The organism is Companilactobacillus hulinensis (genome assembly GCF_003946555.1).
Taxonomy (GTDB): Bacteria; Bacillota; Bacilli; order Lactobacillales; family Lactobacillaceae; genus Companilactobacillus; species Companilactobacillus hulinensis.
In genome coordinates this window covers 1-93,016 of record NZ_RHOO01000008.1, presented here as the reverse complement: position 1 = coordinate 93,016, position 93,016 = coordinate 1, and the positions used below count along the sequence as shown (strand labels likewise).

Genomic DNA, 93,016 nt, shown 5'->3' with positions numbered 1-93,016 from the left:
TGGCACCACGGTGATACTGTGTTAAAGTAGATATGCTCATAGTAAATGTCTTCTTTCATGGTCTGTTTAGTCACTACCATTGTAAAACATTTACTATGGGTATTTTTTTTTGATTAGGTGTTCGGATTAATTTTACAATTCACGAAATAAAAAAAGTGAGCTGATTAATTAAAATCAGCTCACTTTTTTTTAATAATATTATTATTTTTTGCGTGGTTTTTGAATTGATTTGTTATCAAGGTCAGTTCTTACTACAAGAACGTCACATGCGGCTGTTCTTGTTACGTATTCGGTAACTGAACCAATAAGCAATCTTTCCATAGCGTTAAGACCAGTAGCACCAATCATAATCAAGTCTACATCTAACTTCTTAGGGAAGTCGGTAGCAATGATTGCCTTTGGTGCACCATATTCAATGCTGTAGTCAATGTCAGTTAAACCTGCATCTTTGGCAGTTTGAACATAACTCTTAACTGTTTCCTTAGCTTTTTCAGTAATTTGTTCAACCATAGTTGAATCAAAGCTTGATACATTTTGAAATGCACGTGTATCAATTACATGCAATAGATGAACTGCGGCCTTATTTCTTTTTGCAACTTCAACTGCTTTTTTAAATGCAAGTTCTGCCTCAAATGAGCCGTCGATTGGTACGAGAATGTTTTTGTATTGTTGTAACATATTATCACCCCGTTGATTATTCTTTATCTACATCTTTATTTTAGTTGATTGAATGATATAAATACAGTCATCTGCCAATATTTGCTAAATAAATTGAAAATCCGGCTGCAACCACACTTCCCAGTATAAGGGTAATGAAATTGCTTTCTTTAGAGCCTACGATTACGATAATGACACCGGTAATGGAAATTAATAGTAAAAGGACAGCTGTAATTATCATAATAGTTTTCAAGTTTAAGTTTTCATTTGGTGAGTAAATCAGGAACTTTCTGTTTCTGTGTGACCATAAATTGAATGCTAGTGCTAATAAGAAAATGATGAATATTAGCATTAAAATTTTAATTGCCATTATTGTTTCCACTCCGTTTTGCTTTTATTTTTAACTGATCAAGCTGTTCCATTCGCATTTTGAGAGCTTGTTCGTACTTACCAGTTGTCTTAGGTTCATAATATTTACTATTAATTAAATTATCGGGTAGATATTGTTGACTTACCCAAGCGTTTGGATAGCTGTGTGGATATTTGTATCCGACACCGTGGCCTAATTTTTTAGCTCCACTATAATGTGCATCTTTTAAGTCATCGGGAATAGATGTGGCTTTGCCATTTCTGACGTCTTCAAGCGCTGCATCAATGGCCGACATGCCAGAATTAGATTTGGGACATAAACATAAATCAATTACGGCATTAGCCAGTGGAATCCGAGCTTCGGGAAGTCCAACCATCTGTGCCACTTGAGCTGCTTGTACAGCACGTTGACATGCTTGAGGGTTAGCTAGACCAATGTCTTCATATGCGCACACTAAGAGCCTTCTGATGGCTGTGGTGAGTTCTCCAGCTTCAAGTAAGCGGGCTAGGTACAATAGAGCTGCGTCCGGGTCACTGCCGCGAATCGATTTTTGGAATGCGGAGATGACATCGTAGTGACTATCACCGTTTTTATCTGCCGAAATGGCTTTTTTTTGAACAGACTCTTCAATTGCCTTTAAATCAATGTGTATTGTACCATCTTGTTCCTCAGTTGAAAGAACTGAAAGTTCAAGCCCATTAAGAATACTTCTCAAGTCACCATTTGTTGAATTTACAAGTAGTTCTAGCGCGTTATCGTCCAATTGGACATTATAATTACCCAAACCATTTTCTTTGTCAGCTAGTGCACGTTTAACGGCTTGTTTCAGATCATCTGGTTGAAGTGGTTTCAACTCAAATATTTGTACCCTAGATCGAATGGCAGGGCTTATGTTGATGTATGGATTCTCAGTCGTGGCACCAATCAAAATTATTGATCCACGTTCCAGTAATGGTAATAAGAAATCTTGCTTTGTCTTGTCTAGCCGATGTATTTCATCAAGCAATAAGACAACTGTTCCACTCATTTTGGCTTCTTCAGCGACTATTTGTAGATCCTTTTTACTATCAGTCGCAGCATTTAGCTTGCGAAATGCGTATTTGGTGCTTCCAGCAATTGCGCTGGCAATACTTGTTTTGCCGATACCAGGTGGGCCGTACAAAATCATTGAAGATAGCATTTTGGCATTAACCATTCTGCGGATGATTTTGTTTGGACCCACTAGATGTTGCTGGCCGACGACTTGATCGATATTTGTCGGTCGCATACGGTATGCTAGTGGTTTTTGCATGTTACCTCCTATATAGTACAATAAGTATATTCTACAACAGAGAGTTGAGTAGAGAAACAAACTTATGCTCAACTATTGAAATAGATTTTTTGGATTATGAAAGGGGAGAATAAAATGTTTAATAAAAATGATTTTGACGTATTTGATGATGATACTCTTTCTGGTCGCTTAGATCTTATCAGAGAACAACTTGATCCCAAGTTTGAAATATTTGGGAATAAATTGCTTGATGAACTTGAACAAGAATATCAAGAAAAATTTTATTTAAAGATTGCTAAGCATCAAAGAAGAACTAAGAATCCACCACCTGATACTTGGTTGGCAATTAACATGGATAAAAAAGGTTATAAAAAGACTCCACATTTGGAGCTCGGATTATGGCCTGATAGATATTTTATAACGTTTGGCTTGTTGGCTGATGCACGGAATCGTGTTGATTATTATCCATTGATCAATTCGTGGAATGATCAAATTGTTAGTGATGGTTGGCTGGTGTCAAATGATCATACGATTGCTGAAATGAAGACTTCTGATAATTATTTGGATGTGGTTTCAAGATATACAAAAGTGAAGTCTAGTGATTTTGTTATCGGATATGATCTATTAAAGGACTCGGACATAGTTAACCAGGGGAATTATGATGAACTATTGTTTGATAAGTTTGTTGCTTTGAGCAAGTTGCTAGTTCAAGCAAATAAAGAGGTTGCGAAAGAATAATTCGCAGCCTCTTTTTGTGTTTTTGGGTATAAAAAAACATCCACATGAAGTGAATGTTTTGAAAAATATTAAAGGATTTGGTTGTAGTATTCAACAACTAGTGATTCATCAATATTTGGTTCTAGTTCGTCACGTTCTGGGTTACGTACTAATGAACCAGTCAATGTGTTATCATCAAAGTTTACGAAACCGGGACGACCAACAACATTTTCAAGGTTAGCTTTAACAATAGCTAAGTCCTTTGACTTTTCACGAAGGCTGATCTTTTGACCAACTTGAACTTCGTATGATGGAATATCAACGCGCTTGCCATCTACTGTGATGTGACCATGGTTAACAAGTTGACGTGCTTGTGGACGTGAGCTTGCTAGACCTAATCTGTAAACAACGTTATCAAGACGTGTTTCAAGAAGAACCATCAAGTTAACACCGTGGATACCATCAAGCTTACCGGCACGGTTAAATAGGTTACGGAATTGACGTTCGTTAACGTCATACATGAAACGTAACTTTTGCTTTTCAGCTAATTGTTGACCGTATTCTGAAACCTTACGACGATTGTTTTGGCCATGTTGACCAGGAGCATAGTTACGACGAGCGATTTCCTTACCTGTACCTGAAAGTGAGATTCCTAAACGACGTGATAATTTCCAACGAGGTCCTGTATATCTAGACATAAATAAATTCCTCCAAAATTTTGTATGGAGTAAAATAATTAACAAGAGTTTAACATTCGTGCAGTTGCCGCTACAATTTTCACCACATGCAGCCGTGGGTTACTAGTTGAACAAAATGTCGGTAACTGTTGACGTTCTTGCCGCTCTTTGCTGCATATTTTACACGAAGACTAGTGTAACGTGATTGATAGGCAATGTCAAAAGAAATTTTTGGTTGAATATTTAAAACTTTATTATGAAAGACTATTAAAATAAATAGTGGGGTGGTTCTCTGGTATAATTCAAGTTATATGATATTGAATCATCATTAGGGGTGTTAAAGTGTCGATAATTATTATTGGAATAATTTTACTGGTCTTAGTCTTCCTATGGTATATGTGGTTTTTGCAAAAGAAAAACGCAGGTATCTTAAATTCATATAAAGAACGTGCCGATGAATTAAAGAAAGACAAGTTAACAGGTAAATTAAGAAAACTAGAAGATATGAAGTTAGCTGGAGCTAGTCGTGATCAATTCAGTGGTTTGAAGTCAGACTATCAAAAGCAACTAAATGAAGTTGTTCCCACCATTTTGACTGCAATCCGTGGAGCAGAATATATGAATACGCAATTTAAGGTATTCAGTTCAGCCAAGTCGTTGCGCAAGGTCGATGAGAGTCTTACTTCGTTGAAGGAAAAGATTGATAGTATTTCTAATTCATTAGATGAATTATCTAAGAGCGATGAATTAAATGCTACTCAAAGCGAGGCACTTCAACAGACTTACGAAGACCTGCGCAAAGAAATCTTAACTCAATCGTTCAATTATGGAACTGCGGCAGATAAGCTAGAGGATGAGCTTACTGAAATAGCCGGGTTACTAGATAAAGAGACGCAATTGACTGAAAAGGGCGATCATATTGAGGCCAGTCAGTATTTGGATGACGTTAAGATTAAGCTTGGTTTGATTACTGATCAGTTGAAGGTGATTGAACCACTTCATCATGAATTAAATGAAGTATTCCCTGGTCAAATTGAGGAGATCAATTCTGTCTATCAAAAACTTCTGAATCAGCAATTTAATTTTGAGGAAGATATTGAGGCATTGATCAAGGAAGTTCAAAATAGTCTGGATTTAGCAAATTCTGAATTAGGTGAATTGAATTTTGATTATGTAAACAATACTAATGAAGAAATACGTCAAAACATTGACCATTTGTATGATGTTTTGACAATTGAAATTGATGCAAAACAGAGTGTTCTGAAGCAACAGAAACCTGTTTTGGATTATATTAATCACGCTAAGTTCCAACACAATCGTTTAGACAGTCGAATCCAGAAGTTGAGCGTCAATTATATTTTAAGCGAGACTGATACTAAGAAGTTCAATGAGAACCTAGCGGCTCTAAACGATATTAGAACTCGTTATGATCAAGATGTTCAAAATGTTGCCGATAAGGATTCCATTTTTTCTAAAGCTGAGGAAGATTTTAAATCAATTGTTTCTCAATTGGACGATATTGAATCCAGTGAGAAATCAATCAACGATAATTTTAATCAGATGCTTTCAAGTGAAAGAATTGCCAGAAATAGTGTTGATAAGTACGCTAAACGTCTTGAGATTCAGAAGAAAATTGTTGAGCAACTTAGACTTAAGGGGTTACCAGATGATTACTTGGATTATTTCTATATGGTCTATGATGAAATTACGAAGCTCTATAATGAATTAGATGCTGATCAAATTAATATGGAAGACATCAGCAAGCAGGTAATTGTTACTCAAGAAGATTTGGATAATTTAGTTCAAAAAACAACTGATTTGAAGATGAACGTCAAGTTGGCTGAGAAGTTATTACAATATGCTAACAGATATGATAACAAGGACGCTGAGTTTACTGATCAACTTGGTCGTGCCCGTTCTTTGTTTGATGACGACTACGAGTATGCTGATGCGGTTGAAACAATTTCTGCAGCTTTGGAACGTGTTGAAGCCGGTTCAGTTGAGAGAATAAAAGAAACAATTAATGCATAATTTTTGATTTTGCGTTATCTTATAAGATAGTAAAAAAATTAAGGCCTTTAAGGCCTTTTTATTTTGGTGGGAAAATATATGATTTATTTTGATAACAGTGCAACAACTAAAATCGAGAAATCAGTTCTCGATACATACAATGCTGCTAGTTTGAATTATTTTGGTAATCCATCTAGTTTGCACAAATTAGGATTGAAAGCCTATGAATTGGTAGAAACTTCTCGTAAGCAAATTGCTAGTTTAATGGGAGTTAAACCATACGAAATTGTATTCACAAGTGGTGGTACAGAAGGTAATAATTGGATCATCAAAGGAACCGCATTTAAGAAACGTGAATTTGGTAAACACATCATCACGACATCAATTGAACATCCTTCAGTTATGAATTCAATGCATGAACTTGAAGAATTGGGATATGAAGTGACTTACCTGCCAGTTGATAAGACAGGCCATGTCAGTGCTGAAGATTTGAAGAATGCTATTAGAGATGATACTATTCTAGTTTCAACTATGGCTGTTAATAATGAAATTGGTTCTATCCAACCAATCCATGAAATGGCTCGTGTTTTGGATGATTATCCCAATATCAGTTATCATGTTGATGGCACACAGGCTATTGGCAAGAATATTGAAGATCAGTTCATGGATCCTCGTGTTGATTTCTATACTTTCTCTGGTCATAAGTTCCATGCGCCACGTGGTATTGGCTTCATTTATATGAAAGCTGGTAAACAACTTGAACCATTGATGGCTGGTGGCGGCCAAGAAAAGAATCTAAGAAGTGGTACTGAAAATACCCCAGCGATTGCTGCTATGGCTAGAGCATTGCGTTTGCTTAAAGAAAATGAAGCTCAAAAAGCTGAGAAGATGACAAAGCTCAAGACAGAATTGATCGAACACATTCAAAGTCTTCCAAATACGCATGTATTCTCACAACTTTCTGACGATTTTGCTCCACATATCATTTGTTTCACGATTGATGGAGTTCGTGGAGAGACGGTTGTACATACGTTTGAAGATCGTGATATTTATATTTCAACAACTAGTGCATGTTCATCAAAGAAGGGCTTGGAATCAAGTACTTTGAAGGCTATGAGTACGCCTGAGAAGGTTGCTACAAGTGCTGTACGTGTTAGTTTGGATGAAAACAATACAGAATCAGAAATGAAAGAGTTTATCAAGAATTTGGATGAGATTCATGAACACTTCCAAATTTTAAATTAGGAGAATTAAATGGAATATACTGAAATTATGGTTCGCTACGGTGAACTATCAACAAAGGGTAAGAATCGCAAAAGCTTCATCGACCGTTTACACGGAAATGTAGCTAAAGTCCTAAAGGATTACCCTGATCTAGTAATGAGACCACACCGTGATCGTTTACATATTCAATTGAATGGTGAAGATGCTAAGCCAATTATGGAGAAGTTAAAGAATGTCTTTGGTATTCAAACTTTTTCATTGAGTGTTAAAGTTTCACATGACTTTGAGGATGTTAAAGCCAAAGCTATCGAAATGATGCATGAAGCTTGGAAGCCAGGCATGAGTTTCAAGGTTGGAACTAAACGTTCTGATCATTCATATCACCTGGATACTAACCAAATTAATTTACAACTTGGGGATGCTATTTGTGATGAATTCCCAGGAATTGATGTTGAGATGAAGCGTCCTGATATCAAGATTTCAGTTGAAGTACGTCAAGATGGTATCTATCTTTCATACTTAACTGTTAAAGGTGCTGGTGGTTTACCTGTTGGTACAGCTGGAAAGGCTATGCTGATGTTGTCTGGTGGTATCGATTCACCTGTTGCCGGATATCTTGCTATGAAACGTGGAGTAGATATTGAAATGGTTCATTTCTTCAGTCCTCCTTACACTTCAGAACAAGCTTTGAATAAGGCTAAGGAGCTTACAAGTAAGTTGACGGCCTTCGGTGGTAATATCAAATTTATCGAAGTTCCATTTGCTGAGATTCAAGAGACAATCAAATCATCAGTTCCAGAAGGTTACTTGATGACAATTCAACGCCGTTTCATGTTGAGATTGACTGATATGTTGCGTGAAAAAGAAAACGGCTTAGCTATTTTTAATGGTGAAGCTGTTGGACAAGTAGCATCACAAACACTTGAAAGCATGGCAGCTATTAATGATGTTACAACGACACCAATTTTGCGTCCCGTTGCAACTATGGATAAGACTGAAATCATCAAACTTGCTGAGGATATTGATACCTTCAATTTGTCTATTCAACCATTTGAGGACTGCTGTACTGTCTTTGCTCCACCAAGTCCTAAGACAAGACCAAGCATCGAAAAGACTCGTAAATTTGAGAGTTCTCTAGATATTGACGGTTTGATTGAACGTTCATTGGCTGGTGTTAAGATCACGACTATTGAACATGGTGACCATTTTATGGAACAACAACAAGAAGATATTAGTACTTTATTGTAGAATTAGTTTGACGTAATTAAATTTATGTTTTATTATCAATTCAACAGCTTTGATCAGGAGTGTTAAGTGAATAAGCGTAAGAGAGTGCATGTTAGCTGAGAAATGCGCGGTTTAGATACTTGATTGTTACCTGTGAGCTATCAAAATTTGATCGGGCCACCGTTATCTGTTGAGAGGAGAATCTATTTTTTGGATTCTCAATTTAGGTGGTACCGCGAGCATTCGTCCTATTCTGGACGGGTGCTTTTTTTGTTTCAAAAAGTGGCTGTTATTGCGAGCATAGAAGCTCATTTATGGAGGAAAGACTATGAGAGAAATCGACATGGATACGAAATACAATCCAAAAGAAGTCGAAGAAGGACGTTATCAAGCATGGCTTGATGATGATGATTTCAAACCTTCTGGCGACAAGAAAGCTAAACCCTATTCAATCGTTATCCCACCACCAAATGTTACTGGTAAGTTGCACATGGGACATGCTTGGGATACAACGATTCAAGATACTTTAGTTCGTTACAAGCGTATGCAAGGTTACGATACACTTTATTTACCAGGTATGGATCATGCCGGTATTGCTACACAAGCAAAAGTGGAGGCTAAGTTACGTGAACAAGGAATTACTCGTTATGACCTTGGTCGTGAGAAGTTTGTTGACGAAGTTTGGAAATGGAAGGATGAATTTGCTTCTATTATCAAATCTCAATGGGGCAAATTAGGTCTATCGCTTGATTACTCTCGTGAAAGATTTACCTTGGATGAAGGATTATCAAAGGCTGTTCGCAAGGTCTTTGTTAAGTTATACAACGAAGGTTTGATTTATCGTGGTGAGTACATCATTAACTGGGATCCACAACTTCAAACAGCCTTGTCAGATATTGAAGTTATCCATAAGGATGATGAGGGTGCATTCTATCATGTTAAGTACCCATATGCTGATGGCTCAGGTTTCATTGAAATTGCTACTACTCGTCCTGAAACAATGTTTGGTGATGTTGCTGTTGCCGTTGCTCCTGATGATGACCGCTATAAGGATATCGTTGGAAAAGAGATTATCGTTCCATTAGTTGATCGTAAAATTCCAATTATTGCAGATCACTACGTTGATAAAGAGTTTGGTACTGGTATGGTTAAGATCACACCTGCCCATGACCCTAATGACTTTGCCGTTGGTAACAGACATGACCTTAAACGTATAAATACAATGAATGCTGACGGAACAATGAACGAAAATGCCGGTAAGTATAATGGTATGGATCGTTTCGAAGCACGTAAAGCTATTGTTAAAGACTTGCAAGATGCTGGATATATGATTCATATCGAACCATACGTTCACAGTGTTGGTCACTCAGAACGTTCTGGTGTTCAAGTTGAACCTAGACTATCAACACAATGGTTCGTTAAGATGAAGCCACTTGCTGAAACAGTTTTGGCTAATCAAAAGAGTGATAATAAAGTTAACTTTGTACCTGATCGTTTCGAAAATACATTCACACAATGGATGGAAAATATTCATGATTGGGTTATCTCACGTCAATTGTGGTGGGGACACCAGATCCCTGCTTGGTATAACAAGACAACTGGTGAAACATACGTTGGAGAAGAAGCTCCTAAGGATATTGAGAATTGGGAACAAGATAAAGATGTTCTTGATACATGGTTCTCAAGTGCTTTATGGCCATTTTCAACTATGGGTTGGCCAGATGAGAATTCAGAAGACTACAAGCGTTATTTCCCAACCGATACATTAGTTACTGGTTACGATATTATCCCATTTTGGGTTTCAAGAATGATCTTCCAAAGTTTGAAGTTTACAGGCAAGAAGCCATTTGAAAATACTGTTATTCATGGTCTTATGCGTGACTCACAAGGTCGCAAGATGAGTAAGTCACTTGGTAATGGTATTGACCCAATGGATGTTATTGAAAAATACGGTGCTGATGCTTTACGTTGGTTCGCAATGAATGGTACAACTCCTGGACAAGATACTCGTTTCAGTTATGACAAGATGGATGCCTCATGGAACTTCATTAATAAGATTTGGAATGCTTCACGTTACGTTATCATGAACCTTGATGATGACACTCCAGCTATGGATGATCTTTCAAAGGTTACAACATATGATCTTTCTGATAAGTGGATCCTAGCTAAATTGAACGCTACAGTTAAGAATGTTAACGAATTACTAGACCGTTTTGAGTTCGGTGAAGTTGAACGTAGTCTTTACAGCTTCATTTGGAATGATTTCTGTGACTGGTATATTGAAATGAGTAAGGCAACATTGACTGGCGATGATGAGGCTGCTAAGAAACAAAAGAAGATGATCTTAACATATGTACTTGATCAAACTCTTCGCTTAATGCACCCAATTATGCCTTTCGTAACCGAAAAGATTTGGTTGACTATGCCTCATAATGGCAAGACAATCATGCATGCTAAATATCCAGAATATCATGCTGAGTTAGATAATGATGATGCTATGAGCCAAATGGATGTCTTGATTGATCTTATTAAATCATCAAGAAAGATTCGTTTGGAGGCAAATGCACCAATGTCTAAGGCTGTTGATATTATGATCAAGCCACAAGATGATCATGTTAAAGATGTTATTTTGAATAATGAAGAATACATCGATCGCTTTATGCACCCTAAAGAATTGAATGTAGCGACTGACTTGTCAGCTCCAGCTTTGGCAATGACTGCTGTTACTAATGGTGCTGAATTGTACGTTCCATTGGCAGAATTGATTGATCTTGATGAAGAAATTGCACGTCAAGAGGAAGAATCTGCTAAGATAGATAAGGAAATTACTCGTTTAGATAAGAAATTATCTAACAAGAATTTCGTTGATAAGGCACCTGAAAAGGTTGTTGCTGAACAAAAAGATAAGTTGGCTGATTATCAAGTTAAGCAAGAAAAGATTCAACAACGTATTGACCAATTGAAGGCTAATAAATAATTAAAATTAAATCAGGGGGAAAGACATATTCTATTTGTCTTCCCCTTTTTTTGTTGAGAAGGGTATGAAATGCTGAAAAATTATCAAGAAGCAATTGACTATATTCACTCTTTGCCGAAGTTTCACCGGACCAATAAGCTAGATAGAATCAAGTCAGCACTAGAGAAGTTAGATAATCCTCAAAATGATTATCCAACGATTCATGTAACTGGTACGAATGGTAAGGGAAGTACATGCAACTACCTATCTAATTTGTTAGAGGCTGACAATTTGCGTGTAGGGATGTTCACATCACCATTTATCAAAGTATTTAATGAAAGAATTCAAATCAGCCATCAAATGATAAACGATGCCGATTTGTTGCGATTAACTAATAAAATTATTGACTGTATAGATGAAATGGAATTATCAGAGTTTGAATTTGTGACATGTTTAGGATTTCTATACTTTAGTGGAAGAGTAGACGTTGCAATTATCGAAGTCGGAATTGGAGCAGCTCATGACAAGACTAATGTCATTACTCCGGATGTGTCAGTAATAACCTCAATCGAGATGGATCATGAACAGATAATCGGTCCCACAATACAAGATATCGCTATTGAAAAGTCGGGAATCATCAAACAAAATGTTCCACTTGTTACCGGCTATTTACCTGGAACAGTTCGAGGTATTGTTTTGAACAAGGCCAAAGAATTGGATAGCCAAGTATTTGAATATGATCATAATTTAAAAATTAAGAATTTAGTAATTGATGACTTCAAAATCCATTTTGATTTTGGAGATGTTAAAATTGAGTGTAATGGGATCGAGAAGACTTCGGCAATAAATGCGGCTATTTCTATACAAGCATTTATATGTTTTGAAAATAAACATGGTCGAAAATTTGATTTACCTGAAATTGTTAGTCACATTGAATTAAATGAGATCCCGGCAAGACTACAAATTGTACAAAATAATCCATTAATTATCCTTGATGGAGCGCATAATTTGGCGGCAATTGATAATTTAATCAATTCTTTAATAACAAATGAGCCTAATAAAGATATAATTGTTTTGTATGCTGGAATGAAGGACAAAAATCGTCATGATATTTTGCATCTTCTAGCCAAGAATACAAAGCAGATTTTTGTTACTAGTTTGGATATGCCACGCGCTGCAAAAGCGGATGATTATGATTTGAGTAAATTTCCAAATGTTTCTTATATTAATAACTATCGAAAATACTTGGATGATCATGTACAAAGTTTGAAAAGTAATCAGATTTTGTTGATAACTGGATCCTTTTACTTAGTTTCAGAATTAGAATCGTATTTTGCATAATTTTTCTCGTAATTTTTTGTATGATGTTAAACTTAAGAGAACGAATTATACAGAATGGAATCAAATCATTAGAAACAAAAGAATTAATCGCGGTATTACTAGGTAACGGTACGAAAGAACAGAATGTAACAGAAATTGCAGATAAAATTGCATTTAAATTTCAGAATTTGCGATTCGACATGGAACAATTATTAAATGAAAAAGGAATTGGTATAGCCAAAGCTTGTATAGTTATGGCTGCAATTGAATTAGGCGAACGGAAATTAGAAGCTGATTCGTTATTGAATCATGTCGTTGATATGTCGAGTTTGAGTGAACATTTAATTAAAAAAATTGGGAACTCACCACAAGAGAAGTTAATAGCTGTATATTTAGATAACGGTCATCGCGTAATAGAAGAAAAGGTTGTTTTTGTGGGAACAGCTGATGCTGCTACGGTGCATCCACGAGATATTATTAGGGAAGCATTATATGTGTCAGCTACTCAGATTGTCATTGCTCATAATCATCCTAGCGGATTGTTGATACCGTCTGAGAACGATAAGAAGTTCTCGTTGAGGTTGAATAAATGCTGTCGGTTGATGGGAATTAACTTGATAGATCATGTTATTGTTACAAAAAATGCATATTTGAGTTTAAAAACACAAAAATTTATTTAGGTATGTCATTGGACTACTTTAAATTGGCCTTTTGTATGATATAATTTTGGATAGCGTAAAATGTGGTGTGTACTTTAAAGGAGAGAATATAAATTGTTTGGTATTGGATCAAAAAAGTTAGGTATAGACTTAGGTACTGCTAATACTCTTGTCTATGCTGAAAGTAAAGGCATCGTTTTAAACGAGCCATCAGTAGTTGCAAAGAACAATAATACTGGAGAAATCGTCGCTGTCGGTTCAGATGCTCGTGAGATGATTGGTCGTACTCCAGGCAGTATTTCAGCAATCCGTCCTATGAGAGATGGTGTGATTGCCGATTATGATACAACAGCAGCAATGATGAAATACTTCATTGAAAAGACTGCAGGTAATTCAAAACCTTCTGTTATGGTATGTGTACCAAGTGGTGTTACAGAAGTTGAGAAGAGAGCTGTTATTGAAGCTACTCAGCATGCGGGTGCTAGAGAAGCCTATGTAATTGAAGAACCATTTGCAGCAGCTATTGGTGCGGGACTTCCAGTTATGGACCCAACAGGTAATATGGTTGTTGATATTGGTGGTGGTACTACTGATGTCGCTACTATTTCACTTGGTGGTATTGTTTCCTCACGTTCTATTAGAGTTGCTGGTGATAAGTTCGACGATTCTATTTCAGCTTATATCAAGACAAACTTCAACTTACAAATTGGTGAAAGAACTGCTGAAGACGTTAAAATTCAAGTTGGTTCAGCATCAATCGAAAAAGCTAAAGAGCTTGAAACAATGCAAATCCGTGGTAGAGATCTAGTTACAGGTCTTCCTAAGACTATCCAATTGACTGGTGAAGATATTGCTACAGCCATTCATGAAGATGTTCAGGAAATTATTGAAACAATCAAAGAGACTCTTGAAGAAACTTCTCCTGAGATTGCTGCCGATGTTATTGACCATGGTATTGTACTTACTGGTGGTGGAGCATTATTACATCATTTGCCAGAAGTAATTTCTGAAGCAACTGGAGTTCCTGTATTCATTGCTCAAGACCCACTAGATTGTGTAGCCATCGGTACTGGAGAATCACTTAAAAATATCGATGTAATGCGTCGTCAAAAATAAGCGGGTTAATCCCGTTTTTTTTGTTTACTGTAGGAGGAAGCAATGCAAAAGTTTTTTTCAAACAAAAAGTTAATCATTTTGATGGTAATTCTTATCGTGACTTTTGGGCTTTTAGCGGTTACGGTAAATATCCGAGATAACAAAGACACTCCTCCTGCCGTTCAGCAAGTAGGTAATGATGTCGTTAGTGTTGTGGGTGGAGTATTTGCATATCCAACTAATGCACTAAAGAATGTTTCATCTGAGTTTTCTGATCTATACAATACGTATACTGAGAATAAACATTTGAAAGCTCGAATTGATGAATTATCACAAAATAAAGTGAAATTACAAGTTGTTCAAGAAGAGAATAAGAAATTAAAAGAAGAGCTTAAGTTAGATGCTACATTAACTGATTATTCAACTGTAAATGCATCTGTTTTGTCACGTTCACCAAGTAGCTGGCAAAGCTATTTGACTATCAATCGTGGAAGTACGAGCGGATTGAAAAAGAATATGCCAGTAATGTCAGGTAAGGGACTAATCGGACGTATTATTGAAGTTGATAAAATCAGTTCTAAGGTTGAATTAATTTCTACTAATAATGAATTAAATGATAAGTTTGCTTCAGAGATCATGGGTGACAACAATAATTCAATTACTGGAGTCGTAAGTCGTTACGATAGCGATTCAGGTAAGTTGGTTATGGAGAATGTTAACGATACCAAGAGCATTAAAAAGGGTCAGCGTGTTATGACTTCTGGTTTGGGTGGAGTTACACCTCGTGGTCTATATATCGGTAAAGTATACGGAATTAAAAAAGATAATTATGGTATGACTAATTCTGTTTATATAACTCCAGCAGCTGAGCTAAGGAACTTTACTGTTGTTACAATCATCAAGTCACAGGTTAGTGGTGAAAGATAATGAATATCAAAACTCAAAAGATCGTCGGACAAGTTATATTTGTGCTGCTAGCTTTTTATCTGGATGGTCTAATGAAGTGGGCGTTCTTAAATAATATGAACACAGGTAACTTCATGATTCTTCCACAGATCATGTTGATGGCAATTGTTTTATTATCAATGAGAATTGATAATCGTCGTCATTTGTTGACTTATGGAATAATCTTTGGTGTTATGTATGACTCATATTATTTTGGAATTATTGGTTTGTATACAGTTCTCTTACCTCTGATTATGATCGGAATCGATCATTTTAAATTCTTATTTATCAAAGCAAATATTGGATATGAACTATCAATTTATTTCTTAGCATTAACATTTTTACAAACAGGCATTTATGTTTTAGAAAGATTGCTTCAACAAACAAGTACAGATGTATTGGACTTCATAACTTATGTATTAGGACCAACACTACTTTGGAATATGATTGTTTTCTTCGTTCTATATATTCCGTTAGCTAATCTTAGTGATTGGTTGGTCAAATATCGGAGGGAAAATAAATGAGTAACGTCACCCTTAAAGGTAGTAAAGAGGGATTTGTTGTAATCATTAACGATGGAAGCGACTTCGAACAAGCTTTGAAGGACTTAAAGACATTGATTCTCAAGCAGAATATCGGATCTACTGATGATGACGTTATCCAATTTACTATTAAGACCGGGAATCGGCTTTTGACTAAGGAACAAAGAAAGACCGTTAAGACCGTTTTTAAAAATTATCCTCAAATCGAGATCAAAGATATTATTTCTAATGTTGAAGATAAACAAGATGTTGAAGAGCTATTGAAAGCTAATAAAATGACAATTGAAACTGGTATTGTCCGTAGTGGTCAAAAGCTTGAGTTTGAGGGGGATGTCCTATTCTTAGGCGTTCTTCATGAGGGAGCTAAGATTTCTACGACGGGTTCAATGTATATTCTGGGTCAGGTTGAAGGAATAGTCCAAGCTGGCTATCCCGACAACACTAGTGCAGCAATCTTTGGTAATTTGGAAAATGCCGCACAGCTTAGAATTGCTGATGTAATTGAGATAATTACAGAAGACAACGCTGACAAGTTGCATAATCATCAGTTTGCATATATTGATGAAATGCATTCTATCAGCGTTGATGATTTGCAAGACTACAAAGAGGTTATGAATGAATCTAGAAAAAGGACGGTTTAGTTATGGGAATATCTATTGTTGTAACGTCTGGTAAAGGCGGTGTTGGTAAGACTACGACTACTGCCAATATTAGTTCCGTCTTAGCTAGTTTGGGTAAAAAGGTCTGCATGGTGGATCTTGATATTGGGTTACGTAATTTGGATGCTGTTTTGGGTTTAACCAACCGAGTTGTTTATGATATTGTCGATGTTGCTCAAAATCGAGTGGTTTTATCACAAGCTTTGGTTAGAGATCCTAGATTTGAAGACAATTTGTATTTATTGGCTGCATCACAATTTGCAGATAAATATGTTTTGGATCAAGATTCTGTTAGAAGAATCGTTACTTATTTGAAACAGCGATTTGATTTTGTAATTATCGATTGTCCTGCCGGTATCGAATACGGATTCCAAAATGCTGTTACTGTAGCGGATGGTGCTATTGTGGTTACTAACCCTGAGTTGGCTTCAGTAAGTGATGCTGATCGTGTGGTTGGAATTCTGGAAAGTATGAAAATGCCGATAACTCCACATTTAATTATTAATAGAGTGCGTAAGAATATGATAAACGAAGGAACCTCAATGAGAATTGATGATATTGTTAATCACTTACGTATTCCATTATTAGGAGTAGTGGTTGATGAAGACGAGGTTATTGCAGCCTCTAATTCTGGCAAAACTGTTGTTTCTGATAAAAATAGTGATGCCGGTCATAGTTACAGAAATATCGCTCATCGAATGCTTGGTGAAAGTATTCCGTTAGATATATTCAATGATACAAAAAAAGTTGGATTTTTCAGCAGAGTATTTGGTAGAAAAAAGTAGTAATGGTACAATGTTGTTAAATTGAATAGTCAACACAGGGGGAGCCGATTGGCTGAGAGTGATTAAGTTCAGACCCTTTAAACCTGTTATGTTAATTCATGCGTAGGGATAGTGTTGTTCAAGTATGTAAAAACTCGAACTCTCTTGTGATGGCTTAAATCAGAAGGGAGTTTTTTTGTGTCAAAAAATAATAGTTTAGTCGTGCTAACTGAAGGTGCAATAATTGTTGCTGCAGCTCAAGCACTATCATTTGTTCCACATGATTTAGGTGTTTCTTCGATCCAAGTGGAATATGGATTAATTCCGATGGCAATATATGCACTCAGACGAGGTGCAAAGCCTGGATTAATGGCGGGATTTGTTTGGGGAATTTTGGATTTGATTCTTAAAGGGTTCAGCAGTGGTGGTTTCTTGAATCCATTGCAAGGACTAGTAGAATATCCATTAGCTTTTGCGGCTGTTGGATTGGTAGGACTTGGCAGTGTCCAAGTTAAGTCACAAATAAAATCTGGTAAAAATGCATTGGGATTAATAATAATGTATTCTGCATTAGGATTTCTAGTTAAGTACTTTCTACATTTTTTAGCTGGTGGTATTTATTGGGGAGCATATGCACCAAAGTCAATGAACCCTTGGATCTATTCATTGGTAATTAATGGCGGTAGTTTTATAGCGAACATGATCATGCTGCTGGTACTATTAGTTGTGCTTAGTCGAGTATTTAAGAGGTTCATTATTGTTAAAGAATAAATAAAATAAAAAGAGGTTGCGTGTCCGAGTAGGGACATACAACCTCCTTTTTATTTAAATGAAACTCATGAGTGATCCAAGAATCACTCCACCAACAGTTACCAAAATCATTACCCATACAAATATCTGAGTGAATTTGGTTAAAGTACTTTTAGGCTTTTTTTCGTCGTTCAAACCTTCCACCACCTAGTTTTTATATAGTGAAATGTTACTTCACCTTTCAACAATATGCAAGATTTGTCTCCAAAATGATTAGATTTTAGAAAAATCCCCCACCATGTTATATGTTGACGTATCAATATGTAAAACGTTTTTAGAAAGTGCTTTACCAATTATCCAATATCAAGTGGTTAATTGTGGTGATTTGTGGTAAATTAAGAAGTGTTAAAGAATTGAGGTGAACTGTGGATGTTCATGGGAGAATTTCATCACACCATCGATAGTAAAGGTCGAATAATTATCCCTGCAAAATTCCGTAAGGAAATTGGGGATATTTTTGTGATTACTCGTGGTATGGATGGATGCCTTTTTGGATATTCCATGGCTCAATGGGGAAAATTGGAAGCACAGCTGGACAAACTACCCTTAACTAAAAAAGATGCACGTGCTTTTACCAGATTCTTTTATTCTGCTGCGGCAGAGGTAGAATTTGATAAACAAGGACGAGTTAATTTATCTACATCTTTAACTGAATTTGCTAAATTAAAAAAGAATTGCGTGGTAGTTGGTGTCTCTGATCGAATTGAAATTTGGGACGAAGACAAATGGACTGAATTCAGCCAACAAGCCGAAGACAATTTTGAAGAAATATCGGAGAAAATGACAGACTTTGACTTCTAATGAATTTGTACACAAAACAGTTTTACTAAAAGAGACAATTGATGAGGTTAACCCACGGGATAACGCCATTTTTGTTGATGCTACCTTTGGTCGTGGAGGACATACTAAAGAATTACTCAGTAGGATGAACAATAGTACTGTTTATGCTTTTGATCGCGATGAAACAGCCATTGAAGCTGGAGAAGAGATTCAGGGTAACGCAGATATTATTGGTAGTAACAAATTAGTATTGATCCGTGATAATTTCGAGAACATGAAAGAACGCTTGAATGACATAGGTATTACTGAGGTCGATGGAATAGTTTATGATCTTGGTGTTTCTTCACCACAATTTGATGATGCCGTACGTGGATTCAGTTATAAAAAAGAAGCACGTTTGGATATGCGTATGGATCAGCGTCAGGATTTAGATGCTGAAAAAATTGTTAATGACTGGTCATATAATGAATTGGTAAGTATTTTTTATAAATATAGTGATGAAAAGTTTTCTAAGCAAATTGCTCGTTCAATCGAACGAATAAGAGAAGATCATCGCATAATTTCTACTCTGGAATTGGCAGATATTGCTAAAAATGCTATTCCAGCTGCTAGGAGACGTACCGGTGGTCATCCAGCTAAGAGAATTTTTCAAGCAATCCGAATTGCTGTCAATGATGAATTAGGTTCACTTGAAAGATCTTTGGAACAGGCAATATCACTGCTTGCACCGAAGGGAAGAATCAGTGTTATAACCTTCCAATCAAAAGAAGATCGAATTGTGAAACATATATTCAAAGAAAATTCAGAAATTGATTTACCAAGAGGACTACCCGTGGTTCCAGATAATTTGCAACCACCTCTTAAACAAATCACTAGAAAACCGATTCTACCAAGTGAAGACGAATTAGAAGTAAATAACCGTGCACATAGCGCGAAATTACGAGTTGTTGAGAAGATTTAGTCATGGAGAATTTATTATGAGAGAAAGTACAGCTAGAAACCTTACAAATTACGAAGCGGTAGAACAACCACAATTCAACCCTGTTGAAGCACCTAAGACCGCCACAAAGCATAAAGTAGCATTGTCAAAATTAGAGGCCACTTTGATAGTTGGGCTCGGTCTTTTGACATTGGCTTTGATGGTGAGTTTGGTAAGTGTCAAAGTTTCTATGACTTCCGCTCAAAATAATCTGGATCAAATAACAACTGAAATCACCAAAGTAAATACGAACAACGTAAACTTACGTCAGGAAATTTCTGAAATGACAAGTTTTGACCGTCTTTCAGCCTTTGCCAAAAAACATGATTTGAAGATGAGTAACAAAAACGTAAGGAACGTATCAAAATGAAATCTGAAAATAAATTAAATAAGGCAAGACGCAATCATAAAATCGTTGGTTTTTCAATTTTGATTGTGACTGCCCTTTTTTTTGTTACCGCGATATGGAGATTCACTTCTATATCAACAGGCAAGCATTATAACGGTATAAATTTGGAACAAAGAACGAAAATGAAATACCAGAGAACTTCCAAGGTCAATGCCAAGCGTGGAGATATTTTGGATGCCAATGGCGATATGATTGCTGGAGATTCTACGATTTATAATATTTATGCTGTTTTGGATAAATCTTCAAAGACTAGTGACGGTAAGAAAGACTACGTCTCTAATAAGAAGAAGACAGCATCGGTATTGAGCAAATATTTACCGTTGTCGAAGAAACAAATTCTAAAATATTTGAATCCAGAAAATAAAAAAGCTTATCAAGTTGAATTTGGTCAATCTGGCCGTGGATTATCTATTGAAATAAAAAACAAAATAAAAAAGGCTGACTTATCAGGTATTCATTTTGTAGAATTACCTTCTAGGTCTTATCCCAATGGTGTTTTTGCCACGAATTTAGTTGGTATTACCAAGGCAGATAATGCTAATGATGAAAACAGTAATATCAGCGGTGTAATGGGTATTGAAAAGTATTTTAATAAATTACTCACTGGTAAGAATGGTAAAAAGATCAATAAAGTTGATTCCAAAGGTAACGAATTACCTGATTCACAAGTGATTGAAAAGAACTCTGTTGATGGTTCAAATATTTATCTAACGCTTAATAGTAGAATTCAACAATACACAGAAATATTGGCACAAAATATTTCTGATAAGTATGCACCGAAGAATTTACAGATAGTCGTGATGAATGCTAAGACCGGTGCCATTGAAGCTGCTACTCAACGACCAACTTTTAATCCTACTACTGGTAAGGGAATATCTAATAGTTGGCGTGATACATTAGTTGAGGATCAGTATGAACCTGGTTCAGTAATGAAGATTCTGACGCTCTCTGCTTCTATAGATTCTGGGAATTACAGACCTAATGAGTTGTATAAATCAGGCTCTGTTGAAGTGGGCGGACGTACAATTAACGATTGGAACAATGCCGGATGGGGCTATATCCCTGTATCCGAGGCATTTCCAAGATCATCCAATGTTGGTATGGTTCATCTTGAAGAAGAGATGGGTTCTAAAACTTGGATGAATTATATGAAGAAGTTTGGCATTAGCAAGAAAACCAATATCGAACTTCCTGGTGAGGTTGCTGGAAGTATTTCTTATAAACATGCCAGTGATCAGGCAATGACTGCGTTTGGTCAAAGTGTCAACGTTAATGCTGTACAAATGCTTCAAGCATTCTCTGCCATTGCAAATAATGGTGAGATGATCAAACCACATATTATTCAAAAAATAGTTGATCCGCTTACTGGAAAGACGACTAAATCGTATAAACGTGAAGTTGTTGGTACTCCAATCAAGGCAAGTACTGCTAAACAAGTTCAAAATGCGATGCGCCAAGTTGTAACTAAGAATTACGGTACTGGTTTGGTTTACAACGTTCCTGGAATCAAAGTGGGAGTTAAGACCGGTACTGCTCAAATTGCTTCACCAAATGGCGGATATATGACAGGATCGAATAACTATATATTCTCAGTAGCAGGAATGATTCCTTATAATGATCCCAATTATATTGTGTATGTAACTATGAAACAGCCACAGCAAATGACTGAATCTCCAGAAAGAATTCTTTCGGAAGTCTTCAATCCACTAGTAAAAAGATTGGTTAGTCAAGGAAAGGCATCAAGTAGTGCGGCTGATACTGGTAATCAATATGTAAGTATTCCGAGTTTGTTGGACGATACGACAACTGATGCAGTTAAAAAGATAAAACAGCTTGGACTACTATCTGGTATCATTGGTACCGGAAATAAGGTCGTTCAACAGATTCCAGCCAGTGGTGAGAAGGTTATGCCAGGTCAAAGAATTGTTCTTTTGACAAATGGTGCAATGACAATGCCAGATTTGACTGGTTGGTCAAAGAATGATGTTATGAAGTTTGCAGAAGTAACTGGAGCTAATGTAACGACAAAAGGCGACGGATATGTAACAGATCAATCCGTAGAAAAGGGCCATGTAATTAGTGACAGTGGTAAAATTATAGTTACTTTGAAAAATCAATAATTTTCAATAAAATTGTTAAAAATAGTTAAGGGGATTTTTATGGAACTTAGTCACATTGTTATAGACATAGCGAGTGGAGCTGCGATAGTTGCGATATTGATGCCGTTTTTGATTGGATATCTTGTTGCACATAAAGAAGGTCAATCCATTCGTGAAGAAGGACCAAAATGGCACGAAAAGAAGTCAGGTACACCTACAATGGGTGGTTTGCTAATAATCTTAGCGACTGCTGTTACTAGTATTTGGGTTGGTGCTTGGCAAGGACAATTAACACATTCATTATTGATTACCACTTTTGTAATAATCCTTTATGGATGTATTGGTTTTATTGACGATTTCATCAAAGTCTTTAAGAAGAGAAACCTTGGTTTAAGAGCATGGCAGAAGTTATTATTACAAATTCTTGTTGGTGCAATTTTCTTATACGTGTACAACAATGATTCATTGCAATTTAACTTTACTATTCCAGGTGTATTTTCAGTTGATTCAGTGATCATTTTCACTTTATTTACAATGTTCTGGCTGGTTGGATTTTCAAATGCAACTAATTTAACTGATGGACTTGATGGCCTTTTGGGTGGATTAGGAACAATTTCATATGCCACATACGGAATTATTTCACTTTATCAAAACAGATATGATTTAGCTGTTGTTTGTTTTGCAGTAGTAGGTGGATTGTTGGCATTCCTAGTATTCAACCACAAACCAGCTAAGATTTTTATGGGTGATGTTGGTTCATTAGCACTTGGTGCTGGTCTTGCAGCCATCTCAATTTTGTTGGGACGTTACTGGTCACTGCTATTGATTGGATTAGTTTATGTTATTGAAACAGCAAGTGTTATGTTGCAAGTATTTTCATTCAAAGTTTTCCATCGTCGTATTTTCAAAATGACACCAATTCACCATCATTTTGAAATGCTTGGTTGGAATGAGTGGAAAGTTGATATTGTATTTTGGATCGTTGGTTTAATTTGTTCAGGAATTTATTTAATCTTATTTATGTAGGAAGTTAGTCATTTATGAAAACAGAAAGTAAATATGCAAATAAAAAATTTTTAGTTCTAGGATTAGCAAAGAGTGGTTTTGCGGTCGCAAAACTTTTGAAGAAAATGGGATCAGATGTCACAGTTGTTGATTCTAATAAGTTAGAAGGTAACGATGAAGCAAAGCAGCTTTTGGATGATGGATTTAACGTTATCACAGGCAGTAATGATGCTAAATTAGTGGATTCGTCTTATGATTACGTTGTCAAGAACCCTGGTATTCCGTATTCAAATGAATTGATCAAACATGCACAAGAAATTGGAGTTCCAGTAATCACAGAACCAGAGATTGCTTATAGTTTTTCTGATGCAACTATGGTTGCTGTAACAGGTACCAATGGTAAGACAACTGTAACTACTTTGATTCAATTGATGTTGGCACATTCACCTAAGTTTAAGAAGTCATATTATGCTGGTAATATTGGTATTCCGATTTCAAACGTTATTCAAAAGGCGACAAAAGACGATGTTGTGGTAACTGAATTATCTAGTTTCCAACTTGAAGGAACTATTGATCTTCACCCACACGTTGCAGTGCTAAACAATATTTATTCAACACATCTAGACTTTCATGGAACACGTGAAAATTACATCAAAGCAAAAATGCATATTACTAAGAATCAAACTAAAGATGACTACTTTGTTGTTAACTGGAATACCGAAGAATGGAGAAATCTTGCCAAGCAATCTAAGGCAGTTATTCGTCCATTCTCTGATGAACAAGTTCTTGATGACGGTGCATATATAAGAGATAACGAAATTTACTTTAATAAAGAATTTGTTATGAACACCGATTCTATTCAAGTTCCTGGTGAACATAACGTTCAAAATGCTTTGGCTGCAATTAATGTTGCCAAACTATTCGATGTAAGCAATGAAGATATCATCGATGTATTAGCTTCATTTAAAGGTGTTAAGCATCGTATCCAATATGTCGATAAAATAAATGGCAGAAAATTCTACAATGATTCTAAGGCAACTAACACTGAAGCAACCATCGTTGCGTTAAGTGCATTCAAACAACCAATCGTATTGATTGCTGGTGGACTTGATCGTGGTAATGGATTTGATGATTTAGTTCCATATCTAAAGGGCAAAGTTAGAGACATCATCTTGTATGGTGAAACTGCGGACAAGATGGTTGATGCCGCTAAGAAAGCTGAAATCAGTAGTATTACAAAAGTTAATAATTTGAAAGAAGCTGTTCCGGAAGCATATCGTCAAAGTAGCGAGGATGATGTTGTTCTTCTTTCGCCAGCAGCTGCAAGTTGGGATCAATTTGATACATTCGAGCAACGTGGAGACCAATTCATTGATGAGGTCGAAGAACTAAAAGGGGAAAACTAATGGCTAAACTACGAGTTATCGTCTCTGGCGGTGGTACTGGTGGTCATATCTATCCTGCAATGGCTCTGATTAAGCGCCTGAAGGAACGTGACATGATCGAAGACGTATTATACGTTGGTACCGAAAAGGGCTTAGAAAGCAAAATAGTCAAACAGGCAGGATTGAAGTTTAAAACTATAGAAATTAGTGGGTTTAAACGTAAATTGACACTTGAAAATGTCAAAGTCATGCAACTATTTTTGTCGAGTATTGGCAAATCTAAAAAGATCATTAAAGATTTTAAACCAGACATTGTTATTGGTACTGGTGGATATGTTTCAAGTGCGATCGTTTATGCGGCACATAGTAAGCATATTCCTACTGTTATTCATGAGCAGAATACTATTGCTGGAGTAACTAATAAGTTTCTTGGACATTTTGTAGATAGAATTGCTATCGCATTCAAAGAGGCTCAAGATCAGTTTTCCGAAAAACGTAAGATTGTCTTCACAGGTAACCCAAGAGCACAAGAAGTTGTTGGAATTAAGCCGAATGATCGTTTGAGCGAATTTGGTTTGAAGCCAGGTGTTCCAACCGTCATGATTTTTGGTGGATCTCGTGGTGCAGCTCCGATCAACAAGGCCGCAATTAGTGCTATGGAGAAGTTTTCAAAAGAGAATTATCAAGTCTTGTTTGTTACAGGTAGAGTTCATTATGATTCTGTGATTGAAAAAATCGATAAAAAGTACATAAATAGTGAAAATATCTCGGTATTACCATATATTGATAATATGCCTGAGATATTACCTGATATTAATTTGATTGTTGGTCGCTCAGGTGCAACCAGCATTGCTGAAATAACAGCGTTAGGTATTCCATCAATTTTCATTCCTAGTCCATATGTAACCCATGATCATCAAACAAAGAATGCGATGACCGTTGCTAAAAATGGTGCGGCAAAGATGATACCGGAATCTGATTTAACGGATGAATTATTCTTTGATGAAATCAATAAAATCATGAACAGTGATGAGATCCAGTCAGAGATGTCGCAAGCATCTAAAAAAATTGGTGTTCCAGATGCGTCAGATCGATTGATAAAAGTATTAACTGATTTAGTAAAATAAATAAGAACGAGGTTTTATGATGGCAAAGAAAAAAAGTAGCACAGTCAAAAACGTTATAATTTCTTTCATTGCTATCGTAATTATCTTCATAGCGTATCTTGGTTCTCCTTTAAGCAAAGTTAGAAATATTTCCGTTAAAGGTGTCAATGATTTAGGTGCACAGCAGGTTATAGATGCTACCAAGATCACTGACAATTCACTTCTGATAAATGTTTTTTTTGAAAAAAGTTCAATTGCCAAAAAAACAGAAAAAAAACTCCCTTCTATCAAGTCAGTTTCATTCAGAAGTCATAACTTTAGAGACCTTGAGATACATGTGACTGAGTATCGTACTTTGGGACTTATTTATAAAAATGGATACTATTATCGGATAATCGACAATGGGCGCATTATTGATCAAAAGATGAAAGCTCCTATTGGTAATTATCCGATATATAGTGGTTTTAATACTAAAAAAGATTTAAAGAAAATATCAGATATATATAAGAATTTACCTGATAGTGTTCGAACAAATGTATCACAATTTTATAATTCACCAACTAAGTTGGATCCATATCGTGTCAAAATTGACATGAATGATGGGAACAAAGTGGTTGCTGATATTAGAACGGTTCAGAACAAGATGCAGTATTATCCTGGTATCGCTTCACAGATGAAAAAGAAAGGTATGATTAATCTTGAAGTAGGTGCGTATTCTTATCCGTTTAAAGATAAGAAATAGGTTTAATATACTCATTTTTGTGTTAAAATTTTCTAATGAATAGATTTTTTTCTAGGTAAGGGAGGCTGCCACGATTAATGGACAATTCTGAATTTTTTGTAGGTCTAGATATAGGTACCAATTCAATCAAAGTAGTGGTTGCTGAATCGTCAAATGACAAGTTAAGTGTTGTTGGCGTTGGAAGCGAAAGATCCGAAGGAGTAAGCCGTGGCGTTATAGTCGATATAGACAAGGCTGCCGGTGCAATCAAAAAGGCTGTTAAAAAAGCAGAAACACAGGCAAATATAACGATACGTGATGTTGTAGTTGCTATATCAGCTAACATGCTCCAGATCGAAAAGTGCCAAGGAATGATTGCAGTTGGTTCCCAATCTAAAGAAATTAATGAAAACGATGTAAGACAAGTTATGGCTGCTGCCATGGTTCAAAACTTACCTAGTGAGCGTGAAGTAGTTTCATTGATTCCTAAACAATTTTCTGTAGATGGTTTTAACAACATTCGTGACCCAAGAGGCATGATTGGTGTTCGTCTCGAAATGAAAGGAATCATTTATACTGCGCCGAAGACAATCGTTCATAATACTAAAAAAGCAATTCAACAAGCAGGTTTGAATATAATTCACAAGGTGATTTCACCTATGGCACTTAGCCAAGTCGTTCTGAATGACGGTGAAAGTGACTTTGGAGCTGTCATTATTGATATGGGTGCTGGTCAAACTACTGCCTCTGTTGTTCACGACCATAATTTGAAACTTTCAACGGTCGACTTTGAAGGTGGAGATTATGTTACACATGATATTTCAGTTGTTTTAAATACAACAATTGAGAATGCTGGTCAATTAAAGCTTTATTATGGGAATGCTGATTCAGATGATGCCGATACTGATGAGAACATCAGCGTAGAAGTTGTCGGAAAAAGTGAACCTGAATCTATTTCTGAAGAATATTTAGCTGAAGTAATTGAAGCTAGACTTGAGCAAGTGTTTACAAGACTCAAAGATCCATTGGCTGATGCAGGTGCATTGTCATTGCCAGGTGGAATCGTATTAACTGGTGGAGTGGCAGCTACCCCTAACATTGAGAAACTTGCAAAACGAGTATTTGATGTCAAAGTTAGAAGCTATGTTCCTTCACAAATGGGAATGCGTTATCCATCATATTCATTGGGATTAGGTCTTGTGACATACGCATCAAGATTGAATGATATTGGTGTTATTGCTGATAATGTGGTTAACGGTGCTGCAATTAGTACTAAAAAGGCGGCTTCTCAAACAGTTGTTAAAGAACAAAACCGACCACAAACAGAGACAACAGCTACTTCTGTTCAGTCAGAAACTGAGCAAAAGAAGATGGCTGAGAATTCAAAGCCTGAAAAGGAAAAGAAGGTCTCAAAGCTTAAAGAATTCTGGAGCAAGTTTTTCGATTAAATCAAACATTAATTATTAAGATAAAAGTAGTAGGAGGAACTCCTTAATGGAATATTCATTGGATTCAAATAACAATACGGGGGCAGTTATTAAAGTCATTGGTGTTGGTGGAGCTGGTGGTAACGCTGTTAACCGCATGGTTGACTCTGGTATCAATGGTGTGCAGTTTATTGCTGCAAATACTGATGTTCAAGCATTGGAAAGCTCAAAAGCTGAAACTAAAATTCAATTAGGCCCTAAACTTACAAGAGGTCTTGGAGCCGGATCAAATCCTGAAATTGGACAAAAGGCTGCACAAGAAAGTGAAGAATCAATCAAAGAAGCTTTGGACGGAGCTGACATGATCTTTATTACTGCCGGAATGGGTGGTGGTACTGGTACAGGTGCTGCACCTATCGTTGCGGGAATTGCTAAAGAGAGTGGTGCGCTAACTGTCGGAGTTGTGACACGTCCGTTCGCATTTGAAGGCTCAAAACGTTCACGTTTTGCCGCTGATGGTATTACTGAACTCAAAAAAGATGTTGATACTTTGGTTATCATTTCTAATAGTAAATTATTGGAAATCGTTGATAAGAAGACACCAATGGGTGAAGCCTTCAGTATTGCTGATGATGTTCTTCGCCAAGGTGTTCAAAGTATCTCAGATTTGATCACTTCTCCTGGATACGTTAACTTGGATTTTGCTGATGTTAAGACAATTATGTCAGACCAAGGTTCAGCTCTAATGGGTATTGGTACTGCTAATGGTGAGAACAGAATTACTGATGCAACAAACAAGGCTATTTCATCACCATTGCTTGAAGTTTCAATTGACGGTGCTAAACAAGTCCTATTGAACATCACTGGTGGTCCTGATTTGTCATTATTTGAAGCACAAGATGCCGCACAAATTGTTTCAGAACAAGCTACTTCAGATGTTAATATTATCTTCGGTACTTCAATTGATGAAACTCTTGGAGACCAAGTTAAAGTTACAGTTATCGCTACAGGTGTTGAGACAGAAGACAAAAAGAAGCCATCTCCTAAGCGTCCACAGTTAAATAACCGTAACGCTGCTTTCAATCCAAATGAACAAAATGATACTCCACAACAAGCTCCTCAACAAAAACAACAACAATCAAGTGATCCTTTAGCAGATTGGGATATTAACCAAGATTCATCATCTAGTAAGGATGTATCTGGAGAAAAAGGTGATTTCGAAATCTTCAAGAAGCCAGAAACAATTGACTTGAATGATAACGACGATGACTCTACTCCTCCAATCTTTAAGAGACGCAATAATAGATAATAAGTTACGCATGATCAGTTGATGTGTGTAATTAGATTAAGGAGAAACTTATTATGGCTTTTGAAAAGTTAGGTAATTTCTTTGGAATTAATGACGAAGACAGCTATGATGAACAATCAAGCACTGAACAACAACCAGCTGCCGATTATTCTGGCAATGAGAAAGTTGTTTCGATGAATTCAGCAAATGAAGCAAGACCTGGTAATAGTAAGATTGCTATTTATCAACCTCGTGTTTATTCAGATGCTAAGTTAGTTGCTAAACAACTTTTGAATAACAAAGCTGTAATTGTTAATTTCAATAATATTAATGATGAACAAGCTAAGAGAATCGTTGATTTTCTAACGGGTTCGATTTATGCCTTGAACGGTGAAATCAAACGTGTTGGAGACAAGATTTTCTTATGCACTCCACCCAAATTTGAAATTGATGGAAGTATTCCTGAATTAAATGAATAAAAAAGATAGGGGAACTCTATGAATCAAATTTTATATGGTTTACCGTTTGTCATCGCAGGTATATTTCAGCTCTATGAATTTGTTGTATTTGTATACTGCATAATGACATTTATTCCTCGGCTATATCAGTCTTCATTCGGACAAATTGTAGCCAGATTGGTTGAACCGTTTTTCAATGCAATCAAAAAGGTTATACCAACAACATTTGGGATGATTGATTTTTCCCCATTGATTGCTTTGATAATTTTAGAATTAGTACAGAAAGTGATTTTTTGGATAATCTAATGACAGATAAAGAAAATGTAAGCTTAAAAAGTGGATATTTTCGTCCGGAAGAAAAGCCTTTTATCGATAAAATGAGCGATCTGCTACTTAGAACGCAAACTATGTATATACCTCAATTAACTGATTTTCTGAATTTAAGAGAACAATTGATTTTGAATAATCTAGTCAATAAGTATGATGATCTATATGTTCATTACTTTGGCGGATTTGAGGGTGCAGAGAGAGTCAGGGGTATAATTGCTCCTGACTATTTTGTATCGAAGGAATCTGATTTTAAAATTCAAATGTTTGAAATCAGATATCCTGAGAAGTTTGCTAATTTGCATCATGGTCAGATTCTGGGATCACTTACTGGTTCCGGGGTTGAGCGTGATCATTTCGGAGACATCATCACTGATGGTGACCGTTGGCAATTTTTTGTTTTTGATCAAATGGGAGAGTTTATATCGGAACAAGTTACTAAGATTGGACCGTATAAGGTTCATTTGATTGAAGAAGATCCTAAGAAACTGTTACTACCAAAAGACGATTCACAGGATGAAGTTATCAATGTGCACTCGTTACGAATTGATACTGTAGTTGCGACTGCATACGATTTGTCTAGGCAAACAGCTAAGACTCATGTTGAACATGGAAATGTTCAAGTTAATTGGGTCGTTAATAAAAATGCAAGTTCTTTTGTAACGATCAATGACACACTTAGTGTACGTGGCTATGGTCGAGTAAGAATTAATGATATTATGGGTAAGTCAAAAGGAAATAAATATATTTTGTTTGTTAATATCATTAATAAATAAATAGGGGCGTGAGATTATGGTATTGTCACCAATAGAGATACATGATAAGGAATTCGATAATAAATTCCGTGGTTACAACCGCGATCAAGTTGATGAATTTTTAGAACAGGTTGCTCAAGATTACGACCTTGCCCTGCAAAAGAATGAGCAGATACAAAAGGAATTGGAAGACACAAAGGAACAGTTGAAGTATTTTACTGATATGCGCGACGCGTTGAACCAATCTATTATTGTGGCTCAAGATGCAGCGGATAAGGTAAAAACTAATGCTGAACAAGAAGCTCAAGTAATTGTTGAGGAGTCTCAAAAGAAGGCTCGTGATCTGCTTGATCAATCAACTGCTAAGTCTAATCAAATACTTGAGGATGCTTCAAGCAAAGCTCGTCAAGTTACGATTGAAACAGATGATCTAAAGAAGAAGTCAGCTGATTATAGGCAAGGGCTTCAAGAAATACTTCGTCAACAATTGAGTATGATTGAAAGTCCTGAATGGGATCAACTATCTAAGGACACTGCCAGTGATGATTTGAAACAGCGTGTAGGGATGAATAGCGGCTATGATTATGACCAAAATGATAATCAGAACCTTGATCAAAGTTCTGATGATTCTGGTCAAAATAATTATGAAGATCCAACACAGAATTATGAAAATAATCAAACAGATTATGAAAATTCATCAGATACCATTCCCAATGACGAACAAATGAACTATAATAACAATATTCCCGATGAGAAACCTGCTGATCCTTATACAGTTAGTCATGAGCAAAATGCTCCAACTTTTAAGTTTGCCGATGACGATGCAGGTGACGATGACAACGAGGAATCTGATAATTAAGAGAATAAGTACTTTATAAAACATTTTTCAGCGAGCTAACGTATGGTGTGAGGTTAGTAAAATAATTTATTTAGTATATCGACTCTTAAACAACTTTATAATCAATTACCAATAGGTGGTATAACGAAGAACTCGTCCTAGAATTGGATGGGTTCTTTTTAATTTCAGAGGGGTGAAAGAATGAAAGTAAAAGACACACTTAACCTGGGAAAGACAAAATTCCCAATGCGTGGAAATCTTCCAAACAAAGAAGCCGAATGGCAACAAGCTTGGGCAGATAATAAGATTTATGAAAAGCGTCAAAAATTAAACGAAGGCAAACCAACATTTGAATTACTAGATGGCCCTCCATTCGCCAATGGTGATATTCACATGGGACACGCCTTGAATAAGGTATCTAAGGATATTATTGTTCGTTATCATTCTATGAATGGTTTCCGTGCACCATATGTTCCTGGTTGGGATACTCATGGTCTTCCAATCGAACAACAATTAGCTAAAAAAGGTGTTAAACGTAAGGAAATTGGTATGTCTGAATATCGTAAGATGTGCCGTGACTTTGCTGAAGGTGAAATCAAGAAGCAAATGGCTGGATTCAAACGTCTAGGTGTTTCAGCTGACTGGGATCACCCATACATTACTTATCAACCAGAATTTGAAAAAGAAGAAGTTAAAGTATTCGGTGAAATGGTAGACAAGGGTTATATCTATCGTGGTAAGAAGCCCGTTTACTGGTCACCATCTTCAGAATCTACTTTGGCTGAAGCTGAAATTGAATATAAAGATGTTAAATCTCCATCGATCTTCGTTGCATTCAAAGTACGTGACGGTAAAGACTTGTTGGACAATGATACATCATTCATCATTTGGACAACTACTCCTTGGACAATGCCTTCAAATGAGGCTATCTGTGTAAATCCTAAGTTTAACTATTCACTAGTTAATGCTGATGGTAAGAAGTATGTTGTTGCTGAGGAACGTATTAGTTTCTTACAAGAAAAACTTGGTTGGGAAAATGTTGAAATCCTCAAGACATTCAAAGGTTCAGAACTTGAAGGTCTTACAGCAACACATCCATTCTATGATCGTGAATCACTATTGATTCTTGGTAATCATGTTACTTTGGATGATGGTACTGGATTAGTTCATACTGCTCCTGGATTTGGTGCTGATGACTTTGTTGTTGGTATGAAGTACAAGTTGCCAGTGTTCTCACCAATTGATGAACACGGTTGCTTTACAGATGAAGTTCCAGAATACAAGGGCGTTTACTACGATGATGCTAACAAGATGATTACAGAACGTATGACAGAGAATGGCTCATTGTTGAAATTAAGCTTCTTTACTCACAGTTACCCACATGACTGGCGTACAAAGAAACCAGTCATCTTCCGTGCTACACCACAATGGTTTGCATCAATTGATAAGTTCAGACCACAATTATTGTCAGAACTTGAAAAAGTAAGTTTCATTCCTGAATGGGGTAAAACTCGTCTTTACAATATGATTCGTGACCGTGGTGACTGGGTTATCTCAAGACAACGTGCTTGGGGTGTTCCACTACCAATTTTCTATGCTGAAAATGGTGAACCAATTATGACCAAAGAGATCATTGACCATGTTGCTGATTTATTTGGTAAGTATGGTTCAAACGTTTGGTTTGAACGTGATGCTAAAGATTTACTACCAGAAGGCTACACTAATCCTGCTAGTCCAAATGGTAAGTTCACTAAAGAAACAGACATCATGGATGTTTGGTTTGACTCTGGGACAGCACATGCTGGTGTTGCTAAGTTACGTGATAACTTAACATTCCCAGCTGACCTAATTCTTGAAGGTTCTGACCAATATCGTGGTTGGTTCAACTCATTGTTGATCACATCTGTTGCTGCTTTTGGTGTTGCTCCATATAAGGCCATCCTTTCTCAAGGATTCACACTTGATAAGAACGGCGTTAAGATGAGTAAGTCACTTGGTAATGTTATTGCACCAGCTGACATCGAAAGACAATTTGGGGCCGAAATTATTCGTCTCTGGGTTGCTTCTGTTGATTCAAGTTCAGATGTTTCCGTATCAGTTGACTCATTTAAGCAAGTATCAGAAACATACCGTAAGATTCGTAATACTCTTAGATTCATGTTGGCTAATACAACTGATTTCGATCCTAAGACCAACAGAGTTGCATATGAAGATCTTCGTCCAGAAGACAAGTACATCGCCGTTAAGTTGAATAATCTAGTTAAAGACCTACATGCCGAATACGATGCCTATGACTTTGCTGATGTAACTAAGAACGTTGTTCGTTTCATTACTAACGAACTTTCAACATTCTATTTAGACTTTGCTAAGGATGTTGTTTACATTGACCCTGAGGACTCACATTCACGTCGTTCAATGCAAACTGTTATCTACGATGCAACAGTTAAGATTGCTAAGCTGATGACACCAATCTTGCCACATACTATGGAACAAGTTTGGGAATACTTGAAGGAACCTGAAGAATTCGTACAATTAGCAGAAATGCCAGAAGTTGAAGATCTTCCTGATTCTGACGAAACTGAAGCTGATTGGGCTGCATTCATGGACTTCCGTGATGATGTTCTTAAATCACTTGAAGTTGCACGTGCAGACAAGTTGATCGGTAAGTCACTTGAAGCTAAAGTTACAGTTTATCCAAGTGAAGATTTGAAGAAGACCTTTGATAAGATCAACAGTAACTTTGGTCAATTATTGATTGTTTCTCAATTTGAAATCAGTACAGATGCTGCTCCAGCAAATGCAGATAAGTACGAAGATGCTAGTGTACTTGTTGAAAAGGCTGACGGTGAAGTATGTCAAAGATGTCGTATGATCAAGACTGATGTCGGAGATGACTCAAACTTCCCAACTTTCTGTGCTAGATGTGCTAAGATTGTTACTGAGGAATATCCTCAAACAATTGAAGAAGGTTTTGAGGGCTAAAAATATGTTTCAAGGAAAAATAGTACGTTTTAATACGGAACGTGGTTTTGGATTCATTAATAATGACGGCGAAGATATTTTCTTCTTCGCAGACTCAGTTCTTAATCGTGAGGACTACTTTATTAGACCTGATCTTGAGGTTGAATTTGAAGTTGCTCCAGGATTCAAAGGACCACAAGCAGTGAATATTACTATATTAGAAGCTGAACAAGATACTGAACAAGACGAAGAAAGCGCTGAATAGTGCTTTCTTTTTTATTGAAATTATTTATCAGGGAGATAATTTATGAATGAAGAAGTAAATCCAAAAAGGTGGATGGTGCTAGTTTCCGTTGGTATCTTCACGTTAATGGCAACCTTAGATGGATCAATCGTTAATATTGCATTACCTGTAATTAGCAAAGATCTGAATATACCAATGAATATGGCCGAATGGATAGTTTCGATTTACTTGGTTACTATCTGTATTTTCCTTCTGCTATTTGGTAAATTAGCCGATTCGATTGGTAAGATCAAAGTTTTTAAAACTGGTTCGATTTTATTCATTATCGGTTCACTGATCTGTGGTTTTGGTTTAGATTTGCCAATTCTTCTTGCAGGACGTACCGTTCAAGCATTTGGTGCCTCAATGGCTATGGCGACCAATAATGGGATTATTACTCAGACGTTCCCATTACGTGAAAGAGGTTACGCATTAGGGTACATTGGCTCATTTGTTTCGATTGGGTCAATCGCAGGACCAGGTATTGGTGGATTAATTCTTTCTCAATTCCATTGGAGCTATATTTTCTGGATCAACTTACCAATTGGTGCAATAGCTTTGTTATTAGGGTATTTGAACTTACCTAAAAAAGAACCCAAGAATCCAGCAAGGTTGGATTATCGAGGATTCGCCGTTTATTTTGTAACACTGATATTATTCTTCGCCGCAATTTTTATCGGTCAGTCAGTTGGATTCGGTAATATTTATATTATGTTGACTTTTGCCGCAGCAATTGCATTTTTCTGTTTGTTTATTCATTTACAGAAGAATACTGAGCAACCAATGATTGAATTACGGATTTTTAAAAATCATGATTTCACATTAGGATTAGTCGTCGGATTTTTGATTTTTGTAACTAACTTCTTCTTCAATGTTGTTTCACCATTTTATTTGGAGAACGCATTGGGGATGAAAGCTTCGATTGCAGGATATATTTTGATGATGTTTCCAATTGTTCAGGTGATCGTGGCACCTATATCTGGTAAAATGTCAGCCAAGATCAATCCGATATTATTGACGATTGCTGGATTAGTAGTTCTAGCTATTGCTCAAATTGGATATTTATTCTTTAATGTTAATACAGGACTTTGGTTTATCTTGTTGTTCATCGGTCTTAATGGATTAGGAAATGGTTTGTTCCAAGCACCTAACAATACAATGATCATGAGCTCAGTTGAGCCTAAGGACTTGGGCATAGCTGGAGGATTGAATGCTCTGGCACGTAACCTGGGAATGATTATCGGTGTTTCGATTTCAACTACGATCTTGTTCCTATCAATGAGTAGTTTCTATGGTAAATCAGTTACGACATATGTAGATGGAAGACCAGATATCTTTATCGATGGTATGCGTGTTACAATGACATTTGCATTAATAATTTGTTTAATCGCTATAATTATGTCTGTAATTAGATTAATAAAATCAAGAGGTTTAAAGAATGGATAAAGAAGATTCAAGATATTACGAAGAAGTAGTAGCTAGCAAGCGTATGTTTGGCGGTAAGATTTTTGATGTTGACGTTGAGCAGGTGATTCTGCCAAATGGTATTCCTGCAATCCGTGAATTGGTTAGACATCATGGTGCGGTAGCGATTATTCCGTTTACTGACGATGACAGAATGATCTTTGTACGTCAATGGCGTGAACCAATGGAACAAGAAACATTAGAGATTCCAGCCGGTAAAATTGATCAGGACGAAGGTTCTGATCTACAAGAAGTTGCACTTAGAGAAATGAATGAAGAACTAGGTTTAACAACCGATAAGTTAGAAAAGGTTACTACTTTCTATACGAGTCCTGGATATTCAGACGAGAAGTTAACTGTTTTTAAGGCAGCCAATTTAAAACAAGTTGAAGACAAACGTCCACTAGATTCTGATGAATTCTTAAATGTTGAAAAATTAACACTCGATGAAGCTAAGAAACAAATTGAAGATGGAGTTATTTGTGATTCCAAGTCTATCTATGCTGTTACTTATTGGGAGTTAATGAATGCAAAGAATTAGTGAACTTTGGGAAAAGTTCAAAAATGTATTAGTCGATACATTTTCTGGTGGTAAAAAGAATCAATCGAGTGGTTCTGTAGTTTCAGTTGATGAGGTTGAAAAGAAGCAAAAAGAGCTTCGTGATCAGGAAAGAAAACGTGTTGAAGAAGAGTATAAAAGACAGCATCCTGATCAAATTGAAGAAGAAAAATTAATATCTTTTGAGCATAAGACAAATAGATTGAAAAAAAGGCTAAATATTGCGATTATTACAGTGTTTGGCTTAATTGTTATCGTCTTTCTAGTCCTATTTTTTGTCTAGAAATAATTAATTAGATATGAGGAGAAGTTATAAATGAAAATTGGCGTAATCGTTCCAATGGAAGAAGAAATCAAATTACTTAGAGAATCTCTTAGTGATGTGAAAACAGAAAATGTTGCTGGTGTTGAATTAACGATCGGTAATTACAAGACACATCAAGTTTATTTGGCTGAGAGTGGAATCGGTAAGGTTCAAGCTGGAATGACAACGACAATTATCAATGATCGCTACAAGCCTGATTTTGTTGTAAATACAGGATCTGCCGGTGGTGTTGGCGAAGGTTTATCAATTGGTGATGTTGTAATTTCAAGCAAACTTGCTTATCACGATGTGGATGCAACAGGTTTTGGTTATGCTGTGGGTCAATTGCCACAACAACCATTGTATTTTGATGCTGACCCTACATATGTAGGTAAGATCGAAGCAGCTGCAAAAGCTACTGGATTGGTATCTCATACTGGATTAATTGTTACCGGAGACCAATTTATTGACGGAAAAGAAAAAATTGCTACAATTAAAAGGTCGTTCCCAGATGTTTTAGCATCTGAAATGGAGGGTGCCGCTGTGGCTCAGGTATGTGCACAATTCAAGACACCATTCGTTGTAATTCGTTCAATGAGTGATGTGGGAGACGAAGATGCTAGTGTTAACTTTGACGACTTCGTTAAAGAAGCTGGTCGAAAGTCTGTACGTATGTTATTAAACTTCTTGGATCAAGAAGTATAGAAAGGGATTTTTAAATTGGAGTTTACTTATTTAGATAATGCTGCCACCACACCAATGGCTAAGGAAGTTGTTGATGTAATTTCTGAACAAATGGCAAACAATTTTGGTAACGCTTCGGCGACAAATTATTTTGGCCGTCAAGCACGCAAAGTTTTGGATGAAAGTCGCCATACTATTGCTCAAAGTATTAATGCCAAAGATTCAGAAATTATTTTTACAAGTGGTGGAACTGAAAGTGATAATACTGCTGTTATTGAAACAGCTTTATCACGTCAAAAATTAGGTAAACATATTATCACTACAGCGGTTGAACATGAGGCTATATTGAAATCAATGGCTTATCTAGAGACCTTAGGCTTTGATGTTACATATCTTATGCCAAACAAACGTGGTGAGATTACTGTTGATCAAGTACGAGATGCTTTAACTGATGACACGATACTGGTCACTGTTATGTATGGTAATAATGAAACCGGAGCAAGAAACCCAATTGCTGAAATCGGTGATTTGTTAAAAGATCATCAAGCATTCTTCCACACTGATGCAGTTCAAGCATATGGTCAGGAAGATATTGATGTTCATGCACAACATATTGATATGATGTCGACATCTGCTCACAAGATCAATGGTCCCAAATTTATTGGTTTCTTATATATTAATGATGCAATCCATATTCCATCTTTTGTAAAGGGTGGCGATCAAGAAACCAAGCGTCGTGCTGGTACTGAGAATGTTCCTGCTATCGCTGGTTTTGCTCAAGCGGTTAAGTTAATTACTCCAGAAGTAAAAAATGAACGCCGTGACCGTTATTTTGGATTCAAACAAAAGATTCAGGAAATTTTAAAAACAAATGATGTTCCGTTTGAAGTAAACGGACCACAAGACGAACACGCTTTGAACCATGTATTCAATCTCTATCTGCCAGGGATTGATCGTGGCGTATTATTGACCAGATTAGATTTGGAACATTTCGCCGTTTCCGGTGGTTCAGCATGTACTGCCGGAAGTCTTGAACCTTCACATGTGCTAGTTGCTATGTTTGGTAAAGACAGTCCAAGAGTCAACGATTCAATCAGAATTAGTTTTGGTAAAGACAATACTGAAGACGATATCGTTAAATTCTCTAATAAAATGGTTGATATAATTAAAGACTTGACTAATTAGTTTTATTTATTCAAACTTGACTTATTAAGAATTTCACTTAGGAGGTTTTTACTATGAGTAAAAAAGCACAAATTTTAGGCGATTCAGAATTCTATGAAATCAGTCCTGAAATTAAAAAATATGCATTACGAGATGTCGGTTTTCAAGAAACTAAACAAGGTAATTTCCGCCTTGAACGTCCCATTAATGGTAGTTCACCATATGATGCTCGTTATGTCTTGAAAGTTACCATCAATAAAGATTTGGATAATCTTAAATTAGCAGTCACTGATAAAAGTGGGATGCATAATCTTAACATCTTTAAATTGAAAGATACTGAAAAAGAAGTCAGTGATCTTAGATATTTATTAGGTTTTATGATTGAGAAAAATGTTTTGGCTAAGAGCTAAAGAAGTGTAGGAGAGAGATTAATGGAGAATAAGAAGAAGCGCGTTGTTGTTGGAATGAGTGGGGGAGTTGACTCCTCAGTAAGTGCTCTTCTTTTGAAACAACAGGGCTATGAGGTTATCGGTGTCTTCATGAAGAACTGGGATGATACTGATGATTCTGGCGTATGTACTGCCACAGAGGATTATGAGGATGTTGCTAAGGTTGCCAATAAGATTGGTATTCCTTACTATTCAGTTAATTTTGAGAAGGAATATTGGGATCGTGTATTCGAGTATTTCTTAGATGAGTATCGTAAGGGCAGAACTCCAAACCCTGATGTTATGTGCAACAAGGAAGTTAAGTTCAAGGCATTCTTGGATTATGCAGAGAAGTTAAATGCAGACTATATTGCTATGGGTCACTATGCACAAAGTTTCCGCGACGATAATGGTGTTGTTCACTTGCTTCGTGGTGGGGATGCAAATAAGGACCAAACTTATTTCTTGAGTACTGTACAACAGCATCAATTACAAAAGGCTTTGTTCCCAATTGGTGGAATGCAAAAGTCTGAGGTTCGTCGTATTGCTGAAGAGGCTGGTCTTGCTACAGCTAAGAAGAAGGACTCAACTGGTGTATGTTTCATCGGTGAGAGAAACTTCAGAAAGTTCCTTAGCGAGTTCCTACCTGCACAAGCTGGTACAATGATGACACCTGACGGTGTTGTTAAGGGTAAGCATGCAGGTTTGATGTATTACACAATTGGTCAAAGATCAGGACTTGGAATTGGCGGTAACGGCAAGTCTAACGAGCCTTGGTTCGTTGTTGGTAAGGATATGTCAAAGAACATTCTTTACGTTGACCAGGGATATGAGAACCCTAGATTGTATGCTGACCACCTGGAGGCATCAGATCTTTCATTCATCACTGGATTAGATTACGGCGACGAGTTCCATGCAACTGCTAAGTTCAGATATCGTCAACAAGATGTTGGTGTTACTGTTCATGTATTGGATGACGGCAAGGTCAGTGTTGACTTTGATAACCCTGTACGTGCAATTACACCTGGACAAGAGGTTGTCTTCTATGATGGTGAGGAGTGTCTCGGTGGAGCTACTATCGATGGTGCTTATATGAAGTCAAAGTTGCTACAATACATCTAATTAAATCAAATTTAAAAAACGTAATTTAGTAGATCAAGTGTAAAAGCTTGGTCTATTTTTGTATATGCTTTCGTAACTGCTTGAAAAAATTTCTGAAAATCATCATAATAGTAGGTAATTAACTTTGTAAGGTGAAAATAATATGGATTTATATTTTGTCAGACATGGAAAAACCGAATGGAATTTAGAGGGAAAATATCAAGGTGGTCACGGGGATTCTCCATTGCTACCAGAGAGTTTGCACGATATTAAGTTACTTGCGAAAAGACTAGAAAGTGTGCAGATAAATAATGCATATACTAGTCCGCTTCAACGTGCACAAACAACTGCACAGACACTATTAAAAGACATGAATAAGCAGATTCCATTGACTGTAGTTGATGGATTACGTGAATTTGACCTTGGCATTATGGAAGGTCAAAAATTTGTTAAGCTGGAAAAAGAAATTCCAGAAGTTATACATGCATTCCGTTATGAGCCAAGTGAATACGATGCTGAACGTATTGAGGGAGAATCATTTGAGCAAGTAGCTGAACGTACTAATCAAGCTGTCCAAAATATTGTTGAGAGTAATAATGAACAAGGTGCAGTATTGATTGTTAGTCACGGTGCTGCATTGGTAACGTGTATTCAATCATTATTGGGCACAAAAATTGCTGATATACGTAAGGATGGCGGTTTATCAAACACCAGTCTGACACATTTGGAATATTCACATGGACAGTATAGCTTGATAAAATGGAACGAAACTGACTATCTTGATAAGAAACTTTCAAGTACTGATACGATTTGAGGTATTAAATGGATAAAGAACAAGTCAAAAAAGAAATTAAAAAACTAGTAGATGATCTGAACACTAATAGCAGACAATTGGGGAAAATCTTAAAATTGTCGGCTTATTTAGTCGAGGTTGGTGATTTGGAACAAGCCGAAGAGCTGTTGATCAGATCGATGCCACTATTTCCAGAGGATAAGGATTTACTTTATAATTTGGGAAATGTTTATTATTTGGCTGGCAAATATGACAAGTCTAATGATATTTTTCAAAAACTTATAAATGCGAATTATGGATTTGTCGCCTACTTTATGATGGCTAAGACTTTGGATGAACAAGGCAAACGACAAATGGCAATAGTCTATGCACTGACAGCTGTCGAAAAGAATAAACAAGATCTTGCGGCTAATGAATTAATGGCAGACCTGCTTTTGGCAAATGGTAATTTCTCAGAATCTATGAGTTACTATCAAAAAGCCAACAAGATCAAACCACAGTCGAAGTTCTACTTCAATATGGCATTGTGCGCCATGAATTTGAAGGAAGATTATCAGGCTTATCTTAATAAGTCTAAAGAATTAGATGCTAAGTACTACTTAAAAAATGAGAAGAAATTAGCAAATCTACAAAAATTTATCAAAGAAACGGGAGATAGCAATGGCAGAAAGTGAAAAACAATATTTCATTGGAACTGTCAAAGCTATTTTTTTTGAGAATCCAGAAAATCTGTTCAAAATTTTTACGATAAAAATTAAGAAGACCAACACTGATTGGGACGGAACAGATATAGTTGTTACCGGCAGTTTTGGTGAGATATCTGAAGAAGAAGAATATAAATTTGAAGGCAAGATGATCGACCACCCGAAGTATGGCAAACAATTTCAAGCTGATACTTATCAACACAGTCGCCCTAGTGGTCGAAAAGAACTTATTACGTTCTTCTCTGGTGAAGAGTTCCCAGGAATTGGTAAGAAAAAGGCCGAAAAAATCGTTGATGAACTTGGTACTGATGCTATCGACAAAATTTTGCAAGATCCTAATGCCTTGGATTTCCTAAAATTAGGAGAAGAAAAGACTAATCAGATTGTTGAGCAGATCTCTAAGAATCATCAAACTGAACAGGTTTTGTATCAATTGAGTAATTTTGGCTTCGGTAATGTCTTAGGAGCCAGAATTTATCAAAAATATGGTGTTAAGACGCTAGAAGTTATTAATGAAGATCCTTATAAATTAGTTACAGAGGTTAAAGGTATTGGTTTTAAGCGTGCAGATGAGCTGGCTAAACGATTGGGAATTCCAGAAGATGATCCAAGACGGATCAAGGGAGCTCTAGTTCAATTTGTTGCTGTGCTGGTACAAAGTTCTGGAGATACGTATATTGAGCTAAATGAGCTTCTTAGACGTGCTTTAAATGTGCTTAATCCTGGTAACAATAATAGTGATGAACTGAAGCAAAAAATCATTGGCTGTTTGAGGGAGTTAGTCAACGATGGTGTTCTTCTAGTTGAGGATAATCGTGTCTACGATAAATCATTCTATGAAGCTGAATGGTCTATTGCTCAGTCGTTAAAAATGATTACTGATACATATAAGGGTGTTGACTGGAAGGATTCGGCATTCAAGAAGGAATTGAAGCACGTTGAGAAGCAATTTAAAGTCTCATATGACCCATCGCAAGAAGAGGCAATTAAACAGTCTCTAACGCATTCTTTGTTCTTACTTACAGGTGGACCTGGAACTGGTAAAACGACGATCATCAATGGAATAGTAGCCGCATACGCCAAGTTAAATGATGCTACCTTAGATCCAGCATCAGAAGATTATGCGATAGCTTTGGCGGCCCCAACTGGGCGAGCAGCTAAACATATGGGTGAGTCAACGGGATTGCCAGCAATGACAATTCATAGATTACTTGGGTTGACTGGTACTGAAGACGATGAATTCGCTGAACCGACGCTTGATTGCAAGTTGTTGATAATTGACGAGATGTCGATGGTTGATACCAAGTTGTTCCGTACATTGATAACTGCGGTACAGCCCGGAACACAAGTCGTGTTAGTTGGTGATAAGGATCAGTTGCCTTCAGTTGGACCTGGTCAGATATTTTCAGATATGATTAATAGTGGAGCATTTCCAACAACTATTTTGACTGACATTCACAGACAAGATGAGGATTCTACTATTATTCAATTGGCTCACGACGTTAATGAAGGCATCGTGAATGATGATGTCTTCCAAAACAAGTCGGATCGTAGTTATATTCGTAGTAGTAGTCGAAATATTCCTGAAGTGTTGTCACAGATCATTCAAAAATCCGATGAGCGTGGATTCGATATTGCGGATGTTCAAGTATTGGCACCGATGTACCGAGGAGTCGCCGGAATTGATAATCTGAATAAGACAATTCAAGATGTAGTTAATCCGATGACCCCTAAGCGTAAACAAGTGGAAATGGGCAATGTTCATTATCGAATTAAGGATAAGGTTGTCTATTTGGTCAATACACCTGAAGATAATGTATTCAATGGCGAGATCGGTAAGATAATTGGTATTTTATTAGCCAAGGAGAATACGGATCATGTTGACAAACTAGTTATAGATTTTGACGGTAATGAAGTTACTCTTGACCGGAAAGACTGGTTGAATATTTCATTAGCATACTGTACTTCGATTCATAAAGCACAGGGTTCAGAATTTGAAATGGTGATCTTGCCATTAGTAAATGAAGAGTCACGAATGCTACGTCGAAACTTGTTATACACGGCAATTACACGTTCAAGGAAGTTGTTAATTATGGTGGGTGATCGATCGGCTTTTGAGAGATCAATTACTGATCAATCGTCAGAGCGTAATACCACTTTGAAAGAACGTATTTTTGAAACGTTCAAAATTAAACCAGCTAAAGATGATGAAGATTCTGATGAAACTGAAGTTGAAGATTCAGTTGATGAGTCTCCAAAAGATTACATACTAACTTTGGATATGGTAATGAATAGTTCTATCGATCCTATGATCGGTATGGAGGGCAGTACACCATTTGATTTTATGGATCAAAAAAGCTAACGAAAACTTTCGTTAGCTTTTTTTTACATACCAATTGGAATCCAGAAGGGATGCTTATCAACAGTAAATTTAATATCAAAATTATTGTTTCCTAATTCTTCGCCGTCCATTTGACCTTGTTCGGGTGAATAACTGGTTAATCTGTAGCTGGAGTTTTGCGTGTGCCAAACATTTTTATCATTCAGATGTGAGCCATTGCTGAATAATTCAACGAACAATTTGATAAACGTCCATCCAGAAATTTTGTGTACGACAACTAGGTCTAGTTTTTGATCAAATGGTGTCGCCAATGGATCTATTGCTACACCCCCGCCAAAGTAGGGATGATTAGTGGCTGAAACAATGTAGGCATCTTCAAAGTGCTTAGTTTCACCGTTAACTGTAACATCAAGTGGGAAGGCGTCTTGATTCTTGATAACTGTTACCAAACTAGAAACATACGCTAATGTTCCAAGTTTCATCTTATTGAGCAAGTCTTTTCGTTTTGAATGGTTAGTCTCATAAACGGTGTATGCGTCTAATCCAATGCCAATATTGTTAACAAAGTATTTAGTTTTATCAGTGAATTCAGCTTTTCCAACATCAATAATTTTAGGAGAATTCATAGCCATGATCTTTTGAATTAGAATATCTGGATTTTGCTTGCGTATCTTGATACCGCGACTAAAATCGTTTCCTGATCCACCAGGGATATATCCAAGTGGAGTATCTGGTTTGCTTGATTCACGAATGCCGTTTAAAGCTTGATTGAGTGTGCCATCTCCGCCTAGAACGATAATTCTTGCATCAGGTGCCAATGAGTTGGCTAATTCTTTAGCAACCCTGACACCATCACCATTTCGTTTGGTAGTGTGTATTTCGTAACTGATCTTGTTTGAGTCAAGATATTTTGTAACAGTCTTCCAAATATTGAGTGATTGACCATTACCAGCTTTCTCATTCAAAATAATTTCTAATTTACTGACTTTTGCCATGAAAAAAATTCCCCTTAAAATTAAAACTATGTTTCCATTAAATCACAAAATTTATAATTCAGTAAACAAAAAAGCCGTAGATTTTAGTAATCTACGACTTTTTACTATTAAATTTAGATTGAAGTTGAAATCAGCATTGGTAAGATAACAGGATTTCTAGCTGTACGTTTGTACAAGAATTCTTGTAATCCTTCAATGATGATACGTTTTAGAGCGGCTTCTGTGACTTTGTTATCTTCGTCATCAAATGCATTCTTGATAAGATGGAAGACACGTTTTTGTGCTTGATTGATCAATTCTCCGGATTCGCGCATGTATACGAAACCTCTAGATAGAATATCAGGACCAGCTAAAACGATGTGCTTTTGATAGTCGATTGTTGCAACGACTACGACCATTCCTTCTTCAGAAAGAACTTGACGATCGTGGATAACAACATTACCAATATCACCAACACCTTTACCATCGACATAAACGTCTCCAGCAGGGAAGTGTCCGGCAACGTGTGCTGAGTCTTTTGTCAAAGCAAGCACATCACCATTTTCAAGTAAGAATGAATGATCCAATGGAACATCACACAATTGCGCTAATTCTGTATGGATCTTCAACATTCTGTATTCACCGTGAATTGGCATGAAGAACTTAGGCTTCATTAAACGAAGCATCAATTCTTGTTCTGTTTGACCACCGTGACCAGAAGCATGGATATTATTAACCTTACCATGAATAACTTCGGCGCCAGCTTCAGAAAGTTGGTTGATCAAGTGGTTAACACTGATTGTATTACCAGGAATAGGGTTACTTGAGAAAATAACTGTATCGCCAGGTTGAATTGTGATCTGACGGTGAGTACCGTTAGCAATTCTACTCAATGCGGCCAAAGGTTCACCTTGTGAACCAGTACATAGAATCAATGTTTCATTGGCAGGAGTACGGTTAAGTTCGTGCGGATCAATAATCATTTCATCAGGGATATTTAGATATCCTAATTCACGACCATTAGCAATTGCTTGTTCCATACTTCGTCCGAAGACGGCAATTTTTCTACCTTGTTGCATCGCTGCATCAACAGCTTGAGAAACACGGTAGATATTTGAAGCGAAAGTGGCAAATATAATTCTGCCTTGAATAGTTTCGAATATTTGGTGAATTGTTAGACCAACTGAACGTTCAGACTTAGAAAATGTTGGTATTTCAGCGTTTGTACTATCAGATAGTAAACAAAGAACGCCTTCTTGTCCAAGTTGGGCCATACGTTGCAAGTTTGGTGCAGGTAATCCGGCAACAGGTGTTAAGTCAAACTTGAAGTCACCAGTTTCAACGATGATACCTTGTGGTGTATGTACAGCAACACCGAGTGTATCAGGAATTGAGTGAGTTGTTCTGAAGAATGAGACACTAAGTTTAGGAAACTTAACGACTGTATCTTCATTGATGACATTCATTTTTGTTGATTTAAGCAATCCATGTTCTTCCAACTTACCATTAATCAATGCACAAGCTAATGGACCGGCATAAACAGGTATGTTTGGAAGTTGTTGTAATAGATAAGGAATACCACCAATGTGGTCTTCGTGACCATGGGTGATAAACAATCCCTTGATCTTATCTTGATTCTCGACTAAGTAACTGTAATCAGAGATAACATAGTCGATACCTAGAAGTTCATCTTCTGGGAATTTAATACCGGCATCAATAATGACAAGCTCATCTTGATATTGAACACCGTACATATTTTTACCGATTTCGCCAAGGCCCCCGATGGCAAAAACGGAAACTTCATTATTTTTTACTTTTACGGTCATTAATTAAAACTCCGTAAGTTTGAAATCAGGACTTTTTTTCTCATATTCTAGATGTTCTTCATCCAATTCTTGAATGAACTCAATATGATAGTCCGTATTATTCTCAACTGCTTGACGAACGATGATGCTTGAATCAGCGTCCATGTAGAGTGATTTTGTAGATTCACGACGGGGGTTATCTAATTCGCTTTCTTGGTACAAAACTTTATAAATCAATAGTAATTTCTCCTTTAAATAAGCCGCAATCGGCATAAGAAGTCAGTAATTGCGGTTCCATTTTTTATTTCAAATTAACGAAACGTATGCTTCGTCATTGTATTTACCAGTCCATTTGGTTGAAATATCAACAGTTAGCACAATTTTAACATATATGATGTACTAAGTATACTTACTTAACCTTGATATGAGTGGAACTACGAGATGACAACAGTGCTTGGATCGATGTTAAAAGGCTTCTTTTTATTGATCTTGTCATAGTACAAATGTCCATTCAAATGATCGATTTCATGTTGGCAAACGATAGCAGGGTAGTCTCTTAATCTCAATGTTTGAGAATTACCGTCGAAGTCATCATATTTAATGGTAATACGATCGGAACGTGGAACGAATCCAGTTACATCTTTATCAACTGATAGGCATCCTTCACCTTCAGATAGAGCAGCGTTTTGAACTGAATTTCTAACAATAACCGGATTGATCAAAGTAATCTTGAGCAATGGATCATCAGGATCGTCATCATTTGGTACTAATACTGATGCCATCATTTTTGATACACCAACTTGTGGTGCGGCTAAACCAACGCCAGCTCTTAATTGATGTTTTTCGGCAAATTTTTCATCTTGACTATTGATCAAATATTCCATCATATCGTGAGCCAATTGCTTGTCCTCATCACTAAGTGGGAATGTTACCTTTTTAGATACTTGTCTTAAAACGGGATCGCCATCACGGACGATATCTTTCATTAAATACATATTTTCCTCCAAAATAAAATGATGTGTTCTGTTTAATTAAATTAACTATTTCTTCTATTATAAATTAATTTCCTGAAAATTTTGAGTAAAACGAAGAAAAACTTTAACTTGTCACTAAATTTGTTATTTTTAGGTGTCGTTTTACTAGGAAATTATGCATTGTCCATGATAAACTTTGAATTGTATGTTAGCGCTATCAATAAGATCAACACAATTGGAGGACAAGTTATGAAACTTATCGATTATGGTGTTAGAGAAGATGAGAAGCAATACATTGAGGAGTGGTCAGAGGACAATAATATTGAAGTTAAAATATTGTCAGAACTGTTAACTCCAGAAACAGTGGAACTTGCCAAGGGATTCGATGGAGTTGTTGCGTATCAACAATTGCCATACGATCCGTCTATCTTTGACAAAATGAATGAGTACGGTATCCATGTTCTTTCGTTGAGAAACGTTGGAGTTGATAATGTTCCAATTGACGCACTAAAGAAAAATGACATTCGATTGACGAATGTCCCAAGTTATTCACCTGAAGCTATTGCTGAATATTCAGTAACAGGGCTGATGGCATTATTAAGAAATCTTAAGCACATGATTCGCAAAGTAGATCAACACGACTTCGATTGGGCACCAGATATTGGACGCGAATTAAATCAGTTAACAGTCGGAGTCGCCGGGACCGGAAGAATTGGACAGGCAGCAATTAAGATATATGAAGGTTTTGGAGCAAAAGTCATTGCCTTTGATAAATATCGTAATGAAGAACTGGATAAAAGGGGATTGTACGTTAATTCACTTGATGAATTGCTGAAACAATCAGATGTGATTACATTGCATTTGCCAAGTCTAGGGATTGGAAACACTGTCATTAATTCGAAGACAATTTCAGAAATGAAGGACAATGCGATAGTTGTTAATACTGGTCGTGGAGACCTAGTTAATACGGCTGACTTGTATGAGGCTGTAGTGTCCGGCAAGCTTTATGGGGCAGTATTGGATGTTTACGAAAATGAAGTAGGAATTTTCAACAATGATCTTACGGACCAAGATTTAGAAGATAAACTACTAGAGAAAATGATCAAAAGCCCTAGGATCATAGTTACACCACATATTGCTTTCTATACAACCAAAGCAGTTAAGAATATGGCAACAGTATCTCTTAACTCAATGGTGGATGAGTTAAACACTGGTAAATCAACAACGGAGATTAATTTGAATAAATAGTTAACATTTTCACAAACTTTTCTGAAAATATTTTTCACGTAAATAGCGGAATAACCTTGTTTTTTCGTACATCAATGGTAGACTAAAAATATATGAAAGCCCTTACAGTTTCACAAGGGTTAAGTTTCTTTATGAAAGGACTGTGGAGAATGGCAAACGAACCAATTGTTGATTTTGAAGCGATAAAAAATGATTTAACAAATGTACCGAAGCCAATTCAAGTTTTAAATGAAAACGCTGACGTAGTTGATCAAGAAGTTTTTGATTCATTTTCTGATGATGACTTAGTTGAATTTATGAAGAAAATGGTATGGGAACGTGCTTTGCACGAACAAACAATGAATTTCTCACGTCAAGGACGTATGGGATTCTATGCACCTACTGAAGGTGAGGAAGCATCTGAGATGGGTACTGTTTTGGCAATGAAGAAGCAAGATTACTTATTGCCAGCATATCGTGATGTTCCTCAATTAATCCAACACGGGGCCACTGTTACTGAGGCATATCTATGGTCAAGAGGACATGTAATAGGCAATAAGTTCAAGGCTCGTTCATTAATGCCACAAATTATTATTGGTGCTGCATATAATGAAGCTGCCGGTGTTGCCATGGGTATTAAGAAGAACAATGAAGAAGATGCTATTGCATTCACATATACAGGTGATGGTGGTACTTCTCAAGGTGATAGTTATGAGGGTATGAACTTTGCTGGAGCATTCCAAGTTCCCGCATTATTCATTGTTCAAAATAACGGATTCGCTATTTCAACACCTCGTAAGAAACAAACAGCTGCTCCAACATTAGCTCAAAAAGCTGTTGCTGCTGGTATTCCAAGTGTACAAGTTGATGGTATGGATATCTTAGCTTGTTATGCTGTAGCAAAAGCCGCACGTGACTATATCACTGCTGGTAATGGACCTGTAATGATTGAAACACTTACATATCGTTATGGTGCTCACTCAAGTGCTGGTGATGATCCTAAGCGTTACAGAACAAAGGAAGATACACAACCTTGGTTCGAAAAGGATCCACTTATTCGTCTAAGAAAAGTTCTTGAAGACAAAGGATTATGGTCAGAAGAACAAGAAGACAAATTAGTTGATGAATACAAGGCATCATTCAAGGATGCTATTAAAGAAGCCGACGCTGTTGCACCTGACAAGGTTTCAGACATGTTAAAACGTACTTTTGAAATTCCAACTCCGGAAATGAGAAAAGAAATTGAAAAATTTGAAGCAAAGGAGTCGAAGTAAAGATGGCAAAGAAAACCTATATTCAAGCAATCACTGATGCTCTAGATATTGTCTTGGAAGACGATCCAAAGACATTGATCTTCGGTGAAGATGTTGGTAAAAACGGTGGTGTATTTAGAACCACACAAGGCCTTCAAGAAAAATACGGTGAAGATCGTGTCTTCGATACTCCATTAGCTGAATCAGGTATTTTAGGATTAGCTACAGGTTTAGGATTAACTGGTTGGCGTCCAATTCCTGAAATTCAATTCATGGGATTCTCATTTGAAGCTGTTGACCAAATTGTTGGACAAGAAGCAAGAATGCGTTTCAGATTCGATGGAACAAAGACTTCTCCAGTAACAATTCGTACACCTTATGGTGGTGGTACACATACTGCTGAAATGCACGCTGATAACCTTGAAAATTACTTCACAGGTACACCAGGTTTACGTGTTGTTATGCCAAGTAATCCATATGATGCTAAGGGACTATTGATCTCATCAGTTGAGAACAACGATCCAGTTCTATTTATGGAGAACTTGAAGCTATATCGTTCAATGAAAGACGATATTCCAGATGGCAAATATACTGTTCCTTTGGACAAAGCAAATGTTGTTCGTGAAGGTAATGATATTACTATTGTTGCATATGGTGCAGAAGTTAATGAATCGATTAAAGTTGCAGACAAATTAGCAGAAAAGAATATTTCAGTTGAAGTAATTGATTTAAGAACAGTTTCACCAATTGATTCAGAGACAATTTTCAAGTCAATTGAAAAAACACATAAAGTTGTAATCGTACAAGAAGCACAAAAGATGGCTGGAGTTGGAGCACAAGTTGCTTCAGCAATTGCCGAAGGTGCTGTACTTTCGCTTGACGCACCAATTGGTAGAGTGGCTGCTCCAAATAGTGTTTATCCATTTGCCCAAAGTGAGGATTATTGGATTCCAGGCGCAGATGAAATTGAAGAAAAAGTAAACGAAATTCTTAATTACTAAGGCTTATAGATAGAAAGGAAGGATTCCAGCCATGGCTTATAAATTTAAACTACCAGAATTAGGCGAAGGAATGGCAGAAGGTGAAATTGCTAGCTGGCTTGTCAAAGAGGGAGACACAATCAAGGAAGACGATTCGATTGTTGAAATCCAAAATGATAAATCAGTTGAGGAATTACCTTCACCCGTATCAGGTACTGTTAAACAAATCGTTGCTCAAGAGGGCGACACAGTAGAAATTGGCGATACCTTAATCGTTATTGATGATGGATCACCAGACACAGGAGACGATGAAGCTCCTAAAGCTGATGCTAAGGCAGAAGAAACACCTGCACCTGCCCCTGCTTCAAATGCTGAACCAGCAGCTCCAGCACCAAAGGCAGAAGCAACTGGTTCAGCAAACAAGAACTACTTGGCAATGCCATCAGTTCGTCAATATGCAAGAGACCAAGGTGTTGACTTGTCATTAGTTACACCAAGTGGCAAACATGGTCAAATCAGTAAGTCTGATGTTGATTCATACAAAGCTGGAGCACCAGCATCAACAGCTTCTGCTGAAACTGCCGCACCAGCTGCATCAGCAAAGGCTGCTGGTCCAGCAGTTAAACCATACAAGTCAGATGAACCAGAACTTGAAACACGTGAAAAGATGAGTATGACTAGAAAAGCTATTGCTAAAGCAATGCGTAATAGTAAAGACATTGCTCCACACGTTACAAGTTTTGATGATGTTGAAGTATCAGTCTTGATGGCTAACCGTAAGAAGTACAAAGCAATTGCTGCTGATAAAGGTATTAAGTTAACATTCTTGCCTTATATCGTTAAAGCATTGGTTGCTGTAATGAAAGAATATCCAGAATTCAATGCATCAATTGATAATGCAACTGACGAAATTGTCTACAAGCATTATTACAATGTTGGTATTGCTACAAATACAGAACATGGTTTGTATGTACCAAATATCAAGAATGCTGATTCTAAGGGAATGTTCGAAATTGCCAAAGAAATCAGTGAAAATACCCAAGCTGCTTATGACAACAAGCTAAATGCTAAGGCAATGTCAGGCGGTTCAATCACTATTAGTAACGTTGGATCAATCGGTGGCGGCTGGTTTACACCAGTTATCAACCAACCCGAAGTTGCTATTCTAGGTGTTGGTAAGATTGCTAATGAACCATATGTTGACGAAGATGGCAACATTCAAGTAGGTAAGATGTTGAAACTATCATTGTCATATGATCACAGATTAATTGATGGTGCTTTAGCACAAAACGCATTGAATCTATTAAAGAAATTATTGCATGATCCAGACATGTTACTAATGGAGGGTTAGTTATGGCAGAGAATGTTATTGAAAAGGATACCGTTATTATTGGATCAGGCCCTGGTGGTTACGTTGCCGCTATTAGAGCTTCAGAATTAGGACAAGATGTTACGGTTATCGAAAAATCAGATACAGTCGGTGGTGTTTGTCTAAACGTTGGATGTGTTCCATCAAAGGCACTTATCACAGCTGGACATAGACTACAACAAGCCAAAGATTCATCAACTTATGGTATTACTACAAGTGATGCAACTATTGACTTCGCTAAGACACAAGCTTGGAAAGACGAAAAAGTTGTTGCTCGTATGACAAGCGGTGTTGAAATGTTACTTAAGAAACATCATGTTGAATTGATCAATGGTGAAGCTTATTTGGATAATGACAGTCAATTACGTATTATGCCAAGTGGCCCTCGTCAATTCATGGACAATGGTGGTGGTCAAACTATCAAATTCAAGAACTTGATATTGGCTACAGGTAGTCGTCCAATTGAAATCCGTGGATTCAAGTTTGGAACACATGTTATTGACTCTACAGGTGGATTGAACTTGCCAGAAGTACCAAAAGAATTCGTCATCATCGGTGGTGGATACGTTGGTACAGAATTAGCTGGAGCATATGCCGACTTAGGTGCACATGTAACTATTCTTGAAGGATCACCTTCAATTATTCCTAACTTCGAAAAAGATATGGTATCAATTGTTAAGAAGAACCTTGAAAAGAAGGGCGTAACAATTATTACTAATGCCATGGCTAAGAATAGTGAAGAAACTGACAATGGCGTTAAAGTTACTTATGAAATTGATGGAGAACCAACAACTATTGAAGCAAATTACTGTATGGTAACTGTTGGTCGTCGTCCTAATACCGATAATTTTGGTCTCGAAATGACAAATGTTAAGTTGACAGATCGTGGCTTGGTTGAAGTTGACAAGCAAGGACGCACATCAGTTGATAACATTTGGGCTATTGGTGATATTGTTGCTGGACCTGCATTGGCTCACAAAGCATTCTTTGAAGCTAAGACAGTTGCTGGAGCAATCTCTGGCAAGAATACTGAGAATGACTATATCGGTGTTCCTGCAGTCTGCTTTACTGATCCAGAGCTAGCTAGTGTTGGAATTACACAAACAGAAGCCAAGGACAAAGGAATTGAAGTAAATGTTGCTAAATTCCCATTTGCTGGTAATGCTCGTGCCGTAAGTTTGGATGCTGCTGAAGGATTCGTTAAATTGATTGCTGACAAAGAAACTGGCACTCTATTAGGTGGACAAATTGTTGGACCTGGTGCTAGTGACCTTATTTCTGAGTTGAGTGTAGCTGTAAATTGTCAACTAAATGCCGAAGACATCGCATTGACAATTCACCCACATCCAACTTTGGGTGAACCAATTCAAGAAGCCGCCGATATCTTGATTGGATATCCTACACATATTTAATGTAAAAAACACTTAAGCGATGCAATTGCATCGCTTTTTTTGATATAGTGGAGGTATTGAAAAATAATTGTCAATGAAGGGGAGATCATACCAATGCAAGATAATTACAGTTATCCATTGAATCCGGATTGGACTCAGGATGAGATTGTCGATGTTATTGCGTTGTACAATGCAGTTGAAACGGCATATGAGCACGGAATCAAACGTGAGGAGTTCTTACAGAAGTATCGATCTTTTCAGCAGGTCGTCCCTATGAAGATGGAACAAAAGCAATTGGACAAAGATTTTGAGTTTGAATCTGGATATTCAATTTATCAGGTTTTTAAACAGAGTCAGAAAACTTCAAGTAATGGGAAAGTCAGGATTTATAATGGAAATAACAGCTAAAGCGATAGATGCATTTGTTGTGAATGTATTGGAAGAAGTTGGCAGAAGTTTGGTAATAGATACTACCAAAGACAAATTGGTTGATACTAAAAGAGATCGAAATGATTTAGTAACCAATTTTGATAAGTCGACTGAGAAGTTTATTGTTTCCATGATCAAAGAAGCGTATCCAGAATCTACCATTGTTAGTGAGGAAGGTTTTGGAGACGATGTTAAGAATATGGATGGATTGGTATTTTTTGTTGACCCGATTGATGGTACGATGAATTTTGTTAAGCGTGGGGATGATTTTGCTTCCATGATAGGTGTCTATTTAGACGGTAAGCCGTTCATTGGAGGAATTATTGATGTTATGCAAAACAAAGTTTTCCACGGTGGACCAAATTTTGGAATTTACTGTGATGACAAAAAAATATTGAATCCGGAAAATAAATCATTACGTGATGGTTTGATAGATATAAGTGCACGAATGGTACTGAGTGATTTTCTCAATACTAAGGAGGTTGTGAAGAATAGTAGCGGCCTAAGAGTGTACGGTAGTGCGGGAATTATTTTTGAACATTTATTATTAGGTAAAGAAGTTATGTACATGTCATATTTGGCTCCGTGGGATTTAGCAGCTGGTCGAGTATTGTGTGAAGGTGCAGGTTTAGAGGTCTCAAGTGTTGACGATGACCCCGTAAATATGCTAAAATCACAAGTCGTAATAGCTGGCACACAGAAAGTTGTTTCTGAAGTGCTTAAGACGGTTAAAAATTGTGACTGAACTGTGAATTACAATCACAGTTTTTTTATTGCAAATGATTATTATTGTCGTTTATGGAAGGAAGAAATACTTTGACTGAAAAAAGAAGAGAAGATATTAGAAATATTGCCATTATCGCCCACGTTGACCACGGTAAGACTACCTTAGTTAATGAAATGTTGAAACAATCAGATACACTTGGCGAACATTACCAAATCCAAGATCGTGCTATGGATACTAACGCTATCGAAAAGGAACGTGGTATCACAATTCTTTCAAAGAATACTGCTGTTGATTATGATGGCAAGAAGATTAACATTTTGGATACACCAGGACACGCTGACTTCGGTGGTGAAGTTGAACGTATCATGAAGATGGTTGATGGTGTTCTACTTGTTGTTGATGCTTATGAAGGAACAATGCCACAAACACGTTTTGTTTTGAAGAAGGCCTTGGAACAACACCTTACACCAATCGTTGTTATCAACAAGATTGATAGACCAGGTGCTCGTCCTGAAGAAGTTGTTGACGAAGTTCTTGAATTGTTCATCGAATTAGGTGCTGATGATTCACAACTTGATTTCCCTGTTATTTATGCTTCAGCTATCAACGGAACATCAAGTTACGATTCAGATCCTGCTAAACAAGAACACACTATGAACCCATTGTTTGATACTATCCTTAAGACAATTCCTGCTCCTATCGATAACTCAGACGAACCATTACAATTCCAAGTTGCCCTACTAGACTACAACGATTACGTTGGTCGTATCGGTATTGGACGTGTATTCCGCGGAACAATCAAGATTGGTGATAACGTTACAGTTATGAAGCTTGATGGTTCAACTAAGAACTTCCGTGTAACTAAGATCTTTGGTTTCATGGGTCTAGATCGTGTTGAAGTTCAAGAAGCAAAGGCCGGAGACTTAATTGCTGTTTCTGGTATGGAAGATATCTACGTTGGTGAAACTGTTTGTCCAGTTGACCACGAAGAAGCTCTACCATTGCTACGTATTGACGAACCAACACTACAAATGATGTTCCTACAAAATAACTCACCTTTCGCTGGTCGTGAAGGTACAGAAGTTACTGCTAGAAAGATTGATGAACGTTTAAGAAGACAATTGCACACTGATGTTTCACTAAAAGTTGAAGATACTGATCAAGCTGGTGCTTGGATGGTTTCAGGACGTGGTGAACTTCACTTGTCAATCCTTGTTGAAGAAATGAGACGTGAAGGTTTCGAATTACAACTATCTCGTCCAGAAGTTATTTACAAGAATGTTAATGGCGTAAACAGTGAACCATTTGAGGAAGTTACAATTGATACTCCTGACCAATATGTTGGTTCAGTTATCGACTCAATGTCACAAAGAAAAGGTGACATGAAGAACATGGAAAGTACTGGAAATGGTCAAACTCGTTTGATCTTCTCAGCACCTTCACGTGGTTTGATCGGTTACTCAACAGAATTCTTATCAATGACTGGTGGTTATGGTATCATGAACCACACATTCGAAGAATACAAGCCAGTAGTTAAAAACTGGGAACCAGGTAGAAGAACTGGTGCTTTGGTTTCAATCAACCAAGGTCCTTCAACTACATATAGTTTGCAATCAGTAGAAGACCGTGGAAAATTATTTATCGGTGCTGGTGTTGAAGTATACGAGGGTATGGTTGTTGGTGAAAGTAACCGTGATCAAGATATCGCTGTTACTGTTACAAAAGGTAAGAACCTTACAAATACTCGTGCTGCTGGTAAAGACCACGCTGCTGCAATCAAGACACCAAAGGAAATGTCACTTGAACAATCAATCGAATTCCTAAACGAAGACGAACTTTGTGAAGTAACACCTAAGAGTGTTAGATTACGTAAGAAGATCTTAAGCACAAACGAACGTAAGAAGTATGACAAGCAAAGAAAGATGTCTAAAAAGGCTTAGAGCGTTTTGAAAGGCGTTAAAAACATGAGCATTACCTAGGTTATTGAGGTTGCCAACGTAGTTGGTGACATCAATAAGCGTAGTAAGCGCAGTGTTTTGCCTTTCGTAAACGCATTTCAAAGGGTGTAGCAAAGCGCAGAAAGTTGCTTTGTGCAACTCGTTTTGGATAAACATATTCAAGCCACTAAATACATTTATTATTTCAAAAACCAAACCAATAAAAAGCTGCCAAATCCAAAAGGATAGGCAGCTTTTTTAGTACCAATTTTTTGTACTATCTTATAATGTTGACGTATAGTGCTAACCGTTTTATCAGTGGTATAATCTTAGTATTAGATTTTTAGGAGTAAAAATGTGAAAAAATTAAGGAAAATAGATTTATGGATCGTAATTCCATACATCCTACTTCTGGGTATTGGTGTAGTTATGGTTTACTCCGCGAGTTTTTACAATGCCATGATGAATGGTGGGAGATCTAGCCAATATTTGATAAAACAAGCAATTTTTGCAATTCTGGGTTTAGGCCTTTGTTGGTTCTTTTTTATGCTTAAAGATAAGCTTTTCAAGCAACAAAAAATTGTAGTCCTATTTTTACTAGGATTCACTATAATTCCTTTAGGTCTTTTGATTATTAAGGGAATTGCTAATCCTGCTAGTAAGATTAATGGTGCATCCGCTTGGATCAATTTGAAGTTATTTAATTATCAGCCCCTAGAAATGGCGAAGTTGTCATTGATCTTATATTTATCGTTGATTTTGACTAACAAACAATCCAAGTTGATGGAGAAACAAACTGGCTGGATGGTCTGGAAAGAAATTCAGCAACCGGTTCTGACAATCATTTTCATGATTGGATTAGTATTTTTTGAGCCCGATATGGGTGGTTCTGTAATTCTAGGACTTATTACGTTGATATTGATTTCGGCATCGACTATACCTTTAAAATATATTTTAAAGTTGAATGGTACATTGTTGTCGATGTTTGCGGCGCTTGTATTCTTTATAGTGAAATTCCAGCCAGCATTTATTGTTAAAAATTATCAATATGCCAGAGTTTTAGCGATGCAGCATCCGTTCCAATTGGAGCGAACCTCTGGGGCGCAGCTTGTTAATTCGTTCTATGCTATTAGCAATGGCGGAATATTTGGAGTTGGACTTGGTAACAGTATTCAAAAACGTGGATATTTACCAGAACCACATACTGACTTTATTCTGGCAATCATTAGTGAAGAGCTGGGATTAGTTGGAGATCTTATTGTTCTGGGACTTATATTTACGATTATTTTTAGAATGATCCTTTTGGGAATACGTTCTAAGAGTAATTACAATTCGTTAGTTTATTATGGTGTTGCGACAATGATCTTGTCACAAACTGTTTTTAATGTAGGTGGATTACTTGGATTAGTTCCTTTAACAGGTGTAACGTTGCCGTTCATTAGTTACGGTGGTTCAAGTATGCTTGTGTTATCGATGGCGCTGGGAATTGTACTTAATTTGGAAGCAACCACAAAATTTGCAAAAGAAAAACAAAGGTGATTTTATGTATAAAAAAGTGGAGCGTCAGGCATTGTATGTCTGGGTCTACTCAATGAAATGGAAAAAGAAGCTGCAACATTATGGAACAGTTAGATATGTTTCACCAAAAATGAAATATATTATGATTTATGTTAATTCCAGTCGAGTGGCTGAAGTAAAAAAAGAATTAGTATCTAAGAATTATGTTAAACGTGTAACTATGGCACATCGTAAAGAATTAGATGAGCATTATGTTTTGAAAGATGATGCTGAAAGAAAAGATAAATTAGAGGAGTAATCGTTCATGAAAGTCGTTTCAGGAAAATTTGGTGGACTGAACTTGAAACCAGTTCCCGGTAATAATACGCGACCAACATCTGCAAAAGTTAAGGAAGCAATGTTTAGTATGGTTTCGCCATATTTGGGTTATGGGAATGCTTTGGATCTGTTCGCTGGAACTGGTAGTCTAGGAATTGAAGCTGTCTCACGTGGGTACGAGAGGGCTTATTTGGTCGACAAAGCATATAAGGCAATTAATACGATCAAAGAAAATGTTGAAAAGACAAGAGCTGATGATCAATTTGTAGTGGTGAAGTCCGCTGCTACTGAAGCATTGAAGAAATTCGCTGAAGACGGTGTAAAATTTGACCTAGTATTTTTGGACCCACCATACAGGATGAAGATTACTGAGCAGATCATTAAGGATATGGTAGAGAATGATCTTTTAGCTGAGGATGCTATTATCGTTGATGAGACTGATTATGATGTCGATTTGAGCGATTTTGAAGATGTTAGTTTGATAAGAGAAAAAAAATATAAAGATACGAAAGTAGCGTTATATAGATTCGGAGATTAATATGACAAATAAAATTGGAATTTATGCTGGAAGTTTTGATCCAGTGACTAATGGACATTTGGATATTATTCGTCGATCTTCTAAGCTGTTTGATAAATTAGTTGTTGCAACGATGACTAATACTTCAAAAAATTATATGTTTAGCTATGAAGAGAAGAAAAAGTTCATCGAGGATGAAATAAAAGATCTCACTAATGTTGTCGTTATTGATGGTAACGGGCAACTCACTACTAAATTGGCCCAACAATACCACGCTGGATTTTTGGTTAGATCAATGCGTAGTGGTGATGATTTCGTATACGAAGCAGGAATTGCATCTGTGAATAAGGTACTTGACGATAATATCGAGACGATATTTTTATTAGCTGATTCTAAATATGCTAATATATCATCATCGATGATCAAGGAAGTTGCCAAGTTCAATGGTGATATCAGTCACTTGGTACCTGCTTCAGTAGCAGCTGAATTGACAAAAAGATTGCGGAAGGAATAATACCATTGAAATTCAATAAAACCAGAAATAAGATATTTGGTGCATTATTTATTTTTGTCATGGTAGTTGCGTTTTTTTATGTACCAACCGGATATTACCTGGAGGTTCCAGGTAGTGCCGAAGCCACTTCAAACTTTGTCAAAGTAGATGGAAAGCACGATAAGAAAAAAGGAGACTTCTTATTAACGACCGTGGGAATCGTTCAGGGTTCACCATTTCAGTTATTGAAGTCTATGGGAAATGATTTTGAAACTATTTACTCTCGTGAGGACTTGATGGGGGATGAAAATAGTCAGGAATATTTCCAAGTTCAACAGTATTACATGAAATCTGCTACTAATAATGCTATTCAGGCGGCATATTCAGCCGCTGATAAACCATTTACTAAGAAGTACTTGGGTGTTTATATAATGGATGTGATGGATAACTCTGATTTTAAAGGGAAACTACAAATTGGAGATACCATCGATTCCATTAATGGATATAAGTTTAAGAATGCCAATCAATTTATAAATTATGTAAAGAAACGAAAGAAGACTGCGACCGTCAAAATTAGTTACGTAAGGGATGGCAAGCACAAGTCTGCTAGCGGTAATTTAGTTAAATTGAAGCAAACTAAGCGTTATGGATTAGGTATCACACTGACTGATAACACTGAAGCAAAGGGTAATCCTCCAACTAAGATCGATGCTGGTGATATTGGTGGCCCTTCAGCGGGATTGATGTTCACACTTCAGGTATATTCTCAAATTGCCAATAAAAACTTGAAGGATGGACGAATCGTAGCTGGTACTGGTACGATTGCTCCAGACGGAACAGTTGGACCAATCGGTGGGATCGAGAAGAAAGTCTATGCTGCTGATGCGCAAGGAGCAACGATATTCTTTGCACCAGATGATCCTGTAACCAAATTGATCAAGAAGTATGATCCAACATACGTGAATAACTATCATTTGGCTAAACGAGCTGCTAAAAAGATTCATACCAAGATGAAGATTGTTCCTGTTAAGAATTTGGATGACGCAATCAACTATCTCGAAAAAACATCTAAATAAATTTATTGGATAGATCAGATTAAAAATCTGGTCTATTTTTTTCGTAATTTTATTCGAGGTGGTTATAAATGACAAATAAATTATTAGACTACATTTATGAGAATAAAATATTGACGATTTTGATTGTTGGACTGATAAGTTTGGGAATATTTCATTACATATTTCAAAAACCGGTACAAGTTCAATCAGGAGATCATAATCAAATACGATCAACCGATATACGACCAATTGAAGAGAAAAAAGGAAAAGTTGAGAAAACATCTAAAGCAAAGGAAAAAGCCGAGTTTGTAATGGTTGATATACAAGGTGCAGTGAAAACTCCTGGTGTCTATAGATTAAAGGGTACTGGAATTGTTAGGGATGCGATTCGCTTGGCCGGTGGCCCTAGTGAGGATGCAGAATTAAAGCAAATCAATCAAGCTCAACATGTTACAGATGAAATGCAAATTATTGTTCCAAGAATTGGAGAAGTTGCAGAGCCAAATGCACAAGGAACACCGACAAACAACCAGTCATCTGGCAAAAAGGATTCAAAGGGGAAAGTAAATATTAATTCAGCGACCGTGAATGATTTTCAGGGTGTTAGTGGGATTGGTCCCAAAAAAGCAGAAAAAATTATCGATTATAGAACTAAGAATGGTAATTTTTCGACTTTGGAGGATTTAACCAAGGTATCAGGCATTGGGGATAAGACGTTAGAATCATTACGTGACCAGTTAACAATATGATTAGGGATCTATTGATATTTCCGGCATTAGTCAGTTGTTTAATAATGGCAATTACTTTTAATCCGCATGAGTATAGTCTATTGGTTGTATTGTTTTTGGTAATTGTTAGAATTGCTTTTTTGAAGAATTTGAAATTAATAATTTTTACTACTCTGCTAGGACTTTTAATGGGTGGCTATGCGCATCATCAGATGATTTCTAAACCGAGTATGCCGTCCAATGTAACTCAGTTGACTCTTGCTCCAGATAATTTGAAGGTTTCAGGTGATTTATTATCGGGAATGGCGACAAGTGGCAAACAGAAGTATAAAATTTATTACCGAATTCCAACGGAACATGATAAAGAATCGTGGAAAAATCTAGATAAGATTGTTGATACAAAAATAAAAGCCAAAAATATTGAATCTATCAAAGTTCAGCGTAATCCCGGTGAATTTAACTATTCAGAGTATTTGAATCATAAGAAAATTTATTACAGCATTACTATAGACAAGTTTGAAAAAATAACTCCAAAATTAGATTTATCTATTAAAGATAGAATAAATGTTTTACGAATACATCTAATAAAAAGATTCGATCAATTACCGAAATGGCTCAAAATACATGCGCATAGTCTTTTATTGGGATACAACGACAACGAAGATGAAGGGTTTCTGAGTAGCCTTAGTACGCTTGGTATCATTCATTTGTTTAGTTTGTCAGGTCTACATGTAATTATTTTGCTGTCGTTTGTGAGAAAAATATGCTCTAGCATACGAATTACCAGAGAATTTGTTGATACCACAATGTTAATCATTCTTCCGATGTATGGAATTTTTGTTGGATCAAAGCCTGGAATTTGGCGTGCGATAGTTTTGGCAATGGTAGGAATAGTTTGTCTTAAGTTAGACGTAGTTTTAAGCAAGACCGATATATTCGCAGTGACAATGGTTATCTGCCTACTAATTGATCCATATGCTTTGATGGATATGGGAGGTCAGTTAAGCTTCTTATTGTCATTTGCCTTGTTATTTTTAAGTAGTGGTAATGTTTTTGTTCAGACAATGAAGATAAATTTGGTTAGTTTACCGATAATCTTATTCAAGACGTATCAATTCAGTTGGCTGATATTGTTAGCAAATCTTATATTTGTTCCAATATTTGAATATGTAATTCTTCCAGTAACAATTATTTCTGCTATTTTTGTTAATTCTGGGATGCCTATTTGGAGAATATTCAATTTTGTATTTGAAAAGATGTATGGTTTGATGTCGATATTATCTAATAATAACGATTATTTGTTCATTACTGGTACTTTGCCGGTTGTTTTTGTACTTATATTAACGGTAATCGGTTTATTTATATCTGAAGAAAAAAAGCATTTAAAAAAATATTTGATATGGTATTTGATAATTTTGGTATCTGTTATTTGTCTTAATAAGTTTCCTATACGTGGTCAAGTAGCAATGATTGATGTTGGTCAAGGTGATAGTATTCTGATCACTACGCCAATTAATCGCAAAGTTTACCTGATTGATACTGGCGGCAAGCTTGGATTCCCTCAAAAGGAATGGCAGAAGAGGAAACAATTAAATCAAGTTGAGACATCAACTATTCCTTATCTGAAGAGTCTGGGAATAAATCACATTGATAAAGTATTTTTATCGCACAAGGACGTCGACCATATCGGTAACTTAGAAACTTTGGTCGATAAGTTTCCTGTTAGAGAAGTCGATTTTGGGTCTGGTTTGGAACAGAATTTCAAAATAAGTTCTCTAATAAAAAATAATCCGCAAATAAAATTCAACAGGTTACAAACTGGTGATAGTTTTAGGGTGGGTAATATTAATTGGAATATATTGTGGCCAAAAGAAAAATCCATTGGTGAAAATGGCGATTCCTTAACAATTCTAGCTAAAATTCAAAATTCTAATTGGCTCTTTACGGGGGATTTAGATAAGAATAGTGAAAAGAAAATTTTGGATTCTCAAAGATTCCATGTGGATTATCTGAAAGTTGGTCATCATGGATCGAAGACTTCTAGTAGTGAAAAATTTATCCAGAGTATTTCTCCAAAATTAGCTTTGATATCTGCGGGCATTAATAATCGATACGGCCATCCAAATAAAGAGACAATAGATACCTTGGATAAATATCGAGTTGATCATATGAATACAGCTGACTATGGTATGATTATTTGGTATTATTATCCGTTTGGTAATAAAAATGAAATAACAACTTTTTTAAAGGGTGAAGTAGTTGAAGATAACAGAGTTAAAACAGAAGCTAAATAACAAAAGTGTTGATAATTTGTATTTAGTTACAGGTAATGAGCAAGTATTTATTAAACAAATTCAAAATATTTTTAAAAATCTTATGTCTCCAGAAGAACGTGATATGAACTTTTCAAACTTCGATTTAGAAGAGGCACCACTTGATGACATGATCAATGAGGCTATTTCTGCACCTTTTTTTGGTGAAAAAAGGGTTGTTTTTGCCAACCATCCTTATTTCATGACATCTCAGAAAGTTAAGAATACTGTCGATCAGAATCCTGACTTACTGATAAGATATGCGCAAAATCCAACTCCTTCAACGATTTTGGTTATATTTGCAACTTATGACAAGTTAGATTCTCGTAAAAAAGTAGTTAAGCAATTAAAAAAACTTGCAACTAATATAGATGCAAGTCAGATGGATAGTCACTTATTAGTTCGAACTACTAGAGATGAACTACAAAAGGATGGATATCAGATTGATCAAGATGCATTAGAAATGTTGATCAATAAAACCAAATCTAATTATTCTCAGATTATTAATCAAAAGAGCAAACTTGAATTATATGCTTTGAAATCTAAAAAAATTGATTTGAAAGCTGTAAGTGAATTGGTTCCACAGAGTCTAGATGATGATGTTTTCGACTTGATGAATCAAATATTGGCTCAGAATGTCTATCAAGCTGAAGAATTGTATCATCAATTTTTACTTCAGAAGATTGATCCAATATTGTTGGTTGCAATTATTATGTCGCAGCTAAGAATTCTCATTCAAACTAAGGTATTAAGCGCACGAGGACTAACCGAAGGTACGATTGCTAAGAATTTGAAGGTAAACCCGTATCGTGTAAAGATGACACTTAAACAGGGTAGGAATATGAAGATTGAACAATTAACAGAGATGTATGATGCGATTGTCAATTTGGATTATCAAATCAAGTCAGGACAGGGTGATAAAGAATTACTATTTGATTTGTTTATTGCAAAATATGCATAAAAAGACCGCACATAATTCTACGATGTAATTCAGTAGATTTATGTGCGGTCTTTTTTGGGCAAAAAAAATAAGCAACACACGGTTGCTTATATTAATTTACTTAGATTAATTAGTTCATCTTAGCAAGTCTTGACTTATCGCGAGCAGCTTTATTAGCTTTGATTAAGCCTTTTGACTTAGCCATGTCAATGGCACGAACTGCTGTACGGAACAAGTCATCCTTGTTGTCAGCGTTGTTAGCAGCTGATGTTTCAAAGTTCTTAACAGCTGAACGCAATGCACTTCTTTGTGAAGTGTTGCGAAGGTTGGCCTTTTCTTGTTGCTTTACACGCTTCATAGCTGATTTAATTTGTGGCATATATTTCACCTCCGATTACCTTTTAAACTTAAACTCAATACATAGAATTATACATAATCGGTAGTTTCAATGCAATGAATAGTTTGATTTTTTTTATTGGACTTGAAAATTTCCGATAAATGTAGTAAATTATTTAGTTGTGTTAACCATGCTCTGTTATACGATTCACCAACGTATTGCATAGTGTGGCTAAATTTTATAGAAAAAGGTGAAAGAAATGGCTATTTCAAAAGAAAAGAAAACAGAAATCATTAAGCAATATGCTCGTAAAGAAGGAGACACAGGTTCTCCAGAAGTACAAATTGCTGTTTTAACATACGATATTAACTCATTGAACGATCACTTGAAAGTTAACAAGAAAGACCACCATTCATATGTTGGTTTGTTAAAGAAGATTGGTCACCGTCGTAACTTGCTTAAATATCTTAGAGATAATGATGTTCAACGTTACCGTGAACTTATCCAATCACTTGGTCTACGTCGTTAATAACAATTATATAGGAAGTTCCTTTTTAGGAACCTCCTATTTTTTTTTGCATAATTTCATTATTGCATAATGGTGTGATAGAATGAAACTTAGGTATAGCTCGAGTAGTCTTACTATGCATTAAGACTTAAAAAAACACATCTAAATATTATGATCTATGCTATTTATATGAAATGAGAGATGAAAAGATGAGCAAAAAAATTAAGATTGTACTCTTAAGTGGTGTACGTGAAAACGGAAAGAATATGTACGCTGTTGAGGTTAATGATGAAATTTATATTCTAGATATTGGTTTGCAATATCCTGACAACGACTTATATGGTATTGATGTTGTTGTGCCTGATATGACATATATTAAACAAAACATTGACAAGGTTGTTGGTATTTTCTTGTCACATGGACATGCGGATGCAATTGGTGCATTGCCATATCTTATTGGTGACTATGATATTCCAGTATTTGGTTCAGAAATGACCATCGAATTAGCTAAGATTGTTTGTTTCAATGATAAAAGAAGTAAGAAGTTTGATAATTTCCATGTTATCGATGAAAACACAGCAATTGATTTTGATGAAGCATCTGTATCCTTCTTCAAGACAACACATTCAATTCCAGGATCACTTGGTATTGTCGTAAAAACAACTGAAGGTCAAATCGTTTATACTGGTGACTTTAAGTTCGATCAAGCTGCTGTACCAACATATAAGACTGATTATGCTAGAATTGCCAAAATTGGTGATGAAAAGGTTTTGGCCTTGTTGAGTGATTCAGCAAATGCGGAGTCTCCATATGAGAACTCAAGTGAACGAGATATTTATGAATATATTCTAGATACCTTTAGCTATCATAATGGCCGTATTATCGTGGCACAAGTTGCATCTAATATCCAAAGAATGCAACAAGTAATGGATGCTGCGGATAAAACTAACCACCGTGTATATCTATCAGGTACTGATGCTGAAAAGATTCTTAAGACAGCTATGAAGTTAGGTTACTTAAAGATTTCTAACAAGGATCTTCTTGTAAACACTCGTGAGTTAAAGGATATCGACCAAAGCAAATTAGTTGTTATTGAAACTGGACGAATGGGTGAACCTATCAAGTTGCTTCAAAAGATGGCTAATCCAGCCGCTAAGACTAAGTTCCAAATTGAAGAAGGAGACCTAGTCTTCATTGCAACGACTCCTTCACACGCTATGGATACAACTTTTGCTAAGACGCGTGATGCGATTTATCGTACAGGTGCTGAAGTTAAGTCACTGGGTGATGAGAAGCACTCATCAGGACATGCTAATAAATCAGATCTTCAATTGATGATCAACTTGTTAACACCTGAAAATGTTGTTCCTATTCAGGGTGAATACAGACTTCTTGATGCACACGCAAGAATTGCACATGAAACAGGCATTCCTTATCAAAATATCTTCTTGACTAAAAAAGGTGATGTTTTGAATTACGAAAACGGACAATTCTATCAAGGAAAAGGCGTAGATGCTGGTGATACTATGATTGATGGTATCGGTGTCGGTGATATTGGTAGCATTGTGTTGCGTGATCGTGAATTATTGGCTCAAGACGGTGTTTTCATTGCAGTTGCTACAATTGACCGTAAGAAGAAAAAAGTCGTTGCTAAGCCAAAAATAACAGCACGTGGGTTCGTATATATGCGTGCCAGCCGTGATTTGTTGAGTGAAAGCTCAGACATCATTGTTGATACGATCGTTGATTATCTTCAAAATAGTAAGGACTTTGATTGGTCAGATCTTAAACAAGGAGTTCGTGATAAGTTGAATCACTTCTTGTATGAGCAAACTAACCGTCATCCAGTTATCTTGCCAGTTATCATGGAAGTTAATCAGAACAGACATAGAAAATCCAAAAATTAGGTCGACTTCGGTCGATCTATTATTATAACGAGGTACTTTATGGACGACTCAGATAATTTAAAACGTATATTGGATCAAGCAGAAGAGGCATTTGACAAGGGTAATTGGGATGATGCTACTGATTTGTATTCGCAAGCCTATGGAATAGAGCAATCTTTTGCGATTAATCAAGGATTAGCCGCTTCTTTGCTGAATTCTAAAAGAGCTGATGAAGCAGAGGCAGTTATTTTGGATTATTTCAATTATTATTTGAGTGACCCAGAAGCAGCTGGACTAGCAACTGATATTGTTATTGAAAATAATGATTATTTATTGGCAAACCAGATGCTTTATTTCTATGCAACGAATCCACTTTCGACAATTAAAAAGGCATTTATAGATGAATTTGGTAATCGTGTTCAATTGTCTGAAAATCGTCATAATCGTTCGTTTAAGCCTCGTATGAACAAGATTGAAGCGTCACTGAATTCTATCGTCACACAACCAGTTATTGATCAAATACAACTACTTCGTAGTTTGAGAGAATTTGATAATCAGAGTTATTTAAAAAGTGCTCAAATTTTATTAGATAATCCGCTGTTACACCCGTTGTTAAAAAGTGAAACTGTCGAGAATCTTTTTAAGCTTGGTATCGATGAAAATATGGACATTTCGTTTTATGGTGAAAATAAAAAGTTTAATCCATCGAAGCTAAAGCCTATATTGTCAACTGATGTTTATTTGGAAATGTGTGATGAATTGGAAAAGATCCTAGTTGATAGTGAAAATGAAGTGCAACTTGATAATATGCGTAGTGAATTGTCATTATATGCTGCAATGGTGTATCCATTTGGAGAAGAAATTATAAAAACACCTACGCTCTGGACAAAAGTATTCCTTTTGCGGTATGGTTTACTGGATGAGTCTCAAGTAGGAGACAATCCGGAGCTTCCAAAGGTTAAAAAATGGATAAAAAGGTTTGATTCTTTAATTAATACCTTTCAACAGTGAAATTATGTAAACTTTTTTCACTAATAGTATTTACAATTTTGGCTGCGCCCCGTATAATCCAAAGAGTATATTTTTAGTAGGCGAGTTATACTGAATTACTTTGCTTTCGCCTCTGAAAGTAGTATAATTTTTCAGTAAAGAGCCATCTAAAGAACATTTTCTTTGGATAAATCTTATGAAATGAAATTTTAGGAGGATTCTTTGTAATGGCAGAAAAAGAACATTATGAGAGAACTAAGCCCCATGTAAATATTGGGACAATTGGTCACGTTGACCACGGTAAGACTACACTTACAGCCGCAATCACAAAAGTTTTAGCTGATAAAGGTTTAGCTAAGGCTGAAGATTACGCTGATATTGATAAGGCCCCAGAAGAGAAGGAACGTGGGATTACTATCAATACAGCTCACGTTGAGTATGAAACTGAAAAGCGTCACTATGCACATATTGATGCTCCAGGACATGCTGACTACGTTAAAAATATGATCACTGGTGCTGCACAAATGGATGGTGCCATCCTTGTTGTTGCTGCTACTGATGGTCCTATGCCACAAACACGTGAACACATCCTATTGGCTCGCCAAGTTGGTGTTGAATACATCGTTGTCTTCTTGAACAAGACTGACCTTGTTGATGATGACGAACTTGTTGACCTTGTTGAGATGGAAGTTCGTGAATTACTTTCAGAATACGATTATCCTGGTGATGACACTCCTGTTGTCCGTGGATCAGCTTTGAAGGCTCTTGAAGGCGATCCTGAGGAAATCAAGCATGTTGAAGAACTACTTGATGTCGTTGATGAATATATCCCAACTCCTGTACGTGAAACAGACAAGCCATTTATGATGCCTGTCGAAGACGTATTTACAATCACTGGACGTGGTACTGTTGCTTCTGGTCGTATCGACCGTGGTGAAGTTAAAGTCGGTGATGAAGTTGAAATTGTTGGTTTGAAAGAAGAAGTTGAAAAATCAACTGTTACTGGTCTAGAAATGTTCCGTAAGACATTGGATCTTGGTGAAGCCGGAGATAACGTTGGTGTTCTTCTTCGTGGTATTAACCGTGACCAAGTAGAGCGTGGACAAGTTCTTGCTAAGCCAGGTTCAATCCAAACTCACACTAAGTTCAAGGGTGAAGTTTATATCATGTCTAAAGAAGAAGGTGGACGTCATACTCCATTCTTCTCAAACTACCGTCCTCAATTCTACTTCCATACTACTGACGTTACTGGTGTTATCGAATTACCAGATGGCGTTGAAATGGTTATGCCTGGTGACCAAGTTACTTTTGAAGTTGACTTGATTGCTCCAGTTGCCATTGAAAGTGGTACACGTTTCACTGTTCGTGAAGGTGGACGTACTGTTGGTGCTGGTGTTGTTACAGAAATCTTAGACTAATCTCTTTGAGACTGTTTAAAAAGAGTTGAGACATTGTCTCAACTCTTTTTTTATAGATTTTTTGTACAAAACGGGTCAAAGTATTCTATAATACTATGGAGTTGTCTAAAAAGACTTAGAATTAGCGTGAAATATTTACAATGTTGCTGTTTTAAGGTAATATTACAAAGTATGAGATCGTGAAATATACCGGAGGGATAAAATGTCTGCTAAGGCTAAATTTACAAAAAAAGAAAATAATACTGGTGAATTAAAATTTGAAATTGACCAAGACACAATTAAGAAGGGCTTAGATACTGCCTTTGATCGTGTTAAAAAGAGCTTGAACGTTCCTGGATTCAGAAAGGGCCGCGTTCCTCGCCAAATCTTTAACCGTATGTACGGTGAAGAAGCACTTTATGAAGATGCTTTGAACAGTGTTCTACCAGATGCTTATGAAAAAGCCGTTTCTGAAACTAGTGTAGAACCAGTTGATCAACCACAAATTACAGTTGATTCAATGGAAAAAGGTCAACCATGGGCTATCAGTGCAACAATCACTGTTAAACCAGAAGTTGAACTTGGTGACTACAAAGGTCTAGAAGTTAAGAAGCAAAAACGTAATGTCATGAAGGCTGACGTTGATGCACGTCTTGAAGAACTACAAAAGCAACAAGCTGAATTAGTTCTTAAAGATGGTAAAGCTGAAAAGGGCGACACAGTTGTTATTGACTATGTTGGTTCAGTTGATGGTAAAGAATTCGATGGTGGTAGTGCACAAAACTACTCACTAGAATTAGGTTCAAACTCATTCATTCCTGGATTCGAAGATGCTTTGATCGGTCACAGTGCTGATGAAGACGTTGACGTTAAAGTTACATTCCCAGAAGATTACCAAGCTAAAGAACTAGCTGGTAAGGATGCTATCTTCAAGACACAACTTCATGAAGTTAAGACAAAGGAATTACCTAAGTTAGATGATGACTTTGCTAAGGATGTTGACGAAGATGTTGACACACTTGAAGATCTTAAGAAGAAGATTCATGACGAATTGAAGGATCAAAAGAAACAAGCTGCTGAAGATGCTATCCAAGAAGAAGCAATCTCTGCTGCTGTTAAGAATGCTAAGATCGACGAGATCCCTCAAGCAATGATCGACACTGAAGTTGATAACCAAATGAACCAATACATGGCTAACTTGCAACGTCAAGGTATCGATCCTAAGTTGTACTATCAAATGACAGGTACAAGCGAAGACGACTTGAAGAAGCAATTTGCTAAAGATGCTGAAGAACGTGTTAAGACTGACTTAGTTATCGAAGCAATCGTTGCTAAGGAAGGTATCAAACCTTCAGAAGACGAAATCAAAGCTGAAATCAAGTCATTGGCTGATGAATACAACATGGAAGAAAAAGCTGTTAGAAACGCATTAACAGATGACATGTTGGCTCATGATATTGCAGCTAAGAATGCAATCCAAATGATTGTTGATTCTGCTGAAGAAAAATAATTTCGATTATTAGATTTAAGAGACCGTTAGGTCTCTTTTTTTTGGAATTTGGCAGTCTTACACGCTCTCTAAACTAATTACTTTACTAGCACCAGCTTAAATGCTAGACTTTCAAAGTATCGGAACTATTGAAGGAGAATATGCATATGTTTGATAGTACAGAAACTACAGGTACAATCAGTTGTTCTTTCTGTGGAAAGACTCAAGATCAAGTTAAAAAAATCGTTGCTGGACCTGGCGTATACATTTGTAACGAATGTATTGATTTATGTAAAGAGATTATCGATGAAGAATTGAAAGATAGTGCTCCATTGAATCTAGATAACATCCCAACACCATTACAAATCAAGAAAATTCTTGATGATTATGTTATTGGCCAAACTGATGCCAAACGTGCGCTTTCAGTTGCTGTTTATAATCATTATAAGAGAATTAATAAGATGGAACATTCAAAAGACGGTGACACTGAACTTCAAAAGAGTAATATTGCCTTAATCGGACCTACTGGTTCAGGTAAAACTTTCTTAGCTCAAACGTTAGCTCGTATTTTGAAAGTACCATTTGCTATTGCTGATGCCACAACATTGACTGAAGCTGGTTATGTTGGTGAAGATGTTGAGAACATCTTACTTAAATTATTGCAAAACGCCGACTTTGACGTCGAAAAGGCTGAACACGGTATCGTTTATATTGATGAAATCGACAAGATTTCTAAGAAGAGCGAGAACGTTTCAATCACACGTGATGTCTCAGGTGAAGGTGTCCAACAAGCACTCTTGAAGATTCTTGAAGGAACAATTGCTAGTGTACCGCCACAGGGTGGTAGAAAACATCCACAACAAGAGCTTATCCAAATTGATACAACAAATATTTTGTTTATCGTTGGTGGTGCTTTTGATGGAATTGAACAAATTGTTAAGAATCGTTTAGGCGATAAGACAATTGGATTTGGTGCTGAACAAAATGAATCTAAGTCACTTGACGAAGAAAAGAGTTTGATGCAACAAATTATCCCAGAAGACTTGATGAAATTTGGTATTATTCCTGAATTTATCGGTCGTATTCCAATTGTTACTGCGTTAGAGAAACTTACTGAAGATGATTTGGTAAATATTCTAACTAAACCTAAGAATGCATTGATCAAACAATATCAAGAATTATTGTCACTCGATGGTGCTGAACTACAATTCACAGATGGAGCATTGAGAGAAATTGCTAAGATGTCGATCGAACGCAATACTGGTGCCCGTGGGTTACGTTCAATCGTTGAAGAAACAATGCTTGATACTATGTTTGATGTCCCTGGTCGTGATGATATTGAACGTATCAAAGTAACTAAGGATGCAGTTCGTAAAGTTAAGAAACCGGAATTGATTCTTAAAGATGGAGAGGTTGCCTAGTAGGCGGCCTTTTTTTATGGGAATTATGATAGAATACTTACATTGAGGTGAATTATGCAAGTAAATAATGTATCTATGAACTTGAGTGCAGTTAGTTCTAAGCAATACCCAGACGAAGGATACCCAGAAATAGCCTTATTAGGCCGTTCTAACGTTGGTAAGTCTTCATTGATAAATACACTTATAAATCGTAAAAGCTTTGCGAGAACGTCTAGTACGCCTGGTAAGACCCAGACACTAAACTTTTATAACATTGAAGATCAATTATATCTGGTCGATGTTCCAGGATATGGATTCGCAAAAGTTTCTAAGAAGCAACGTGAAGAGTTTGGAGTGATGATCGAAGAATATCTTACAACTCGTCATGTGCTTAAAGGCGTAGTTATTTTGGTTGATGGACGTCACGAACCAAGTGACGATGATATTTCTATGTATCAGTTTGTCAGCTACTATCACATTCCAACGTTGATCGTTGCTACTAAGATGGATAAAATCAAGCGTAATCAGTGGAATAAGGCAATTAGCAAGGTAACTAAGACTATGCAGATCAATCAAACAGATAATTTACAATTATTTAGTGCCGAAACTAAATACGGTAAAGAAGAAGTTTGGAATTGGATCGAAGCTCATATGTAATAAAAATAACGTCACTTTGAGGAATTTACCTCAAGGTGGCGTTATTTTGTTGTTGGATTAATTAATTGTTCAAAGTTGGAACTTTTCATTGTCGTAGGTGAATTTTAAGATACTGCAATTTGTAAATCCATCTTCGTGCAGCTTAACGGGATTGTACCACTCAGTCGAGAAGGCGGTTATCACTCCTGCGTGAGCAACAATCAATACGTTGTCATTATTGTCGGCATTGTTCATAATGTTTTCTACAGTGCCATTAAAGCGGTTCTGACCGTCCATGCTATCCTCTCCGCCATATTGAACGAAGAAGTCTCCATAGTGCTTGTATGGATCAAACTGAGGGTTTAAGTCCTCGCTTTCACCTTCAAACATCCCGAATCCAAATTCTCTAAGTCCTTTAAGCCGTTTATACGGCATATCAGTAACAAGCTCTAAAGTATCACTGGCACGTTCGGCAGTTGAACAGTATGCTTCGTCGAATGTTATATTGTTGTCCTTAAAATATTTTCCAGCTGATTTGGCTTGCTCTATACCAACATCGGTTAATGGTGAATCACACCATCCCTGAATTTTGCGTCTGATATTGAACAAAGTCTGTCCATGGCGCATCAAATATAAAGTCTTACTCATTTGTTCCACCCTCTAAATAATCTCTCTAGCAATGCAAAAGGCTGCTTCCAATGCAGCAGGTATTTGTGTTGCAAAATCGGATCGAAGATCCCACTTACTTGAGTCTAAATTATCTGCGGTTGTAAAGAAAGGGTAAGCGCTAACTTTTCTGAATTTACTCCAAGCAATGATGGCTGAGGTTTCCATATCCACGAAGTCACAATCAGAGTTCTTGCATTGCTTGAATGATTTCATTTTTTTGGTTGTCAAAGTTTTCTAATAGCATAACAGCACGTCCTCAATAATTAAATTAGAAATATTATACATCAATTAGAACTTTTTAATGAAAAACACTTGCAATATTTTGAACGTCTGTTAGTATCATATACATAAATTAAATTTCAGCTTCACAACAAGTAATCATTTACCTGAGTGTTAAGAGAATTGACGGTTGGTGCGAGTCATGCAGGGTAATCTGATAAAATACCAAGTTGAAATTTCGTGTCCAACGTTACTGGAGTAAAGAGCAGATAACTTAGTTATCTGAATTTGGGTGGTACCGCGCAATTAGCGTCCCTGCATATACTGCAGGGGCGCTTTTTTTATTCCCAGCGACTCGGGCAAAATAATAGGAGGATATTTAGATGAACATTATTGATGAACTTTCATGGCGTGGTTTGATCAACCAACAATCCGATGAGGAGGGCTTGAGAAAGTTAGTCGACAAGAAAGACATTTCCCTTTATTGCGGAATGGATCCAACAGGAGACTCAATGCACATTGGTCACTTACTTCCATTTATGACATTGAAACGTTTTGGTGACGCTGGTCACCATCCATATATCGTTATCGGTGGAGCAACTGGTTCAATCGGTGATCCAAGTGGTAAGAAGGCTGAACGTCCAATGCAAACTATGGACCAAGTCAACCACAACGTTGAGGCTCTAAGTAATCAAGCTAAGAGAATCTTCAAGGACTTCACAATGGTTAACAACTATGATTGGACAGCTCCAATCGGAATCCTAGATTTCTTACGTGATTATGGAAAATTATTCAATGTTAACACAATGTTAGGTAAGGAAATTATTTCAAGTCGTTTGGAAGCAGGTATTTCTTTCACAGAATTTACCTATCAAATCTTGCAATCACTAGATTTCTTAACACTCTATCGTGAACATGATATTCAGTTACAAGTTGGTGGTGGTGACCAATGGGGTAATCTTACAGCTGGGTTGGACTTGATTCACAAGGCTGAAGGTTCAGATGCTGAAGTATATGCATTGACTATCCCATTGTTGCTCAAAGCTGACGGAACAAAATTTGGTAAGACTGCTGGTGGAGCCGTATGGCTTGATGCTGAAAAGACATCACCATATGAATTCTATCAATTCTGGTTTAACCAAGATGACAAAGACGTAATTAACCTTCTTAAGAAATTCACTTTCTTAAATCAAGATGAAATCGCAGCCTTAGCTGAAAAAGTTAAGACAGCACCTGAAGAACGTGTAGCACAAAGAACTTTGGCAGAAGAAGTTACTAAGTTTGTTCACGGAGAAGAAGCACTCAAAACAGCAGAAAAAATTACTGAAGTACTCTTCTCAGGTGAAATTCAAGCTCTTACTACAGACGAAGTTGCACAAGCCTTCCATGGTGTACCAAGTGAAGAAATCTCAACAGATGAAATCAACTTAGTAGATCTCTTGATTGCCACAAATGTAGACAAATCAAAACGTCAAGCTCGTGAAGATATTCAAAACGGTGCTATCAGAATTAACGGGGAAAGACTAACTGATACAACAGAAATGATTGACCCTAAAGATTCATTTGATGGTAAATACATCGTTATCCGTCGTGGTAAGAAAAAGTACTTCTTAGCCAAAATTAAATAAAAAATTTAATTAGGGCGATGAATAAATATGAAAAAAGAAAAAAGACTAAGCACAATTGAAAGTTTAATAGTAATGGTAGTGATGTTTGGATTACTCGGGACGATGATGATCGGTTTCGGTATGACACCACAGGTTCCGATTCTCTTAACATTTACATTATTGCTATTTTACGGTAAGCTTCGTGGTTTTAGTTGGTCGGAGTTACAAGAAGGAATCGTTGATGGTGTTAAGCCAGGAATTATCCCAATGATAATTTTCGTTATGATCGGTGTTCTGGTTGCATCATGGTTGATTTCAGGCGTTATTCCAACAATTATGGTTTATGGATTAGAGATACTTAATCCCAGTTTCTTCTTATTCACAGTTTTTGTTAGCTGTTGTTTAGTCGGAGTTATTGTAGGTAGTTCATTTACGACAATTTCTACTTTAGGAATTGTTTTCATGGGTATTGGTCAAGTTATGGGTATTGATGCTGTTCTTACAGCAGGTTCAATTGTTTCTGGATCACTCTTTGGTAACAATATGTCACCACTTTCTGGAACAACTAATCTTTCTACTGGAATTGCGGGCGTTAAAAATGTCTTCAGTCATATTAGAACGATTTCCCACACTGCTTTGATCTCTGCAGCAATAACCGCTATTATCTTTTTATTCATCGGTCACAGTAATGGACAAGTTGATATGAGTTCAGTTCATCACATCATCAATGCATTGCAGGCTAACTTCTTTGTTTCACCTTGGATGCTTATACCGATCATTGTTCTGATTGGTTGTGCTATTATGCAAGTTCCAGCTATTCCAACTTTATTGAGTGGATCACTGACGGCAATCATCATGGACATGTTCATCAATCACACATCATTTAAGACAATCAGTACCGTTATCATGCAAGGATTCAAACTTAATTCATCTGACAAGCAGATCAATGCAATTGTCAGTGGTGGTGGAGTTTCAAGTATGTTGGACAGTATTTCATTAATCTTGGTCGCTTTGACACTGGGTGGTGTATTACTCAAACTTGGTGTTGTCGATAATTTAATTGGCAAACTTAGCGATAAGGTAAATACACCTGGTAAATTGATTACCGCATCAATGATCAGTGCTATCGGTGTTAACTTCTTAGTTGGTGAACAATACATTTCGATTATTTTGCCAGGAACAACTTTCCGTGGTAATTTCAAAAAGCTTGGTATCAAACCACAATACTTATCACGTGTTCTAGCAAGTGGTGGTGCTGATATTAACGCTCTGGTTCCTTGGGGTGTAAGTGGTATTTTCATTTCAGGAATCCTTGGAGTAAGTCCATTCGCATTCATTCCGTTTGCATTCTATGTGTGGATGAATCCATTATTGACAGTTATATTCGCATTTGTCTTTGGTAAGAACTATATGAAAGACTCAGAGGCAAGTAAGAGTAAACTCCCTTTTGTTGAAGACACAATAACAATTAATAATTAGTTATTAATAATAAAATAAAAGCGACTATTCAAGTTGGTATGATAACTTTGATAGTCGCTTTTATTATTTCAAAAATGATTTTCAACTTGACGATTTATACTAATTAACATATAGTATTTCCAACGAAAACTTTTAAACAAGTCCAGAGAGGCCTGCAAAGTTATAGACGGTTTTCGGGTAACTTAAAAATAAAAGATCACTTTTAATCGGATCCAGTGAGATCCCAAAGGCGTAATATATGAAACTCCAACTTTGGGACACTGAATCTGACAGTGTCCCTTTTAATTTGGAGGAAAACAATGAAACATATACTTTCAATGTCACAATTATCAAATGAAGAGGTTTATAGCCTCATGGATTCAGCCATTGATTTCAAAGCTGGAAAGGAATCAGATATTGGTTTAGATAAGTTTGCCATCAATATGTTTTTTGAGAACAGTACGAGAACTAAGACAAGTTTTCAAGTTGCCGAAATGAAATTGGGAATGAAAGAAGTAATGTTTGATGCATCGACTTCTTCAGTTACAAAGGGTGAAAGCCTGTACGATACAGTCAAAACAGTTGAGAGTATTGGAGCAAGTGTTGCTGTCATTCGCCACCCAGAAGATAAATATTATGAAAAACTAATTAACGATAATATGAAGATTCATATCATCAATGGTGGGGATGGTACTGGACAACATCCCTCACAATCTTTGCTAGATTTAATGACGATTTATGAGCACTTCGGTCATTTTGAAGGTTTAAAAGTCGGAATTGTCGGAGACTTGAGTCATTCACGAGTAGCACATTCAAACGCTGAAATTTTAACAAGATTGGGTGCGGATGTGAGCTTTGGTGGATTAGATTCATGGTACACAGAAGAATTCAAAGAAATTGGACCACATATGAGTGTCGATGAGCTTTGCCAAGAAATGGATATTGTCATGTTATTGCGTGTCCAACATGAGCGATTAAGTTCAGAAGAAAACAAGAACTTCTCTAAAGAAGACTATTTCAATAAGTATGGTTTGGATATGCGACGAGTAAACATGATGAAGTCAGATGCGATGATCATGCATCCAGCTCCAATCAACCGTGGAGTAGAAATCGCTGACGACGTGGTTGAGTGTAATAAGTCATATATTTTCCAACAAATGCAAAATGGTGTGTTTGTCAGAATGGCAATGATCGAAGCGGTACTAGAAGGAGACAATATTGACAACAAAATTAATAAAGAACGCCAAGCTGCTATACGATAATAAACTAATTAATAGTGACGTATTGATCGATGATGGTCAATTTGTCAAAATTGCACCATTTATTGGCAGTAGAGCTGATGAAGTTATTAATGCCGAAAGAAACTTGGTTATTCCCGGATTAGTTGACGTACATGTTCACTTCAGAGAACCTGGTCAGGTCCATAAAGAGACAATCAAAACTGGTAGTGCTGCCGCTGCACATGGTGGCTTCACAACAGTTGGAGCGATGCCTAACGTCACTCCAGTACCTGATAGTGTGGAAAAATTCAAGCACCAAATGGAATTAAATAAGCAATCCAAGATTAACTTGTTGCAGTATGCGCCAATAACTTTGGATGAAACGTCAGACAAGCTTAGTCCAATTGAAGATCTAGCAACTGCGGGAGCATTCGCCTTTTCAAACGATGGTCATGGAATCAACAACGCTAAGACGATGTTCAATGCTATGCAAAGGATTGCTCAGATAGGCAGTCACTTAGCAGCACACGTTGAAGATCAAAACTTGTTCAACAAAGGTGTGATCAACGCTGGAGATACTGCAACGAGATTAGGTTTACCAGCAATTGAACGAGTTGCGGAAACCTCACAGCTTGCTAGAGACTTGTTGCTAGCCAAGGAAACAGGTGTACATTATCATGTCTGTCACATTTCAACTAGGGACAGTGTGGACCTGATTAGAATCGCTAAGGATGCAGGAATCAACGTAACCTGTGAAGTTACGCCACATCACTTGTTACTGAGCGATGAAGACATCAAAGATGATGATGCCAATTTCAAGATGAATCCTCCGCTTAGATCTGAATCAGATCGACGGGCATTGATTGCAGGTGTACTGGATGGAACGATCGATATGATTGCGACTGACCATGCACCACATGCAGAAGATGAAAAGAATAAGGGATTCTTAAAGAGTGCCTTTGGAATAACTGGGATAGAAACGTCATTTCCACTGATGTATAGATTGTTCGTCAAGAGCGGCGTAATGACAGTTGAGAAGTTAGTTTATCTCATGGCAACGAGACCAGCTGAGATATTTGGTCTTGAAGCTGGCAAAGTTGAATTAGATAAGCCAGCAGATTTTACCATTATAGATTTGGATGAAGAATATCATTTTGAACAAGGTGATTTCTTGTCCAAAGGTTTTAATACGCCATTTGTTGGTGAAGATTGGGATGTTTTCGGGCGTATCAAGCAGACTTATGTAAATGGAGAAAATGTTTATTCAGAATAATTGGAGGTACTGAGGAGTAATGAAAAAGCCAGTAATAGTTGCGTTAGATTTTGCAGATGATTTCGAGTGTATTGAATTTTTGAGTCAATTTCCTAAGAATGACGAATTGTTCGTCAAAATTGGATTGGAAATGTTCTGTCAATTCGGTTATCCATTTGTTAGAAGTTTGAGAAACCGTGGATACAATATTTTCTTGGATTTGAAACTTCATGATATTCCTAATACAGTTCGTAGAACCTGCGAGATGATTGCTAAATGGGATGTTCAAATGTTAACTGTTCACGCCAGTGGTGGTGCAGAGATGATTGCTGCTGCCAAAGAAGGATTAGATGGAACTGATACAAAACTCTTGGCGGTGACACAACTGACATCTTTAGGACAAGTAGAACTAGCTAATGAATTACAAGTTCCACTTAAATCTCAAGACTACGTTACTCATTTAGCAAAACTAGCTTTTGATAATGGAGCCGATGGAGTTATTTCATCAGCACTTGAGGTACCTTTGATCAAAGAAGCAACTAGTGATGACTTTCTATGTATTACTCCAGGTATCAGACCAAAATCAGCTCAAGTGGGAGATCAAAAACGTGTTGCGACACCTGCTAAAGCACGTGTCTTGGGAAGTGATGGAATCGTCGTTGGACGTCCAATTACACAAGCTGATAACGGATTTGTAGCATATCAAAATATTTCTAAGGAGTGGAATAAATAATGGATAAAATCGATGTATCAAAGAATATTGCAAGTGAATTATTGGATATTAAGGCGGTAACGCTCAGTCCAAAGAGTCCATTTATCTGGGCTAGTGGAATCCATGCACCAATTTATACGGACAATCGTTTAACTATTGCATATCCAGATTTTCGCCAACAAATTGCTAAAGACTTGGCTGATTTGATCAAAGAGACATATCCAGAAGTTGAAGTTATCGGTGGTGTTGCAACTGCCGGTATTCCACATGCTACAGGTGTCGCAAATATTTTGAACTTACCATTGAACTATGTTCGTGCTCAACCTAAAGACCATGGTAAAAAGGGTCAAATCGAAGGTCGCTGTAAAAAAGGCGACAAAGTTGTCTTGATAGATGATTTGATTTCAACTGGTGGCAGTATTTTGAAGGCTGTTAAGGCCGTTCGTGAAGCTGGAGCAGAAGTAATTGGAACGGCTGCAATATTCTCATACAATTTACCCGAAAGTACTAAGAACTTTGATGATGCTGAAACAAAATTAGTTACATTGACAAATTACCCAACAATGATCGAAGTCGCTCAAGAACAGAATTATGTTGAAGCAAGTGACATGGAACTACTAAAGCAGTGGTATAAACAACCAGAAAGTTGGGGCAAATAATAATGGACTTATACAAACTTGCAAGACCTATGATTTTTGCAATCGATCCCGAAGTTGACCACCATTTGGTGGCTAATGGATTGAAGCTATTCAATGACAATTCTAATATTTTACGAAAAATATTCTATACAAAGAAACGTCCTAACTTGCAGGTTACAATTAAGAACCTAACTTTTGATTCACCAATTGGTATTGCTGCCGGATTTGATAAGAAGGCTGAATTTTATAACAGTCTTGGTGCACTAGGTGCTGGATTCGTTGAAGTTGGTAGTGTTACTAAGAAGGCTCAAGCGGGAAATAAAAAGAAACGTATTTTTCGTTTGCCTGAAGATAATGCCATCATTAATCGTATGGGCTTGAATAACGATGGTATCGAGACCACCAAAGCAAGACTTGAACAACATCCCGCTAATGATGTGAAGATTGGTTTGAGTATTGCGCCAAGTCACGGCTTGAATGATGCTGGAAAAGTTGCTGAAATGGTAGAGAGTGTCAAAGATATTCATGATCAGGCAGATTACATTGCGCTGAATATCAGTTGTCCTAATCAAAAAGGTGTTGCTACATTGCAACATGTTGAATTATTAACTGAGATCCTGACAGGTATCAAGGAATTAAATATTGAACAACCGGTATTCTGTAAGTTTGGAAATGATATTGATACAGCCGAACTTATTGAAACACTACATGCTGTAGAAGGATTGCTTGACGGTGTGATCTTGACTAATACTAGTGGAATGAAACGTGACGAACTGGTATCTGACAACAAAAAAGAAAATGGTGGATTGAGCGGTAAACCACTATTTGAAACATCTATTGCTATGACTAAGTTAGTACATAGTGAGTTCCCAGAAATGCCAATTATTTATTCTGGTGGTGTGTTTACTCCAGAAGATGCAAAAACAGCTCTAGAAGCTGGTGCGACCTTAGTAGAGGTTTACACGGGATTCATTTATAACGGACCAACTATGATTGAACAAATTAATCGTTATTTGTCTGAGAAACAAATGATTGATGATTTGAAATAAGGAATACTTCTAAAAGTAAGTAATGATTGCGTAGATCATTACTTATTTTTTATTTGGTATTAATTATTCAATTAATGTGTATTTATACTTTTGAAGTAAATTGACACTTCAAAGTAAACCATATACACTTACGTGTAAACATCAAACTACCACATTTACATTGATGAGGAGATAAAAATGAATAGAAATTCCTTAGAACCAAATAACGATAAATATGAATATTCTGACTGGGCTAAGATTGCATTTGCACCTAAAACAAGCGAGAGAAATAAAGAATTACAAGCTATATCAGAAAGGTTGCGTAACAATAAAAAGTCGCGATTTGTTGCTTTTGAAATTGGTAAGCAAAAGTATTCCTAGAATATGATCAACAATTGGACAATTAAATCTATTAAAGATATTTCACAAAATATTATTTTGTCAGATTTTAACTGTATTCCTGATAATTTAAATATTGGGAAATATAGTAATCCTAAAAAGGATTATGAATTAATAAATGAGTTTTTAACGAATAATGCTTTGGATTATGCCGTTCGAGATATTATGCAGACATTTATTTTTATTTCGAAAAAAAATAATAAGATAATAGGCTATTTTTCCTTAAGTGCAGGTAGTAAAAGAGTCTATAATAGCTTTAAAAAGAATAAGGACAATGTTCCGACTATTGGTAGGAATACTGAACTCCCAACCGTTGATATGATTTGGTTTGCCATTGATCATGAATTTCAACGATTGGGATTTGGAGAAGTTATGATGCAACAAATATTTAAAATGGTCAATCATATTTCTCTGGAGATTGGTATTTGTTTATTTACCGTCGATTCAATACGTGATTCACAGTCGTATTATAGAAAGTACGGTTTTTTAGATGTGAATGATGGAACGGGTAACATTAAAGGTGACAAATTTATGGCAATACAAACTAAAGAAGTAATTCAGTTACTTAAATCTAAATAGGCCGACATCTCAGTGATTGGGATGTCGACCTATTATTTTTGTCTTTTAACCTAATGATATAAATACAAATCCAATGATACCTACTAGTAAACAGTAGAGTAATGAAGGAGCAAGAGTCTTTCTCAAAATGGTTCCTTCTTGTCCACTCAATCCAACTAGTGAACTAACGGCAACAATATTGTGAACACAGATCATATTACCGGCGGCGGCACCAATTAATTGTGCAGCTAGAACAACTTGCTGGGGAATATTGGCGTTATTGGCAATGTCAGATTGAATCTGCGCAAATGTCAATGTTGAAACGGTTGAACTACCAGTAACAAATGCTCCCAGTGCGCCTAAGAATGGTGCTATGAATATCCAACCGGCAGAGAAATACTTAGATACGAATCCGGCAATATACATTGGCATACTTTCAAGATTGGCGCTGTTAAAGTTAGAGTTAGTGAACACTTGAACCATGATCAAGGTAACAATCAGGGCAATTGCGGTATTCTTCATTGATTTGATAACGTTGATTGATGTTGGAATGAAGCTCTTAAGTGATTTGACCTGTATCAACAATCCTAATAACACGGCAACAGTCAGAATTGTTCCTGGTGAGTATAAAAATTCCCAGTCAGAATTCAACCCTTTAATCCCAAGAATATTTGTCCATGATAAGTTTAGAACAGAAGTCATGAATGACTTGAGTGCAGGAATTGTCCTTGATAGTAATAAGAGTAGAACGACTAGAATATATGGTGACCAGGCTGTTAAAAGCGACATGTCAGAGGTTTCTTCTTTTTGACCAGTTGAATCTTTCAGTGTCCAAGGATTAGTGAAACTTGACTTGGGTAATAGGAACTTTGTTCGAATAGTAATGATTGCAACGATGATAGTAATGAATGGTGCAAGAATCGATACGAATTCGTAACCTACGAATGTAGCAGTCATCAATGCCATCACACTGTAAAATATTCCGATGAAAAGTGTCCAGGGGATGAACTGTAACCATTCTTTGAGACGTGGTTCTTTTGAGCTACCGAATAAAAATACTAATAAGAACACCAGCATGGTTGGCATTAATGAACCGGCAAATAAATCGATCGATGTCAGACTTTTTCCGATGCTGTTCAAAAAGTTGGTATTTTCACTAACGTTACTTAATCCAACTGTAAGTGGAGTTCCAACAGCTCCAAAGGCTGCTGGAGTCGAGTCGGCAATCAATGCCAGCGTGACTGACGCGATAGGCGAGAATCCTAAGGCAATCATCAGTGGAGCGGTAACCATCGCAGGAGTTCCAAATCCTGACACACCTTCGATCAGTCCACCGAATAAGTAAGCAACTAGAATTATTTGAACCCTCATATCAGATGATAACTTCTCAAATCCAATATTGATCCTGGTGATGGCGCCAGTGTGTTCAAGCGTACGAAGCATTATCAGAGCGCCAAATAATATCCAGATAATTGGTAATGATTTATGAATTGCTTGTAAAATCGAAGCCAGAAGGATTTTGGTATGCATTTTCCAAAAGACTGCTCCTAGGATCATGACGACAATGGCACTGATAGACATCCCTTTAGTAGCAGGGAGATTCAATATTCCTAGTAGAATCATTGGTAAAATAACAGCCGATAAGGCAACAAAAATCATTCCGGTTCCTCCAAGTTGAACAATGCCTTTTAAAAAAGCCTCGAATAATTCTTCCATACAGGAGAGAAATACTTCGAAGCTTCAATTTATCAAAAAGAATTTATTCATTTTTATGTTTCTCAATAGTTAATATTTTATCATATTGTATTTTTTAAGGGAACTTTAACGATAACGATTGTCGCACTTATTTATGAAATGGGCATGGGTCCACCGTCAATACCTTTTGTCAGAATCATTTCAGTTTTGGGGTCAATTTTAGTTTGGGAACGTAGTATTTTACTCAAACTGTGATGTAATTCTTTTTCAGGCATTTTACTTTTGAGCCGCCAATTATTGTTAGTTTCATTAGTGGAAATTTCCCCTAACTTTTCGATTCCTTCGATATTTCTTGGATCGATCAAATTGGCAGGGTCAGTATTGATTTCAATAAAATAGTTTGTATACCAATCACAAAAATCTGTAAATTCATTCATGCTGCACCTCCATGAAACACACTCGTAACTATAAGCCAGATTATAGTTTGTACAATTGTTTTTTACAAATTATTAAGATTGGCGTACATTAAAATCATTAAGATAATACAAGGGGAATAAAAATGGATTTAGTTTTTAATCAAGTGACAGAAATTACTGAGGATGATTACAAATTATTGTTGGACGCTGATCCATATAAGAAGATGGTCGATAGTTATATTACGCGTTCAACCGTCTTTGAAGTACGAAATGTCGACAAATTGGTGGGAATAGTAGCGCTGCTTCCAACTAGACCAGAAACCTTGGAAATTGTGAACATTGCTGTGGCACCTGAACAACAGAATCTGGGAATTGGAACACAAATTCTAGACAAAATGATTGCGGCAGCCAAGACTGCGGGATATTCAACTTTGGAAATAGGCACTGGTAGTAACTCTTATCAACAACTGCACCTATATCAAAAAGTTGGATTCAGAATGTCTTGGATCGATAAGGACTTCTTCATCAATAACTATCCGAAGAAAGTAATTGAAGATGCACTAACATTTGATGGATTCATTCTCCGAGATATGGTCAGATTAACAATGAAGTTACGTTAGAGGGCCTGACAAAATACGTTTGACCTCTGAGTATAACTTAAAGAAATCTTGTAACGGAATAAGTTGTGTTTTACTGCGTATTTACACTACAACTTATTCTTTTTTATTACTTAAATAAAATAATTACTTTGACACGCACAGTAGTTGATGATACATTATAGCTATCGAAAGGAAGTCTAATTATGCAACCAATAATTTCAAAAGATATTATTCGTGGCCATACGACAACCATCGTTTTGAATATATTAAGTCAAAATGATAGTTACGGTTATGAGATTGCAAAGACAATCAAACAATTGAGTCATGAAGCATATGAGTTAAATGAAGCAACACTCTATACGGTTTTTAGAAGACTTGAAAAAAACGGTGATATTGAAAGTTACTGGGGTGACGAGAGTCAAGGCGGTCGCCGCAAATATTACAAGATAACCGATCAAGGTAAGGAAACTTTGAAGAATAATGTGAAGGAATGGAATTTTGCCAAGCATGTGATCGACGACTTAATTCTAGGAAGGATCGAACAATAATTATGAATGAAAAAATTGTGGATTTGGTAAAGCAACGCTTAACAGAGATTTTTGAGGATTATCCTCATACACCAGATATTCATGAGTTAGTTGAAGAGTTAAAGTCAGATTTGATTGCTTCCGCTGAAGATAAAGTTGCAGAAGGAAAGTCTGAAGAGGATGCTGTCAAAGAGTCCTTTGCAGAATTTGGAGAAATTACCGAGTTGATCGATGAGGTAATGCACGACGATAATGATGATTCTAAGGAAAATGCTCACGCAAATGATGGTCATCACATTGATATTAATCAATCTGGCATCATAGTCGATGGTGGAGAAAAGTTAAAAATTGATAAAACTGGTGTTTATATCAATAATGGGAAGTCATTCAAAGCTGATGGAACAGGTGTAACGATCGGTGAGGGTCGTGTTTTCAGCGCTGATGAAAATGGAGTGAAGTTTGGTAATATGACTATTGATGGTCGTGGTATCAATTTTGATCAGAATAAAAACAAAGTTCATGATACTTTTTCTAAGTTTGATGAACAATTCGATCACCATGTTGACACTGAGATTTATGTTGAAACACTCGATTTGGTCAATGAGCTATTGTTTGATATTGATGATATACAACGAATGGACATTTCCTATAACAGTGCGACAGTCAAAATTTTACCAACCGATGGTGATAAGGTGATTGTTAGAGAATATATGTCTCGCAATAATCCAGATTATTATGCTAGAACTAAGACTGATGGTGGCACCTTGATAGTTGCACAGGGACGTTATCCTAAGTTCTTACACCTACGTGTCAGAATACAGATTCTGATTCCTAGGAGTTTTGCTGGAGATATGAGAGTCTCAACTATCTCAGGAAATCTGCAAGTTAATGGGATCAGTAACGTTGGAACCCTTAAGACAACAATTAATAGTGGCAATGGTTACTTTAATAACATTTCAGTTGCTAACTTTTCGGCAAGATCACAGTCAGGTAAGCTTAGAATCGAAAACGTCAAGGCTGACGATGTACTACAATTGATCGCACATAGCGGCACTATTAAGATCGATAAGGTTCTAGGTCGTGAATTCGAGATCAAAGCTCACAGTGGGTCAGTCCGTGGTGACAGATTATGTGGTAGTGGAATAATCGAGAGTCACTCTGGAACAGTGGCACTTAGTGTCGATGAATTGACAGGTGATCTCAATGTAGAATCACATAGTGGGGCTGTCAAAATTACGATGAATATGGATAACTACAAGTTTGATCTTCAATCTAAGAGTGGTATTGTCCGTGCACCTGAGAATGCAATTTTTAATCATGATACAGGCGACTTTAAAGATGGTCACGTTGGAAATGATTCAAAATATACAGTTAAAGGTAAGACAGCATCAGGAGTTGTTAAATTATATTAAAAAAAAACGATATGTGGAATTACTTCCGCATATCGTTTTTTTTTTTTGAGGTTTATAGAGCAAATTTTTCGATGGCATTACCAACGCCATCATGATTATTATCAGTTGTTATATAATCAGCGACCTCTTTAACGGCAGGTTGTGCATTTTCCATTGCGACACCTTTTCCAGCAATCTTTAACATAGGGATATCATTATCACGATCGCCCATAGTCATGACTTCACTTAAATCAATCTTCAAGATTTCTGCCAAATGTTTGACAGCATTACCTTTGTTGACGTCTTTAGGGAAGACCTCCAAGAATCCGACACCAGTTCTAACTACAAAGTAATTATCGTCAAAAGTTTCGTGTACTAGGGATGAAATATTATCTAGCTCGTCCTTATTACCATTGATTATGGCTTTGATGATTTCAAAGTCATCAGGAAGCTGGTCTGGTTCTCTAATGTATAATCCACCGTCGTTCTCAAAGGCCTGAGTAATAGTATATTTGTCAAACCAATCTTCGTGACTAGTGTATGTTTTGGCATTTTCGTCAACGACATTGTAGTGAAGATGATGTGCTTTAACGAAGTCCACGAATTCACGATAGAATGAGTTGCTTAATGAATTATGGTAAAGAATCTTTTGATCCATATTCTCAATGATTGCACCACCGTTGGTGATCATATATTGGTCTTTTCCAGTGATACCGAGTTCATTTGTGTAATTTATGATGGCATTATGTGTTCGACCTGAACAAAGTACTACTTTGATACCTTTTTGTAAGGCTTGATTGATCATTTCTTTGTTTTTATCAGAAATAGATTTTTGGGTAGTGAGCAGTGTATCGTCCATATCTATAGCAATTAGTTTGTAACTCATTGGATTCTCCTCAGTAAGACGTTTACTAACTATTATATGCGAAATGTTTAGAAAAATAAAAAACCACGATTGTCAAAATGACTGATCGTGGTTGTAAAATTCTGTTTAGATTATGGAAGCATCTTGTGGCAAACTTAGAAGTTGAGGTTTACTGAAATAGTATCCTTGCTTAAGTTTGATACCGAGTTCGTTGCTGAGCTTGTTGTCAGCATGATCTTCAATACCTTCAAGTACCAAACGCAAACCGTATTCTATACTGATTGCATGCCAGAAATGTAGTTTCTCTTGAATCTTAGGATCTTTGAACTTCTTGTTAAAGTTTTGTAGTGCAAACTTCAATTCAGAAGCGAAGGGAAGTAACTCTTGTATCTCCTGGAAGTAATTATCGCCTGTTCCAACATCGTCAAGTGAGATTTGCATACCCTTATCCAAAAAGGCTCTCAATTGAGGTAAAAGTTCGGCAACAGTATAATCACGAGCACCATTTTCTTCGGTCAATTCGACAATTAACTTAGTAGGATATAATTGTTCTTGACTCTTGATAATGGCATTGGCTATTGTAGTTGTCATAAGTTGTTCACGGCTCACATTTATGGAGCATCGACGAACTTTAATGGAAAGAACTTTTGTAGTCTCAATCAATAAGTCAGCAACGATCTGAGGATCAATTGCTGTGAACGATTCTGGTAGACGCCAACCGTCTGGTGTTAACTGTTTCATCAATAATTCGTAACTGATAATGGTATTAGTTTTGGCGTCTATTTGAGGTTGAACAAAGTAACGATAAGTTGGATTCAATAAAATACCTCCATGATATATTGTTTAAAATTCAGAAGAACAACAGTATACTATAATTATCGAATAAATGATAGAAAGAAATGATTATTTTCATGAAAGTTGTTGTTATTGGATGTACGCATGCTGGAATTGCAGCTGTTAGGGAAATCATTAAGAATTATCCTGGTACCGAAATCACAGTTTATGAACGACAAAGTAATATTTCTTATTTATCCTGTGCAACGTATTTACATATCGAAGGTACAGTTAGGGCATTATCCGATGCTCTATACGTCGAGCCAGACGATTTTATTAAGCAAGGGGTAAAGATGGAGGTCAACCATGATGTCATTCAAGTTGACGCCGCTGCTCATTCTCTGTTGGTTCAGGATCTGAAGACTAAGAAGATGGAGACCACAACTTATGATAAGTTGATTATGGCCACTGGATCTATAACTGCTATACCAGCAATTACTGGGATTGAGAATCCCAAGGCTCTATTGTGCAAGACATATGATCAAGCCCACGATCTTTGTCAGTATACAAAGAAAAAGAAGAATATCGCCATTATTGGTGGAGGATATGTCGGAGTTGAACTGGCCGAGGGGTATATCAAGTCAGGTCATCAAGTCTGGCTTATCCAAAAGACACCAGATTTACTCGACAGATATGTTGAGCCTGATTTGTCTAAAAAAATATTGCAGATATTAGTTTCCAAAGGTGTTCACGTTATTACGGGAACAAAAGTCAGTGCCTTTGAAGATACTCCAGAAGGTAACTTACTAGTTAGAACGACTGGTGATGATTTTGAAGTTGATATGGCTGCTATTACTTCTGGAATGATACCTCAGACTGACCTGTTACAAGGACAGGTTGATATGGCTGAAAATGAAGCTATTATTACTGATGATTATATGTATTCGTCAAACCCTGATATTTTGGCTGCTGGGGATGCATCTGTTATTCACTTCAATCCAACTAATTCTACAATGTATTCACCACTTGCTTCACATGCGGTTCGTCAAGGAGCATTGGCTGGAATCAATGTATTTGAGCGCCGACTTAGATCTATCGGTACTCAAGCAACTACAGGAATGAGTATTTTTGGCTATACTGTAGCATGTACTGGATTAACATTAGCTCAGGCTAAAAAGGCTCAGTTTAATGCTGCCAAAGTGGTTTATGAAGGACCATATCGTCCTGACTTTATGCCGAACTCATATCCAGTTACAGTCGAATTAGTATATGATAAGAACACACGCAAAGTATTAGGTGCTCAATTAATGTGTGAACACGATGTTTCTCAGGCCGCTAATGCTGTATCAGTATTGATGCAATATGGTGGAACAATTGATCAATTAGCTATGGTTGATATGTTATTCTCACCAAACTTCAACAATACCTTTGATTATTTGAATTTGGCTGGTCAAAAAGCTGTCGACCAAGAACACGGTTATTTACGTACTTAATTCTGTTTGAAAGGAATCTTTATCTATGGCAAATTATATCCAAGAAATACGCAGCCTCGTTGGTCACCGTCCAATAATTCTAAATGCTTCTGGAGCAATTTTGGTTAATAGTGCTAATGAAGTTTTACTGAATCTTCGAACCGATACTCACAATTGGAGTTTGCCAGGTGGATATCTCGAATATGGTGAGACGTTTGAACAAGCTTGTGTCAGAGAGTATAAAGAAGATGCTGGAATTGATGTCGAGATTGTTGAACCACTCGGGATATTCGACCAAGGATTTACAAAGTATCCTAATGGGGATGAAACCCAGGTCATTTCTCGGTTGTATCTTGTAAAACAGGTTGGTGGACATGAATTAACTGAGGCCACCAATGAAACACTTGACCTTAAGTATTTCCCACTTGATAATTTACCTCCACTATTAAATCAGCAAAATGCTGATATGTTGGAAGCCGCTAGAAAATATTTTGATAGTAAAAAGTAATAGGTTCGATATGGATGAAATTCATCCTTACCGAACCTATTTTTTATATTTTAGTTTCTAGAACATCAGCGACATGCATAATTCGTGCCGAAATATTCTTGTTGTCATGCACTTGATCCCAAGACATGTCCAAATCAATTTTATTTCTCTTAAGCTGAATCTCTAAGTTCAGAGGCTTCCTTAACCAGACAAAGTGAGACTGCCTTTTGTTTTTGAACGATGTAATATCCGTTGCTGTGTAAGTCTCATTTTCAGTTTTGACGTGGAAGTCGTGAATCTCAGAATAACTTATAAATTGTAAACTGGATTGCTTCGCTACAAAAATCAGTTTTAACTTTGAACGATATGAATTCATATCGTAGTAGGTGATTCCATGCTTCTCCAATACCCAATAGCCATATAGCAATGGCAAATAGCTAGGGTAGTAAATGAAGAGCAGTACAAAAAGAATCACTAAAAAAATTGTTATTCCAGCTTTGTAGTTTATAAATGAACTGGCTATTCCCAAGATTGCGCTGATTAAAATACTTCTGAACAAAGGTCCATGATTTATTTCTCTACCAAATGTAATCGTGCTATTCATTCTATCACCCATATTTTTCTGATACTTTAATTGTAGCTGTATGGAACCGTTTTCACAAATAGAAATTTGTTTTTACTCCGGTCAAAAAATATTTAACCTGCCGTGGGACCGCTTCGAGCCTTGGTCTCGAAGCTCGACTTTAAGCTTTGCTTCGCCAATCTTAAAGCTCGTCCTGTGGCTTCGCCACTTGCACGGCTGGTTAAATATTTTTTGACCTCCGTTTTTTTGTCGGTTCTGTTTGAAATTGGAGAAGGTTACTCGTTTTCCTCGTAAAAGTAATTTTAATTATTTTGTTGGTCAATCAATATTTTTACAGATTAGTTAAATACAGATAACGGCTGACAAACAAGCCGGAGGTTGAAAATAAATGCCAGCAGTGGCAGTGGTGTTAGGACGACAGCATGTCGTTCTTACAGCACAGGACGACTTTTGAAATCTGCGGGTTTGTGCAGAGTTCAAAAGCGAGTCTTCAGACCAAGGCTGAAGACGTTCCTCAGTGCGCCCGGCATGGGCGCTAACTTGGTGGTGAAAGTCCACTGTGAGCCGTAGTAGTCGGAATCACTAGCTAAGG

At 36.7% G+C, this 93,016-nt stretch carries 91 protein-coding genes, 1 riboswitch and 1 other annotated feature; of the genes, 76 read left to right on the top strand and 15 right to left on the bottom strand.

The annotated features are described in order from the left end of the window. Window positions 1-201: 201 nt before the first annotated feature. Both EKM66_RS06205 and EKM66_RS06195 read right to left on the bottom strand, forming a co-directional pair. Window positions 202-678 (bottom strand): universal stress protein, encoded by a 477-nt coding sequence (locus EKM66_RS06205; RefSeq protein WP_125762692.1) that lies wholly within the window; start codon window positions 676-678, stop codon window positions 202-204. A 338-nt stretch (window positions 679-1,016) separates the two neighbouring features. Next, window positions 1,017-2,318, bottom strand: a complete 1,302-nt coding sequence (locus EKM66_RS06195) for a replication-associated recombination protein A (RefSeq protein ID WP_125762688.1) — start codon at window positions 2,316-2,318, stop codon at window positions 1,017-1,019. A gap of 114 nt (window positions 2,319-2,432) precedes the next feature. On the opposite strand from EKM66_RS06195, the gene EKM66_RS06190 reads away from it, so the two are divergent. Further along, window positions 2,433-3,035 (top strand): DUF1054 family protein, encoded by a 603-nt coding sequence (locus EKM66_RS06190; RefSeq protein WP_125762686.1) that lies wholly within the window; start codon window positions 2,433-2,435, stop codon window positions 3,033-3,035. Window positions 3,036-3,103: 68 nt separating this feature from the next. On the opposite strand, the gene rpsD is transcribed toward EKM66_RS06190, so the two are convergent. Then, window positions 3,104-3,712 (bottom strand): 30S ribosomal protein S4, encoded by a 609-nt coding sequence (gene rpsD / locus EKM66_RS06185; RefSeq protein WP_125762684.1) that lies wholly within the window; start codon window positions 3,710-3,712, stop codon window positions 3,104-3,106. Window positions 3,713-4,033: 321 nt separating this feature from the next. On the opposite strand from rpsD, the gene EKM66_RS06180 reads away from it, so the two are divergent. From EKM66_RS06180 to thiT, 12 genes are all read left to right on the top strand, one after another. Next, window positions 4,034-5,722, top strand: coding sequence for a septation ring formation regulator EzrA (locus tag EKM66_RS06180; RefSeq protein WP_125762683.1), 1,689 nt, complete (start codon window positions 4,034-4,036; stop codon window positions 5,720-5,722). 78 nt (window positions 5,723-5,800) lie between these two features. Further along, entirely contained in the window at window positions 5,801-6,946 is a 1,146-nt protein-coding gene (locus EKM66_RS06175; RefSeq protein ID WP_125762681.1) for a cysteine desulfurase family protein, read from the top strand. A 9-nt stretch (window positions 6,947-6,955) separates the two neighbouring features. Further along, window positions 6,956-8,173 carry a tRNA uracil 4-sulfurtransferase ThiI gene (gene thiI / locus EKM66_RS06170; RefSeq protein ID WP_125762679.1) on the top strand — a complete coding sequence of 406 codons (1,218 nt, stop codon included), beginning with the start codon at window positions 6,956-6,958 and terminating at the stop codon, window positions 8,171-8,173. Window positions 8,174-8,213: 40 nt separating this feature from the next. Further along, window positions 8,214-8,406: a binding site (T-box leader), on the top strand. Between the two features lie 74 nt (window positions 8,407-8,480). After that, on the top strand, window positions 8,481-11,129 hold the full coding sequence (locus tag EKM66_RS06165; protein WP_125762677.1) for a valine--tRNA ligase: 2,649 nt from the start codon (window positions 8,481-8,483) through the stop codon (window positions 11,127-11,129). A 69-nt stretch (window positions 11,130-11,198) separates the two neighbouring features. After that, window positions 11,199-12,449, top strand: a complete 1,251-nt coding sequence (locus tag EKM66_RS06160) for a bifunctional folylpolyglutamate synthase/dihydrofolate synthase (protein WP_125762675.1) — start codon at window positions 11,199-11,201, stop codon at window positions 12,447-12,449. A gap of 20 nt (window positions 12,450-12,469) precedes the next feature. Continuing rightward, entirely contained in the window at window positions 12,470-13,108 is a 639-nt protein-coding gene (gene radC, locus EKM66_RS06155; protein WP_125762673.1) for a RadC family protein, read from the top strand. Window positions 13,109-13,201: 93 nt separating this feature from the next. Then, window positions 13,202-14,203: a rod shape-determining protein gene (locus tag EKM66_RS06150; protein ID WP_125762672.1), complete on the top strand. Its 1,002-nt coding sequence runs from the start codon at window positions 13,202-13,204 to the stop codon at window positions 14,201-14,203. A 42-nt stretch (window positions 14,204-14,245) separates the two neighbouring features. Further along, on the top strand, window positions 14,246-15,109 hold the full coding sequence (gene mreC / locus EKM66_RS06145; RefSeq protein ID WP_125762671.1) for a rod shape-determining protein MreC: 864 nt from the start codon (window positions 14,246-14,248) through the stop codon (window positions 15,107-15,109). After that, window positions 15,109-15,651 carry a rod shape-determining protein MreD gene (mreD, locus tag EKM66_RS06140; RefSeq protein ID WP_125762670.1) on the top strand — a complete coding sequence of 181 codons (543 nt, stop codon included), beginning with the start codon at window positions 15,109-15,111 and terminating at the stop codon, window positions 15,649-15,651. Before mreC ends, mreD begins: the two co-directional genes overlap by 1 nt. Then, window positions 15,648-16,310 carry a septum site-determining protein MinC gene (locus EKM66_RS06135; protein ID WP_125762669.1) on the top strand — a complete coding sequence of 221 codons (663 nt, stop codon included), beginning with the start codon at window positions 15,648-15,650 and terminating at the stop codon, window positions 16,308-16,310. The genes mreD and EKM66_RS06135 overlap by 4 nt, the downstream gene beginning before the upstream one ends. A gap of 2 nt (window positions 16,311-16,312) precedes the next feature. Beyond that, complete coding sequence (gene minD / locus EKM66_RS06130) at window positions 16,313-17,113, top strand: septum site-determining protein MinD (protein ID WP_125762668.1); 801 nt, start codon at window positions 16,313-16,315, stop codon at window positions 17,111-17,113. A gap of 27 nt (window positions 17,114-17,140) precedes the next feature. Next, window positions 17,141-17,240, top strand: a riboswitch (TPP riboswitch). A gap of 50 nt (window positions 17,241-17,290) precedes the next feature. Further along, window positions 17,291-17,863 carry an energy-coupled thiamine transporter ThiT gene (gene thiT / locus EKM66_RS06125; RefSeq protein ID WP_125762667.1) on the top strand — a complete coding sequence of 191 codons (573 nt, stop codon included), beginning with the start codon at window positions 17,291-17,293 and terminating at the stop codon, window positions 17,861-17,863. A gap of 54 nt (window positions 17,864-17,917) precedes the next feature. On the opposite strand, the gene EKM66_RS06120 is transcribed toward thiT, so the two are convergent. Continuing rightward, window positions 17,918-18,037, bottom strand: coding sequence for a DUF4044 domain-containing protein (locus EKM66_RS06120; protein ID WP_125762666.1), 120 nt, complete (start codon window positions 18,035-18,037; stop codon window positions 17,918-17,920). 234 nt (window positions 18,038-18,271) lie between these two features. Here EKM66_RS06120 and mraZ point away from each other — a divergent pair, with 234 nt between their 5' ends. The 26 genes from mraZ to recD2 all read left to right on the top strand — a co-directional run bounded on the left by mraZ (window position 18,272) and on the right by recD2 (window position 44,286). After that, a complete protein-coding gene (mraZ, locus tag EKM66_RS06115) occupies window positions 18,272-18,703 on the top strand; it encodes a division/cell wall cluster transcriptional repressor MraZ (RefSeq protein ID WP_125762665.1) in 432 nt (143 codons plus the stop codon). Beyond that, window positions 18,693-19,643: a 16S rRNA (cytosine(1402)-N(4))-methyltransferase RsmH gene (gene rsmH, locus EKM66_RS06110; protein WP_125762664.1), complete on the top strand. Its 951-nt coding sequence runs from the start codon at window positions 18,693-18,695 to the stop codon at window positions 19,641-19,643. The genes mraZ and rsmH overlap by 11 nt, the downstream gene beginning before the upstream one ends. Before the next feature lie 16 nt (window positions 19,644-19,659). Beyond that, window positions 19,660-20,031: a cell division protein FtsL gene (ftsL, locus tag EKM66_RS06105; RefSeq protein WP_125762663.1), complete on the top strand. Its 372-nt coding sequence runs from the start codon at window positions 19,660-19,662 to the stop codon at window positions 20,029-20,031. Then, complete coding sequence (locus EKM66_RS06100; RefSeq protein WP_125762662.1) at window positions 20,028-22,190, top strand: penicillin-binding transpeptidase domain-containing protein; 2,163 nt, start codon at window positions 20,028-20,030, stop codon at window positions 22,188-22,190. Before ftsL ends, EKM66_RS06100 begins: the two co-directional genes overlap by 4 nt. Before the next feature lie 39 nt (window positions 22,191-22,229). Then, window positions 22,230-23,195 (top strand): phospho-N-acetylmuramoyl-pentapeptide-transferase, encoded by a 966-nt coding sequence (gene mraY / locus EKM66_RS06095; protein ID WP_125762660.1) that lies wholly within the window; start codon window positions 22,230-22,232, stop codon window positions 23,193-23,195. Between the two features lie 14 nt (window positions 23,196-23,209). Then, a complete protein-coding gene (murD, locus tag EKM66_RS06090) occupies window positions 23,210-24,580 on the top strand; it encodes a UDP-N-acetylmuramoyl-L-alanine--D-glutamate ligase (RefSeq protein WP_125762658.1) in 1,371 nt (456 codons plus the stop codon). Beyond that, on the top strand, window positions 24,580-25,686 hold the full coding sequence (murG, locus tag EKM66_RS06085) for an undecaprenyldiphospho-muramoylpentapeptide beta-N-acetylglucosaminyltransferase (protein ID WP_125762656.1): 1,107 nt from the start codon (window positions 24,580-24,582) through the stop codon (window positions 25,684-25,686). Before murD ends, murG begins: the two co-directional genes overlap by 1 nt. Window positions 25,687-25,705: 19 nt before the next feature. Continuing rightward, window positions 25,706-26,407 carry a cell division protein FtsQ/DivIB gene (locus tag EKM66_RS06080; RefSeq protein ID WP_164505062.1) on the top strand — a complete coding sequence of 234 codons (702 nt, stop codon included), beginning with the start codon at window positions 25,706-25,708 and terminating at the stop codon, window positions 26,405-26,407. 77 nt (window positions 26,408-26,484) lie between these two features. Continuing rightward, a complete protein-coding gene (ftsA, locus tag EKM66_RS06075) occupies window positions 26,485-27,834 on the top strand; it encodes a cell division protein FtsA (RefSeq protein WP_125762652.1) in 1,350 nt (449 codons plus the stop codon). Between the two features lie 46 nt (window positions 27,835-27,880). Then, window positions 27,881-29,122: a cell division protein FtsZ gene (ftsZ, locus tag EKM66_RS06070; protein WP_125762650.1), complete on the top strand. Its 1,242-nt coding sequence runs from the start codon at window positions 27,881-27,883 to the stop codon at window positions 29,120-29,122. A 53-nt stretch (window positions 29,123-29,175) separates the two neighbouring features. Then, entirely contained in the window at window positions 29,176-29,580 is a 405-nt protein-coding gene (locus tag EKM66_RS06065; protein WP_125762648.1) for a cell division protein SepF, read from the top strand. Between the two features lie 18 nt (window positions 29,581-29,598). Next, entirely contained in the window at window positions 29,599-29,865 is a 267-nt protein-coding gene (locus EKM66_RS06060; RefSeq protein ID WP_125762647.1) for a YggT family protein, read from the top strand. Further along, a complete protein-coding gene (locus tag EKM66_RS06055; RefSeq protein WP_125762645.1) occupies window positions 29,865-30,662 on the top strand; it encodes a YlmH family RNA-binding protein in 798 nt (265 codons plus the stop codon). The genes EKM66_RS06060 and EKM66_RS06055 overlap by 1 nt, the downstream gene beginning before the upstream one ends. A 16-nt stretch (window positions 30,663-30,678) precedes the next feature. Beyond that, window positions 30,679-31,500, top strand: coding sequence for a DivIVA domain-containing protein (locus EKM66_RS06050; RefSeq protein WP_125762643.1), 822 nt, complete (start codon window positions 30,679-30,681; stop codon window positions 31,498-31,500). Window positions 31,501-31,680: 180 nt separating this feature from the next. Then, entirely contained in the window at window positions 31,681-34,461 is a 2,781-nt protein-coding gene (gene ileS, locus EKM66_RS06045) for an isoleucine--tRNA ligase (RefSeq protein ID WP_125762641.1), read from the top strand. A 4-nt stretch (window positions 34,462-34,465) separates the two neighbouring features. After that, complete coding sequence (locus tag EKM66_RS06040; RefSeq protein WP_125762639.1) at window positions 34,466-34,705, top strand: cold-shock protein; 240 nt, start codon at window positions 34,466-34,468, stop codon at window positions 34,703-34,705. Window positions 34,706-34,747: 42 nt separating this feature from the next. Continuing rightward, window positions 34,748-36,169 carry an MFS transporter gene (locus EKM66_RS06035; protein ID WP_125762637.1) on the top strand — a complete coding sequence of 474 codons (1,422 nt, stop codon included), beginning with the start codon at window positions 34,748-34,750 and terminating at the stop codon, window positions 36,167-36,169. After that, window positions 36,162-36,728: an NUDIX hydrolase gene (locus EKM66_RS06030; protein WP_125762635.1), complete on the top strand. Its 567-nt coding sequence runs from the start codon at window positions 36,162-36,164 to the stop codon at window positions 36,726-36,728. The genes EKM66_RS06035 and EKM66_RS06030 overlap by 8 nt, the downstream gene beginning before the upstream one ends. Continuing rightward, window positions 36,715-37,029: a hypothetical protein gene (locus EKM66_RS12725; RefSeq protein ID WP_225426567.1), complete on the top strand. Its 315-nt coding sequence runs from the start codon at window positions 36,715-36,717 to the stop codon at window positions 37,027-37,029. The genes EKM66_RS06030 and EKM66_RS12725 overlap by 14 nt, the downstream gene beginning before the upstream one ends. A 33-nt stretch (window positions 37,030-37,062) precedes the next feature. Next, complete coding sequence (locus tag EKM66_RS06020; RefSeq protein WP_125762633.1) at window positions 37,063-37,755, top strand: 5'-methylthioadenosine/adenosylhomocysteine nucleosidase; 693 nt, start codon at window positions 37,063-37,065, stop codon at window positions 37,753-37,755. Between the two features lie 15 nt (window positions 37,756-37,770). Continuing rightward, the gene (locus EKM66_RS06015; RefSeq protein ID WP_125762631.1) at window positions 37,771-38,919 is read left to right on the top strand and encodes a cysteine desulfurase family protein; all 1,149 of its coding nucleotides are present in this window, start codon (window positions 37,771-37,773) and stop codon (window positions 38,917-38,919) included. Window positions 38,920-38,972: 53 nt separating this feature from the next. Further along, window positions 38,973-39,308 (top strand): hypothetical protein, encoded by a 336-nt coding sequence (locus EKM66_RS06010; RefSeq protein ID WP_125762629.1) that lies wholly within the window; start codon window positions 38,973-38,975, stop codon window positions 39,306-39,308. Window positions 39,309-39,329: 21 nt separating this feature from the next. Next, complete coding sequence (gene mnmA, locus EKM66_RS06005) at window positions 39,330-40,448, top strand: tRNA 2-thiouridine(34) synthase MnmA (RefSeq protein WP_125762627.1); 1,119 nt, start codon at window positions 39,330-39,332, stop codon at window positions 40,446-40,448. Between the two features lie 142 nt (window positions 40,449-40,590). After that, a complete protein-coding gene (locus EKM66_RS06000; protein ID WP_125762625.1) occupies window positions 40,591-41,241 on the top strand; it encodes a histidine phosphatase family protein in 651 nt (216 codons plus the stop codon). 8 nt (window positions 41,242-41,249) lie between these two features. Continuing rightward, window positions 41,250-41,894, top strand: a complete 645-nt coding sequence (locus EKM66_RS05995) for a tetratricopeptide repeat protein (protein ID WP_125762623.1) — start codon at window positions 41,250-41,252, stop codon at window positions 41,892-41,894. After that, window positions 41,881-44,286 (top strand): SF1B family DNA helicase RecD2, encoded by a 2,406-nt coding sequence (recD2, locus tag EKM66_RS05990; RefSeq protein ID WP_125762621.1) that lies wholly within the window; start codon window positions 41,881-41,883, stop codon window positions 44,284-44,286. The genes EKM66_RS05995 and recD2 overlap by 14 nt, the downstream gene beginning before the upstream one ends. A 23-nt stretch (window positions 44,287-44,309) precedes the next feature. Here the strand turns inward: recD2 and EKM66_RS05985 are convergent, their stop codons facing one another. The 4 genes from EKM66_RS05985 to def form a co-directional block, all read right to left on the bottom strand. Further along, window positions 44,310-45,260, bottom strand: coding sequence for a diacylglycerol/lipid kinase family protein (locus EKM66_RS05985; protein ID WP_125762619.1), 951 nt, complete (start codon window positions 45,258-45,260; stop codon window positions 44,310-44,312). A 113-nt stretch (window positions 45,261-45,373) separates the two neighbouring features. After that, a complete protein-coding gene (gene rnjA / locus EKM66_RS05980) occupies window positions 45,374-47,065 on the bottom strand; it encodes a ribonuclease J1 (RefSeq protein WP_125762617.1) in 1,692 nt (563 codons plus the stop codon). A 3-nt stretch (window positions 47,066-47,068) separates the two neighbouring features. After that, a complete protein-coding gene (locus EKM66_RS05975; protein WP_125762615.1) occupies window positions 47,069-47,281 on the bottom strand; it encodes a DNA-directed RNA polymerase subunit epsilon in 213 nt (70 codons plus the stop codon). Window positions 47,282-47,478: 197 nt separating this feature from the next. Next, a complete protein-coding gene (gene def / locus EKM66_RS05970) occupies window positions 47,479-48,039 on the bottom strand; it encodes a peptide deformylase (protein ID WP_125762613.1) in 561 nt (186 codons plus the stop codon). A gap of 228 nt (window positions 48,040-48,267) precedes the next feature. Here def and EKM66_RS05965 point away from each other — a divergent pair, with 228 nt between their 5' ends. From EKM66_RS05965 to holA, 16 genes are all read left to right on the top strand, one after another. Continuing rightward, window positions 48,268-49,266 carry a D-2-hydroxyacid dehydrogenase gene (locus EKM66_RS05965; protein ID WP_125762610.1) on the top strand — a complete coding sequence of 333 codons (999 nt, stop codon included), beginning with the start codon at window positions 48,268-48,270 and terminating at the stop codon, window positions 49,264-49,266. Between the two features lie 149 nt (window positions 49,267-49,415). Next, a complete protein-coding gene (locus EKM66_RS05960) occupies window positions 49,416-50,519 on the top strand; it encodes a thiamine pyrophosphate-dependent dehydrogenase E1 component subunit alpha (RefSeq protein WP_125762608.1) in 1,104 nt (367 codons plus the stop codon). Between the two features lie 2 nt (window positions 50,520-50,521). Then, window positions 50,522-51,499: an alpha-ketoacid dehydrogenase subunit beta gene (locus EKM66_RS05955; RefSeq protein WP_125762606.1), complete on the top strand. Its 978-nt coding sequence runs from the start codon at window positions 50,522-50,524 to the stop codon at window positions 51,497-51,499. Between the two features lie 31 nt (window positions 51,500-51,530). Further along, a complete protein-coding gene (locus EKM66_RS05950; protein ID WP_125762604.1) occupies window positions 51,531-52,829 on the top strand; it encodes a 2-oxo acid dehydrogenase subunit E2 in 1,299 nt (432 codons plus the stop codon). A gap of 2 nt (window positions 52,830-52,831) precedes the next feature. Next, a complete protein-coding gene (gene lpdA / locus EKM66_RS05945) occupies window positions 52,832-54,259 on the top strand; it encodes a dihydrolipoyl dehydrogenase (RefSeq protein WP_125762602.1) in 1,428 nt (475 codons plus the stop codon). 93 nt (window positions 54,260-54,352) lie between these two features. Beyond that, the gene (locus tag EKM66_RS05940; RefSeq protein WP_125762600.1) at window positions 54,353-54,646 is read left to right on the top strand and encodes a UPF0223 family protein; all 294 of its coding nucleotides are present in this window, start codon (window positions 54,353-54,355) and stop codon (window positions 54,644-54,646) included. After that, window positions 54,630-55,412: an inositol monophosphatase family protein gene (locus EKM66_RS05935; protein ID WP_125762598.1), complete on the top strand. Its 783-nt coding sequence runs from the start codon at window positions 54,630-54,632 to the stop codon at window positions 55,410-55,412. The genes EKM66_RS05940 and EKM66_RS05935 overlap by 17 nt, the downstream gene beginning before the upstream one ends. Before the next feature lie 71 nt (window positions 55,413-55,483). Continuing rightward, a complete protein-coding gene (gene typA / locus EKM66_RS05930; RefSeq protein WP_225426566.1) occupies window positions 55,484-57,334 on the top strand; it encodes a translational GTPase TypA in 1,851 nt (616 codons plus the stop codon). 354 nt (window positions 57,335-57,688) lie between these two features. Continuing rightward, window positions 57,689-58,870: an FtsW/RodA/SpoVE family cell cycle protein gene (locus tag EKM66_RS05925; protein ID WP_125762594.1), complete on the top strand. Its 1,182-nt coding sequence runs from the start codon at window positions 57,689-57,691 to the stop codon at window positions 58,868-58,870. Window positions 58,871-58,874: 4 nt separating this feature from the next. Continuing rightward, entirely contained in the window at window positions 58,875-59,147 is a 273-nt protein-coding gene (locus EKM66_RS05920; protein WP_125762592.1) for a YlbG family protein, read from the top strand. A 6-nt stretch (window positions 59,148-59,153) separates the two neighbouring features. Beyond that, entirely contained in the window at window positions 59,154-59,705 is a 552-nt protein-coding gene (rsmD, locus tag EKM66_RS05915; protein WP_125762590.1) for a 16S rRNA (guanine(966)-N(2))-methyltransferase RsmD, read from the top strand. Between the two features lies 1 nt (window position 59,706). Next, window positions 59,707-60,198, top strand: coding sequence for a pantetheine-phosphate adenylyltransferase (coaD, locus tag EKM66_RS05910; protein ID WP_125762588.1), 492 nt, complete (start codon window positions 59,707-59,709; stop codon window positions 60,196-60,198). A 59-nt stretch (window positions 60,199-60,257) separates the two neighbouring features. Then, on the top strand, window positions 60,258-61,253 hold the full coding sequence (locus EKM66_RS05905) for a SepM family pheromone-processing serine protease (RefSeq protein WP_164505064.1): 996 nt from the start codon (window positions 60,258-60,260) through the stop codon (window positions 61,251-61,253). Between the two features lie 68 nt (window positions 61,254-61,321). After that, window positions 61,322-61,981, top strand: a complete 660-nt coding sequence (locus EKM66_RS05900; protein ID WP_125762584.1) for a helix-hairpin-helix domain-containing protein — start codon at window positions 61,322-61,324, stop codon at window positions 61,979-61,981. 44 nt (window positions 61,982-62,025) lie between these two features. Continuing rightward, a complete protein-coding gene (locus EKM66_RS05895) occupies window positions 62,026-64,254 on the top strand; it encodes a DNA internalization-related competence protein ComEC/Rec2 (RefSeq protein ID WP_164505061.1) in 2,229 nt (742 codons plus the stop codon). Further along, entirely contained in the window at window positions 64,220-65,233 is a 1,014-nt protein-coding gene (holA, locus tag EKM66_RS05890; protein ID WP_125762580.1) for a DNA polymerase III subunit delta, read from the top strand. The genes EKM66_RS05895 and holA overlap by 35 nt, the downstream gene beginning before the upstream one ends. 109 nt (window positions 65,234-65,342) lie before the next feature. Here the strand turns inward: holA and rpsT are convergent, their stop codons facing one another. Then, the gene (gene rpsT, locus EKM66_RS05885; RefSeq protein ID WP_125762578.1) at window positions 65,343-65,591 is read right to left on the bottom strand and encodes a 30S ribosomal protein S20; all 249 of its coding nucleotides are present in this window, start codon (window positions 65,589-65,591) and stop codon (window positions 65,343-65,345) included. A gap of 217 nt (window positions 65,592-65,808) precedes the next feature. Here rpsT and rpsO point away from each other — a divergent pair, with 217 nt between their 5' ends. From rpsO to yihA, 7 genes are all read left to right on the top strand, one after another. Beyond that, window positions 65,809-66,078, top strand: a complete 270-nt coding sequence (gene rpsO / locus EKM66_RS05880) for a 30S ribosomal protein S15 (RefSeq protein WP_076617500.1) — start codon at window positions 65,809-65,811, stop codon at window positions 66,076-66,078. Between the two features lie 188 nt (window positions 66,079-66,266). Beyond that, entirely contained in the window at window positions 66,267-67,964 is a 1,698-nt protein-coding gene (locus tag EKM66_RS05875) for a ribonuclease J (RefSeq protein WP_125762576.1), read from the top strand. Window positions 67,965-68,003: 39 nt separating this feature from the next. Next, window positions 68,004-68,954, top strand: a complete 951-nt coding sequence (locus EKM66_RS05870; protein ID WP_125762574.1) for a tetratricopeptide repeat protein — start codon at window positions 68,004-68,006, stop codon at window positions 68,952-68,954. 206 nt (window positions 68,955-69,160) lie between these two features. After that, window positions 69,161-70,351: an elongation factor Tu gene (gene tuf, locus EKM66_RS05865; RefSeq protein WP_125762572.1), complete on the top strand. Its 1,191-nt coding sequence runs from the start codon at window positions 69,161-69,163 to the stop codon at window positions 70,349-70,351. Window positions 70,352-70,553: 202 nt separating this feature from the next. Continuing rightward, the gene (gene tig, locus EKM66_RS05860; protein ID WP_125762570.1) at window positions 70,554-71,840 is read left to right on the top strand and encodes a trigger factor; all 1,287 of its coding nucleotides are present in this window, start codon (window positions 70,554-70,556) and stop codon (window positions 71,838-71,840) included. A gap of 146 nt (window positions 71,841-71,986) precedes the next feature. Further along, on the top strand, window positions 71,987-73,240 hold the full coding sequence (gene clpX / locus EKM66_RS05855; protein ID WP_125762568.1) for an ATP-dependent Clp protease ATP-binding subunit ClpX: 1,254 nt from the start codon (window positions 71,987-71,989) through the stop codon (window positions 73,238-73,240). A 54-nt stretch (window positions 73,241-73,294) separates the two neighbouring features. Further along, window positions 73,295-73,876: a ribosome biogenesis GTP-binding protein YihA/YsxC gene (gene yihA, locus EKM66_RS05850; RefSeq protein WP_125762566.1), complete on the top strand. Its 582-nt coding sequence runs from the start codon at window positions 73,295-73,297 to the stop codon at window positions 73,874-73,876. A gap of 69 nt (window positions 73,877-73,945) precedes the next feature. On the opposite strand, the gene EKM66_RS05845 is transcribed toward yihA, so the two are convergent. Continuing rightward, window positions 73,946-74,503, bottom strand: a complete 558-nt coding sequence (locus EKM66_RS05845) for a histidine phosphatase family protein (protein WP_125762564.1) — start codon at window positions 74,501-74,503, stop codon at window positions 73,946-73,948. A 623-nt stretch (window positions 74,504-75,126) separates the two neighbouring features. Here EKM66_RS05845 and tyrS point away from each other — a divergent pair. From tyrS to EKM66_RS05800, 9 genes are all read left to right on the top strand, one after another. Then, a complete protein-coding gene (gene tyrS, locus EKM66_RS05840; RefSeq protein WP_125762562.1) occupies window positions 75,127-76,371 on the top strand; it encodes a tyrosine--tRNA ligase in 1,245 nt (414 codons plus the stop codon). Between the two features lie 27 nt (window positions 76,372-76,398). Next, complete coding sequence (nhaC, locus tag EKM66_RS05835) at window positions 76,399-77,829, top strand: Na+/H+ antiporter NhaC (protein WP_125762560.1); 1,431 nt, start codon at window positions 76,399-76,401, stop codon at window positions 77,827-77,829. A 272-nt stretch (window positions 77,830-78,101) separates the two neighbouring features. Beyond that, window positions 78,102-79,070, top strand: a complete 969-nt coding sequence (locus EKM66_RS05830) for an aspartate carbamoyltransferase catalytic subunit (protein ID WP_318530619.1) — start codon at window positions 78,102-78,104, stop codon at window positions 79,068-79,070. Beyond that, entirely contained in the window at window positions 79,027-80,301 is a 1,275-nt protein-coding gene (locus tag EKM66_RS05825; protein WP_125762556.1) for a dihydroorotase, read from the top strand. The genes EKM66_RS05830 and EKM66_RS05825 overlap by 44 nt, the downstream gene beginning before the upstream one ends. A gap of 19 nt (window positions 80,302-80,320) precedes the next feature. Then, window positions 80,321-81,013 carry an orotidine-5'-phosphate decarboxylase gene (pyrF, locus tag EKM66_RS05820; RefSeq protein ID WP_125762554.1) on the top strand — a complete coding sequence of 231 codons (693 nt, stop codon included), beginning with the start codon at window positions 80,321-80,323 and terminating at the stop codon, window positions 81,011-81,013. 8 nt (window positions 81,014-81,021) lie between these two features. After that, the gene (gene pyrE / locus EKM66_RS05815; protein WP_318530620.1) at window positions 81,022-81,651 is read left to right on the top strand and encodes an orotate phosphoribosyltransferase; all 630 of its coding nucleotides are present in this window, start codon (window positions 81,022-81,024) and stop codon (window positions 81,649-81,651) included. 2 nt (window positions 81,652-81,653) lie between these two features. Then, entirely contained in the window at window positions 81,654-82,679 is a 1,026-nt protein-coding gene (locus tag EKM66_RS05810; RefSeq protein ID WP_125762551.1) for a quinone-dependent dihydroorotate dehydrogenase, read from the top strand. Between the two features lie 177 nt (window positions 82,680-82,856). Then, on the top strand, window positions 82,857-83,039 hold the full coding sequence (locus EKM66_RS05805) for a hypothetical protein (RefSeq protein ID WP_125762549.1): 183 nt from the start codon (window positions 82,857-82,859) through the stop codon (window positions 83,037-83,039). 3 nt (window positions 83,040-83,042) lie between these two features. After that, window positions 83,043-83,636: a GNAT family N-acetyltransferase gene (locus EKM66_RS05800; protein WP_125762547.1), complete on the top strand. Its 594-nt coding sequence runs from the start codon at window positions 83,043-83,045 to the stop codon at window positions 83,634-83,636. Between the two features lie 45 nt (window positions 83,637-83,681). Here the strand turns inward: EKM66_RS05800 and EKM66_RS05795 are convergent, their stop codons facing one another. Together EKM66_RS05795 and EKM66_RS05790 are read right to left on the bottom strand one after the other, a co-directional pair. Continuing rightward, window positions 83,682-85,274, bottom strand: a complete 1,593-nt coding sequence (locus EKM66_RS05795; protein WP_125762545.1) for an L-lactate permease — start codon at window positions 85,272-85,274, stop codon at window positions 83,682-83,684. Between the two features lie 188 nt (window positions 85,275-85,462). After that, the gene (locus EKM66_RS05790; RefSeq protein ID WP_125762543.1) at window positions 85,463-85,747 is read right to left on the bottom strand and encodes a hypothetical protein; all 285 of its coding nucleotides are present in this window, start codon (window positions 85,745-85,747) and stop codon (window positions 85,463-85,465) included. Window positions 85,748-85,869: 122 nt separating this feature from the next. Between EKM66_RS05790 and EKM66_RS05785 the strand changes: the two genes are divergently transcribed. The 3 genes from EKM66_RS05785 to EKM66_RS05775 all read left to right on the top strand — a co-directional run bounded on the left by EKM66_RS05785 (window position 85,870) and on the right by EKM66_RS05775 (window position 88,264). Further along, window positions 85,870-86,346 (top strand): GNAT family N-acetyltransferase, encoded by a 477-nt coding sequence (locus EKM66_RS05785; protein WP_125762541.1) that lies wholly within the window; start codon window positions 85,870-85,872, stop codon window positions 86,344-86,346. A gap of 182 nt (window positions 86,347-86,528) precedes the next feature. Further along, entirely contained in the window at window positions 86,529-86,873 is a 345-nt protein-coding gene (locus EKM66_RS05780; RefSeq protein WP_125762539.1) for a PadR family transcriptional regulator, read from the top strand. A 2-nt stretch (window positions 86,874-86,875) separates the two neighbouring features. After that, the gene (locus EKM66_RS05775) at window positions 86,876-88,264 is read left to right on the top strand and encodes a DUF4097 family beta strand repeat-containing protein (protein ID WP_164505060.1); all 1,389 of its coding nucleotides are present in this window, start codon (window positions 86,876-86,878) and stop codon (window positions 88,262-88,264) included. 52 nt (window positions 88,265-88,316) lie between these two features. Here the strand turns inward: EKM66_RS05775 and EKM66_RS05770 are convergent, their stop codons facing one another. After that, complete coding sequence (locus EKM66_RS05770) at window positions 88,317-89,129, bottom strand: Cof-type HAD-IIB family hydrolase (RefSeq protein ID WP_125762535.1); 813 nt, start codon at window positions 89,127-89,129, stop codon at window positions 88,317-88,319. 105 nt (window positions 89,130-89,234) lie between these two features. Further along, window positions 89,235-89,927, bottom strand: coding sequence for an EAL domain-containing protein (locus EKM66_RS05765; protein ID WP_125762533.1), 693 nt, complete (start codon window positions 89,925-89,927; stop codon window positions 89,235-89,237). Window positions 89,928-90,007: 80 nt separating this feature from the next. Here EKM66_RS05765 and EKM66_RS05760 point away from each other — a divergent pair, with 80 nt between their 5' ends. Both EKM66_RS05760 and EKM66_RS05755 read left to right on the top strand, forming a co-directional pair. Then, window positions 90,008-91,375: an FAD-dependent oxidoreductase gene (locus tag EKM66_RS05760; RefSeq protein WP_225426565.1), complete on the top strand. Its 1,368-nt coding sequence runs from the start codon at window positions 90,008-90,010 to the stop codon at window positions 91,373-91,375. Between the two features lie 25 nt (window positions 91,376-91,400). Continuing rightward, complete coding sequence (locus tag EKM66_RS05755; RefSeq protein WP_125762529.1) at window positions 91,401-91,862, top strand: NUDIX hydrolase; 462 nt, start codon at window positions 91,401-91,403, stop codon at window positions 91,860-91,862. A 43-nt stretch (window positions 91,863-91,905) separates the two neighbouring features. Here the strand turns inward: EKM66_RS05755 and EKM66_RS05750 are convergent, their stop codons facing one another. After that, a complete protein-coding gene (locus EKM66_RS05750) occupies window positions 91,906-92,445 on the bottom strand; it encodes a hypothetical protein (protein WP_164505059.1) in 540 nt (179 codons plus the stop codon). Window positions 92,446-93,016: the final 571 nt, after the last annotated feature.

Bases quoted from the DNA above. Each gene is read 5' to 3' on its own strand.
- EKM66_RS06205 (WP_125762692.1), bottom strand. From the start codon at position 678: ATGTTACAACAATACAAAAACATTCTCGTACCAATCGACGGCTCATTT.
- EKM66_RS06195 (WP_125762688.1), bottom strand. From the start codon at position 2,318: ATGCAAAAACCACTAGCATACCGTATGCGACCGACAAATATCGATCAA.
- EKM66_RS06190 (WP_125762686.1), top strand. From the start codon at position 2,433: ATGTTTAATAAAAATGATTTTGACGTATTTGATGATGATACTCTTTCT.
- rpsD (WP_125762684.1), bottom strand. From the start codon at position 3,712: ATGTCTAGATATACAGGACCTCGTTGGAAATTATCACGTCGTTTAGGA.
- EKM66_RS06175 (WP_125762681.1), top strand. From the start codon at position 5,801: ATGATTTATTTTGATAACAGTGCAACAACTAAAATCGAGAAATCAGTT.
- thiI (WP_125762679.1), top strand. From the start codon at position 6,956: ATGGAATATACTGAAATTATGGTTCGCTACGGTGAACTATCAACAAAG.
- EKM66_RS06165 (WP_125762677.1), top strand. From the start codon at position 8,481: ATGAGAGAAATCGACATGGATACGAAATACAATCCAAAAGAAGTCGAA.
- EKM66_RS06160 (WP_125762675.1), top strand. From the start codon at position 11,199: ATGCTGAAAAATTATCAAGAAGCAATTGACTATATTCACTCTTTGCCG.
- radC (WP_125762673.1), top strand. From the start codon at position 12,470: ATGATGTTAAACTTAAGAGAACGAATTATACAGAATGGAATCAAATCA.
- mreC (WP_125762671.1), top strand. From the start codon at position 14,246: ATGCAAAAGTTTTTTTCAAACAAAAAGTTAATCATTTTGATGGTAATT.
- mreD (WP_125762670.1), top strand. From the start codon at position 15,109: ATGAATATCAAAACTCAAAAGATCGTCGGACAAGTTATATTTGTGCTG.
- EKM66_RS06135 (WP_125762669.1), top strand. From the start codon at position 15,648: ATGAGTAACGTCACCCTTAAAGGTAGTAAAGAGGGATTTGTTGTAATC.
- minD (WP_125762668.1), top strand. From the start codon at position 16,313: ATGGGAATATCTATTGTTGTAACGTCTGGTAAAGGCGGTGTTGGTAAG.
- mraZ (WP_125762665.1), top strand. From the start codon at position 18,272: ATGTTCATGGGAGAATTTCATCACACCATCGATAGTAAAGGTCGAATA.
- ftsL (WP_125762663.1), top strand. From the start codon at position 19,660: ATGAGAGAAAGTACAGCTAGAAACCTTACAAATTACGAAGCGGTAGAA.
- EKM66_RS06100 (WP_125762662.1), top strand. From the start codon at position 20,028: ATGAAATCTGAAAATAAATTAAATAAGGCAAGACGCAATCATAAAATC.
- mraY (WP_125762660.1), top strand. From the start codon at position 22,230: ATGGAACTTAGTCACATTGTTATAGACATAGCGAGTGGAGCTGCGATA.
- murD (WP_125762658.1), top strand. From the start codon at position 23,210: ATGAAAACAGAAAGTAAATATGCAAATAAAAAATTTTTAGTTCTAGGA.
- murG (WP_125762656.1), top strand. From the start codon at position 24,580: ATGGCTAAACTACGAGTTATCGTCTCTGGCGGTGGTACTGGTGGTCAT.
- EKM66_RS06080 (WP_164505062.1), top strand. From the start codon at position 25,706: ATGGCAAAGAAAAAAAGTAGCACAGTCAAAAACGTTATAATTTCTTTC.
- ftsA (WP_125762652.1), top strand. From the start codon at position 26,485: ATGGACAATTCTGAATTTTTTGTAGGTCTAGATATAGGTACCAATTCA.
- ftsZ (WP_125762650.1), top strand. From the start codon at position 27,881: ATGGAATATTCATTGGATTCAAATAACAATACGGGGGCAGTTATTAAA.
- EKM66_RS06065 (WP_125762648.1), top strand. From the start codon at position 29,176: ATGGCTTTTGAAAAGTTAGGTAATTTCTTTGGAATTAATGACGAAGAC.
- EKM66_RS06060 (WP_125762647.1), top strand. From the start codon at position 29,599: ATGAATCAAATTTTATATGGTTTACCGTTTGTCATCGCAGGTATATTT.
- EKM66_RS06055 (WP_125762645.1), top strand. From the start codon at position 29,865: ATGACAGATAAAGAAAATGTAAGCTTAAAAAGTGGATATTTTCGTCCG.
- EKM66_RS06050 (WP_125762643.1), top strand. From the start codon at position 30,679: ATGGTATTGTCACCAATAGAGATACATGATAAGGAATTCGATAATAAA.
- ileS (WP_125762641.1), top strand. From the start codon at position 31,681: ATGAAAGTAAAAGACACACTTAACCTGGGAAAGACAAAATTCCCAATG.
- EKM66_RS06040 (WP_125762639.1), top strand. From the start codon at position 34,466: ATGTTTCAAGGAAAAATAGTACGTTTTAATACGGAACGTGGTTTTGGA.
- EKM66_RS06035 (WP_125762637.1), top strand. From the start codon at position 34,748: ATGAATGAAGAAGTAAATCCAAAAAGGTGGATGGTGCTAGTTTCCGTT.
- EKM66_RS06030 (WP_125762635.1), top strand. From the start codon at position 36,162: ATGGATAAAGAAGATTCAAGATATTACGAAGAAGTAGTAGCTAGCAAG.
- EKM66_RS12725 (WP_225426567.1), top strand. From the start codon at position 36,715: ATGCAAAGAATTAGTGAACTTTGGGAAAAGTTCAAAAATGTATTAGTC.
- EKM66_RS06020 (WP_125762633.1), top strand. From the start codon at position 37,063: ATGAAAATTGGCGTAATCGTTCCAATGGAAGAAGAAATCAAATTACTT.
- EKM66_RS06010 (WP_125762629.1), top strand. From the start codon at position 38,973: ATGAGTAAAAAAGCACAAATTTTAGGCGATTCAGAATTCTATGAAATC.
- mnmA (WP_125762627.1), top strand. From the start codon at position 39,330: ATGGAGAATAAGAAGAAGCGCGTTGTTGTTGGAATGAGTGGGGGAGTT.
- EKM66_RS06000 (WP_125762625.1), top strand. From the start codon at position 40,591: ATGGATTTATATTTTGTCAGACATGGAAAAACCGAATGGAATTTAGAG.
- EKM66_RS05995 (WP_125762623.1), top strand. From the start codon at position 41,250: ATGGATAAAGAACAAGTCAAAAAAGAAATTAAAAAACTAGTAGATGAT.
- recD2 (WP_125762621.1), top strand. From the start codon at position 41,881: ATGGCAGAAAGTGAAAAACAATATTTCATTGGAACTGTCAAAGCTATT.
- EKM66_RS05985 (WP_125762619.1), bottom strand. From the start codon at position 45,260: ATGGCAAAAGTCAGTAAATTAGAAATTATTTTGAATGAGAAAGCTGGT.
- rnjA (WP_125762617.1), bottom strand. From the start codon at position 47,065: ATGACCGTAAAAGTAAAAAATAATGAAGTTTCCGTTTTTGCCATCGGG.
- def (WP_125762613.1), bottom strand. From the start codon at position 48,039: ATGTATTTAATGAAAGATATCGTCCGTGATGGCGATCCCGTTTTAAGA.
- EKM66_RS05965 (WP_125762610.1), top strand. From the start codon at position 48,268: ATGAAACTTATCGATTATGGTGTTAGAGAAGATGAGAAGCAATACATT.
- EKM66_RS05960 (WP_125762608.1), top strand. From the start codon at position 49,416: ATGGCAAACGAACCAATTGTTGATTTTGAAGCGATAAAAAATGATTTA.
- EKM66_RS05955 (WP_125762606.1), top strand. From the start codon at position 50,522: ATGGCAAAGAAAACCTATATTCAAGCAATCACTGATGCTCTAGATATT.
- EKM66_RS05950 (WP_125762604.1), top strand. From the start codon at position 51,531: ATGGCTTATAAATTTAAACTACCAGAATTAGGCGAAGGAATGGCAGAA.
- lpdA (WP_125762602.1), top strand. From the start codon at position 52,832: ATGGCAGAGAATGTTATTGAAAAGGATACCGTTATTATTGGATCAGGC.
- EKM66_RS05940 (WP_125762600.1), top strand. From the start codon at position 54,353: ATGCAAGATAATTACAGTTATCCATTGAATCCGGATTGGACTCAGGAT.
- EKM66_RS05935 (WP_125762598.1), top strand. From the start codon at position 54,630: ATGGAAATAACAGCTAAAGCGATAGATGCATTTGTTGTGAATGTATTG.
- EKM66_RS05920 (WP_125762592.1), top strand. From the start codon at position 58,875: ATGTATAAAAAAGTGGAGCGTCAGGCATTGTATGTCTGGGTCTACTCA.
- rsmD (WP_125762590.1), top strand. From the start codon at position 59,154: ATGAAAGTCGTTTCAGGAAAATTTGGTGGACTGAACTTGAAACCAGTT.
- coaD (WP_125762588.1), top strand. From the start codon at position 59,707: ATGACAAATAAAATTGGAATTTATGCTGGAAGTTTTGATCCAGTGACT.
- EKM66_RS05905 (WP_164505064.1), top strand. From the start codon at position 60,258: ATGGTAGTTGCGTTTTTTTATGTACCAACCGGATATTACCTGGAGGTT.
- EKM66_RS05900 (WP_125762584.1), top strand. From the start codon at position 61,322: ATGACAAATAAATTATTAGACTACATTTATGAGAATAAAATATTGACG.
- EKM66_RS05895 (WP_164505061.1), top strand. From the start codon at position 62,026: ATGGCAATTACTTTTAATCCGCATGAGTATAGTCTATTGGTTGTATTG.
- rpsT (WP_125762578.1), bottom strand. From the start codon at position 65,591: ATGCCACAAATTAAATCAGCTATGAAGCGTGTAAAGCAACAAGAAAAG.
- rpsO (WP_076617500.1), top strand. From the start codon at position 65,809: ATGGCTATTTCAAAAGAAAAGAAAACAGAAATCATTAAGCAATATGCT.
- EKM66_RS05875 (WP_125762576.1), top strand. From the start codon at position 66,267: ATGAGCAAAAAAATTAAGATTGTACTCTTAAGTGGTGTACGTGAAAAC.
- EKM66_RS05870 (WP_125762574.1), top strand. From the start codon at position 68,004: ATGGACGACTCAGATAATTTAAAACGTATATTGGATCAAGCAGAAGAG.
- tuf (WP_125762572.1), top strand. From the start codon at position 69,161: ATGGCAGAAAAAGAACATTATGAGAGAACTAAGCCCCATGTAAATATT.
- tig (WP_125762570.1), top strand. From the start codon at position 70,554: ATGTCTGCTAAGGCTAAATTTACAAAAAAAGAAAATAATACTGGTGAA.
- clpX (WP_125762568.1), top strand. From the start codon at position 71,987: ATGTTTGATAGTACAGAAACTACAGGTACAATCAGTTGTTCTTTCTGT.
- yihA (WP_125762566.1), top strand. From the start codon at position 73,295: ATGCAAGTAAATAATGTATCTATGAACTTGAGTGCAGTTAGTTCTAAG.
- EKM66_RS05845 (WP_125762564.1), bottom strand. From the start codon at position 74,503: ATGAGTAAGACTTTATATTTGATGCGCCATGGACAGACTTTGTTCAAT.
- tyrS (WP_125762562.1), top strand. From the start codon at position 75,127: ATGAACATTATTGATGAACTTTCATGGCGTGGTTTGATCAACCAACAA.
- nhaC (WP_125762560.1), top strand. From the start codon at position 76,399: ATGAAAAAAGAAAAAAGACTAAGCACAATTGAAAGTTTAATAGTAATG.
- pyrF (WP_125762554.1), top strand. From the start codon at position 80,321: ATGAAAAAGCCAGTAATAGTTGCGTTAGATTTTGCAGATGATTTCGAG.
- EKM66_RS05810 (WP_125762551.1), top strand. From the start codon at position 81,654: ATGGACTTATACAAACTTGCAAGACCTATGATTTTTGCAATCGATCCC.
- EKM66_RS05805 (WP_125762549.1), top strand. From the start codon at position 82,857: ATGAATAGAAATTCCTTAGAACCAAATAACGATAAATATGAATATTCT.
- EKM66_RS05800 (WP_125762547.1), top strand. From the start codon at position 83,043: ATGATCAACAATTGGACAATTAAATCTATTAAAGATATTTCACAAAAT.
- EKM66_RS05795 (WP_125762545.1), bottom strand. From the start codon at position 85,274: ATGATTTTTGTTGCCTTATCGGCTGTTATTTTACCAATGATTCTACTA.
- EKM66_RS05790 (WP_125762543.1), bottom strand. From the start codon at position 85,747: ATGAATGAATTTACAGATTTTTGTGATTGGTATACAAACTATTTTATT.
- EKM66_RS05785 (WP_125762541.1), top strand. From the start codon at position 85,870: ATGGATTTAGTTTTTAATCAAGTGACAGAAATTACTGAGGATGATTAC.
- EKM66_RS05780 (WP_125762539.1), top strand. From the start codon at position 86,529: ATGCAACCAATAATTTCAAAAGATATTATTCGTGGCCATACGACAACC.
- EKM66_RS05775 (WP_164505060.1), top strand. From the start codon at position 86,876: ATGAATGAAAAAATTGTGGATTTGGTAAAGCAACGCTTAACAGAGATT.
- EKM66_RS05770 (WP_125762535.1), bottom strand. From the start codon at position 89,129: ATGAGTTACAAACTAATTGCTATAGATATGGACGATACACTGCTCACT.
- EKM66_RS05760 (WP_225426565.1), top strand. From the start codon at position 90,008: ATGATTATTTTCATGAAAGTTGTTGTTATTGGATGTACGCATGCTGGA.
- EKM66_RS05755 (WP_125762529.1), top strand. From the start codon at position 91,401: ATGGCAAATTATATCCAAGAAATACGCAGCCTCGTTGGTCACCGTCCA.
- EKM66_RS05750 (WP_164505059.1), bottom strand. From the start codon at position 92,445: ATGAATAGCACGATTACATTTGGTAGAGAAATAAATCATGGACCTTTG.